The organism is Hahella sp. NS-SX17 (assembly GCF_057367735.1).
Genome location: NZ_CM170632.1, coordinates 2137297 through 2252639, shown reverse-complemented (window position 1 = coordinate 2252639; position 115343 = coordinate 2137297). Strand labels below are relative to the sequence as shown.

Sequence of the window (115343 nt, the reverse complement as noted above, 5' to 3'; positions counted from 1 at the left end):
GATGACAATGGTGGAGATGACGGCGGCGATAACGGAGATAACGGCGACGACACCACTGTATGCAGCAAACCAGAGTTGAACGACAACCTGGTGGAAGACGGCGACTTCAATGAGCTGTCCAGCTGGACCAGCTACAGCAACTCCGGCGATCTGGGACAGGTTTACATCAAGAAAGACTGCGGCCGTGACTACCTTCTGGAAATTTCCAACCGCTCAGCGTACTACTCGGGCGCTTACCAGAAGCTGACCGGTAAGTTGAAAGCCGGCGTAGAATACAAGCTAACCGCAAAACTTGGTCTGGGCGAAAACGGTAGCCGTGAAAATATGCGCGTCGTCTTCAAAGTTTCTGACGACAGCGGCACGCATTATCAGTATCTGTCTCGCGCATCTTTCACCAGCAGCGAAATGTCCAAGTATGAGCGCACCTTCACCCTGGACGCCAAAGGAACCATACGCGACGTAGGTATGCTGATTTACGGCGCCAGCGCCGGCGTAGATATGCTGGTTGATGAAGTAAAAATCGTTCCTCTCAACCGTGACGGTGACGATGGCGACGATAACGGCGGCGACACCAGCGAGCCAGGCGGCAAAGAAATCATCAATGAGGGCTTTGAGAATGGCGCTCGCGGTTGGAGCAGCTACTTCGGCGCCAGATTGTATCTGACCGATACAGCCGCTTCTGGTAAGTACAGCCTGCTCAGCAGCAGCCGCTACCGTTGGTACTCCGGCCCCGGATTCAACGCTCACGGCCTGTTGGAAGCCGGTAAGTCCTACCAGGTCAGCGCTGACGTCTACCTGACCAGCAACCGCCGCTCATCTGACAAAGCTGAGCTGTGGGTCTACTATGTAGACAACTCCGGCGGCCACTGGAAGAAACTGGGCGGCCAGGATATCGCCACTTCACAATGGCAGAACATCAGCGGCGAGATGAACCTGTCTCCGAATGGAACTATCTCCCAGCTGCGTTTACATGTGATTGGGGCTCAGCCTTCGACCAGCATGTACATCGACAACCTGAAAGTGATCAGCAAGTAAGGAACTCGACGCAACCTGAAAAAGCGCAGCGTTGGCTGCGCTTTTTTTATGCCCCTTGCTTACGGGGCCAAACGAGACTGAACTTGGCGCCGCCAAGATTCTCACTGCGGCCGACGAAGGCTTGGCCGCCATGCCAATATAGGATTCGCCGCACAATGGAGAGACCCAGCCCATAACCACCAGAGCTGCGAGTGCGGCTATCATCGAGTCTGGCGAATGCAGTGAACACACGCTCCCAATCCGACTCCGGGATGCCCGGACCATCGTCTTCAACATCAATCCGACAGGTTTCCTGGCCGAAATTACAGTGCACAACTACTTTGGATTTGGCATAGCGGGTCGCGTTACCCACCAGGTTCTGCACCGAGCGGTGGATGTAGCGAGGCTCCACCTCAGAAACTTTCCAACGGTCCGACCCACGCACAAAGTCAGCGCTGATCTCCAGGTTTGGCTTAACGGAGCTTTGCTCTCCCACCACCTGATTGACGATATCCTTAACATTCGCTTCCTGGAAATCCAGGATAGGCCCGCCCTGCTCCAAGCGAGCATAAGTCAGGATTTCGTCTATTAACTCATTTAGCTCCTGGATATCTGAGTCGATTCCCAACAACTGCTTATGTAGAAACTGGTCTTCCGTGCTGTCTTCAATCATTTGCACGCCAAAACGGATACGCGCGACAGGCGTACGCAATTCATGAGAAACCGCATGAATCATTTCTCGCTGCACCGCCACCAATCGCTGAATATGCTCAGCCATACGGTTGAAAACCGTTCCCAGGCGGCCAACAGCGTCAAACCGGTTGTCATCCACCCGCGCATCCAGCTCCCCCCGCGCAATTCGACTGGCGACGGTTTCCAGCTTGCGCAGACGACGCTCCAGTTTTTCAAGCAGCAGATAAAGCGTGGCGCCGATACACACCAGCCCGGCCACGATAAGTGTCGTCAACACTGGCCAGGCCCAGGGGTTGAAAGTCGGCACCGGATCAATTTGCAAGATGAACTGCTTATCAAAAGAAACCGCCAGCGCATCGCCTTTGCGCCCTTGCGACGGTAATGAGGTCCATCCTTCTTTCAGAAAGCGTCCCTGAATATTAGCGGGCCACTCCGCGATCACGCTAAGGGGAGCAAGGCTTGCTGACAGGTTAAAGGCCCTCCCCAACTCCAAAAGCGTGTCTTCGCGAGACTCCTTTGCTACAGCGCGAGTTTGCAACGAAATCAGTCGCGCCGCCCATAGGGCGCTTTCCAGTGGCAGGTCTGCGAAATAGGCGCCCAGCATTTTATCCGGCCCCGCCTGAGCGAAGGCGTGAATACCGGCATTATTGGAAAGCACCAGGGTTTGACCATAAGCCAGACGCTCACGCTCCAGCCGACTGAACTCAAACTCTTCTGGAGCAAGTATGTCGAATGTCAGGTCAGCGGTAGTAATGGACTTGAGGAATTCCAGCCGCTCTTCGGGCTGTTCAATAACCCAATTAAAAAGAGGCGCTACGCGTTGCTCACGGTATTGCAAATAGCGTACAGCGTTGATGGAGTGAAACAGGCCCAGTGCTATAACTGCATATACAAGCAACGATAACGCTACGCCGCTATATACGCGCAGAAAAACGTTATTCACAGTGAGCCCTGTTCCCGGTTAGGCTTCTTTAACGAAGAGGTATCCTTTGCTGCGCACCGTCTTGATTCGTCTGGGATGTACCGGATCGTCGCCGATCTTGGGTCGGATGCGGGAAACTCTGACGTCTATGGAGCGATCCTGCCCATCATATTCAATACCGCGCAGTGCGGTGAAAATCTCTTCCCTGCTGAGCACTCTGCCGGCGCTGCTGGCCAGCAACCACAATAAATCGAATTCCGCGCTGGTCAGATCAATGCTTTGGTCTTCCAACCAGGCTTCCCGCATAGAGCGGTCTATCACCAGGTTGTTGAACACCAGACGCACCGGGCCATCTCCAGACTGCTCTGCGACCGGCGACTCGGCGGCGGCTTCGCCCTGCTCCTTCACCCTGCGCAGCAACGCGCGAATTCTCGCCAGTAATACCCGCGGGCGCACTGGCTTGCACATATAATCATCCGCGCCCATCTCCAGGCCCAACACCTGGTCCAGGTCGTCCGTGCGCGCTGTCAGCATCAGAATGGGGCCGTTATAACTTGGTCTTACTTTGCGGCAAATGGAAAGGCCGTCTTCGCCAGGCAACATCAAGTCCAATACGACCAGATCGGGCTGCTCATTCTGAATGCGCTCAACAGCCTTACTGCCATTGGGCTCAACGGAAACCATCAAGCCATTCGATTCAAGATACTCTTTGGTAAGATCGGCCAAACGTTCATCATCTTCAACGATCAATATGCGCCAAGCTTCATTAGTATCCACGGTGTCCGTATCTCTCACATTATAGATTTTGAGTCCCGTCCCTGCCCCTGTCGCCATCCGTTCCTGAATGGCCCCCAATAAAATTTAGAATTATTCGTGACTTATAGAAAAAATAGCACTTTTATCCACATAAGTATAACCAGTCTTACAAAAATTACCCCTTTCTCAGTCAAGTGACTTGGCAAGTACACCAACGCTTACTTAAAAACAATTGTCATAAACCAGTAACTGCAACGTCACCCCCCTGTCACCTAATCGCCATAGTATCCGCCAAAACACTATAAAGAGAATTACTATGCACACATCAGGTCAGCGAGTCGTCTTAGCCAAGGCGGAATCAAAGAAAGCGGAGCTCTTCGTTCGCGTGGCGCAGCGTAGTGAAGAGGTGATCATGGCGCAGCAACTGCGCTACCGAATATTTACGGAAGAGTTCGGCGCCAATCTCCATAGCCCGGTCCCAGGGCTGGACTGCGATAGCTTCGATCCTTTTTGCGACCACCTGCTGGTGAAAGACAACATCAGCGGACAAGTCGTCGCCACCACACGCTTGCTTGCCGATGACAAAGCCAGACTGGCGGGCAGTTTCTACTCTGAAAGCGAGTTTGATCTCAGCGCTATTTGCCAGCTGCCGGGACGCAAACTGGAAATCGGTCGCACCTGCGTGCACCCGGCTTTCCGTAACGGCGCGACTCTGGCGTTGTTATGGTCCGGCATCGCCAAGTACGTCATTGACAATGAGTTCGACTATTTACTGGGATGCGGCTCCATCAGTGTGATCGAAGGCACAGCCGAAGCCTGGTCTATCACTCGCCAATTACAAGAGCGCTGCCTCACTGCGGAAAACGCCAGAGTCATTCCCAAGCGGACATTACCGCAACCCGCTGGACCCGTTCCGAATAAATCGGCAGTGCCCCCTTTGATCCGCGCCTACATGCGCCTGGGCGCCCAGATTGGCGGCGATCCATGCTGGGACCCTGACTTCCAGTGCGCGGATTTGTTTATCCTGCTGCACATTGACGCGCTGGCGGCGCGCTATGCGAAGCATTTCATGAAAGAACCACAAGCCTGATCACTGCGCCTGACGCCCGGAGGAAGGACGCCATGAATTCAGTTCGCCTGTTCCTGAGAGCCTCGATTCTGATCCCCTACCTCATGTGGGGCGCGGTGCTCGCCGCGATTGTGGCGGTTATAGACGCCATCAAGCCCGGCAGGCTGCAGCGCGCGCCAATCGCTCGCTTCTGGCTGGCGGGTTTATGTCGGGTGCTGAACCTGCGTATTCACGCTTCCGGTGAACTCCATGACGGGCCGGTGATGGTGATCAGTAACCATATTTCCTGGCTGGATATTCCGGTCCTCGGCGCTATCAAGCCATTACACTTTCTGTCTAAAGCGGAGGTCAGAAGCTGGCCTTTCATTGGCTGGCTGGCGGCGCAGGCTGGCACCCTATTCATTACCCGGGGCGGCGGCAAAGCGCGGCAAGTGATGACGGAGCTGGAGTCCAGCATGCGTGACGGAGCCACCACCCTGATTTTCCCAGAAGGCACGACGACAGATGGCCAGCGGGTTAAAAAATTCCATGGCCGTCTATTGAATGCCGCCATTCGGGCGCAAGTTCCGATACAGCCCATTACCCTGCATTACAGGCGGGACAATGTGCCGGATGCTTACGCGCCCTTTATAGGTGACGACGAATTTGTGTCGCATTTGGTAAGACTGATGAAAGCCACGCCGACAGATGTCTACGTGGCGATTCACCCAGTCATGGAAGTCGCGATGGATACGCCTGCGGAAAGCGTCGCCAGGACGGCTCAACAACAGGTGGAGAAATCGTTGCAGCAAATGTACTGGAGCAACGATCCCAAACCGGTCTGGGCGTTAGCCGACGGCATAGCCTGATTTAATTTCGTCATCGGTCGCTTCCCGCACCGATCTGACGTGAACTTCGAAGTATAGGGTTAACCCCGCCAGAGGATGGTTGGCGTCCACAAGCACTTTTTCTCCGTGGATGCTGACCACCTTGATTACTTTGCGCTCAGCTCCAGACTCAGTTTGAAACAGCATGCCCGGCTTTAACTCATCAACCCCTTCAAACTGGTTAGCCGGAACCATTTGCATCAGCTCCTCCTTCAAATGCCCATAGGCCAGTTCCGGAGGAATCGTCAGCGATACCTCATCACCAGCAACGTGCTCCGCCAGCCCCTGCTCAAAACCAGGAGTCACCTGTCCCGCCCCCTGCATGAACACAAGAGGCTCGCCGCCGAATGAGGTATCCACCACTTCTCCCTCAGCGTTTTTCAACTTGTAGTCCACGGTAAAAACTTTCGGTCGCATCATTCCGCTCCGCAAAAAGGCGGGATTCTATCACGAAGCGTCCCGCCAGTTTTACGTCAAAGGCTCTGTTCAGCCCCCCATTTCTGCAATCAGCAGCTTTTGCTCCATGCGTTCCCTCATTTCCTGGGGCTGATCCAGTTTCATACGCTGGAGAATCGGCGCCAGCTCCAAGGGAATCTCCCTTACATGCAGTGCGCGCCAGAGCGCCTGCGCCAAGCCCAACTTTGTTGAGGTTTTCGCCTTCAGGGCTTTCAACGCCTTTCCTATCTTCAACTCTTCCTCGGTAAACTCACACCCAAACGGGAAAGCGGGAAACAAGCCCTTGGCGCTGTACTTTTGATGTAATGCGCGGAGTTTTTCCGGCGTATTGCTGCGATAGGCCTCCGGCAGAATGTAGTCCGCCGGCACTTTACCCGCACGCTTCGCCTGCTGTAGCAACTCGTCCTGAAAGCGTGAATCCGCAACTTTGATCAGCTCGATATACACGTCTTTATCCGGCTTGCCGCGCACGTCGGCGATGCCATATTCGGTTACGAAGATATCCCGTAAATGGCGGGGAATCGTGATATGTCCGTAATTGAAAATAATATTGGAGAGGCTGCGGCCTCCTGAATTGCGAGTGGACTTAAGCTTGATAATGGACCGCGCCTGAGGAATTTCATGGGCCATTGCGACAAAATTGTACTGCCCCCCTACACCACTGACCACCTTGCCATTACAGAGCCCGTCCGAGATCACGGCGCCGTTCAAAGTCACCATCATAGCGGAGTTGATGAACCGGGACTCAGCGCGCTGCGCTACTTTCAATGCCTGGACGCCGAACTTGTGGTCGTACAAGTGATTGATGAAGTTGACGCTGGTCATACAAAACTTTTGATGCTCGTCGTCACTAAGCCCATGCAGCATGTCGTAGAATCGCTGCGGCCCAAGGAAAAAGCCGCCATGCATCACAACGCCGCCTTTCAGTCTGCCCCCAAGACAGGCCGCCGCGATTTTATTGCGTGAATCCTGAGAGTTTAAATCCGGTTCTATTGGCCCACCCTCACACACCAGGGCGCCGCCTTTGAACTCCATCTGGGGTTTAAAAATACCGTATTTAATCAAGTACTGAACATCTCGGGCTCGCAGTTTAGCGTGAATGACATCCGCCTCGATTAATGCATCCAGTATTCGCAGATCCACCTTGGTGGATATGGCTCCTTTGTTGAGTAACTTTTGCAGAATCAGATCATCAAAGACCTCACGGGTGAGAATGCCGGCCTTATAGAGGTACATGAAACCGTCCACCATCATCTCGCTGCAACCATAGAGACCATCGAATAGGGGGTCATCGCCGCCAATGGCGTCTACAACGGGGAACTTGTCGCGCAAGTCCAGGTCCCGCATCAGATCCCGATATACCTGATTCTGCTCTCGACGCAGAATAGTGCTGTAGACCAGCGCGCTCCCCAAAGAGCCAATACCCACTTGTAATGTGCCGCCATCACGAACCAGCGTACTGGCGTGAAAACCAATAAAGTGATCGGCGGGAGAGATGGCCATGTTGGGCGTCGCGAACAGGGGGTGATCAAAGTCCCGACTGTCCACGACAAAGTCGATACGATCCGGTTCCACTATGGCGTGATTGTGCATAAATGGAAGGCGTCGATTGATCATGCCGACAATCGCGATTGGCGTCCCTTGCGCAGCAAGCTCATGCAACATGGGCTCCAGATCGATAGAAAGATCAGGGTTGCAGCTGAAGCTATAGCAGGGTTTGCCATCGATTTCGCGATAGGCCAACATTTGCAACACTACGTTAACGCCGTTAGCGATCAGGTCTCTGGCGGCGTGGGTGTAATTGCTGCTCATGTAGTTCTGCTGCTGCCGGGCGTTGTTCAGATAGCTGCCGGCTTTGAAAAAAAACTCCGCCACTTCCACATTAGGGGGCAAGCTGTTGTTACGCAGGTCGAGTACGTAGTCCAGGTCAGGTACACCAGCGAACTGTCGCTCGACGAAAGGCTCCAGAAAGTTGCTCTCCAGCTTACTGCGGCCAACCGGCTTTTCTAAAGACAAAGCAGTGACGATCTTTAAACTGAGGTTTGCGTCGTCCTTGGCTCTTTGATATATCGCATTCACCAGAGGAACCGGCTTGCCCAGTCCAAGGGGCAGGCCGAGTACGATTTTATTCCCCACTCTTTCTATAATAGCGTCGACGCAATCGGACAACTTCCTAAAGGCCCGTGGACGGTCTTGACTCATAATCTCTGGTTCCTTTTGTTATTTTTCGCCAACCACAGTTGAAGGCATGCGCCCCGACCAAATCTGCGGTCAGCCGTCTTAGACTTGACGTTGAAGACTGTTGCACTGGAACCGCTACATGACGTCAGGAATCGCCGCCGTGACTTGCGCGCCCAGTATGTGAATGAACACTAGAAAATGACTTGACTGCCGTCAATAGAGAATCAAACCGACCATAGGATAAATCTTAGCGCACAAAAAAAGCGGCGCCCTTGCGCCGCTTAGCGTAGCGATATCGCATCCTTGCGCGGTTATGAACGTTAAATCTTGAATTGTCGCACCAGATCACGCAGACGTTTAGCATCCGCAGAGGATTTCTGGTTCGCTTCCACTGTTTCGCCCGCCCGGTTGACGGAGTCCTCCGCCACTCTGGCGATGTTGACCACATTCTCATTAATTTCCGAGACCACCAGGCTTTGCTCGTGGGCGGCCTCTGCTATAAAGGTGCTCATCTCGGTGATCTTATCGACAGCTCCCGCGATGATTTCAATTGATTTACCCGCCTCCTGAACCTGGGTTACGCCATGTTGCGCCTGGTCTTTCACCAGTCCCATACCGGCTTTGACCTCCTCTGTGGAGTGTTGCAGTCGCGCAATGATCTGCTGAATCTCATCGGTGGACTCATGCGTCCGCTGCGCGAGAGTTCGCACTTCATCCGCCACAACAGCAAAACCGCGCCCCTGTTCACCGGCGCGAGCGGCTTCTATGGCGGCGTTCAACGCCAGCAAATTAGTTTGTTCAGATACGCTTTTAATAACGTCCAAGACCGTGCCGATATTCTGGCCTTCCACCGCCAGCTTCTCCGTCACATCTGTCGCGTGATCAACTTCTTTAGCCAGACTTTGAATCACAGTAATGGCCTGTTGCACGACTTTTTCACCCTGTTGCGCTGTTTCATCAGCTTTCTGAGTGGCTTCAGAGGCCTGCGCCGCACTCTTTGCAACGCCATCGATAGCGGATGACATTTCCGTGCTTGCGGTAGCCACCATATCTATTTGCTGTTGCTGGTTACTCATTTCCCTGGAAATTTCCTCTACCTTGTCGCTCGACTCGGTAAAGCTGTGCAACAGTTGGTCCGAGGTCTCCACCACCTGCCCGATAATGCCCTGTAACTTTTCTATAAATATGTTGAACTGCTCACCCAGGGCGGCGAACTCATCTTTACGTTTGAATTTCAAACGCTGCGTCAAATCTCCGTCGCCCTGCGCGATATCACTGATGGCGTGGGTGACGTTGCTCAAAGGCGTCAGCACCGTGGTTTTCAGCAACAGAATCATGACCGCCGCCAAAATCGCGTCGAGCACGATTATCTGCACCACCGTTTTCATAAAGACCCGGTCCAAAGCGACTTTAACCGGCGTCTGGTCGATATAAAGTTCCACCCTGCCGACTTTGTTCTCTGCGCCGCTTTCCACGTAAATCAGGTCACGGGTCAGCACCATATCCTGACTCAAGTCAGGCAGGTCCGCCCCCTCTTCAACTTTCTGGATTTCTCCTTCGCCACTTTCCTTATATTGGGCGGCTAACCTGTTTTCTTCGTTACTGACGACGATGCCGGCAACAATAGCATCCTGCATTTCCGATTCGATATTACGGTTCAGGAACTCCGTTTCGTAGTTCCATATCGGCGCAGGCAGACTCAGCGACAAACGTCCCAAGATGTTATTTGCGCTTCTCTCCAGCCGCGCCTGCACTTCGCTTTTCGTCGTCGAGTAATCGAAGTATCCGAAACCGATCAACATAAGCGTCGCTAGACTTAGAAACAGCAACGGCAAACGGACACTGATACTTGATAAATTCATCACACAGCCTCAAACCGGATCACATGACAGAAATTTGGGCGTGCGGGAACATTTTCGGTGTTATTCCAGGCAATCATGGGTAACGACCTGATATATGTTGGGAAAGTTTTCCGCACGTACTTAATGATTAAGTCTATACCATGCTGTGTAATTCGCCATTTTAGGCAGGACAATCAGTACGCTGGCGAAGGAAAAAATTGTAAAACGTTAAGAGACGGGCACTGGCGGTGGAAGTATGTGCTTGGAGACTTGTAGAGAAACGGCTTAACGAAAGAGTTTAGCGCCGTAACCGCGCCCTGACAAAGTCAGGCGCAGCGCTAAATCAGAAACTCCAGGAAACAGAAACGCTGACGCCTTCTTCGATTGCGTCAAAGTTGTATTGAGGCTGAGACAGCACCTGACCGAACGTCTGAGGGCGATGGCCCTGAGGATCAACGTCTACTGCGCCTTTTAAAAACTGGTTCGCCACCATCACCAGCGCCCGACGAATGCAGTCTCCCGCTCCGCCCTGGCTTACACCGGTCTGAGTGGTGTAGTTTTGGTCAGCGGGCCAAGCCGCATGCGCTGGCTCGGCAGCATCGACCTTGGAGACCTGTCCGGCAACGTTCAAAACGAGGAGGAGGGCGAATAGTCTTAACATCATAATAGCGCTGGTCTCCAAAAACTTCTTACAACTTACTGGCTCATTTCTATGGCTCTAATACTACTGTATAAATTTTACTCGCGGCGTGACTAAGTTATCAAAAGCCATACTTTCGTCTTATTTTAGCCATAATTATGACAAAAAGTAGTCTTTGTCACGTTTTTTACGCCTATGACGCTTTTTCGCCGGATCTTTGCGCCAGCCAGTCGGCGCTGATCTCCCATACATTTTGCGGGGCCTTAGCCCCGGCGAATACGCCCGCATGGCCGCCGGGCGCCACACAAAACTCCTTGTCTTCCGTAGAAACGATATCTAACACTTTGTGAGCAGCTTTGATACTGACCAATTTATCCGAGTCGCCGGCGAAAGCCAGAATCGAACACTTGATGGCGGAAAACTCTGCGGAAGTCGCTCCCATTTTCATCCGCCCTCTCGCCATCTGATTCTGCAGCCCCATCGTCACCAGCATCTCTTTGATGGTTTGCCCTGGATAATCCACCATATCGTTGAACCATTGGCTCATGGTCGTGTGATTTTTGACGAATTCACGATCCCATAGGTTCACCAGCAACTCCAGCGAACTGATCAGACTGCCCATCGGGTTAGTGAGTTTAAACGCCAGGGAGTTCACCCATCCTGGGATATGTAGAAACCGCGCAGGCAAATCCATTAGAGAAAAATTTAATACCCGGGAAATAATATTGGCGGGCCGATAGACCAATGACAGCACCCTTCCCGCCATACCGCTCTGATGCATATCCACCGGGCTGGCCACTGTCACCAAATTGCGAATATTCGGGTCCTGACTCGCCGCTGCGTACATCAGGGTCAGCAGTCCGCCCATACAGTACGAAAAAAAGGAGACGTCTTCACGGCCGCTATGCAGACGAATTTGCCGCAACGCGTCGGGCATCCACTGCATCACATAGGTTTCCAAAGACAGGTGTGAATGATCTTCCGTCACTTCGCCCCAGTCGATTAAGTAGACATCAAAGCCTTTGGCGAGAAAGTAGCGGACGATGCTGCGCTGCGGCAGAATATCGAAAATCATAGACGTCGCCGCCAAAGGCGGGACCAGCACCAAGGGGGTGTGTTGTTTCACTCTTTCGACGGGGATGGTTTCATCGCCAACCTGGATTTCATCCTCTTCCAGCGGAAGGTAATGCCGCACAGACATAATGCCATCGCGGTAAATCTCCTCGTACGGGCTGAGGTTTGCGATGAAGAAGTTCTCGGAAAACAGATAGCGCTCAAGGGCATTGAGAGCGCCCCACATCAGTTTCTCCGACCAGGCTGGGGCTTCCGCTTTTACATCCGCGACCATATTTTAGTGCTCTGTGCTGTTGTTATTGTATTTTTTATCGACTCATTCAGGCCGTGAAGCCAACCTGAATGAGCGTGGCGTACCTGTTAAGGGCATGGGAAAGTATAGCGCTGATGCGCCTCTTCCAGATCCTGCAACACCTCATTACTGAGGGTCAGGTTAGCGCTGTCGATATTTGAACGTAGCTGGTCCATGCTGGTGGCGCCAATAATGTTGCTGGTGACAAAGGGGCGAGACGTCACGAACGCCAGGGCCATCTGCGCCGGGTCCAGCCCATGTTTTTCCGCCACCTCCACGTATGTTTGTGTCGCCAGCTCTGCTTGCGCTCCCAAGTAACGACTGAAGCGGCTGAATAGTGTAATGCGCGCATTGGCGGGACGCTGTCCGCCCAGATATTTACCACTGAGGATACCAAAGGCCAAAGGCGAGTAGGCCAGCAGTCCGATGCGTTCGCGATGCGCCACCTCCGCCAGTCCAACTTCAAAGGTGCGATTCAATAAATTGTATGGATTCTGGATACTCACTGCTCTGGGCAGGTCGCGCGATTCGGCATAGTTCAGATATTTCATAGCGCCCCAGGCCGTCTCGTTGGACAACCCGATATGCCGCACTTTTCCGCTTCTCACCAAGCCCGCCAGCGCTTCCAGCGTTTCGAGAATAGGCGTAGCGTCTTCATCCTCCTTGTGCTCATAACCGAGCTTGCCGAAAAAGTTTGTATTGCGATCCGGCCAGTGCACCTGATAAAGGTCCACATAATCGGTTTGCAAACGCTTGAGACTGGCGTCTATGGCTTCGTTGATATGTGCGGCTGTGAGGCGCGGGCCGCCTCGCAAATAACTGAATGAAGCCGCGGGACCAGTCACTTTGGTGGCGATAATCAACTTGTTGCGGTCACTGCGTTTCTTCAGCCAGGAGCCCAGGTAAGCTTCAGTACGCCCTTGCGTGTCAGCCTGCGGCGGCACCGGGTACATTTCCGCTGTATCAATGAAGTTAATTCCCTGGCTCACGGCGTAATCCAACTGCTCGTGCGCTTCCGCTTCCGTATTCTGTTGCCCCCAGGTCATTGTGCCCAGACATATAGCGCTGACGTTCAGCTCCGTTTTTCCCAACTGACGGTATTGCATGGCATCCCCTTCTGAATAATTACATTGGCGGCGAACAGGCCCGCAGCCTGCGAAATATGGCGGTTGACCGCAAACCATAACGGTCGACTGCAAAAATGGCAATCGTCACAATTCTGCAATCTCGGATTAGTTTTTCTGTAACTTTGCGGGAGGAAGGTAGTCCTAGCCAAGCCATATATTGTGAGATGCATGATTTTAAAGCACAGCTTGCAGGACATTCAGGGACGAGCCGCCGATGCGGAACGGGAGCGTCCGCGCCCCAAAATCGCCATCGTGACAGAAACCTTCTTTCCCGAAATCAATGGCGTCGCCAATACCCTTCGATACGTCAGCGAAGGGTTACTGCGCCAATACCGGGTCCAGGTGGTTCACCCCAAGCAGCCTCTCGGAGAATGGCAGGATCTCATTAACAGCATGGAACACGTGCTTGTGCGCGGACGTCCGATCCCCGGGTACGGCGAGCTGAAGTTCGGCCTGCCCTGTCGTCGTCGCTTATTAAAAGCCTGGCGTCAAGACACGCCAAGCGCCGTTTATGTCGCCACCCAAGGGCCTTTGGGCTGGAGCGCCGTCAGCGCCGCCACTGAACTGGGAGTGCCGGTGATCAGCGGATTTCACACTAACTTCCACAGCTACAGCGCTTTCTACGGCTTCGGTTGGTTGACTAAACTCATCACCCGCTACCTGACCTGGTTCCACCACCGCACCCTACTGACCCTGACGCCGACCCGCCAGACAGCCGAAGCGGTATCAGGAATGGGAGTACGCAACACCCGGGTCTGGAGCCGCGGGGTGGACTGCGGGCAGTTCAGCCCTTCGCTTCGCTGCCGGCAACTGCGCGAGGAGTGGGGAGTGCGCGAAGAAAGCCCCGTATTCATCTATGTGGGACGCCTCGCCAGCGAGAAAAATATTTATCTCGCGATCGCCGCTTTCCGACGCGCCCAGCAACAGGTCAGCAAAGCGCGCATGGTGATGGTAGGCGGCGGCCCTTTGCAAGAGCGCATCGCCGCCAAACACCCGGACATCATCCTGGCGGGCGTCAAACGCGGCGACGACCTGGCGCGCCACTACGCCAGCGCAGATATTTTCCTGTTTCCCAGCCTCACCGACACCTTTGGCAATGTCGTCCTGGAGGCGATGGCCAGCGGTCTGGGGATAGTCAGTTTCGATGACGCAGCCGCCAGGGAACACCTTGAGCATGATATCAGCGGCATGCTGGCGCCACGGCAGGATTGCGACGCGTTCTGCCGCCACGCTCTGACGCTGGCGCTGCGCCCAAGCCATCTCAAGCGTCTGCGCGCCGCCGCCCGCAGCCGCGCATTGCCATTGGACTGGAGTCAGATTGTCGACCGTTTCGCACACATTCTTTTATCTGGAGAAGCCAAAGGGGGGCGCCAACATGAATCAGCCAAGAGCCTCAGAGCTGTTTCGCCGAGCTGACGAGATTGAGCAAAGCATCTGCCGCACCGCCATCGCCTGGGCCAGACGCCGCCGGCTGGCGCCGTTCTTTCGCACGGTAAGTCGCCTTGGCGACGGGATATTCTGGTACGCCCTGATCGGCGTCGTCTGCATCATTGAAGGCTGGGAAACCGGGGGCTTCATGATTGTGACCGCCCTCGTCTGCACCGCAATCTATAAGCTACTCAAGCTCTGGCTGGTGCGTGAGCGCCCCTTCATCACCTATAACGACATTACTTGCGACGCCAAAGTGCTGGATAAGTACAGTTTCCCCAGCGGCCACACCCTGCACGCGGTATGCTTCACCCTGCTGACAGCGGAAATCAGCCCCGTTCTGGCGCTGTGCGTGTTGCCCTTTACGCTTTGTGTCGCATTATCGCGAGTAGTGCTGGGCCTGCATTACCCCAGCGATGTACTGGTCGGCGCCGCTATCGGCTTTTCCATTGGCGCGACGGCGTTATCTGTATAGGTCTATAGGGCTAGAGAACAGGCCGTGCAAAAACAAGCCTAGTGGGCATATGACAAATAATTAACCCTCCCCCCTGAGGGAACTCACCGGAATCGCCTCCTGCGCGCGTTTCTCCCATGGACCCTGAGCGAACGATTAAAGTACAATCCCGGCAACGACAAAAAACGATAGGGATTAACTTTTATTATGCCGCAGGCGACTGCCGACCTATTTTCGTCACCTTGCTTGCAGTTCAAGGGTAGCATGGTTCCCCTGACCACCCTGGAGCTGTTGTATTTCGAACCGGATAAATTTTCCGAAGAACTACAGGAAAAGGTGAAGCAAGCTCCCAACCTGTTTCATAACCTGCCTATCGTCGTTGGACTCGAAAAACTGGCTGAAGCCCACTCTCCTCTCGATTTCTCCTTGATTCAAACGCTTTGCGAACAAGAAGGCATTCGCCTGATCGGGGTGAGAACGGATGCGCCGGAACAGGCTTCCGCTGCGCAAGCCGCAGGTCTTGCCGTGTTTCAGCCGTCCAGAGGAACACGTAATGCGGAGACGGAAACGCCTGTACCGGAATCGCCAACACCCAGTGCAGCCGCTGAGGCTGAGCGGGATGAAGCGCCGCCCCAGCGCGTCGCCAATCGCATAATCACCACACCCGTCCGCTCAGGGCAACAGGTGTATGCGCCCGGCGGCGATCTGATCGTGTTGGCGCCAGTCAGCGCCGGCGCGGAAATTCTGGCCGACGGCAATATTCACGTCTACGCTCCTTTACGTGGACGCGCGTTGGCGGGAGTACAGGGAGACGCGAGCGCGCGCATATTCTGCCAGAGCCTGGAGGCTGAGCTTGTATCAGTAGCGGGGCAGTATAAAATCAGTGAAGACTTACAGGGCGAGCATTGGAAACAAGCCGCGCAAATTTGCCTGGATGGGGAAAAGCTGACAATAAAGGCCATGTAGCGGCTGCAAAACAGGATCGACGGGTTGCTTTGGGAAAGAGCTTTATAATTTTCAACTTACAGAGATTGAGTGGAAAGGGTTACCAAATTGAGCAAAATTATCGTAATTACCTCAGGTAAAGGCGGTGTAGGCAAAACAACCACCAGCGCGTCGATTGCATCAGGTTTGTCGAAGCTGGGCCATAAAACGGTAGTCATTGATTTTGATGTAGGCCTGCGCAACCTCGATCTGATTCTAAACTGTGAGCGCCGCGTTGTTTACGACTTCGTCAACGTGATCAACAATGAAGCCAGCCTTAATCAGGCGCTGATCAAAGATAAATACACCGAGAATATGAGCATTCTGCCTGCGTCGCAGACCCGCGACAAAGAAGCCCTGTCAAAGGAAGGGGTGGAGCGGGTGCTGAATGAGCTGTCCGAAACCTTTGAATACATTATCTGTGACTCTCCGGCGGGCATTGAGCACGGCGCCATGATGGCTCTGTATTATGCCGATGAAGCCGTTGTCGTCACCAACCCGGAAGTTTCCTCGGTGCGCGATTCCGACCGTATTCTGGGTATTCTGCACAGCAAATCCCGTCGCGCGGAAATGGGTCTTGATCCAGTGAAAGAGCACCTGCTGCTGACCCGCTACAATCCAGAACGCGTGCAAAACGGCGAAATGCTAAGCGTGCAGGACGTAGAGGAAATTCTGGCGGTGCCGTTGCTGGGCGTTATTCCTGAGTCCAAGTCCGTTCTGACCGCCTCCAACCAGGGCGTGCCAGTTATTCACGATCAGCAGAGCGACGCAGGCCAAGCCTATGCAGACGCTGTCGCCCGCTTGCTGGGCGAAGACCGTGAACACCGTTTCCTGGACGTACAGAAAAAAGGCTTCTTCCAGCGTGTGTTTGGAGGTAAAGCATGAGCTTCTGGGATTATTTCCGCAGCAACAAGCAGGCGACCGCTTCCGTCGCGAAGGAGCGCCTGCAGATTATCGTTGCCCACGAACGCTCCCAGCGCAATCAGCCGGACTATCTGCCGCAGTTGCAGCAGGAAATTCTGGAAGTGATCGGTAAGTACGTCAAAATCAACCGGGAAGACATCCAGGTGCAGATTGACCGCAACGACGATTGCGCCGTTCTGGAACTGAACATCACCCTTCCCGAATGACACTGCCTCCGCCTGCGAGCCGCATCGACCGGCCCGCAGGCTCATTCACGCCACCTTCCGCCCGGCTCTGACAGCCTTCCTTTCTCCAGCTCGTTTCCTCATTAATTGACCATCCATAAATGGGCGGTTTTTATCATTTTGCCCTCACCGCAAGTGCTACCATAATTTCCCCGTGGCGGATAAAACCGCCCAGTCCACAATGGAGAAACAACAATAACAATGCGGCGCTTATACCAGATTCTTGCCCTTCCCGGCCACGTAACAAAAGGACTCTTGCTTAGCTCAACTATCTTGAGCGCACCTCTCTGGGCTTCGACGGACATTCCATTAGACTCCGAAAAGTGGCGTCTGGAGTTTAATAAAGATGGGGTAAAAATATTCACCATGGCGTTTCCGGGCTCGGACTTCAAAGCTTTCAAAGCGGAAACCACGCTCAACACCTCATTGCACGCTATCCTGGCGGTCATGGCGGACCCAGCATCCTGTATGAAGTGGGTGCATGGCTGCGTGGCCTCAGAAGAAGTAGAGCGGGAAAGCTTCATCAAACGTTACGCTTACTCCGTCAACGACCTGCCATGGCCTGTACGGGATCGGGACTATGTGTTGGAAATCAATACCCAAAGGGACCCCGCCACGCAAGAAGTTACGATGGACATGTACGCAGTGGAAGGAAAAGTGCCAGAAAATAGTCAGTACGTTCGAGTAAGTCAGCAGGAAACGCATTATTATTTTCAACCGCTGGAGTCGTCACAAACACGCATGATCTGGCTGCAACACACAGAGCCTGCCGGAGCAATTCCCAGTTGGCTGGTGAACGCATTGATTGTCGACATTCCGTACAAATCCATGCGCGCCCTTGAGAGCCTGGCCAACACCGCGCCCTATCGTAACGCCCGTATCCGTTATGACGACGCGGGAGAAATTATTGCCGTGGATGCTCACTCAGAACAATAAGCGAACCCTCAAACGAGTCTGTCTTTCAGCACTTTCAGCATGTCGTACGTGGTGATAATTCCCACCACCTTTTTATCACGCATGACGAAAATGCGATGCAGATGCTCTTTCATCATCAGTTCCGCCACTTCCGACAAGGGCGTGCTTTCGGTGACGTACAGCAGAATGGGAGACATGATGTCGCCCACCTCTACCGGCACTTTCACCATTTCCTCGAAAATAAACTGGCGTAAACGGCGAGCTTCTTTCTGCTCTTCCGGAGTCATTTGCGCGTCGTAGTTGGTGTCGACGTGATTGAGATGAAAGTCCGCGATGTCGGACAAGGTAGCGATACCGACCACTTCATTACGGTCATTCACCACCGGGCTGCCGGAAATGCCATTCTGCGCCAGAAACGCGCCGAATTTTTGCATTGTCCAGCTGGCGGGTACGGATTTGATATGGGGCGTCATGATGTCGCTTGCGACCAGAGTCATCGTCCAAAATCCTCTTCAGGTCGGCGGAATTATTATCGTTGCGCGAAACATTCTACTCCTCCCCCATAGCCATGCCTAGTTCACAACACCCGGAGGGGGCTTAAATGCTAGAATAACGACGTCTATGGTTTAACGATGAAGTACTAAGCAGGTAAACGTCTCAGTGAAATGCCTACCCCGGCGCAGCCGCGCCATTGACGAACAGGAAAAGGCCGCGCGCCGACACAGCATTCTGGATGCCGCCCGTTCACTCTACTTACTGCAACCGGCTCAGCTGCCGTCAGTCATCAACATCGCCCATCAGGCTGGCCTCGCCAAAGGAACGGTATACCTCTATTTCAAAACCAAGGAAGAGATCTTTCTCGACCTGCTCGGCGGCTTGTATCAGCAGTTGCTGACCGAAATGGCGAATATCGCCGACGGCGCGGTGACGTCTAACGACGATCTGGTCGACAACCTTATTGATCAAACCATTCGTTTTGTACAAGAGCACCCTCACTTCATGCCCCTGGCTTCCATGACCAGCTCCGTTCTCGAACGCAATGTCGAAGCAGAGCGCGTGGCCGACTTCAAGGCGGAGCTGATGGGGCGCATTCAAATTCTGGCCGTCGGCTTGCGGCGTCATTTGCCACAACTGACTGAATCCCAATGTCTCAACTTACTGCTCCATACTAATGCGCTATTGCTGGGGCTATGGCAGATGCAAAGCGTCCCGGCGCAGGTGAAAGAGGTATTGATACAACGCAATCTCGACGCACTGGTTCTCGCTTTCGAACCCGCTTTGCGCGAATCCATGAGTCTGCTCTGGCGTGGAGCCCTGCAATCTATCTAATCTGTTTTTTCTTATTTCAGGTGCTTCCAAAATTACATGTGTAGGTTATTATGCAAGTGAGGGACGTTAAATGACCTTTCGGTTACCGCATAAAAACCGGCCCTTTAGCGTCGAACAATAACCAGACATCAATGGCAGGGAGTGGGTTGTTGATTCAATCCTACATATTCCTCACACATCCTCACATTCGACCATCAGGCGCAAGCAGCGCCAACCACTCCCAGACACGTTGCTGCTCATCAACCGGCAAAGGAAATAAAGCATGGCGCGATCCCGTTCGCAATTGAAGACCTATGTGCTTGACACCAACGTCCTTATTCACGATCCAAACGCCATTCTCAACTTCGAAGAACATCAAGTCGTCATTCCCATTACAGTGCTGGAGGAGTTAGACCGTCTGAAGACCGGCAAGTCATCCATTGCCGCCGATTGCCGTCAGGCGATTCGCCTGATCGATAAATTACTGGGAGACGCCACACCCAAAGAGATAGAAAAAGGCGTGCCTATAGTACGCGTGGCGAAAGGCGAGCCTCTGGGAACCATTTCCATACTCATGGACCTGGAAGGCCACCATCAGGTGCAACTACCAGAGACCCTCAACGACAACAAGATCATAAATGCCCTGGTGACGCTCCAGAGCAAACACAAATCCCGCCCCACCATCCTGGTCAGCAAAGACATCAACATGCGCCTGAAAGCCAGAGCCTGCGGCGTGGAAGCAGAGGATTATCATACAGACCAGCTGATCGACGACATTGATCTGCTGCCTAAAGGTTACCAGGAGTTCAACCACAGCTTCTGGGATAACATCAACAAAGTGGAGACACTGCAAAAAGACAGCCTCACCGAACACGTTATCCCTCGCCTGCCGGAGTTGAAGGACTTAAACCGCAATGACTTCATCATCGATGAACAGGGGTTCGTAGGGCGAGTTTCCGATTTTCGAGATGATCACATGGTGGTCCGCGACCTGTCTCGCGATAAGTTGCTGCAGCAGGAGGCCTGGGGCCTGACGCCCCGTGATATCTACCAGGCGGTAGCGCTCCAGCTGTTGCTGGACCCGGATATTCACTTGGTCAACCTCACCGGCGCCGCGGGTTCAGGCAAGACCATTCTGGCTCTGGCCGCGGCAATCGAAATGACGGTAGCAAGCAAGCGCTACAAACGTATTATCGTCACCCGCAGCACACAGGGACTTGATGAGGATATCGGCTTCCTGCCCGGCACCGAGGCGGAGAAGATGGAGCCCTGGCTGGGCGCCATCACCGATAATCTGGAGGCGCTGCATCATGATGATGAGAATATGTCCGCCAGCGTGGAGTACATCCTGCAAAAAGTGCCGATACAGTTCAAATCGCTTAACTACATCCGTGGACGCAGTTTTCAGCACAGCCTGATCGTTATCGACGAATGCCAGAACCTCACGCCACATCAGGTGAAAACCATCATCACCCGCGCTGGCAACGGCAGTAAGGTAGTCTGCCTCGGTAATCTGGCGCAGATCGACACGCCTTACCTGAACGCGCCCAGTTCAGGCCTGACCTATATGACCGAGCGCTTCCGCGGCTTCAAGCACGGCGCGCATGTTCATTTGCGCGGCGTGCCCAGATCCGCCCTGGCGGAGTTTGCGGAAGCCAACTTATGACTTCCTGATTTTCCCCATCAAATAGGAGGCGGCCGGATTCACCTGTATCCGGCCCGCCATAGCGGTGCGTCCCAGCAACATACGAAAGCGCATGCTGTCGCGATTGGTGAGCGTCATCTCCACCGGCCAAGCGTGCCCGCCAACCTGGAGTAAAGTGCTGATAACGTAGCGCATCTCCCGATGGCCGCCTGAATCCGACACCATACGCTGGTCAATTACCGCTGCATCACACTCAATGACTTTTTCACTATCGCCCTGAACCGGGTGAATCGCAAAGCGTACTCGCAGCCCCGTTGGCGACTCGTATGATTCCAATTCAAACGCGTGCAGCGCGGACGTTCTCGCTCCAGTATCCACCTTCGCCTTGATCCTGGGGATGCCCAATTCCGGCAACGACACCCACTCCCGCCAACCGACCACCACATGTTCTCTTCCGCTCTGAAGATCGCCTTTCGCCCTATCTTCCTGCTTGTTCAACACGCCCTCAGTCATTCTTAAATCCACTCAACATGCTTCACAGCCACTCCACAATTATTGCGCACCAAGAAGTTCTCTTCCGGGGCGTCCATTCATAAACTTTATGCGTAAATAACATAACCCGAGATACGTAAATCGCAAACAAATAATCCTAAAAGGAGTCCCTATGCCGCGAACCCTGCACTGGTTCCGTAATGACCTGCGCACCCGCGACAACCCGGCATTATACGCCGCAGCCCAGCGCGCCAGAGAACAGAATTCTGAGCTGATCGCCTGCTTCCTGATGAGCCCGGAGCAATGGCGCAACCATGACATGGCCGATATCAAGCTGGACTTCATGCTGCGTAATCTCAAAGCGCTGCGAACTGAGCTGTCCGACTTGAATATCCCTCTGTATATTCTAGACGCTCTCCGCTTTGACGAAGCCCCGGAGAAGCTTCTTTCGTTTATGCAACAGCATCAATGTGACGCATTAACCTTTAATGAAGAGTTTGGCGTTAACGAGAGACGCAGAGACAAAGCCGTCAATGAAGCATTGAACTCACAGGGCTTGCAAGCCCTCAAGTTCCGCGATCAAAGCATTCTTCCCGCCGGCTCAATCCGCACCGGGCAAGGCGCGCCTTATGCCGTTTTTACCCCCTATAAACGCGCCTGGTTTTTACAATGCCCAGAGCACATTGAACTTTGGCCTGCGCCAGAGAAACAGCCATCGCCAACGCACTCAGCCAAAGACGACATACCTGAATCCGTGTCAGGCTTTAACAAGGTCTCTTCGCAGGCTTACGCCGCCGGTGAGGACGCAGCCCTGCAGAAGCTGGACGAATTTCTGGAGCAGAAGGTTGACCGTTATCATGAGCGACGAGATTTTCCCGCCATTGACGGCGTCAGCCAACTGTCCCCTTACCTCGCCCTGGGTGTGCTCTCCGGTCGGCAATGCTTTCTCGCCGCACAACGGCATCGCCATACATCGCCAAATGCGGGCGAAGGCGTGGACACCTGGATAAGTGAATTGATCTGGCGGGATTTCTACATTCATATTCTGTATGACTTTCCCCGCATCAGCATGACGAAAGCGTTCAAAGAGGAAACGGAAAACCTGCAGTGGCGACATTCTGAAAAAGATTTTCAGGCATGGTGCGAAGGGAAAACAGGAATACCCATCGTTGACGCCGCCATGCGGCAGCTGAATCAAACGGGGTGGATGCACAATCGGCTACGGATGATCTGCGCCATGTTTCTAAGCAAAAATCTGTTGCTGGATTGGCGCCAAGGCGAGCGCTACTTTATGCGCAGATTGATAGACGGCCACCTCGCGGCCAATAACGGAGGCTGGCAATGGAGCGCTTCCACCGGCGTCGACGCCGCGCCTTATTTCCGCATGTTCAACCCGGTAGCGCAAAGTGAACGGTTCGATCCCAATGGGGACTTTATTCGTCACTATGTGCCCGAGCTGGCCGAGCTATCGACCAAACTCATCCATCACCCCCCGGCGGACGCCAGGAATCGGCTGGGTTATCCAGCTCCAATAGTGGATTTGAAAGCCAGCCGCGAGCGGGCGCTGCAGGCGTTTCGGGACCTTAAAGACACGACCTCACCCGCAAACAGCGCATGATGGGTCTTTGCGCACCTTGAATTCGCGCCACTGCATGGTTTTTCCATCGAGCAACAACAGCCTGCCGGCGCAGGTATCGCCAAATCCACTTAGGATTTTCACCGCTTCCAGCGCCTGCAGGCTGCCGATAACGCCAACCAGAGGCGCAATAACGCCCGCCTCGGAACAGGTCAGCTGCTGTTCGGACAACATTCCGTAAAGGCAGTGATAACAGGGGGTGTCGCCTCTGCGTGGATCAAATACCGCCAGTTGTCCTTCGGAACGAATCGCCGCTCCTGACACTAGAGGCTTGCCGTGGCGTACGCAAGCCTCGTTAACCGCTGACCGGGTAGCGAAGTTATCAGTACAATCCAGCACGACATCCACATCCGCAATCGCTGCGGACAATGACTCATCCTGCAGAGGCTGAGTAATGGTCTCTACTCTGACATCCGGATTGATATCAGCAATCGCGCGTCGCACGGACTCAGCCTTGTTGACGCCAACGTCCTGCTCTCTATGAGCGATCTGGCGCTGCAAGTTGGACAGATCCACCGCATCGAAATCCGCAAGCACCATACGTCCGCAACCGGCTGCGCCCAGATACATTGCGGCGGGACACCCAAGGCCGCCCAACCCGATAACCAGCGCGGAGCCGTTTCGCAACGCTTCCTGACCCGCGATATCGAAATCCGGCATCATGATCTGCCGGTTGTAGCGCATCAGCAGCGTATCGTTCATTTCATCCCGCATAGCATCCTCCATACCTTGGCGCGCCAGCGCTATACAGGCAAGCGCCCCAGGGTGATTCGATCATGTCCCGCCAAGTCTTGATGAGTCCGCACGCCAACGTAACCGGCATCGGAAAAAATTTCGCGCACCGCAGCGCCTTGATCGTAGCCATGCTCCACCGCCAGCAAACCACCCGCCAGCAAGTGTCGCTCGCCGCCAGCGGCGATCACGCGTATATCCGCCAATCCATGATCTGCAGCCACCAGCGCAGAGGCAGGTTCAAAGCGCACATCCCCTTGCTTCAGGTGGACATCCAGGACATCAATGTAGGGAGGGTTACTGACAATGGCATGGAACTGTTCATCCGCTATAGCCTCATACCAATTGGAACGCAGGCATTGTACGTTCGCCAGCCCAAGCGACTGAGCATTAGCCGTCGCTAATTCAACCGCTTCCTGACTCAAATCCACCGCGGTCAAGCGCCAGTCAGGATGCTCATGGGCCAGCGCGCAGGCAACTGCGCCGGTCCCTGTTCCCAAATCCAGCAGCTTGGCTCCGGCGGGCAAGGCTTCTTCGAGGACCAGCTCAACCAGCAGTTCGGTTTCTGGTCGTGGGATCAACGTGGCGGGACTGACTTGAAACTCCAACGACCAAAACTCCCGCTTGCCGATCAGGTGCGCCACTGGTCGGCCTGTTTCACGCTCGGCGACAAGCCGCTGATACGCCTGCAAGGCAGGCTCATCCAACAGGCTGTCGTTATGGCTGATCAGATAAGTCCGCCCTTTCCCCAATACATGAGCAAGCAGCACTTCAGCGTCTAGCTTGGGACTGTCTGTCTCAAGCCGGCTTTTCGCCCAGGCCAGGGCTTCGTCTATGCGCATAAGTCCGGTCCCGGTTTATCGCTTATTCGCTGATGCTGGCCAGCATCTCCGCCTGATACTCTTGCAGCAAAGGCTGGATTACCGGATCGAGATCGCCCTGCACCACTTCCTCCAGTTTGTACAAAGTCAGGTTGATGCGGTGATCTGTGATACGCCCTTGTGGATAATTGTAGGTGCGGATACGTTCGGAGCGGTCGCCGCTGCCCACCAGCGATTTACGCGTCTGAGCCTGTTCCTTTGCTTGTTTTTCCTGCGCGGAGGAAAGCAGCTTGGCTTTCAGCAGCGACATGGCTTTAGCGCGGTTTTTGTGCTGCGAACGCTCGTCCTGACATTCCACGACAATGCCTGACGGCAAGTGGGTGATGCGAATAGCGGAGTCGGTTTTGTTAACGTGCTGACCACCCGCCCCGGAAGCGCGGTAAGTATCTACACGCAAGTCTGCGGGATTAATGTCGACGTCGCCCACTTCTTCAACTTCAGGAAGAATCGCCACCGTGCAGGCCGAGGTGTGAATGCGGCCTTGCGATTCCGTCTCGGGCACCCGCTGCACGCGATGAGCGCCGGATTCGAATTTCAGCAAACTGAAGACATTATCGCCAGCAACGCGACTGATCACTTCTTTATAACCGCCATGTTCGCCAGGACTTTCGCTGACGATCTCCACTTTCCACTTCTTCAGTTCGGCGTAGCGGGAATACATGCGGAACAGGTCGCCAGCGAAAATAGCCGCCTCATCGCCGCCAGTGCCTGCACGAATTTCAAGGAACACGTTGGAGCCATCACGCGGGTCGCGGGGCAACAACAGTATCTGCAGATCTTTCTCTAACTGCTCGCTGGACTCTTCCGCCGCGGCCAGTTCTTCTTTCGCCATTTCCCGCATGTCCGCATCACTGTCGTTGAGCAACAGCTTGGACTCGTCAATGGCGTTTAACGCGTTCTGGTACTCCTGATAGCATTGCACCACCGGCTCCAGTTCCGCGTATTCTTTCGACAATTCTTTAAACTTTTCCTGAACGCTGATGATATCCGGGTCGGAGAGCAGCGCCCCTACTTCCTCATAACGATCTTTCAAAAGATCGAGCTTTAACTTAATCGATTCTTTCATAAACCAATAACCATAGTGAAATTACGCAGTCGACCGAAACGGGGATAGAGGTTGGCCGGATTCCGGCCTCAACGGACGCTAATCGTTCTTAACTTTTTCATCCGGAAGCTGAAACAGATCCCGCAACCAGCCAGTCACTTCCTGACGCCCTTCCGCAGAAGCGCGACGAACCTGAACGGTAGGATGGTGTATCAGCTTATTGGTGAGTCCATGAGCCAGCATGCGCAGGACGGATTCGGGGTCGTCCCCCCGGTTAAGCAGTCTGATGGCTTTCTGCAGCTCTGCGTCGCGGACGCCTTCCGCCTGATCGCGAAAGCGCCGCAAAACCGACACCGAATCAAGAGCGCGCAGATGATACATGAAATCCGCAGCGCCTGCCGCAATCAAACGCTCAGCTTCCTCAGCAGCGCCTTCCCGCGACTTCATGTTGTCTTCGATGACTTGACGCAGGTCGTCCACGGTATAGAGGTATACGTCTGCGAGTTCGCTGACTTCCTCTTCGATATCTCTGGGAACGGCAATATCCACCATAAACATGGGTTTATGCTTGCGTCGCTTAAGCGCCTTCTCCACCGCCCCCTTACCAAGGATAGGCAGCGGACTGGCGGTGGAAGCGATAACGATATCCGCGCGATGCAGATATTCGGGAATATCGGAAAGCCCGATCGCGCAGCCATGGAACTCCGCTGCAAGATCTCTGGCCCGGGAAAGCGTACGATTGGCGACGATCAACGAGCGCACGCCGGCGCGGTATAAATGACGCGCCACTAGCTCGATGGTCTCTCCCGCGCCAATCAACAAAGCGGTATTCTGCTCCATATCGGAGAAGATATGCGACGCCATGCTTACCGCTGCATAAGCCACGGAGACAGGGTTCTCCCCAATGGCGGTTTCTGTACGCACCCGCTTCGCGACAGCGAACGCGTGCTGGAACAGACGATCCAATGAGCCGCCCACTGAGCCAACAGCCCTGGCCGAGGCGTGCGCCTCTTTCATTTGCCCGAGAATCTGCGGTTCGCCCAGCACCATAGAGTCAATGCCGCTGGCGACACGCATCATGTGCTGCGCGGCGTCTTCATCATTATATATATTGCAACAGGCTTTCAGTTCGGTAAGGCTGACTTGATGATAATGCCCAAGCCACTCAATCAGGCCTGATTCGTCCGGCTCACCCGGGGAGGAACAATAGAGTTCCGTGCGATTGCACGTGGATAGAATAGTGACTTCATCGATGTCAGGGCGGCGACACAGGTGCGCCAGCGCATCCGCCACTTTCTCCGGGCCGAACGCCACCTTCTCCCGGATCGCAACCGGGGCGGTTTTATGATTAATACTTATAACAAAAAGCGCCATAACAACCAGGACATCTCCCAAGCCGGCGATCATTTTAACGCGCTGACCGCTGCGCACAATGATTTATCTTAAAAAATATACCGAAATCACTGCAGAGAACTTTTAATCTAAAACAAATTATAGGCGGACAGTCCTAAATTTTCCGCACCCAGCATCCGCCCCCACTCAGGTAAAACTCACACCAAAACAGGTCAAAGAGAGAAGGTTTTACGCCGCTCCAATTCAGGCTTTGAGCGGTTAACAAGCTTTAATGAATAGAGCTATGCTAAGTAGGAGGTATATGCTAGCTTGTCAGCAAACCTCTCGATTAAACGTCATAAGACCGGTAACTAAGATAGTATCAATGAAATATTTGCATCGAGCGCTGCTAAGCGCGGTGGTTTGTGTTGTTTTCCCCGGCTGCAGTCAGATGGCCGGCCTGCAAAAAACACAAGAAGTGACGGACCCCGTCACACAACGCCCCATCCCGGTGCTTCAAGCCTACGATGACGCCGAGCTTGCCCCCGCCCCGGAAGAACAGTCTCCTTACCCGCAACAATTCAGCCGCTCTACCTTGCTGGATTTGCTGACCGCCGAAATCGCCGGACAGCGTGGACAGGTGGAGATGTTGCTGCAGAATTATCTGAAAGTCGCTCGCGAAACCCGCGATATAGGCGTTATACGCCGAGCGCTAAACGCCGCACAATATATTAAAGACGACGCGGCCATGACGGAAATGACGCTGCTATGGACGGAGGTGGAGCCGGACAATGTAGACGCGCATCAGCTAGCCGCCTTTCAGCTCATCAAACAAAAGCAGTATCCAGATGCGCTGTCACATATGGAGCAAGTGCTAGAGCTTGAAGGCCCTACGACTTTCGATCGCCTTGCCGTCCACGCCAAGAATCTGACTGACGAAGAAAAGAGAGAGCTGCTTAATCTGTACAAGCAGATCCTGGCTCGCCACCCTGAAAACGGCGAACTCATGTACGGTTACGCGGTGCTGCAAGAAATAAATGGTATGGAGGAGGCTGCGCTCGCCAGCACCGATCCATTGTTAACAACTTCACCAAACAATCCTGCGGTGATCGCACTGCGCGCCCGCCTGCTGAAAAGCGTCAAGGGCGTCGACGTCTCTCTTGCTTACCTTAAAAAGCAATACGCAAAGCATCCTGACGAAGTACAGGTCGGCGCTCTGTACGCTCGCACACAGATTGAGGCTCACGATTTCGACGCCGCGCAATCCATATATAAGGAGCTAATGAACCGCTTCCCTAATACGCCTCACCTGAAGCTTTCCTATGCGCTGGTCTCTCTGGAGAACCAACATACACAGGTAGCCCGCAAGCATCTGGAAGAGCTGGTGAAGCAAGGCCAACACCTGAATGAAGCTCACTTTTATCTGGCCCGTATCGCCGACCAGGACGACCGAGTTGAAGACGCCATCCAGCATTATCAGAATGTGACCCGCGGCGGCCACTACTTCAACGCCTTGGCCCGCTCCGCCTATCTGCTGATTCGCTCTGGTCGCCAAAGCGAAGCGGAAGCCGCCTTCACTGAAGCCAGGGAAAGTTTACCTTCCCAGGCCAGTCAGCTGTGGGAGCTGCAAATCAACCTTATGCTGGAGCTGGACGACCTGGACGTCGCATTAAAGTTATCCGACCAAGCGGTAGAGGAATACCCCGAGGACCTGCAACTGCTGTACGCCCGGGCTATGCTGAAAGATCGCATGGGAATGCTGGAAGGCATGGAGGACGATCTGCGTCAGATTATTGCACTTGACCCGGATAACGCTGTCGCCCTGAACGCGCTGGGATACACGCTCGCAGACCGCACCGAGCGGACACAGGAGGCGTACAGCCTGATAAATAAAGCATTGGAGCTGGACCCTGGCAACCCCGCCATTCTCGATAGCATGGGCTGGGTATTATTCCGTCTGGGCAAACCCGACGAAGCGGTCGGTTTCCTGCAAGAAGCCTATTCAAAGTTCCCTGACCCGGAGGTCGCCTCACACCTGGGCGAAGTACTCTGGTCTCTCGGCAGGCAGGAGGACGCCAAAAGTATCTGGCGTGAAGCCTTGAACACAAAACCGGATCACCGGCTTCTAAATGAAACATTAAAGCGCCTGAACGTAGACCTTTAACCCCTCGTTACGCACTCCAGGGCGAGATGACGCTCCCGCCCCGGGTCACCGTCTAAAAATCATTCACGGAAACGGACGCGATAGATGCCTATAACACTTCCAGGCGGACGCCTCTTCGCCGCCTTACTAACCACTTTAATTGCTTTAAGCGGTTGCCAGCTGACGCCCCCCAGGGAAACAACCCTGAATGCGCCAAGTGACTGGTCCCAACGAAAAGCCAATCTGCAGGCATTTGATCATTGGCGACTACAGGGCAAACTGAGCGTACGCAGAGGCGACAGACTGGATAGCGCCATCATCAATGAGTGGAGCCAACAGGGAGACCGTTTCGCCATTCACGTCTCATCCTCTTTATTAGGCTTGGGCGCCACACAAATAGAAGGCTCCCCCCAGGGCATTCGTCTCTCGCAACCTGATAACGAACCTTTATTTTCCGACCGCCCCCAACAATTACTGGAACACGCACTAGGCTGGTCAATCCCCATTGAATCACTCCCCTACTGGGTGCGCGGCGCGCCTGATACAAAAGACTCCTACCAACTGACCTTTAGTGTTGACGGCGAACTGGCCACCATTGAGCAGAACGGATGGCTGGTGGAATATACCCGATTCACACAAATCGGCGACTTGTCGCTCCCAGAGAAAATCACGCTTACCAGTGAAGACGCCCGCGTCAAGCTCGCCATCACTGAGTGGCGCCCCTGAGCCCTCCCCAATAAACCGTGGCAATACCGGCTTTAGCAGATTCGACTCACTATGCGCACTGACACTCTGACATTAAGCTCTCCAGCGAAACTTAATCTCTTCTTGCACATCACTGGCAGGCGCCCAGATGGCTATCATGAGTTACAAACACTGTTTCAGTTACTGGATTACGGCGACAGTCTGAGCTTTACCCTCAGGAATGATCAACGTACAACGTTGAAGCCAAATCTCCCCGGCGTACCGGAAGCCGACAATCTCATCATAAAGGCAGCCCATTTATTAAAAGAGCATATGATGGCGACCACCCCAACCAAAGCCGAGAAAATCAGCGGAGTCTCCATCTATATAGATAAGAAACTGCCAATGGGCGGCGGCATCGGCGGCGGCAGTTCAAACGCAGCAACAACGTTGCTGGCATTAAACCAACTGTGGAATGCAGATCTCGATATTGAGACATTATCAACGTTGGGACTAAAACTTGGCGCGGACGTACCTGTATTCGTACGCGGCGCGACGGCTTTCGCTGAAGGCGTGGGAGACCTTCTCCATCCCGTCGACACTCAGGAAAAATGGTATCTCGTCGTCCACCCAAATCTTCACATATCCACCGCGAAAATTTTTTCAGATAAGTGGTTGACAAGAGACACCCCAAAAAGCACAATAGCGCCCGCTCTTGAGGGAGATCTCGAAAACCTCCGAAACGACTGTGAAACAGTAGTTTGCAGGATGTACCCAGAGATTCGCGAGGCGATAAATTGGCTAGAACGATTTTCGCCAGCTAGATTAACCGGAACAGGGGCCTGCATCTTTGCAAGCTTCTCCGAAAAAAAGCGAGCGGAATATGTTCTCTCCCAAATGCCGACAAAATATCACGGCTTTGTCGCCAAGAGCATTAATGAATCGCCGGTTCTTAAAGAACTTAAAAGATGGCGAAATCATTAAAACTGACAGCAGAAATGCGACTCCACTGGGGTGTAGCCAAGCGGTAAGGCAGCGGGTTTTGATCCCGTCATGCGTAGGTTCGAATCCTACCACCCCAGCCAACTTCAAATTCCATTCCTTTAAAAATTCATTATTTGCCTAGACGCTATTATGAAGGTACGTCCCGTGTCCAAGTTAATGGTTTTTACCGGCCAAGCAAACCCCGAACTAGCCAAGAACGTCGTTGATACGCTCCATATCCCTATGGGCGCCGCCGCCGTCACCCGCTTCAGCGATGGTGAAGTATCGGTGGAAATCAACGAAAACGTGCGCGGTCGGGACGTTTTCATTATTCAGCCTACTTGTGCGCCCACCAATGACAATTTGATGGAACTGGTGGTTATGGCTGATGCACTGAGAAGAGCTTCGGCAGGAAGAATCACTGCAGTCATCCCCTATTACGGCTACGCCCGCCAGGATCGCAGACCACGCTCTTCCCGCGTCCCCATCAGCGCAAAAGTAGTCGCAGATATCCTTACTGGCGTCGGCATTAATCGCGTCCTCACCGTCGACCTGCACGCCGACCAGATCCAAGGCTTCTTCCACATTCCCGTGGATAATGCATACGCCACCCCGGTCATGCTTGACGATATAGAACGCCGCAATTTTGAAAACTTCGTTGTCGTCTCTCCAGATGTCGGCGGCGTCGTACGCGCTCGCGCATTCGCGAAACGCCTGGATGACGCAGATCTGGCCATCATCGACAAGCGTCGCCCACGAGCCAATGAAGCCCAGGTTATGCACATTATTGGCGAGGTTCAGGACAAAGTCTGCATCCTGGTCGACGATATCGTGGATACAGCCGGAACCCTTTGTAAAGCCGCCAACGCATTAAAAGAGCATGGCGCAAGCAAAGTTATTGCTTACATCACTCACCCCGTACTGTCCGGCCCGGCTATCGAAAACATCGAGAATTCCGTACTGGATGAGCTTGTTGTCACAGATACAATCCCATTGAGTGACAAAGCCCAGAAATGTGATAAAATCCGCCAGCTTTCTTTGGCGGGCCTATTGGCCGAGTCGATTCGCCGCGTTTGCAACGAAGAATCGATCAGCGCCATGTTCGGATAATTATCCTGTTTTATAACAGGATAAAATGACAAAGCTTCCTTCAAGGAAGCTTTGTTTGTTTAAGACACCGGCGATTTTCGACCGGTCATTACAATCCCCTTCAAATCTGGTCGCGGATCTGCAGGGTTAAAAAACCGAGGAAATACACATGAGTAATGAATTTAGCTTAAACGCTGAAAAGCGTGACGTTCAGGGGAAAGGTGCGAGCCGCCGCCTACGTCGCATCGACGGCAAAGTTCCTGGCATCATCTACGGCGGCGAAGCAGCGCCCGTAGCAGTTTCCCTCAGCCACAACGAGCTGAGCCACGCCCTGCAGAATGAAGCGTTCTACTCTCACATTCTGACTCTGGACGTTGAAGGAACCAGCGAGTCCGTTATCCTGAAAGACCTGCAACGCCACCCTTACAAGCCGATCATCATGCACGCAGACTTTCTGCGCGTACAAAAAGATCAGAAATTGCACGTAAATGTTCCTCTGCACTTCATTAACGAAGACAAGTGCGAAGGCGTACGTCAAGGTGGCGGCAACATTTCTCACCAGCAAACAGAAGTCGAAGTAGTGTGCTTGCCAGCCAACCTGCCAGAGTTTATCGAAGTCGACATGACTTCCGTACAGGTTGAGCAAATCCTGCATCTTTCCGACCTGAAGCTGCCTGCAAACGTTGAACTGGCTGAACTGTTGAAAGGCGCAGACCACGACCTGCCTGTTGTTGCAGTACACAAGCCGAAAGGCGCCAAGGCCGATGAGGCTGACGAAGCCGAAGGCGAGGCCGAATAAGGCTCCATGGCGAGACCCATTCGCGCCATTGTCGGGCTGGGAAACCCCGGCCCCGACTATGCTCAGACCCGGCATAACGCCGGGGCTCTCTGGTTAGAGCATCTGACCAGAAAGAAAGGGCTGCTCTTAAGACCAGACAAAAAGCTTCACGGCGACTATTGCAAGATATCCATCGCTGGCGAAGACATCCACCTGCTATTTCCCACCACCTTTATGAACCGCAGCGGCCAGTCCGTTCTGAGCCTCAGCCAGTTCTACAAGATTGAGTTGGAGAATATACTGGTGGCGCACGATGAACTGGATATTGACGCTGGAACGCTCCGCCTCAAGTTCGGCGGCGGCCATGGTGGACATAACGGCCTACGCGACATCATTCGCTGCTTCGGCGGCAATAAAGACTTTCCTCGCATGCGACTGGGCATTGGCCATCCCGGAGATAAAAGCAAAGTGACAGGCCACGTCCTTGGCAGAATCAACAAAGAGGACACAGATAAGCTGGAATCAGTATTTTGCCAGATGGACACCCACTTGGAGGCAATCATTTCCGGTCAGTGGGATACCGCCATGAACCGTCTGCACAGCTTTCGCGCCTGACGTAATTCCTCCCCTGCTAGCTGGCCCACACCTCTTCGAATGCGTATAATTTGCGCCCACTAACGCGCCTAAAGCGCACCGGTTTCAAGATTACGACCCGCAGCCCTCAAAGTTTGAGCCTGCGGCTTGGTTTTACGCCTTCCACAACAGACGACGTCAAGTTATGCACTGTCTGCGCAGGATTGGCCTCCGAAACTTTATAGAGACCTAAATACTTAAATTTCCGAGCTTTGAGGACATATCATGGGATTTAATTGCGGCATAGTCGGACTCCCTAACGTAGGCAAATCAACCCTGTTTAACGCACTCACTCAAGCGGGCATCGACGCCGAAAACTTCCCTTTTTGCACCATAGAACCCAACTCCGGCATCGTCGCCATGCCCGACCCACGCCTGCAAAAACTGGCGGAAATCGTCAAGCCTCAAAAAGTCATCCCAACCACAATGGAGTTCGTCGATATTGCAGGCCTGGTAGCCGGAGCCTCAAAAGGGGAAGGCCTGGGAAACCAGTTTCTGGCGAACATCAGGCAAACCGACGCAATCGCCCATGTAGTGCGTTGCTTTGCAGACGAGAACGTAGTTCACGTAGCCAATAAGGTTGACCCAGCCGCAGATATTGACGTCATCAATACAGAGCTGGCGCTTGCCGATCTGGATACCGTCGAAAAAGGCATCAAGCGCATCTCCCGCATTGCAAAAGGCGGTGACAAATTCGCCAAACAACAAATCGACGTACTGGAAAAACTACTGCCTCACCTGAACGAAGCCCAACCCGTTCGCGCCCTGAATCTGAGCCCGGAAGAGTTGGCTGCGATCAGAGAACTGTGCCTACTTACTATTAAACCAACCATGTACATCGCCAATGTCGCCGAGGACGGCTTCGAAAACAACCCCCACCTTGACGTAGTAAAGGCTATCGCCGAGAAAGAAGGCGCCGTTGTCGTGCCCATCTGCAATAAGCTGGAGTCTGAAATCGCCGAACTGGAAGACGAAGAAAAAGCAGATTTCCTGGCCGACCTGGGTATGGAAGAGCCCGGACTTGATCGCGTCATTAGAGCGGGCTACAAACTGCTTGGATTGCAGACCTACTTTACTGCGGGCGTGAAAGAAGTCCGCGCATGGACAGTCAAAATTGGCGCAACAGCCCCACAAGCCGCCGGCGTCATTCACTCCGACTTCGAGCGCGGATTTATTCGAGCAGAAGTAGTCAGCTATGACGATTTCACTTCGTTCAACGGAGAGCAAGGAGCCAAAGAAGCTGGAAAATGGCGCTTGGAAGGCAAGGATTACATCGTTCAAGACGGTGACGTTATCCATTTCAGATTTAACGTATAAGCTGATGATTTTTTAGGGTTGACAAGCCCTACAAAAAACACCAGAATACGCGCCTCAAATGAGACGGCAAGGTAGCTCAGTTGGTTAGAGCACAGCACTCATAATGCTGGGGTCGGCGGTTCAAATCCGCCCCTTGCTACCAGATTTGAAGGCCCGCTTTATAAGCGGGCCTTTTTCGTTCTTCCCCCATTTCCCAGCATCAAATACATATATCAGCCTCCAAAAATTGCCCTAGCACTACACCCCATCAAAAATGTGAACTTTTGTTAATAAAATCAACAAAATAACAAAAAAAAATCGCGGCATACCGTGGATTTTTCGGATAGACGGACTATCCTTATTGGAGTAGCTACATTCGAGGTTAAGACATGTATTATTTTCGCTCCCTTCTTTTGGCGTTATGCGCCACTCTCTGCTTATCAGCAAATGCGGAAGAGACAACGTTCAACCTGGTTACTGAAAACTTTCCACCCTACAACATGAGCGTTAATGATGCTGAGTACGAACACAGGCCAGAGGATATTACTGGCCTGATTACAGATGTTGTTAAACAGATTTTTACCAACGCGAAAATCGGTTACACCATGAAACTGCGTAATTGGAGCTACGCATACAACTACGCTCAGCGCAAAGAGTTTCGAGGCGTTTTCGGAACCACACTTACCGATGCTCGCAAACCTTTATTTAAATGGGTGGGACCTATTGCTTCAGATGGCTGGGTTCTTTACGCCAAATCCGGCTCAACTATCAAGATCAATTCGATTGAAGACGCCAAGAAGTACAAGATTGGCGCTTACAAGGGCGACGTGAGAGAGCAATGGCTGCTTTCCAATGGGTTTGAAACCTCAAGCCTAGATGATGACGCCCTAAACCCTAAAAGACTACAAAACGGCCAGATTGATCTTTGGATATCAGGCCCCGTTTCAGGCCCCTATTATGCGGCCAAAAACGGCGTTACCAACATCCAACCTGTATTCACCGTTAGAGAGACTCAGCTTTACCTGGCTGTAAATAAAGAAACGCCAGATGAATACGTCAACAAGCTTAATGAAGCCCTGGAAAAAATGCGCGCCAGCGGAGAACTGGACAAAATTACCGCCAGATACAGATAAACAACGAAGCCTTACAAACCCCGTAAAGCCCCATTTCATGGGCTTTACAGGGCCTTATCCCTCCCCCTTCACCCTCGCATCCGGAAAACTACTTATTCGGAAGACACCTATGCAGGCTGTTTAATAAGCAGCCAGACTAATCGTTAGTCAGAAAACAATTCCGCCCAGCCGTTTGAGGTGATTTAATGATCGCTAAGAAGCTATTGTTGGTTTCTGTTCTCTTTCTGTCCGCCATTGCTCGTGGCGAAACCTTTAACCTGGTCACGGAAAATTTCCCGCCCTTCAACATGGGTGAGGAAGACCACAAATACGAACACAAAGCTGAAGCCATCAGCGGCATCAATGTAGATATCGTCAAAGAGCTATTTAAACGCTCAGGTTACGACTATCGCATGAAGCTAAGAAACTGGAATTACGCCTACAACTTTGCACAACGCAAAGAGTTCCGCGGCGTATTCGGCACCACCCTGACTGATGCGCGCAAACCACTATTCAAATGGGTCGGGCCGCTCGCCAAGAACGACTGGGTGTTTTTTGCCCGCAACGACACCACCATAAAGATTAATTCCGTAGAAGACGCTAAGCCTTATCTTATCGGCTGCTATAAAGATGACTCCAGAGCGCAGTTTTTGAAGAACAATGGCTTCAATGCGTCAGAGCTTGAAGATGACAGCCTCAACCCCAAGAGACTGCAGCAAAGACAGGTGGACCTCTGGATATCCAGCACCGCATCAGGCTATTACTACGCCAAACTTGCCGGGGTTTCAGACATCAAGCCTATATTTACTATACGCGACACCAGCCTGTATCTGGCGATGAACAAGGATACCCCGGATGAAAATATCGAACACCTTAATAAAGTACTCGATAAAATGCGCACTGAAGGCTATTTGGACAAAGTGTACTCAAACTACAAATAGAGAGTATTACGCTTGGCTTAAGGCGGCTGAATTCCGCCTTATCCAGTCTTCCATTTCTTTGTGGACATCATCAGTAGCCCGGCCATTGGTTTCAATCGGCTTCCCAACTCTGACCTTAATCAAACCGGGACGTTTGCTGACGCTGCCAGCAGGCCAGCAATCGCCGGCATTGTGCGCGATAGGCAACAATGGAACGCCAGCACTAACCGCCAGTAGCGCGCCGCCTTTGTTATACTTGCCGATCTGCCCTGGCCGGACACGCGTTCCTTCAGGATAAATCACGACCCAGTACCCTGACGTCAACCGCTCTTTACCCTGCTTCAGCAACTGTTTAAGCGCAGCTGACGGCTTACTTCGATCAATGGCGATGGGCTTTAATCTCTTCAACGCCCACCCAAAAAACGGAATCTTCATCAGTTCCTGCTTCAGGACCGTGCATTGAGGGCGAAATATGACACCGAGAAGATATGTCTCCCAAGCGCTCTGATGATTACTGACAACCACACAGCTTGTTTTCGGGATATTTTCCAGCCCTTCAATCTCATAACGAATGCCACAGACAACTCGCGCCCACCAGAGTGCGAACACATTAAACCGGGAAACGATGTAATAGCGCTTTTCAAAATTGACGTAAGGTCCAATCAACATGCCAATTACAGAGGTGATAATGACACCCCACGCATAACCAATGTAAAAAATGAAAGACCGAAATAGCTGAAATGCCTGCACTTTTGCCCGCCTTTTTCCAATGCCCGCAAAGGATATCAACTCCCAACCCAAAGCTGCAATGAATGTTAGCCCGCAACGCCTCATAACCCCATTGTTTTAAGGCTTTTGCGACTAAAGTTCACCTCCCTCGCGCACCACGCGCTCACCCCTTGACCAATATCAATACACCCTGCCGGCAGGTGGATAGACTGAGCATGGAGAGAGGGGGGATCGATCCACTTGCCAACAAGTGTGACAACAGGCGCGCGCGCTCATTCGTTGACAATATCAGTCAAACGCGCGCAGGTGTTTTCTTACCTGGTTGGAGACCCAATATGCCAGTCGGAAAGGTCATCGAACAAGCAAAACAAAATGGGGGCAATGATAGCTGGGTTTACTTGCTCAACTCTCCTCCCAAAGAGTTTTCCAACGAAAACTGGAGCGCCTTGAACGAAGGAGCTTACACCGCAGACTATCGCAACAGCTCCCTGTCTCGCTCCTACGAGGGTGGATTCGCCCTGAGCGTTCAGGCGCCTTGTTTTAATGCACTCGTCAGCGCGGAGAACTACACTCGCCAACTTCCTTCCATGAACGCGAGTCTGCAAAAATACATCAACTACGTTGTGAAAGAAGTAAAACTTCTCAAGCAATCACTTCCTGAGGGCAGTCAGGTCAAATATTTGCACTGGTTTGGCGACTTAGTGCGCCAGCTGACGCCAGCAGCGCAAACTCAAGTGATGTACTACTTAGGCAGGGAATTTAAGCTGAACTTTGGCGCTGACGCTCGGCACGTCATTGAGCTGGACGCGCGCCCTGACTCCGAGGAAGCGCTCGCCCTAATTAAGGGACTGGGCTTTAATATCATTTGTATCAATGATCCGGGCGAGCATGCGCAATCATTCCCCATTAAAGACCTAAAGAGCTGGCTGCAAACCATTCGGGCATTTGATTTCAAAGCTGTCTATCTGCGTCTTAAGGTGTCCCCCGCCACTCAAGCTGCGCTATCACAGCACCTCGAAGAGGTGCTCACCGAAAGACCACAAGGCGTTTTGCTTTCCTGCCACAAGCCAGAAACCAGCAGTTCCCTTGGGCTGGAGGCCACACTCAAGGACTTCAAACGACGCATCAAATCCGCATCTTTCATTCCGATAACCCAGGACTTTTTCGCCCTCCCCTGGACTGGACTGATAAGTCAAGGCGTTAACTGCTTGCACGGCGTCGGGCTGGGCGCATTTTCATACACCCCCCATTACCAGTTGCGCAACGCCACACAGCTGGATGATTACTACAAAACTCTCGATAACAGCGAACTTCCAGCGCGGGCGATCCGATACACTCAGGCGCTGCTGTAACAAAAGGTAAAAGCAATGTAAAAACAAAGGCGAGCGCAGGTTTTCCCCTTATTTTTCCTGCTGTGGGGATTTGCTTTTAAATAGCTATTGGCTATCCTAGAAGCCTCTTTAAGCAGTTTCACTCATTCAGCCACGAGGCGACCGATGGAAAGCAAGCATATAGCAACCTCCTCTCCTTTTAGCTTACACAGAGGCTGCCATGAATGTAATTTGAGCAAGCTTTGCATTCCTATCGCAGTCGGGGCTGAAGACATTGATCGCCTGGAAGAAATTATTCGCCAGGGGAAAATGCTAAATCGCGGCGAGTATATTTTTGAGCAGCACACGCCGTTTCGCTCATGCTTCGCGGTGCGCAGCGGCGCAATTAAAACATTCACCGTGTCCGAGGAAGGCGAAGAGCAGGTAACGGGTTTCTACCTGCCCGGAGAAATTATCGGCCTGGACAGCGTTAGCATGGAAAAATACTCCTGCTCCGCCGTCTCACTTGAGCGCACCAGCGTATGCGAAATTCCTCTGGAAAAATTTGAAGACCTCGCCTCAGATATTCCCAGCCTGCAACACCACTTTTTCTCATTGATGAGCAAAGAGATTCAGGAAAGCAGGCAACTCACCATGTTACTGAGCAAAAACTCCGCTGAGGAGCGCATAGCATCGCTTTTACTATCCCTGTCGACCCGCTTCAGTCGTCGTCGCCTGTCCGGCACAAATTTCAGGTTACCCATGCCGCGTAGCGATATAGGCAACTATTTAGGCTTGGCGGTCGAAACCGTCAGCCGAGTCATCACTCGCTTCCAGAACAACGGCATTATCAAAGTGCAAGGAAGAGAAGTCCAAATATTGCAATTAGACGAACTGCAGAAGATCCTTCGCCATGACACCAAGTGCCTGGAGCACCACAAGGAGTCAGCACTCAACGCCCGCTAGCGGGTCTCTTCCAAACAGTTTTCAGTTGATTTCACAGCGCCACGCTGCTGGCATTGCTCAATCAGCGCAGGCAGATAACGACGCCAGGGAAGCTGTTTAACGCCAAAGGTGTTTCGCAATTTGATGCACCCCAACGCCCCATTCGCAGGCAGGGCCACCCCAGGCAACACATCAGCGCCTTTCTTCTCTATCAGAGCCTGCAACATTTCCTCTTGACCGAATGCCTGCAATACAATCGCCTTCAGCAGCTCAAAGTGCGTCACTGTTTCAGCGCCAGCATAATGATAGACGCCCCACACAGAAATATTACAACTTAACTGCTTAATAATAGCGTCCACCACTCTCGCCACATCATCCACCGCAACAGGCGTCAACTGCATATCCGTACTGGCGTTAAGTCTCTTGCCTGAAGACAAAGCCGTCAGCATCGTCTGCAGCCATCCTTGAGCGCCAGCTTCCAGCAACCACCCCATCCTCAAAATCAGATGCTTGCTATAGTTTTCCTGAAACCACTGCTCACTCTGCAACTTAGTCCGACCATATACAGAAAGCGGACGACCTTTGTTTGCCGAAATATAGGGGTTCTTTTTGACGCCATCAAAGACAAGATGACTCGATAAATGAATAATCGGCGCTTTCCATAAGGCTGCGACCTCCGCAACCGCCACACAAGCAGACACGTTAACTTGATACGCCAAGTCCGGATGTTGCTCCGACTTGAACAGATCCCCCATTTCCGCTGCGTGAACAACAAAATCCGCAACGGGCATCGCCTTCATTCCACGCACGATAGCATCATTAGTCATCAGGAACTGTTCGTAGGGTACGCCCTCCACTGCTATACCGCTCTGCTGCAGGCGCTGAGCTATAGCCTTACCTATAGGCGAATCTATTCCCGTCACACAAACAATCACTCATGCCCCCTTAAATGCTTCTTATGGCCTTTGACGCCCCGCAGAAGGCGGATCGCCTGAAGAATATATATGCTAACAATATTGGCTGCCCGGCAGAATTTTAGCAAACCCAGCGCTTCGGGCGTCACCCAGAAGCCTTATCTAAGCGCTTATCGCGTAAGCGCCGTCTTAGCCCGCAGTGGAGCCGCCAAGGTAGACTCTGGGCACTCTCGAGGTCATACCAGTAAATAAAGTATAGGAGATTGTTGAGGCGTATCCTGCAACTTCATCAGCAGAAATAATCCCCCCCCACAACTCCACTTCCGACCCAATACGCGCCTCCGGAATATGGGTAATATCCACTGTCAGCATATCCATAGATACACGACCGATAATTTTCGTCCGCTTGCCACACACCGCAACAGGCGCCCCGCTTTGCATCTGCCTCGGGTAGCCATCGCCGTAGCCGACCGCAACGACCCCCATTCTCGTTGGACCATCCGCAGTCCATGTAGCGCCATATCCAACAGAATCACCCACCTCCAGCTCTCGGGTAGCGATCAAGCGCGACTCAAAAGTCATAACTGGCTTCAGCCCAAAATTCGCCCCCGTCTTATCCGCCATCGGAGACGCGCCATACATGGCTATTCCTGGGCGCACCCAGTCTAAATGAGTTTCAGGGTACTGTAGCAAAGCTGCAGAATTGGCGGCGGAATAACGCCAACTTTCCGACCCCGAAGACCTCATACCAGCCTGAAACGCCCGCCACTGCTTCTGCTGCAGCCAACTATCCATCTCATCAGCACAGGCGAAATGCGTCATTATTCCGATAACTGAAAGCCCGGGTAGCCGCTGCAACCTCTCAGCAACATCGGTCAGCCTATTTAACGGCAGACCCAACCGGTTCATCCCCGTATTCAGCTTGATCCAGGTTTGCATCTGGACGGAAGTAGGCCCTGTTTTGCACAAAGGAGCCACGTCGGCCAGCATATCCAGCTGCTCCATATCGTGCACAACCCACTCAATATCTCGCCAACGGGTAGAGTCCGCCAATTCCTCAGGATTATAAAACCCTTCCAGCACCAGCAACGGCGTCGTCACCCCCGCCTCTCTCAAGCTGACCGCCTCATCGTAGCAAGCTACCGCCAGTTTAGGCGCCTCGCCTTCTAAAGCGCGGGCCACTTCCACAGCGCCATGCCCATACGCATCAGCTTTAATAACCGCTGCACAACGCGCGCTGCTCGCAAGAGAGTTCAGCAAGCGAATATTGTGACGCAAAGCATCCAGGTCGATAAGAGCACGAGAAGGACGCATTATTCGTAATCTCCGCCGCCGTAATCATGAGCCAGATCTTCAAACCGAGTGAATTTGCCCATAAACGCCAGTCGCACTGTGCCAATCGGGCCATTTCGCTGTTTACCAATGATGATTTCCGCGATGCCTTTGTCTGGACTATCCTCGTGATAGACCTCATCCCGATAGATAAACATAATCAAGTCAGCGTCCTGCTCAATCGCCCCAGATTCCCGCAGGTCAGAGTTAACAGGGCGTTTATTAGGTCGCTGCTCCAAGCTTCGGTTAAGCTGAGACAACGCAACAACAGGGCAGTTCAACTCTTTGGCCAGGGCTTTCAGGCCTCGTGAGATCTCAGATATTTCAGCCGTACGGCCCTCCGTCATTCCCGGCACCCTCATAAGCTGAAGGTAGTCCACCATTATCAAGCCAATCTCGCCATTGTGGTCCCGGGCCACTCTTCTCGCCCTGGAACGCATTTCAGTCGGACTCAAGGCGGCTGTGTCATCAATATACAAAGGCTTATCTTTAAGCATATTGACGGCGGAAGTGAGACGAGGCCAATCATCCTCATCCAACTTACCACTTCGAACCTTAGTTTGATCGATACGGCCAAGTGAAGACAGCATACGCATAACAATGGAATCTGAGGGCATCTCCATACTGAACACCAATACGGGCTTACCGCTAAGTATCAGCGCATTCTCCACCAAGTTCATTGCAAACGTGGTCTTACCCATGGAAGGACGACCGGCAACGATAATCAAATCTGAAGCCTGCATCCCTGAAGTACGGTCGTCCAAATCACGAAACCCGGTTGTCACCCCCGTGATAGCGCCATCAGAATGAAACAGCTCATCGATCTTCTTCAGCGTTTTAGTCAGGATCGGGTTGACCGACTCCGGCCCCCCCTGATTAGGGCGCGACTCTGCTATCTGAAAGACTCGCCGCTCTGCGTCATCCAGTACCTCTGTACTGGTGCGCCCTTCCGTCTGATAAGCTTCATCGGCGATTTCATTGGCGACGGTGATCAACTGACGCAATACAGAGCGTTCGCGAATGATTTCCGCATAAGCGCGAATATTCGCAGCGCTGGGCGTGTTCTTGGCCAACTCACTTAAGTAGGCCAAACCACCTGCAGAGTTCAGCTCACTACGATTATCCAGCTCCTCCGAAACGGTAATAGCGTCCAAAGGACTACCCAAATTCGCCAGCCGCGAAATCGAACCAAATATCAGGCGGTGATCCAGGCGGTAAAAGTCTTTAGCGGTAATGATGTCGGAAATCTTATCCCAGCTTGCGTTATCCAGCATCAGGCCACCCAAGACGGACTGCTCCGCCTCGATGGAATGAGGCGGCGCTTTCACCGCAGATGAGCTACTTGACAGCGCAATGCCGCTTTGGCCCTGCCCTTCCGAAGATTTAGCCGTGTCTTTACGTATTACTGACTCATTCATAGTGACTTGCAGAGCTTTAAAGGATAGCGCTTATTATCGCTAATTTGCGGATATCGACAACACAACAAATGTGTGGACTTAAGAGCATAAAAAAAGGCAGTGCGCCTATAGCGGACTGCCTTTTCCTGTATGGACGGAGATTACTCGCCGACTACAATTACCTTAACGGTAGCAGTAACGTCGGTGTGCATCTGAACGTCTACTTCAAACTCACCGGTGTTGCGTAGAGCGCCTTCAGGCAAGCGAACTTCGCTTTTCTCAACTTCAACACCCAGTGCAGACACTGCATCAGCAATATCTTTAGTGCCAACAGAACCGAACAACTTGCCTTCATCACCAGCTTTAGCAACGATTGTCACTTCTTTACCGTTGATGGACTCTGCACGAGCCTGAGCTTCAGACAGCTTCTCAGCAGCCGCTTTTTCAAGCTCTGCGCGACGAGCTTCGAACTGCTCTACATTTGCTTTAGTTGCAGGAACAGCTTTGCCGTAAGGCACCAGAAAGTTACGGCCATAACCAGCGCGAACCTTAACTTTATCGCCAAGGTTTCCGAGGTTGGCTACTTTTTCGAGAAGAATAACTTCCATCTTGTTTACCTCAAATCTTGTAACAACCGAAAGCTTCAGAGCTTCCGGTTGGCAAACCTTTAAGAACCTGATTTCTATGCCACCTCACCATTCATGACGTGGCGGGAGACTCTCAGGCGCTTAGTCGTCGTGGCGATCAGTGTAAGGCAGCAGAGCCAGATAACGCGCACGCTTGATGGCAGTGGCGAGCTGACGCTGGTAACGCGCCTTAGTGCCGGTGATGCGGCTTGGCACGATTTTGCCAGTTTCAGTGATGTAGCCTTTCAATACTTCTACATCTTTGTAATCGATCTCTTTTACGCCTTCAGCAGTAAAACGGCAGAACTTTCTTCTGCGAAAGAAACGAGCCATGATTAGCCTCCTATACCTTATTCTTCGTTGCTGTCTTCGTCGTCAGTATCGTCGTCAGAGTCGTCGACGTCGTCAGCAACGACGCGGGCGGGACGATCTTCGCCACGAGGAGCGCGCTGTTCGCGGGACTCAGCTGCTTTGATGGGCGACACTTCGGTCACAGCATCCTTACGACGAATAACCAGGTCACGGAGGATGGCGTCGTTAAAACGGAAGTTGTGCATCAGTTCGTCGATGACTTCTTGAGAACACTCAATATTCATCAACACATAGTGCGCTTTGTGAATTTTGTTGATGGGATAAGCCATGTGACGGCGGCCCCAGTCTTCCAGACGATGAACTTTACCGCCGCCAGCGTTTACGCTGGAGGTGTAACGCTCAACCATTGCAGGCACCTGCTCGCTTTGATCAGGATGAACCATGATCACGATTTCGTAGTGACGCATTGTAGCTCCCTTCGGTTTAACAGCCTTACGTTGCGTTTTCGTAAAGCAAGGAGTTGATGGTGGTTTTAAGAGGGCAGCATTCTATGCCTGTTCAGCAAGACTTGCAAGCCCGCGCACGAACAAAAACTAACCAGCCTGACGCTGTCGCACCGCCTCGAAAAGACATACGCCAGTTGCGACAGACACATTCAGACTGCTGACTTCACCCAGCATGGGAATATTGACAAGACTGTCGCAGTTTTCGCGGGTAAGGCGGCGCATCCCTTTATCCTCCGCCCCCATAACAATGGCCACGGAGCCCTTAAGATTCGCCTGATACAAACTTTGCTCCGCTTCTCCCGCCGCACCGACCAGCCAAACGCCATAGGTTTGAATATGCTTCAATGTACGCGCCAGATTCGTGACACGAATCAGCGGCGTCACTTCTGCTGCGCCACAGGCCACTTTTCTGGCGGCCGCATTCAACGGAGCGGACTTATCTTTGGGCACAATAACGGCGTGCACGCCCGCCGCATTGGCTGAGCGCAAACAGGCTCCGAGGTTATGAGGATCAGTGACGCCATCCAGGACAAGCAGCAACGCGGGCTCTTCCAGTTTTTCAAGCAACTCTTCCAAATCGGTCTCATTGCTCATTCGATCCGCTTTCAGGTAAGCCACAACCCCCTGATGTGCGCCATCGGCCGCCTTATCCAACGCCGACTTACCCACCTGAGAAAAGGGCACCCGGCGCTCTTGAGCCAGCTGCGCTATCTCCTGCAGGCGGTGATCATGGCGCTGCTCCGACAGCAGTAAACGGTCAATTTTACCCGGATGCTTCTGCAGCAATGCTCTTACCGCATGCATCCCAAACACAATGTTTGATTCAGACACAGTTAAACTCGTTCCGTACGTTAAAAAACCGGCATTCTACCGGTTTAATGTTTGCTTTACGCCAGCTTTTTCATACTGCTAGGAGCGTTTGCGGCGTCCTTTTTTTTGCGGCTTACGCAAAGGACCACTCGCCTCCGAACGCTTACCTCCCTTGGCGCCTTTTGCAGGCTGTCCGCCACCTGCTTTCTTTTCCTTTTTCCACTCTTCATTCCATTGCGCCAGAATTTCCTTGCGCTTGTTCTTTTTACCTGGGGCCGATCGCTTGGGCTCGCCAATCATTTCCAAGTCGATCTTACGATCTTCTAGCCCAACTCGAACCACTTGCACCCTCACCTCATCGCCCAGGCGATGCGTAACGCCCGTGCGCTCGCCGACGAGACGATGCTTCACCGCGTCGAACTGATAATAATCACTCTTCAGCGAGGACACATGGACAAGCCCTTCGACATACAGATCTTTAAGCTCGACAAAGAGCCCGAATGCAGTGACGGCGGCGACAATGCCGTCAAATTTCTCGCCAACGTGTTGAGTCAGGTACTCGCATTTGAGCCAACTCATAACATCGCGGGTGGCCTCATCCGCGCGGCGCTCGGTCATTGAGCACTGCTCCCCAAGAACCAGCAGCGCCTGCATGTCGTAGTTATAACGCGCGTTTTTAGGTAAAGCTGGCGCGCCCTCCACCCTTTGCACATTCTTGCAGGGCCGTTCACTTCGTATCAGATCTCTGATCGCTCTGTGCACCAACAGGTCCGGATAGCGGCGAATCGGCGAGGTAAAATGTGTATACGCTTCATACCCCAGTCCAAAGTGCCCCTTGTTCTCAGGCTGATATACCGCCTGGCTCAACGAACGCAACATCACAGTCTGCAACGTAGCGCTATCTGGGCGCCCCCGGATAGTCTCCGTCAGCGCCTGATAATCAGAGGGCTTCGGATTGGAGCCGCCCCCCAGACTTAAACTTAACTCGCCAAGAAACGCGCGCAGATTTTCCAACCGCTCCATCGTAGGCCCTTCATGCACACGAAACAGCGAGGGTATTTCATACTTATCCAGCAGCTTCGCCGTCGCGACATTAGCGCACAGCATGCACTCTTCAATTAGCTTGTGGGCGTCATTGCGCACTACCGGTACAATTTTGTCGATCTTGCGGTCCGAATCGAAAAGAATACGGGTTTCAACAGTTTCGAAGTCTATAGCGCCACGCTCTTCCCGAGCCTGCCTCAAAGCCAAATACAAATTATGCAGCTCTCGAATATGCGGAGCCAAGTCCGCATATCTTTCTGCAAAGGCTCTTCCTTCTGCGGAATCCGGGTCATCAATATACGCGCCCACCTTGGTATAGGTCAGTCGCGCCTTGGAAAGCATCAGTCCTTCATAAAACTTATAGCCGCTCAGCTTGCCCTTCTGACTAATGGTCATTTCACAGACCATACACAGGCGTTCTACATCAGGATTGAGCGAGCACAGTCCATTGGAGAGCACCTCGGGCAGCATGGGAACCACCCGATTAGGGAAGTAAACTGAGTTCCCGCGCTGAAAGGCCTCTTTGTCCAGCGCCGTCTGCGGCTTCACATAATGAGAAACATCGGCAATCGCCACATACAAACGCCAACCGCCCGACTTCTTCGCTTCACAATAGACCGCGTCATCAAAATCCCGTGCGTCCTCGCCATCGATTGTCACCAACGGCAGATGTCGAATATCGACTCGGTGCGCTTTGTCTCGAACACTCAACTTAGACTTGAACTTGGCGGCCTCCGCATCAACCTCTTCAGGCCACCGGAATGGAATCGAATAGGTGCGCAGAGCGACATCGATTTCCATACCCGGCGCCATGTGTTCACCCAGCACTTCTTTAACATGGCCCATCGGGTTAACGCGCACATCGGGCTGACGTACAATCTCCAATGTCACATATTGCCCATGTTTGGCTCCATTGAGAGCATGCTCCGGCACCAGGATATCCTGGGTAATGCGAGGATTGTCTGGAACAACGAAGGCAACTCCACTTTCCATATATATACGCCCAACGGCTTCGAAAGTGCGGCGCTCGACGACTTCAACAATGACGCCTTCACGCTTGCCTTTAAATTCGCGTCCCTCCTCGCGCACCAACACAATATCGCCATCAAAGACCCGCTTCATCTGACGTGACGACAGGTACAGGTCCGAGCCACCCTCTTCGGGAATAACAAAGCCGTAGCCATCTTTATGTCCCTGCACACGACCGCGAATCAGGTTCATCTTCTTCGGCAAACCATAGGCGCCTCTGCGGTTGCACACCAACTGCCCATCCCGACACATGGCGATCAATCGACGGCGCAAACCTTCATAGGGCTCAGGCTGCACAACATTAAAAGAGGAAGCTATTTCTTCGATGGTCGCAGGAGCTCCGCGCTCCTCAAGAAAGGCAAGAATAAATTCGCGACTTGCAGTGGGGTGTTCATAACGGGCGGCTTCGCGCTCCGCAAAAGGATCCAAACTACTCTTTTTCTTTTTTCCCATTAAAAGGACCTTAAATCTACAAAATTCATCAACATAGCGGGACCTGCGACCGATATGGTTGGTTTTCCATCACATTAACATAATTCCCGCATTTAAAAACCACTCCGAATCGCGCTCACCACATGTACAAATTTAGAACAAATTGGGCGTGCACAACTGCTTAACGCCCGTTTTTTATTCAATTTTTTTAATTTAAGCGCTGTTTTCAAAAAACTTAAAACCAACCCCAAAAAAGCGTTGACAAAGATCCAGGTGACGCGTAAAGTTCGCGCCATCCTGAAGTGCCGAGGTGGTGAAATTGGTAGACACGCTAGCTTCAGGTGCTAGTGGGGGCAACCCCGTGGAGGTTCAAGTCCTCTCCTCGGCACCATTTAATTTAAGGATAAAGACATCAAAGTGTTATTCGAACCATAAGATTGCACTATGTGCAGTTTTATTTTGCAGAATTACAACACGCCTAATTAGAAACACAAAACTGCTTCATCCCATATTTCAAAAAATTCCATCCATATCAGTTAGATACCAATTCCGTATAAAACGTCAGCACAACCATTTCCCTCAGAAAGGCACTGAAATTTCCGCCAATTAGTGCAGCTTTATGGTTCGGAACTACAGCTTGCCCCCTCACGCTTAGCTATTGCCTCACAAGCCAGTTTCTGCGGATGAGCACTAATCGCCCTAGCACGCGAATCACTGAGCTCCGCAAAGGAAAAGCGCTTAATAGCTTTGGCTGGCATGATTTCTACAACAGCCCTCCAGGAAGGCGCCCTACCCGCACGAATACAATCATCCACAGCATCACGCATAAGCCCATCCAACACCGAACGCCGCCCCATTTCGCATTGCTTGTTGTGGATACGATATAGCCGAGTGATTTCTCTAACCGTTTTACCGAAACTAAACTCAAGAAATCCAGCCGACACCCCCAACTCTATAGCTATTGCCTTGCGCGACTGAGGAGGCCTGGTTCCTTGTAGAATTTCATTCAAATAGACTTTCACCTTTCTCATGATTTTTGCCGAGTCTAGAGCCTGTGGCTTTGGGCTGGCCAGTGCAACCAAGCGCCCATCTGATATCTTGGCAGGCTCATAAGGACCAATAACGAAACGCTTCCTGTGTTGGGTACGCTTCAAATTCGGCAACCGCCCCTTAATGCACAGGCCATAGATGCTCTCTTGCCCCGAAAGCACTTCTGACAATGGAATATCGTACATCTCGAAAAGTTGAATCAAGCTACGAGCAGTGGGTCTCGCCTCTCCCTTTATCCACTTTTCAATCACGCGCCGATCAAATCCGACCTCCTTTGCAAACGCCACCAAAGAACCGTCAGCTCTCACGCCTATCAGATACTTTAATTCCTCAATGAGCCGCCGGTGGGAGTACATCAGCCCGTCAACCGACCCTTGCTGAAACACCAAATCTGAAAACCCTTTATCTGACTCCAACCAGCTCGGTGTCACTTTATCGACCAAGCGATCACCTAACGGTTCACGACAATGGTGACAGTAGCCAAGAGAGACATTCGATGACACATAAGGCTGCTCCATCAAGCAATGAAGGCAGACCTTCCTGAGCTTGCAATCATGGATAGAACACGCATCAACACCCTCAAGCGACCAAGCTAAGCGCTCATAAAAGAGGCCACTCTTTCTGTCATCAAGAAAGCAAAGGGGACACCAATGCTTGGTTTTCCGTATCAGCCCGTGCGCAGAAGGGTCTAGAGCGTCGCTCCAATGCAGCAAAGTCATCGGCATAACGGCCGCCATCGAAAGCCCTACAAGCTGAGACACCCTCTCAGCCAAGTGAGCTGTCTTTCTTGTCATTGAATTAAAGCACGTAGCCACTTCGCGCACGAGAAAGCCGGAAGACTTCCCTGGATCAATGATAGAACCGAATAAAACCGCAGGCTTCAATGAGTGATGCCAAGCAAGCCTCCAACAATAGGAAGTCAAAGACTCTTTCTGAAGCTCCTTCCCCAAGGGCTTCAAGGAACGCAATAACGTTCTTGGGCATTTAGCCAAATACGCTTCATGATACATAGGCAGGATCTCTAACAGGGTTCCTATAGCCCGGCTTGCCGCCCTTTTTCTTCACTTTAGCGTTCGGCTGCGGAACTGAGCCCGCCTTCATTTTCCCTGATGCATGCCCAAGAGCCTCTTGCTTGATTTCTTCATAATCAGGTTGCCTAAAGGACTCTTCCCCTTCGCGTATCTCCTCAAGAATGCGCTTCAAGGCCTTGGGGGACAGCATCGTAATCTCAAAATGCTCCAAGGTCATCACAGGAGAGGCCATTGCAAGAGCTCGAGACAGTGCTCGATATACCCAGTCCTTTAGAATTCCCACACACCCACAACTCCCAACATAGAAAAAAGTGAGGTCAGGCTGCATAAGACTTGCGTCTAAATCAATTGGCGTATGCGCAAGCAAGCCATTGTAAGCGTTAAAAAATGTTTGTTGATCTTCTTGTGTGGCGAATTTGTATTGAGGAAACTGCACATAACTCGCAATCCGGTTAATCTGGCCAGACCAATCAATCATTCCGGAAAGTTCATAGGTTCCTAGCCCTATGATGGTACAACCAGTTTTTGAAGACAGAGATTTAAGCACTTCGTAGTGCTGCTCGGACCTCCCACCGTGCTTAAAGAGGTGTTGAAGCTCATCAATCACTATCACTTGAGTTTCACGGTCTTTTAGGGCCCTCTTCATCTGATTTCGTAACGCTGCCGCTCCTGCAGACTTCCCCGTCAATACCCTTCCACCACGTTCATTAGAGATTTTCTCAACATGGCATTTCCGATCAATCAAAGGCTCTTCTAACTCCTCCAATACTTGCCGATACAGCTCCTTCCAATCAAAGACAATCCCTGCCTCCATATTAAGCTCCACACAAATAGCAGGAATACAGTGGGGGGTAGCAGCCCAGTCTGGGACTATATCTTGGTAGACATGATCGACAAGCCGGCTCGCCAAAGTCGTCTTTCCCACGCCAGTAGGCCCTGCAACAACAATAATATGCTTACCTGTATGCTCCTGAAGAGATAACTTTACCTCCTCAAATACCCGGGCGAGACTACTGTGCTTAAGAACAAATCCACGGTGAAAATAGCTCTTTTTCGCCGCAGCTGTGGCGACAAATAGCTCCTCAGAAACACGGGTCTGGGGATGTATCATCAAAAATCCTCCGGGATAAGCGCCGAGTAATCGACTTTGATTTCATTCCTTGAATTAGACTCAACAGCTGTCTCGCTGGAGGATGTATTGAAAGCATTTTCCTCCTCTAAGGGGGCTTCGACGGTTATGAGTAGCCGCTCACTGTCCTTGGCTTGTTGACGCTGAGAAAGTGTTGCTTCCCGTTCCTCAAATAGGTCAAACAATCGGGCAAGCTCCCGCATAGTCAACGTTCTTTGCTTTCTTGCAAGCCCTTTTCTCTGGCGATGCTCACTAAGCAGAACATTTAGCTCGCGCTCAGACCGTCCACGAAACACATCGTAATAACTGCCAGCTTGGCATTTCTGCCAGCCCCCTCTTATGTATGCATACACAAACCCAATATCGTATGGATCATAGCGAACTTGAACACACTTATTCCGCACATCACTGGCACGAAATGAACTATGCCAATAATCAATATGATTGACTCGGACGCCTGTTCTAGAGTTGACCTTGGCAGTGCCTTTACGGGTCGTGGGAAGCGTGGAAATAATAAACTTTTGATCATACAGAACCTGGCGATTGCGCCTTACCCCCAGTGTTCGCTCACTTCTGGCGTACTTCTCTAACGGCGACTCCAGTTCGCTGCTTTGAGCATGCGCGCGCAAGTGCTCCAACAAATCGCTTAATGCCTTATCGAACTCATGGAGGGTCCATATCGCATTGAGTCGCGGGTTGACCTTCCTAGTCAACTCCCTAACATTGCCGCTGGTTGCCTGAGTATTTCCTTTTAGGCGGTGAATTAGCTGCGTCTGCACAGAACCAAAAAATCGTTCGATAATAGCCCCGTGCCGAGGCTTCCCATCTCGTCTCAGAATAGATCCGCCATACTTTGCCACCAAGGACTCAAAGTAAACACTACGAAACTCCGCCCCACCATCGGCCCAAATATTACTCGGCATGTACCCAAAACGCTGCACCATGCTTCTGATTGCGATCATGACGCTTCGATAACTGGGCGGATCATAAAGTACGGCATACCCGAGCGGCATACCGCTGAAGCAATCGATCAACAGTGTCAGCCATGGCCTTCCCAAATTGGCCCCAGAGCGACTGCAAACCAACTCCAGTTCCAGCTCGGTATGATCTGTATGAATCACATCCATTGCATACTGCCCAGAAAAGTCTACCGGCATTGACTGCCCCTGGTTCATACCACTTTCTAGTTGGTAAGCTGCTTTATCCCCCTGACGAGCTCGGGTAGTCTCGACATGATCACGATTGTTCGCACGCAGATAGAATGTTCGCTCGGAGGGCGGCACTAACTTTCTTTCATCGCATAACGACAACAACTGGCCATATGCATGCGTTACGGGTGGCCTTTCTTTGACAGCAAAATGTGTTTCAAGTACGTCTTGAACAAGTTTTTCTAGCTCACCAGGTAAGCGGCCCCCCCGATTTCCTCGCCCCCGGGTATTAGGAAGCAAGCCTACGTACCCATCACCCAACTCATGTAGAGCTGCTAGATATCGTTTTTTCCAGACCAGAAGCGTTCGTCGAGAAACCTTCAGTTCCTTAGCAACCTCACTCACCGCCTCTCCAGCATTGAGCCGTGTTACTGCCTTTATACGCCGGTTCGCCTCCTCAAGCTCATCTCGGCCCGCTCGGTTGAGTTGATCTAGAACGGGATCTGCATCCTTACCCTGCAAGGTAATTAGACCTCGATTAATTTGCTCATCTAACACAAAACGCGGGACAACTTCCTTTACCCCAGCTACTCCAATCAATGAGACAGAATCAACAGAAACTTCTTCAACATGTAGCTCCTTTCCATTTCTTGTTAGCTTCACGCCAACCTGAAGATCCCCGCTTACCGGGTAAACTGAAAGCCTCTTGGCGATCATCATGTCTTCTTCAGAACGAAAAACTCTGCAAAATTCTGGAAAGCTCAGTCGGTCTGACTCCAGATCCACACAAAGCCCGTTTGACAATACAAGATTATAAACTCGGTCAGCTGGCAGCAGCTCTTGGTCTATCAAATCTTTCAACAGACACCATCGCTGCCCTCCATAACGCGCATCCAGATAGGCCATTTCAGCAGAAGTGAGCTCATCCGCAACACCTTGGGACAAAAAATCTAGCAAAAAGCGAAAGTTTTCAACCAACCGGTAAGAGAGGTCTAACTCAGACCTAATTCGAAACCCAAGCCCCATGTCAGCCGCATACCGCTCTGCCGGCGGTGACCGGAATACTTTGCCTTGAGTGTCACAGAGAAAACGCCCTGGCTTTTCTGCACTCAACTTAAGCAGATCAGGGGAGTTCTTCCATTCTTCCCAGCCAATAAAGTCGTCACTTATAACAAACAAGTCTGCTGTGCTATTAGCCCACGTTCGACGCCCCGACTTATTACGATAAGGAAAGCGAAGCTTGGCGCTAGGCTGGTCATAAAACTCATGAATACTTGGCGAAAACTCGCACAAGTATAGGGCTGCAGCCTCAATGGATAAGCTCTCTGCCTGTATTGTCAGCCCCATCTTTCGGCTTGCAAACCTAAAGCATATCGACAGATTCTTACCGGGACCGCCAACTCTACGAGCTGGCGGAGAGCTTCTGATAGCTAAAACTGTTTCAATTCCCTCGTCAGTCACACCCTTAGCGCGACACCTATCGACCACATCTCCCTCTGTGAGCATTGACCGCCCTCCAATTAGCGTCGAAAATGTAACTTATAAGTTACATTACGTAAGATGCTGCGCAGGTGATCGAATGTCAACCAATACAGAAAAATTTCTGGTCGAGTTTGGTCAGAAAATGAGAGACCTAAGAAAACAGAAAGGCTTAACCCAAGAAGAAGTTGCCAAAGCCTGCGGATTCAAACGCCCTTATCTAAGCGATATAGAAAGAGGAAAACGGAACATTTCCGCTCGAAGCTTAGTTATGCTTGCGAGCTTTTTGGGGGCAAAGCTGCATTTCTCATTGGAACTCGACAGACCTAAAAAAGCGAGCCGGCAGACCTAAACAACGTTATCATGTAATGACGTTAAGCCAATGCCAGAGCCTCCATATTGCAACGACCTATAAAGCGCTGATTCTACTAAGGGGGGGGGCAATGCCTTATTCCCGTCGAAAGGGGCATGGCGCTTTGGCGGAAAAGCGACCCAGAAAAAGAAGGGAGTAATCATTGAACAGACCAGCGCCGCACACAACCAACCAGCCCTGAAATGCAGTACTTAGATTTCCATTCTACCTAGTATGTTAGTACGTGCAGAATACTTTCTAAAGGCGCACCTCAAACATAAGCAGATCAAAAAACCTCAATCGCATTTACTATCAAACTTTAAGAATCACCACTACCGGTTACATATCAAGTTAGCATCAAGTATAACTGCATATATCATATATCCGAACACTTCACATGCAGGGATGTTAGAAAAAATTCTTAGCACACTTGACTACGCACAAAAAAAACAGTTGAATTAGGCAGCCATTCAATTAGGCCAACCTAAAGGATTTTACGATTTACGATCAAAGGACGAGATTATATGACGGACAACGGATATTCCTACGAATCCTTTATCTTCTATCTAAACTACGCGACTTCAAATGGATTAATAAGCCATTACACCGCTAAAGGTCAGCGATATGCCGTCAAAAGAGTCCTAAGCACTTATTCTCCTGAAGCCTTACAAGACCTAAGAAAACTGAACGTTAAGGATGCCTGTGAGAAGTTTGCAAACGAACAATGCGACAATGTAAACACTAAGGCCAAGCAGGTATATTTAAGCAGATTCAGAAGCTCTATGAGAAGCTTCTTCGCCTACAAAAAAAACAACTCCACCCCATCTTCGTTGATAGAGAAAGATAATGAGTCCACCCCGCCAAATAAAGAGTTGGAGAAAAAAGTGGCAACTAAAGCCCCCCCTTCAGAGAAAGCCGACATGCACGTTGAAGATACAATAAGTCTAAACTTTCCACTAGGGAACAACCAGTTTATTCAAATTCTCGGAATACCCCTAACGCTAACGAAAAAGAAGGCAGATAAGTTATGCGACTTAATTCAAACAATACCAGAAAAAGAATGAAGAAAGAGGACTGGAGACCAGCCCTCTAAGCAGTAGAGAAATGGACTCCCACTCTCATTTTAGAGGAATGGGAAGCGCACTCCTATACAGCACGCAACTATATAGTAGTGGATTCTGATTTCAAGTTCAATCACTGGAGTGAGCTTCCCACTCCAGCCTAGGAATCTTCTATGAAAAATAGAATATATTTTTATCTGAGCAGAGCAACAGAGCCCCCCCGTAAATATAAAAATATTCAACAGATAAAAGGGGGGCAAAAACCATGAAAATAGCAAGTATCTTCCCTCTTTCAATTGTAGTATTGCTAATGATATTAGCATTACTAGTTTTTGCATCGATATTGTATTGGCTTTCGGACGATATGAGGGTTGTTTTCCTAGGTTTAACGCCCGCATCACTCCTTACATTATCGTTTGCTCGTCTTGTGAAGAAAGTCAGGGTGTAAAGCCGTCCTTCGGGTGCTTGATGTGTAGCACCCCCCGACCCTACCCAACAATAATAGACGCCCCGTTAAGCGAGCAAATTACGTTAGCGCAGGAAAACACCCGTCTGTAGCACAAGTTGACTGACAGGTGGAAGAGCTTCCATTGTTACTGCCCCGACCCAGCAACGCCCTTCGGTCGCTACAGCATTTCAGGCGGTATTTGAGACTTTGCCGCCTTTCATTGGGGAGGGGACAACATCATCGGTCTCAACCTAGACCTCCCTCCCCCTTGCTAACGTTAGACTTAGAAGCTAAAGAGATGGTTTAAAAATAGGGCTGTAAAAAACCTTGTTCCCATCCAGATCCAAAGTCTTAAAACGGACTCTATAGTTCGCCTGTGGATTCCAACTCCAATTGGCCATGACTAAAATGGAGTTAGCCCCGCTCTCTTGGGCAAGTCCCGAATGCAGGTTAGAGATGAGAGTATCGCCAACATACAGGTCCAAACTGACACGACTGTCTATCCCGCGCCAAAACCAAATAATACTTAGTCTTTCGCCGCCACTGGAAACCGGGGGCGCTATAACCATCTCCGGCTGTTTAAATGCGAACGGCTCGCTTAGACTCATTATATTCGGGTTCTGGTTATCGCGGACACCGACTTTGAATAGCCCAGGCTGATTATAAGTGACATTCCAATTCAAACGATTGAGGCCATCGTTCAAACCGCCATCGCGAGATATAGTGGCCACCTGCATTTCATCATCGGCCCTGACCAATGCGACCGTCGCACGACGACCAGGCTCAAAGCATTCAGCGTTCCAGGAAATCGGCAAATTCTGCCCGGGCACAACGGGTCCCACGAAACTAACATTACCAATACCACTGTCACACGTCTCTTCAACGCCCCAGGTGGCAGTAAGGTCATAGGCAACCCCGTTCAATACCCCTAATTCGCCAGAGTACTCTGTGTTATTCGCGCCACTGGTATCGACAGTAGTCGCATTCTCAACGCTTAAATACCATTCGCCTTCACTCAAATTATCGAAAGCCAAGTCTTCGAGACCGACATCAATAAAGCTCTTGTCTGCGTTACTGGCAAAGGCTGGCTTATCTTTCTTCAAGTATAGATTAAAGCGATAGCCTTGCTCACGGTTTAATTCGATACTCAGGTACTTTTTACGATCGTCATCCACTCTGAACTTGAAGTGATGGTACTGTTTATCGCCGATTTTTATGTAACTGGGATCATGATAGCCCGTCTCTTCATGCATATAACGGATTTGACCATTTTCCAATTCACCTTTGATACGGACTTTGGGCTCATAATTCTCATCCAAGCTTTTCCGGATCGCGAGTGTATACATCGCTTCTGTTAATGCTATAGCTCTTGGATCGTGACTGAGCTCAGGGTGTCTTCCACTGAGAACCAACGTTCCTCCATGGGGATTATCCGGATCTTTCCAGGACCAAATCGCTGGATGACCAGCTGCATTTCCCTGAATCTCTACCCCCTCAGGGTATTGATAGTTATATGGGTAGCGACTTGAAGGTGACTGCATGATGTAGCCACCTCCTTTGCTCCAAACATTCGGGACTTCACCAAAGCCAAGATAATCCGTAAATAGGTCTTTTAGGTTTACAGTAGCGCTAGTGTCTGGCAACTTGTATGTTTGCCCCGGATACAAGCTCAAGTGCCCAGGGATGCTTCCCGCAATAATGGCGCCGGCGCAAACCCCAACATATCCTCCCCCATTTTTTACGAAGTCCTGGATATGCTGCGCGCCTGAGCGGCGAAGTGGGCTGAAATTAGTATGTAGAACTTGTGAATGATATCCACCGCCTCCATTACCTGAATTGCCAGCCAAAAAAGAAGCCATCCCAATACTCAGCATTCGATATCGAGGAGCCCCATCTGGGTACAATAAACGGCCATTAAGATCAATATTTGATCCGATAAACTTTTGTTTAAACTCTTCCTTATCCTCTTCATGGTAGGCTTTATAGCTCAATTGCTCATAGGATAAGCCCAGAGAATCAAAGTGCCGGACTGGAGGCGCACTTACACCAGGGCCAGCATTTATCAGAACATCTTTATAAAACCCTTCTCCTGGTGGGATGGGTTCATTAGTGAGTTTATCCGCTGCGGAATGACCTGCGAATAGCAAGGAGGAAAGAAACAGCTGCAGGGGTAGTCCAGCCTGGGTTTTATAAGAGCGTACTTTCATAGTTATTCCCTTCATGAGTAAAGCCATAGAGACGAGAGCCGGCGGTTTTTATAAACACTTACGAAAAGCCTGCTCCAACAGAGTTCTTCTGCGCAGTTTCAGGAACACCACAAATCACTTCTAGTCGTCACGTTCTCCGCCACACACCAATGTGGAACAACCAACAAACCAAGGGTGACTCATTACCTGATACCTCATACTCTATGACTTAGGACTTCGCGTAGCTTGTATAAAGCCTGCATAGCCTGTCCAAAATCGTTTGCCGTACAACAGTCCAAGATAATTGTCGCCGAACATCTATCTAAATCATTCAGTTCAAATAGTTTTGTAGAAGGCTTATAACCTCACTTCGATACCGCCCATACACCCCCAGACTCTGGTGGTAGCCGCTCTGGAGACTCGGTTCACTAGCAGAAGTCAGACTACCCGCCATCAGCTCCCCTAGGGCTGTTGGGGCAGGATTATTACCAACAACTGGCTCTCCCAACTCCTGCCCTTGTGGGCTTTCATCCAAAAAAACTGGTTCTACTATTTGCTTTCGTTTGTGAACCACTGTTACTTCAGGCAGGTCCTCAGCTATTCGTTTTGCATAGCTAACTAAAGTTGGCTCAGCAAGCATGAATAGATAACCTTTTAAGTCCCGCGAATTTTCCCTACGTAAGACTCGCCCTAAAATTTGTCGATAATGCAGCTCCGTTTTTATGCGAGTTAAGTGACAACATACCTGTAACCGTGGAATATTCGTTCCCTCACTGATCATTCCAACGGACACAATCCAGGGTATATCTCCGTTCTTATACTGGGTAATAAGTGAAGCGGACTCGGATTCCTGATAAGTTACCAGAACCACTGGCTGCCCTGTTTTCAACTGAAGATAATCCCTGACACATTCAGCATGGGATACCGAAGAAGCGACAACGAGCCCTCCAGCACGGGGGTTAACTTTACGGAGCTGCAACAGCTTCTCTTGGGCAAGCCCTAGTAAACCTTCCAAAACGGAAGGATGTTCAATCAGCTGATGGTATGAATAGCTGGAGTGGGCAAGAAGCTCCTCTATGTTAGTAAAAACTTTAGAAGGCCCTTTTTCAGGCATCCACTTAATGCAGTCGTTATCTACCACAATAATTTGAGGCAAACGACAAACCCCATCATCAACTGCAGATAGCATTCCGTAGGTGTAGTCGCACCGAATTTGAAAGCTTTCATCTGAGTACCGCGACAAAACAATTGGGAGCTGATCAGAGCGCCAAGGAGTTCCTGTTAATGATAACGTATAAGAAGCCCGGCCCCTGATACGCTGTAATATGGTCGCTCCCCAAGCATTGGCATTATTCATTTCACTTCCGGCGCAGTGATGAATTTCGTCGAAGATCACGAGTACACGGTAGTCCTCAATGATCTTCCATAGTTGAGGGCTTATAGTTAGCATGGCTTGATAAGTCATTGACCAACCCCGAGACCCTATTTGGCCATCAAATCTGGCGCTCAAACGGTTTTCCAAAGCCTCTCGGAAATCAAGCGCAACCACAACAGACGGAGAGAAGCAAAGAACATAGTCAACCATACCTGCCATAACCATATGGTTTGCGACTTCAGTTGCTAGTACGGTTTTACCCGCCCCAGGTGTAGCGAGACACAGATAATGCCGGTGAGATCGATAGTGCTCAATCGCATGCTCGAGACAGTCACGCTGCCAATGACGTAAATTCATGGATGGTAATGACTTATCAGGAAACGGCTAAAAGCGCCTCAAGCGCTTTTACCTTTCCTAAAATCCTTGAACTCTGATCACGTACGCTATCGTACCGGCTTTGTAACTCGGACTTTAACTCTGGAAAAGCCTCATAAAGGGCTTCATATTCTTCCGACTCCCCAAGACTTGTTAATAAGTCCACGCGGTAGCCTTGTAACCTGTCGAGTAGCTGTTGCTTCAAACTATCATTAGCAGAAGAGGAAGTTGATTCTGCATAGTCCTGACTATCAGTAATGTTGACAGAAAGCGGAACTTTTTTCTCAATTGCGAGTTCACGAAAATGCTCCGTTTTCTGATAACGATGCTCACGACAGTTTTCAGAAGAAGAAATCTTTTCTAACAGGCCATGCTTCAAAAGACGCAGTATCTGACGATACACAGTACGACGGGCTTCTATTTTTGATAAATTCAATACGCTCGATTTTTCCCAATAAGCGTTACGCAACTCCGTGACTGTAAACCGATCAAAACCAGGGTCACACAAGACATCAGCGATATCGACGTCGATCTTTATTTGGGACTGATTCATAACTACCTTAGATAAGCTTTCTCATGACGCTTAATACAAGCACTTCTTCAATGTCTCGAATTTCGAGACAGTCTACTATGTCTCTAATAATGAGACAATGCGCCAATCTAGAAACTCAATTGCCTATGAGACTTTGCGAAACTGGTTAAAAAACAGACGCAAGAACTCTGGAATGAACATTCGTACACTAGCTGAAAAGCTTGGGGTGTCGCATAGCATTTTGGGAAAAATCGAAGATGGCAGCCGCAAACTAGACATCTTTGAGTTTGTTGAAATCTGCCAAGCCTTAGGCTTAGATCCCCAGCAAGAGATGGGTGTAATAATTAGCGCTTTAAAAGCATCCTCTCAAAGATTGGGTTCACGGCCCAACGCCTTTTGATGCTTCACAATGATTTTAGAATAGCGCACTCAATAGTTGTTAGAGCCGCCTTTGATAAAGCCAAAAAGCGTAATGGGGCGCCCCGGCTGACCAAAGACCTGGCGCAACAGGGAGTTCAGGCTAACCGTAAAACGGTGGCCAGGAGCATGCAACGCTTGGGCTTGAGAGCGAAGGCGGCCAGAAAGTTTAAGGCCACCACTCACTCTAGGCATAGCCTGCCTGTAGCGGAAAAACTTCTTCAGCAGGACTTTAATGCAACGGAGATAAATCAAAAATGGGCGGGTGACATCACCTATTTGTGGACGGAAGAAGGTTGGCTGTATCTAGCCGTCGTGCTGGACCTGTTCAGCCGTAAAGTCATAGGTTGGGCGATGAGTACGCAAATGAAATCGGAGCTGGTCTGCGACGCCTTGCGGATGGCGTTGTGGCGCCGGCGTCAGCCCAAAGGGGTGATCGTCCATTCAGATCGAGGTTCCCAATATTGCTCAGAAGCCTATCAGACGCTGATTCAGGCGCACGGGCTTCGTTGCAGCATGAGCGGTAAAGGCAATTGCTATGACAATGCCTGTGTGGAAAGCTTCTTTCACTCCCTGAAAGTAGAAGCGATTCACGGAGAGCGGTACGCAACCCGACAAGAAATGCGTGAAGCCGTGTTTGAGTATATCGAAGTGGATTACAATCGAACCCGCCTTCACAGCGCAAATGGGTATCTCAGCCCAGAGAGTTATGAAGCATCGAAAGTCGCTTAATGGCGTGTCTAATCTTTGTGGGCAGGATCATGAAGGTGTATAGATAGGTTTTCTTGCTCGAAGGAATGCACATGTCCGGCCGATTGAATATATCAATGACTCTTGCATATCTCACCCCAAGTGAAAGACGCTTGTGCAAGCCGTTAATAGTTTCCGCAAGAGCGTTGTCGTAGCAGTCTCCTGTGCAGCCAACCGAGCCCCTCAGCCAACAGCTCAGCGCACTTGACCGACAGGTGCTAGCTCTTCGATCACCATGAAAAGACCATCCTTTGGCTTTACTCTTGGCCACAACGCCAGCCCCATGATATCAAGCACAATATTCGCCTGTGGTCTAATGGCCACATTACCCTCTAAAAAGCTGCAGCCTTGGATTCAAACCAAAGGTACAACCGATTTGAAACAAGTTTATAGACAGTAGCGATAACAACGGCTCTGGCAAAGCGAAACACGAATGGAACGAGTCGGTCTGCTTATTGACTGTCATGCCAGCACAGATCGCAATAACAAGTTCAAAATTAGCAGCTACCTGATTACTGCTCACTGGATCTGCATTGTGATTGGAACATGCATCCGCCTTTATAAAAGGCCCGTTTGTAAGCATTAGACATAGACACCTGCCGATACCAAATCGCACCGCATTTGCCTTGGCAGTGTGGACAAGATCTTGTCATGGCAAACCCACCACACTCGACGCAGTCTAGCGTAAAATATCCCCGATCCCAATGTGACTGGCATGATGTGCATCTGTCCAATACTAATAGGCCTCTAGCGAACCAACGACTATCTCCATTCTGACATGACTAGTTTGACGTTAAAAGATTACTATCGCACGAAGGAACAGATATAGGTAACTCCCTTTTACGAACCTGACCAACTCTGGCCTGCCGGATTCACTGCCCCCCTCAGAAAAAGCATCGTGCCTTCCCTACCAAAGCTATCACAAGATCATTCCCATTACCTGACTAATAAAGCTCGTCCACAGTGTGCCAACAAAATTGGAGAGAAAGCTTGAAAGCAACATCAAGATGTGGATATGACCAATACTAGGCACATGTTCGTACGTGGCCAGAAACTGCTCCTATATATAAAATCGATTATTGTCCGTCAGCAATACAATCGCCAAACCCGACTGTGGAGTTTCATGGTACGTGGCAAAGCTTTGTTAACGAGAAGTGGCGCTGGAATAGATTATTTATCGAGACTACGCTGACAAAATAACTTCGATAATGTTAAGAGATCGACCGCAACAATCGACGATTGTTGCGGACGCTAGGAGATGCACCTCCGGTCGAATACGAAAACTGCATCACCCAATACCGGAGCGATTCAAGGCCATATCACCAACTACGGTTGAGCTGGTTTATAAAGTACGGAGTGCTACAGGAGGTCCGCCCTCACTATCCAAGCATCTCGAATCAGGTTTTACCTATTAACTCTCTTGCCTCATCCTTATAAATAGACGTCACTTTAGATATAAAGGTATTCGTCATCGACGGTTTTAGCTGAGATAAATAATACATCAAATTCGAGCTTGCAAAATACCGGCCAGGCTCTTCTTTTAGACGGAATAAATCAGGTGCAGCTACCGCCTTCCGCGCATCAAAAATCAATCGATCAATTGCCAAAACTTCGTCATTGTAATAGCGAACCTCGGAAGATTCGTAGTCAAGCACATCCCAACTTCCAAGCGGATTAACCAGGTAGTAGTCTTTACTTACCAAACGCCTTTTGTGGTTGTGAATCCACACCTGCAGATATTCAATTTCCCCCATTTTGAGCCCCGCCATCACCTCTTGATAACGCTTACTCACCATCAATACAGAGTGAGTATTGCCAACTACATCAGCCAAAACCTTACCAGGCTCTCCATGCTCCATGTAGACATTAGGCTCTTTGGTTAGATGCTCACTAATTCGCCCCCTCCCAAATACCAGCTTATACCGCCAAGGCTTCACTTCTTCAGGAAAAGGCTTACGAAAAAACGCCAAGTCAGGATCTGAGCGAGTCGAAATTTTTAATTCATACCAATCCATAATTACCTCATTGCGATATCACCAAATTAACTAGCATCAGAAGATAAATAAGACTATGAATCAACTTCTCTTAAAGGCCACTAAAACACCCTTTATGACTGGAGACCAAGACCAATTCGCCTTCAGCTAATATCCTCATGTATCTCTATTTTCTCCACCACCAGATTCACGGGGGCAGGATTCATGGCCTGTAGCGCCTCTAGCATTCTCTGGCTGATGACGTAGGCTTGGGCCATTCCTTATCTGGAAGGACCCGCCAGCCACGACGTTGCCGTTCCCCAAGCCATAGAGCGCGAGTTTTCCCCGTTAACGTCGATAACGACATCGCCATGGAAAGACGAGACGCCAGCGTTGGTCATACGCCAAGCGTTAGGCGTCGCCTCTTCTTCTGATTTGTTCGCTTGTTCGCTTGTTCGCTTGTTCGCTTGTTCGCTTGTTCGCTTGTTCGCTTGTTCGCTTTCAGGCTGAAGCTTATTCGGGAACGGTTTAAACGACGCACCAATGATTTTTGATTCAGGCGAACTTGCGCGCGCTTGAACGCTTCGATTGGTTTCAACCAACACGCAGGCAGCCGCTTCCCCAGGGATCATGCCGGCCGCATTTTCCGCCGTCAACAGACGCGCCTCTTCATCCAGCTGCGACACGCACAGATACTCCAGGAAGAGTCAACGCCCAACAGAATGGCGCGTTCATAAGGGCTGGCTTCCAGGGAACGCTGAATAATCCTCATTGCATGCGCCGCCCCTGTATGGCCAATTCGAACAAACCCTTGCGAAGGCGTAGACAGAGGTAGATCCAGGCTTTCACTCAGCGGCTTCAGGCAGTATTCCCGCAAGAGGGCGTCTACCAGATCCGCTGGCCAATGAAATCGCTCATAAGTCATTTCGGGAAGAATCCAAATAAGCGCCGTTTGCCGCCAAAATGCGTGATCCCTGGTTGGCAGCTTTGCATAGGCGATCAGGTCTTTCATCGCGATACGCGCCAATCTCAACCATGCCGCATTTTGGACATACCCCTGCGTTAGGGTATGCGCCGGCGTTCCCGGAATAGGCGCACTCATCTCATCTGGGTCATAGGTGGTAATACCTGACACGGAACCAAACCTGGAAATTCCGCAGCGCACCGAGGCGCAACTGTTCTTTACGCCATAACCCACACTGGACATCATTCCCAGGCCAGTGATCCAGAGTGGAGTATGCTGACCGTGATTCTGAATCATTAAAACCTTCTCTGTGCTGTGCTGCGCTATCAGGTCAGCGACCGGTAACTGGGGACGACTTTCCATTCATCTTTCTGAGGCAGTTCCGCCATGCGAAGAAGTCTGGCGGTAGACGGAGCCAGACTGACTTCTTCCGAAGTCGCCAGCCCCTGCCGCTCAGCCAGGATGAGCCACGCTAGAACTTCAGTGGAGACATGAGCTGTTGTTGCAGCTTTAGCAGCCACATGGTAATCCATGCTGTCGGCGTCAATCCTCTCTATATCGTCCAGCCGCTTTTGAATACACTCCTTCAATGCCTCATCGAAAGCGTCCTGATCTTTATCCAACAGCGCCTGACAGAGTGTATAATGGGGGTCGTAGTTATCATCGCTATATCCAGAAAACTCCTCCAGCCTTTCCTCAATCCGTTTCGGGTCAGTCTGCAGGTAGAAGTGCTCCATCAATATGCGAGTGTAGAGAAACTCTTCCTCATACTCTTTCTTCGGATTGAACTTATTCGTACTCAATTCCGCAATCCTTCGGGCGCCCTCTTCATAACCACAGGCGATCGCATCGAAAAAGGGCAAGGCTAAAGAGACGGCTTGCTCCTCTTCTGGAGCCCTCTCAAGGAAGTAGATAAAGGCGTTTGCACTATGGCAGAGTTGCTTGTAGAAAGGCTTGGGGCTATCGGTAATCAGTAGTTCTCCCGCCGCCAAGCGACGAAATAGCGTACACGTGTATGTATAGTTCCGTAGCTTGGGCTCTTCCTTGAGGAGCTTCGGAACGAAATCCTCCAGCGACATCCCGGTATTTTTGATCGCGATGGGAAGGTAATAAGAAGGCATTGCAGGTTTCCTGTTGGTTATATATTCACGCCCATGTGGGGGCGACTGATTGCTCACTCACCCGGATAGATCGCGTAGCTGTTTCGATTGCCGTAACACGGGGTCATTGATATTGAGCTTATGACGCAATGCCAAGTTCATCCATCAACCACTGTCGCACCTGAGGGGGCGTTCGACGATGGCAGAGCCCGCTCCAAACGGCTTGCGCACTATATGATTGTCCCCCTCGATATCGCAAAGACGGATCAAACCGACTTTCATTTTGCACCAGCCATTCTCGCCACTGGGCCGGATCCTGACAAAGCTGATCGACCGTAACGCCGAACTCCGTCCCTCTGGGTGTTTGTCAGAGAGTAATAAAGTTGTTAACTAGCTATTAGACTCTGAAGATGTCCTCCCACCAATATCTTGATCCTACCCACAATTTTAGGGCGATTCAGTCTGCTTTCCGCTTTGAGCGCAGACGCGCCGCCACATTATCTAAAGGCTTGACCCGTCCAGCTTCCACATCAAAATTCCCAAGCGCCAGTGACTCCTGAGTTTCTTCGAAAGACGCGATATCTTGTAGAACGGCTTTGGCTTAACCGTTCTGAGTAATAACCAAGGGTTCGCGTTGCTCGGCCAGGTTTCTCAACACTTCGGCGGCGTTGGCCTTCAGATAGCTGATGGGTTTGACCTGAGATGAGTAGCGCATGGCTTGATCCTCGGACTTATAAAGGACTAAAAAATAGCCCTTATTCAGTCTCCACACAAAAATGTGGTCGATACATTGTCACGCCGGTTTAATTGCTGTTGAGCCTCGCTTGGACTTTAATTATGGCAAATTCATCATAATTAAAGTCTGGGTTGTGGACACTCTCCCACAGCAACACTAGTTCTAGTAAAAAGGGGCCAGTACGTATACTCAAAATCACTCGCCTTTACATTGAGAAGCACGTAAACCCATGGCAAATGCTCCGCCATTCCATGCTCCCGAAGCTATTGGACAATATCGCCGAATTGGCATCGGGCCGGTTTACAAAGTGTTGAGGGCCATACGACCGCTTGAAGATGGGGATTGATTGATGATGATTGAGATAGTTGAAACAAGTGAAATTGTCGAATACCGATACTCACGCCTCATCCTTGATCCGCTTGGGAACTAGTGCTGAACTGGGATAGCCCCAAATAAGCAGAAATTTACACTATCTGCAGCGATACTGAACATGTTTGTATCGTCGAAATTACTAAACGTATAACCACAAGTGACGACCATCAGGCTACTATCATTCGATACTGTCACGAGATCAAGGGGATACACGATCACATAGTCCTCTCCCTTCATAGAAAAGTCACTGGCGGAGAGGGGAATGTCGTAATCTTCCTGCAACGCTCGACGCAACTCGTCATGCTTCTTCCTCTCTGTTTCCTTGTAGGGTGCGAATAGGTCATCAGCGCAAGCCCCCTGAAACAGGCCTTCGCTTTGGGCTTGCAATATCAACTCCCGCGCTTCTGCACTCTTTAGTGACCGCCGTGAGAAGGCTCCTTCAGGGAAATTGTCCAGCTGAACATGCCAAAAAGATAAAAATAACTTTGTCATGGTTTTAGTCTGAGTAGCGCTTTATTACCTGATCTTCGTGAATGACAGAGAGGCCTTTACTTTATTCTAGCGCCAATTGTTGGTGTTTTCCCACAAATCAGGCCTCATCTACTGGGCAAGGCGTGATGGCAAAACCTTCTATGCGTTTGCTGATCCAGCAGCCCGCCCGGCGACATCCCTAAGAGAAGTCTTAACTGCTTCTCAGAAAGCTCTTCAAGCTGTTGCCTGTCTGCCAAGTGATGTCTCTCGTAGATCTGCGGCTCAATTTGATGAACCAGCACGTTGTGTAGTGGTCTAATTATCTCAGACACCGAGTCAGGTGGTACGATCGCCACCATATAGAGAGGTGTTCAATGACCAGCAACCAACGTTCCTTTTCACCAGAGTTCAAACTAGAAGCCGCCGATCTGTTGCTTGATCAAGGGTATACCTTTTCCCAAGCCAGCACCTCACTCGATGTGGGAGAGAACGCCCTTCCACCCCAGGTTTCATTTTGACTTTTGGCGTTAATCCACCCCAAGCGCCTTGAACACAGCATCCACTGGATCGGCATAGAAGCTGGTTTGGAATTTGGTGAACAGCTCAGCCGGTATCGTCGGAATGTCTACTGCACTACTCATTGGCAAAGCAACCTTCTTGGCGCCAGCGTCAAAAGCGACTTGCAAGCACTCAGCAAGGCTCTCCACCGGAGTAACGGAGCCGCCCAGACTCATATCCCCCAACACCACCATCTGGTTCTGGGAAGGCTTACCAAGGAGGCCTGACGCAAAGGCAACGAGACTGGAGAGCGCCAAGTGGCTAAATGGCCCAGTGTTCTGAAGTTCGACGGCATGCAAATGGAAATCATGTTCACCTACTTTGCTACCACCGCTGATTCTGGATGCGTTCGCCTTGAAGTAATCGAAGGCAATCTTCACCTGCTCTTTGGCTGCACTGGAGTTCCATAGACCAGATGTGGCCAGCTTGCCGGAACCTTTCGTAACCTGAAGCTCCAGTCTATATAACCCAGGCATCCCTTTATTGCTGAGACCAATCGTATGAAGAACTCCAGGCTTACCAGGGCCTTCCGGGATCAGGCCTCCCCCACCCTGCTCTTTGACTGAGACAAAGTGTTCTTCCAGCGACTCATTGTCGATGTAGCTGAAATGAACATCGTAGAACTCCATGCCACCAATCTTCTTGAGCTGCTCCTTAACCCGGCGTCGTACCTGAAGGGCGTACTCCAGGCACTGACGGACATCCTCTTTCTCAAACTGTCCATGCGGGAATAGCAGTTTAAGTAGCCCGGAAACAGTCTTGCGTACCGCGATCACGTCACGCTGATTCAGATTGTTCCCGAGCTTGAAATATTTCTCGATGGCATCAGCGAAGCTGCGCTTACGCATTTCCCGATAGAACTCGGCCAAGTAGTCGACAATCAAACCGTAGCGATTGGTGAAATACTCTGGACGCATCTTTGGGATCTCCCAACCTGGAATATAGGCATGGAAGCGGTCAAAGAATGCAGAGTCGATCATAGCTTCTGGAAATGGCGCCAGTAGATGACTAGTTTTCACCAAGGACTCAACGCTCTGGTTGATGTTGCCCACAAACACCATAGAGGCAGAGGCCTCCATCTGTTCACGACCACGGGCAAAGGAGCCAGAAGCCATATAGTCTTTCATGATCTGGACACCATCTTTGTCCTTGAAGGAGATACCCGCTACCTCATCGAAGGCAACCAGGTCCCAAAGCCCGACCAAACCAATCCGACGTGAACTCATGTTGTAAAAAAGGTTGGCCACGGTAGTCTGACCACCGGAAACAAGGATGCTGTTTGGGGAGCATTCTTTGTAAATATGGCTTTTACCTGTCCCACGTGGACCCAACTCACAGACGTTGTAGTTGTTTTCAACGAAAGGAATCATCCGGGCCAGAATGTGCCTCTGCACATCGATATTCAATGACGCAGGCTCCATGCCGACCGACCGAATCAAACACTCGCGCCACTGGTCCGTTGTTAAAGCCGCTCGCCCCTGGAAGAGTTCGTCCATATTCATGTTCGGCATCTGGATTGGCTTGAGCAGCGTTACCCCGAACGGAGAACCGGTCTGCCCCTCTTCGTGGTAATAGCTCAAAGTGGCAATGACCCAAATCCCCCCCACCAGTAGCTTTTCATACTCCCTGACGATACCAGAGGATATTTCAGCATCTTTAATTCCCAAGTTGCTGAAGGAGGCTTCATACTTATCCCTACGCTCATTCAACCTCACTGTTACCCGGTCGATAACCTTATACGTACCGCGCTCCTTCACCAGCGACTTAACCTTTTCGGCTTCATCCGGTCGGACGTAATTCTCAGCCAATACTGTTTTGACGTTTTTCAGCCCCTGCTCGATGATCTCTGGATCATCAGAGGCGCAGTACATGCCAAGCAGGTACTCGAGCACATAGACCGGGACATTGGCCCCCTCTTTAATGACCTTCGTGAGATCCTTGCGAACAACACGACCCGCAAAGTGCTCATTCAGCAATTGATCTAGTTCTTTATCGTTTACGGATACCATACTCGACACACTCTATCGTCAAATCGCGGTTAAAAGAAGTCATCGGTAAACGCCAGGTCGATGGTGACCTTGTAGCGCTCCATCTCGGTATTCAGATCCTTATCCTTGAGCACCAAGAAGTAATCCTTCTTCCGATCGAAGTCCGTCCCAGACAGGGAGAGTCGCACCGGTTTAACTCTCTCTGTCACCGAATCGGTTGCAGAGTCAAATGTAATTGTTTCCTCACTGGACACTTTTCTATCGCCATCAAAAATAGCCACCGATACCGTTATTGGCGTAACCAGATCACTAACCACCTCAGTCTGCATCAGGTCAAACTTCTGGATGTTATTCACCATCTTCAGGGTGGATTTGGTAGAAATGACACCCACTTTGCGCTTAGTGCGCCTCTCAGCTTTCTCACCACGAAGCTGTTTGACAGTCAGCACCGGAACAACGATCTCTTGAGGCATGATCCCTCCATGGACAAAGCGCGAACCACCCACAAAGTGAAATCGGTTGGCGCCCTTCGGCACCCAGAAATCAGTATCTGAGATAGTCCCGGCTGTTGCCTTGGTAGAGCCCTTCCAAGCTTCTTTTGTGCTTGGCAGACCAAAGCCCACCACATAGCGCTTTTTGTTCTTCAGGGCATTGGTTGGCTTTTCAGCCAGAGACGAGCGATCGGCAGCCTCCAGCTTGCTTTGCTGGAACAAGAACCCATGATCTGCCGTTATGAGCACCGTCGATGTGTTGAAGTGCATCAGGATCTTGCGGCTCAACTCGGTCAACTCCTCGATGGCGTGTTCAACGGCCATGAAAGTTTCAGATTCGGTGGATGAGGTATCTCCGCGGGCATCTATAACATTGTGGTAGACATATACCAGTTCCTGATCTTTGAGAACCTCCCGGCCTTCATCCCTAGACCAAGCCTTAACTGTTTCCGCTGTCACGGCCAGCCCCCCATGCGCTGCGAGAATCTTGGTTCTTGCTGCTGTGCCCTTACTGGACTGGCCATCCACAAACACGTCTTCTGACGCTGCTTCACGGTACTCCAGTGTTTTATGCGGTAAGAGGGAGGCCATCCCCAATGTCGTATAACTTGGGACTACGCCAAGTTGGGAAGATAGGGTAGCTTCAGAGTAGCGCTTGTCATTGATACGATCGCGAAGCTCAACTGCCGCCTCATAGCGGAAGGCATCACTGATAATGACCACCACCCGGCGTTTAGTTGCTTTGGAAAATAGCGGTTTCACAAGACCCTGAAAGAAATCCTGCTGATTGGGTATTCCAGGGAAGCGCCACTGAGAAAGACGTTGCTCAGCCTCGATTCGGTCACCCCAGTTCTTGGCCAGGTTGTCGATGTACCAATAGGTGTAACAGTTTTCCACTTCGTCATCGAGCTTCTTCAGGATCTCAACATGCGCACGCTGGGACGCTTCACAATAATGACGGTAGGCCATGTCAAAGCGGTATAGGTCTCGCTCGTAGGCCTTGTATAGAAACTCACTCGACTCGAAATGGAACCCGCTGTCATGCTGAATACGAAGGCTGAACAGGTCGATAGCAGCCTGCAACGCAGTGTAAACAGTGCGATACTTCCGGCGTGTCGTGTCATCTTTATGCTTGGAAGCCCAGTAACCATCCAAGCGGGACGCTATCATTGCGCGGAAGCGCGCCAGCTCTCCCCTGGGAGCATGAGGAATAGCCATTGCCAGATCGACGATGATCTTCTGCTCCACGGCTTCAAAGGTGATAACATCGCTGAGCTGCTCTGTATCGAAAGTGCCCACCTTTTCTTTGATACGCAGCGCGATCGCCACCCATCCGGACACGGCGTCGAATGCCTTGTAATACCGTGAGCTATCTCGCCAGCGTGAGAGTAGTGCTCTGGCTGTTGCTCGGGAGCTGACCGAAGACATCACCAGTTCTTGCGCCCAGCTTGGTACACCTCCGACGCTCTCGCAGAAACCTGTTACCAGCAGCCGAATAAAGAAATGTCCCAGCTTGAATGGAACTTCGCCCTTCAACTCTTCGACCGTAGCCGGATAGCCAATTTCAGACTTAAGTACGGCTACCAGTGCCGGTACAAGATCGTACTTTTCAAGTTCATTGAGTGAAACCGGATTGGACTCCAGGCCAAGGTCATCCCCTACCGCCTCTTCCGCCAGCGCCAGGATCACATGAGGAAAGTCACAGCTTTCCGCTTTAACCACGGAAGCAATCATGGCCATGTCCAAGTCAAACTCATCAAAGTCAGGTTGAACATAGCGTTGCAGTGCCATCAGTCTTGCTTTGCTGGCAAGGAATTTGTCTCGTTTGGCCAGGTGTTCTCTCAGGCTTTGTTGGTGCAGCCCAAGCTCATTGAAGATGATTGAGAAGCGATCAGCGTAGAAGCATCTGGAGTACAACTTGACGTCGAGCAACCAGTCTTTTTCTACATCAGGTTCCGCAAAAGGGAAGTACAGGAGATATTTACCAGCCTTATCTTCCAGCTCCAGTTTGAGTTTAGTGCCCAATGCTGATTCATTCGCCATGTTGAGGATCTGTACGTCCTCGAGAGACAGAGATACCAACTCATCCATGAATGACTGCTCTGGGTCATACCAGAACACTAGGCGATGATTCTCTTTGTAGAAGGCCTGCTCAAGGCCTCCTCGAAGCTGGCTCAGATTCATGACTGATCCCCTGAAGCAGAAACGTCGATGTCTGCAAGGTGGAGTAACTGCCCCTTAAACTCACTATCCCCTAATACGATATCCCAACGTTGCTCCATAAAACTCAATAAATCCAATCCACGCTTGAGGATTTGGGTTGGGGTCCACTCCGGGCACTGGGCTACTTCGTTTTCTGATACTGAACCGTTGTAATAACCAACGCCATCTCCGTTGTTAACTTTTTTGGGGAAACTATCATTTTGCAGGGCTGAGTTCTTTGAACGTGATAGTGGAAGCAAATTTCCTAATGAATGCGTCAAGTAATACTGTGTCCATTCATCAAAGTGACCAAACCGTTCTTTCCAATAGGGATCATCTGGAGCCTGTGGGAAAACATGCTCGAGAGTAACGTGATCTTTCTGGTTAGACCTTAAAACTTCCCATGAAAGTTTATTAGTGGCTTGTTTACCTTTTCCTTTAAGCCATTGCTCATGTTCAAATAGGAAATACCTGACACCATCCCAGCTATAAAAGCCATTTCTTTCTAGCTCGTATTTTTCTTCAATGTGCGCCAAAAATTTTACTGGATCATAGTACTTAACAATCCATCGATTGATAGTAGCTATGACTTCATCAATGAATCGTTCGCCTGTCAATAGATCCCGAGACATACTGAAGAACTCAGTATCTCCTGTGTTCGCTCTTCTCTGACTTAGATTGAATAAGGTAAAGTTGTACCTTTCAGCAGATTTTAACAACTCTGTTATCTGCGTAGGATCTTGCTTAGAGACAAAAGCCGAAAGGATTAATGGTTTGAACGATCTAAAACTGAGACGATCCAACCTATCAAGCCACACCTTTTGAGAATCGGTCAAGTTATTAGACTGGACATAATATGGATTATGCATGTAGAACCAGTAAATGATCGATTGCTGTAGGCTTCGCACATAATCAGATATTTCTTCAATTCTAAGTGCATCTTCAGGTGACTTTGGATGTGTTACATTTCTTGCACTGAATTTATCATCAAGCAAGAATTTTATGTAATCATCTCCTTTTTTCCGTGAGTACTTAAAGTACATGGTCCAATGACTGCGAAGGAAAATATTATCGCTTAATGGAGCATCTGGGTTTTTCCCCAAATACTCATATATGGCCATCCATGCATCATTAATGTTTATTCTAAGTTGTTCTCGTCCATCGTTGTTCTTGAATAGCGTTGAAAGATAGATCAGCCTGTTTTTCAGAAGCTCCAAACTGGTTAGTGGCTTCCCACGATTATTCATCGTTTCAAAGGTAACAAAGACATCAACTTCTTCGTCAATTTCATACAAATTAAATTTAAGCTTCTGCGTAAGCTTTTTATATATCAGCGCTATTTCATCAACTGACATATCCTTCAGGCGATTTTTAAAGAAACTCTTTGCAAGGCTTAGGTTTCTCGTATAGAGAGTCTCCACAAACTGATTTGAGCCAGAGTGCTCACCAAATATCTTGGTCTTCATATACTCATCACTTGGGTCATCTTTTTCGTACCCAAATATGAAGCTCTGCTGGAGCTTATTGTCAGCCTTAAAGAATATAAACTGCTTTCGGATAGAGCTAATCGACTGATAGTTCAGCTCGGCATCTTTTGGGACAGATTCCAAGATGGCTTGCAGAAGAATCATCGAAGTAGTAAGTCGCTGCTGGCCGTCGACCACATAAAACGGCCTAAATCCAACGCCTTCTATTAACCAAAGATCCTTCTCCCATTTCTGATATAGCTTTGCTTTAACAGGCTCAAGAGTGATAACTCCTGTGTAATGAATTCGATCATTTTCAAGCTGAAGAATGTCTTCCCAGAAATCTTCGACCTGGTGTTCCTTCCAAGCATAACCTCTCTGATAGTCGGGGATGCGTAGTAGACGGCGCTCAAAAATATCGCTCAGGCTATTCAACTTCATGATAAAACCTCCGGCGCCTCACCGGTAATGGCTTTCACTTCTGCAAGCAAATCACCAAACTTGCCGTAGTTGACCTTTACGCCATCACCCAGATCCAGGCTTATTCTCTGGTCAGCATAGTGGCGTAACTTCTCGTCGAATTCGCTCAGCTCAGCCTGTTGCTTGTGCAGTTGGGCAATTTCCTTTTCAAGCCGCTTCACCTCCGCTGCCGAGCCGCTGGCTTCTTTATCGTTCTCCAGCTTTTGAGCATAGGCCGCCATCTTCGCTGTCAAGGGAATGACGTACTCAGTACGCATACGCGCCAGCGTACCTTCGTTATACCGGTGCAGATAAACCAGGCACTCGAAAGCCTTTTGCTTACCAGAGCTGAATAACCAGTAGATAGGACGTTTTTTGTAAGTCTTCAGATGATCTTTATAGAACAGGGTAGAAAGGTACCGACGAATCGTGTCCACCGACGATTCAGATTTCTTCGGTTTGATAGCGTGCAGGCAGAGGGACTCTGCTACAAAGTCGAGGTTTTCATTAAAGTGCTCCTCTCCCCAAACGACTTTGACAAACTCACGGAAGCGATTGGTTGCATCATCCGGGAACCATTCTTGATTAGTTAATGGAACAATCCCGTCGTCGTCTGGCAGGAAGGTGCTGAAGGCGGCTTCTGCAACCAAACCAGAAAAACCTTCGTTGCCTGAATGTGCGTAGACAATGCCTTCACGATCAAGAGAATAACGGCCAAAAATACAGCCTAGCGAATATGACAACAGTTCAACTATTGTGCTTGATTGATATTTAGCTTCAATGTCAACTTGTATCCCAAAACGATAAAATGGATTAGCATAAAGTGATATAGCCTCCTTTTTTACGTCCTCTTTTCCAGTAATTATTTGGTATGTTTTTGAGTAGTTGTAATTGTTTTCGGTTTCAAGTTTAGCTGCTTCATCAACCAATCGATCAGATGCACTCTTAAATAACTGGTATGCCACCGACAGTTTTTTATTCTCTTGAGAGACGGACAATAATTTATCCTTACGAAAGTCCCATGCGACCTCTAAACTATTCCAATCATCCATGAATATTTGCACAAGACGCTTTATGGCGGAAATATTCCCCCCCTGCTTTATTGGAAGCTTTTTTACTTCACCAACACCGTAGTGCAAAGTCGGAGCTATTAAATCTAGAATCGCCTGTGCAACTGTTGAGTTGAAAAGCCCAAGCACCTCATGCAGGTCTACTTTCTTTGGAAACGCACACATTCCGACGCTAGAGAAAAGAAAGCCTTCTCCAAAGTATCTTGCACCAAAGTCGTTACTTGAGATGTCCGACCAAGTAATACCTGGAATGAAAAAGTAATCCAAGCTAACCAAATAACGGGACCAGTGACCGCCATTATTTTTTTCTGTGGCTACCTTCTTTACTTCAACACCGTCATCATACCAATTAACAACATCCTCACAGTTCCCGAACCAGCGCCTAAATCCTCCACCATTATTGTAAGGGAACCACTTCTTCCCGGATTTTTTGGCCTCTTCTCTGGATGTAGATGTTAGACAAAGATTATTCAAAGATACTTCGTGCCAACAACGAACGAACTTCGCGTTATCTCCAGTGCCCATACCCTTTCTGGCGTCACATAAATCGTTTACCACGGGTGTATTTATAAAAGCTTTTCCAATACTTTCCGGGGCCCAGTATGCAAGAGGACTACCAGGTATTTTTTCGAAGTCTTTCTGCTTTAAAGATGAAAACGATTTTTCTCTATTAAAGAGTGCATCTCTTTTATCGAGTTCTGAACCTTCTGTTAGCCTAAAAAATGTAGGTTGATAGCTAGGTATGTATTCGTTACTGAAAACCCACGCTACAGTTTGAACAACCTCTCCTGAGATTTGTCCAAATGCACGCGGGCCAAAATGCGCCATCGTTACTAATGTTTTCGAGTGTAATACGTATTCTCGCAAGTCCTCGAAGCTAGACAAAAACATCCATGACTGCATGTTAACTTGTGCGTTAAATCCGCCTTTGCTTAAAAAGTGAAAAGAACGCTCCATAAATACCCCAAACAGGTCTCGCTTACTGTTAGGGTACGAGGTTTTAGAGAATTCTTTTAAGTCACCATTCATCCCTTTATCGCTCATATATGGTGGATTAGCCACCACAGCGTCATACCTCTGAGCCAACAATACCGCCTGATGGATAAAAGGTAGTAATTGGGTTGCTGCATATTTCTGCATCGAATCGCCAGTTTCTTCCAGCTCCGCGAGGGTAATGAACAGCTCCTTCAGTCCTTCAAGCTCATCATGAGGAATATCAATCAAAGAGCCGAATGTCTTAGCTTGCCTAAATCTTTCTAACGTCCTTTGAAGTAACTGGTATCGATTGTCTGCTGCAAAAGCACTCAGGTCCTGCTGCTCTGCTTCAAACAGTCCTTGCGATGTTCCACTCTGCCATTCTCCGGACAAGTTCAATGACCTCCATTGAGAAGGCAGATCTACATTGGAGCTTTCCTGTAATGACAAAACATTGAGTCTTATATTGCGACTAAAGATTCGTCTATCGTCCTCTCTCGCCAGCATCATCAACGCAAACCCTGCCAATTGTCCGGCACGATCATCTATATCTAAACCGAATAGATTGTTTTCGAGAATTAGTTGCGGAATATCGCGAGTTCGGTAACCGCGCTCTTCGTAGATGGCTTTTAATACTTTATAGGCTTCTACGAGTATGTGACCCGAACCCGCCGCCGGGTCCAGCACTTTTATAGATTCTGGCGCAATTTCTGAAGGCGTAATTGCCGCAAGCTGCGCCTGTACTTCAGACGTCTGCTCAGCAGGTTCAATGTAGTACGGCATTTTCTCTTTGAGCGGAGAATCGGGATACGTCTGAAGCCACTGGCGACCAACTGAGTTCTGAACTAGGTACTGAACAATCCAATTGGGCGTAAAAAGTTGTGTCGCGGCTGGAATATCCTCGCTCTTCACGACCTTGCCAATGACCTGATCTTTCTTCTCGGAAATATAGAACTGGTAAAGCCAGCCAATAATCTCGATATGATCCCAGTCTTCATCGGGAACACTGGCAACAAGATCACGAATCAGTGAATCGGTCTTGGTGAGATTTTCTGGCAACAGCAGCTCGGACTCATCTGCGACTGCCTCAAACAGAAATGGCATTGCTTGGTGCAAGGCATGGCACTGGGCCAGTAACAGCTCACGGTAAAGCTCTTCGTCTTTGGTACCATCAAGCTTCAGTTCTCTAACCTTGGCCTGGTCCAGTCCGGTCAACTCGACATCCAGACACTCTTCCAGTATTTGGGGCACACCGGCACTACCGTCAGCCGCGCTCAGTACCCGACGTCCGTGGTCAAGAAACCCTTTTCGTTCCATGTAACGAATTGCGCATAGACGGTTAAACCAGCTATAGGCCACATGCTCCATTACCTGGTCGAAACCTTGCTGCTCGATGCGCTTTACTAAGCGTTCACGAGGTTTGATAACCGAAGCCGGAAACGGTCTGTCACCAATCAGAACCAAGTCGCCCTTCTGCTCCGCAGGCTCAATTTTCTTTTTAGTGATCCCATATTTCGCAGCCTGTTTACTCATGGCCTCAATGAAGGCTTTCCGAGCTTTGGGTGCGTATTTTTTTACGTTGTTGGTGTTCATGTGATTACTTCCTTAGCGAATACGCACGCGCTTTTCATTGCGAACAATGCTCTTCAACTCAACCTTGAGTGCTTCCACAAACTGATCAATTGATTCTTCTGTTTCCAGGTACACGCCTTCACAGGTCTTGTTGTAGACGCTGGACACATTAACCTCGACAACTGGTTTTGGGGTAGAGAGCGGCTTAGCAACGGGCGACTCTGGCTTTGTCTCAGAGATCCGTGTAGACGTGTCTGCGCCAGTTGGATCAGCTTGCTTAGCTTTCGCTGCCTGTTCTGCCTTTGCGCGACGCTCAATCTCTGCCTGAACAGCTCGCTCAAGCTCATACAGGCCATCATCAAAGCGTTCGGTAGCTGTTTCAGTTTGCAGCATGTAGATACCGGCAATACTAGTATCCGTCTCCAAATCTGCTATCACCAGTTGCAGAGGACGAAGCAGCCGGTTGCTCAGCTCAGGTGACCCAATACCGCTTTTGGCGATCTCACCCTCAAGCTGTTTGATCTTGTCGTCTACCCGTTCAATGGCATAGGTTCGTTTTTCAGTTAGCAGGCGTTCGTTGACGGCTTCTACGGCGCTTACCAGAGAAGTAACCTTGTGGAGCATCCCGTATGGCGCGTCCGCTGATTCAATAGATTGCAGTTCAGACAGGGCCTTGCTGGCTCCAGAGTCCTTTTCCAAAGCCTGACGGTTCTTTTCAAAGTGACGAAGAACCTGCTGGAGCTGTTGCCAAGCGTGAATCTGTTTGCTGAAGAACTCGTGGATGTCCCGGTAGTCTTCCTCCAGATCGCGGTAATCGTCCTTCTTATCCACGACCTGCTTGAAGAAGTCGAAGCTATCGTCGTTGCTAAACAAGCGTTCCAAGGTCAGGATCGACTGCTCAATCACAGCCTTTCCTGGAAAACGCCCCACATCGGTTTTGCTCTTGTAGGATTTGAGGTTGGCTAGCCACTTGCTGAAGTGCTGGGTATAGAACTCGAACAGCTCCTTCTCAGTGGCAGGCCCCATTGAAGAGAATAGGTCTTGAGTCAGGTTACGCGCCTGTTTCAGCACGGCTTCATCGGTTTGGCGTTTCTTGATAATTGAGACTTCGCGACGACGGCGTGTATTCTGGAGAGGCTCCAACGCTTCCCTGACAGGCAGCGTTCCCCCCCCGAGCTGGAACGAGATCCGTCCAGCCGCAGCCAACCGGCCAACAATCAACAAAATCTCAGCATCTGGCCAGCCATACGGCCGCTTCGCGAAACGCTCAACAATGTCTGAAAGCAGGATACGCTCGGTCCCGGTCGCCCTAAGCCCGATGTATTGTTCAAGATCGCGGGTTGCCTTTGGATTCCCCTCTTCACCTTCCAATGACAGGCCCATTTGTCCAATATCATCTATAGTCAATACAGCGCTGAGTTCGCGCCATGGATCTGGTTGGTACACCTTGATGTAGGCTAGCTTGGTATAGGTGTTCTCAAGCAAATAACGACAGGCATCGTAAAGCCGGGTTTCGAGATTAGAAGTTGACACTGAAAGATGCTGACCGAGAGCGTAGACGTCAGCTTTTAGCAACATATCTTCCATACGGGCTCGCAAACGCTTCTTACGCTCCTGGTTCTCCCGACCACGATCGGCCAGAATACGAGTGATGTCTGCCTGGGCGCCATCGTCATTCAGACGAATAAACTTGTTGGTCTTCAGCCAAGTGCGGAGTTCACTGAAGAACTGATTATCGTCGCCCAGCTTGATGAGGATCTGACCTTCGCCCTCGGCGCTCTTGTTGATGCAGCCAGCCTCAGAGTATTGGCTGTAATCCGTGTCCAGCGGGGATAGCACTTCCACTTTCAGGTCAGCTTCATACTTACCGTCCAGGGTATGCCCATCCAAGTATCGGCCAATACTGTAGTCCATCTTGTTGGGCTGATGGCGGTATTTATTGGTATCCCGAAGCAGATCCTTAAAAATCAGGCTACTCAGCTCTTTGTTCTCTTCCGAGTTGGCAACATCAGTAGCCTTAATCTTCTGGGTGATGTCGCGCTCTTCATTGGTCAGGAATAGGAATTCATCGCCATTGCGGGTAATCAGGCTTTCCTTTTCCAGACGCTGAAGGCTTTCATCAATGCGTTTACGCAGCGCCAGCTTATCATCATCAATTTTATCAATAGACAGGGTAGCCAGATTGTCGAGGGTTCCTTTGATCAAGTCCACATAGCGAATCATGAACAGGGTGCGGAGCATCTGAACATCAAAACTGTCCAGTGTGGCGTTCTCACCAGCCTGATCGATGGTACGTTTGACGGTTGTATCTAGAAATCCTTCAACTGCCCGATAGAAGCAGTGCATTGGCACTAGGGCGCCAACCTCTTCCTTGTCGATCGAGCTGGCGGCCATTTGAAAAGCGTCCAGCATGGACCGTTCACCAAATGCCAAGTGCGCACCGGTGGCGCCCACTTTACGGATCTCCTCAAAGACCTTCTGTACCAACTGGAAGTGATATGGCGCAAAGGGATAGTTATTGACGAAGCTATCTGGACCATCAAAGTTCTTGAGCGTTGGCCCGGAGCGATCGAATGTAATTTGGTTCTTCAGTATATCGCCTTTCTGGTCGAAGACGGACTTGAGCATGTTCTCCGCTTCCGGAGTTTTGCGAAGCAGACGTTTCTGGATGACCTCATCGGTATTCGAGCTGGACAGCGACAACCGGGTCTTGAAGCGACCGGCAATTTTGGAGAAATCGTTGGCTTTGGAAGACGACAATTCTCCCAGAACCGCATCCATATCGGCCTGAGAAGTTACTATGATCCAGGCTCTGCCCTTACAGATGGTGCCCAGGTTTTCCGTGATCGTTTGCAAGGTCAGCATCAGGCGGGTATTACTGCCAATGAACTGACCTACTTCATCCACTAGGAACAGTATCCGATGTTTCGGATTTATACTGTCCAGGTATTCTTTGACCCAATGACAGAAGCTCTCGACGGAAACACTGAAAGTCTCTTCGGACTCTTCAAACCATTTATGGGCAGCATCCGGAGACAAGTTCAACGCCTTTGAAATGGCCTTTTCTACGCTATCCTGATAGAACTGGTAGCCATCACGTTCCTCAATCCATGACAGACCACTGGATTCTTCAAAAGCGGACTTGAAGGCCTCATAGGCGTCTCTCTGAGCCAAATGGCGCTCCATGTGAGCAATATGAGGGTGATCACCGCTAAAGCCCTGATGCTCATTGAAAACGCGCAAGAAGACGTTGAGGATAGGATTACCGTCATCGTTTGAACTCGCCTTACTATCAATATTGAACAGAATGACATCGGCATGACCGCTTACTGCCTTATCAATATCCGCCCGGATAAAGGCATCGCGGACCTTGTGTTCATCAAAAAACTCAACGGCTCTGCGCTCATTACCTTCTGCATCCCGCGCAACCTTGTTAGCCAGGATGTAGGATAAGGTCTTCAGGAAGTGCGATTTACCAGAGCCGAAAAAGCCAGAGATCCACACCCCCACCCGGTTAGCAATGGACGGGTCGTTTAGATCCGAGCCATAGGACTGGAAGAAATCTCGGAAATGCTTCTCCAACTCGTTGGTCACCACATACTCATCCAGTTCCTGGTAGACAGTTGCATCATCATCCTGGTCAGCCTTAACCACACCATTAATTGAGCGGTCCAATGGCTTAAAAAACAGTTCTTTGATGTTCATAGTGTGTTGATTCCCCGGAATTCTTATTAATTGGCCACCATTGCTTACGGAACCAACCTGAAGGCTCTGTAGTAATTGTTGCTGGGTATTCTCCCGAACAGGCTCATTGCCTGACCGCTGTATTGGCCTGGATAAAATAGGACGACAGGCTTATGTCCTAACCGTGAATGAAGGCTATTTAGCAGGTTGTGTGCTCGCAATAACGGCCAAACAGAACCCACTCCAGTAATGAAGATGATATCCTGCTCGGTAGCGGAATGCTTTTTCGTCAGGTAAGGCGCGAATTTGTCCATGTGCAGCGGCCCTTTCAAGGCTTTTATCAATTCCTCATCGCCCTTGGCCTTCTGCAATTGGATGGCTTTATCAATCAAGTTGCGATCGGCAAGATAGCTCACCAGACACTTGAGCAGATTGATATTGACCACTTTCAAATGGCCGTGCTTCTTAGTCAACATGAGTTCAAGGAAATCAATATATTCTCGAACCTTAAGCTCATACTCAGGCTCGTAATCAAATATCCAGAAGCCAAGTTCATTACCCAACCCCTGCCCACTCAAAAACTCGGGGGATAGAATCTTGTCTGGTATCTGATTCAACCGGTCATGTAGTCGTTGGTCCATAATTCTTATCCAATAAAAGCTGCAGCCAATGCACTTATCGCGTCCATGCCGACACTTCCAAGCATTTCTTAATCCTCTGTTTGTAATGTTCTTCGAGCATGGTTTTAACTTCTGGTCTTACCACAACATGCTGTAGCTCAAGCTTGCGTGTACTTTTCAGGTACCCGACCTCTGCGAGCATACGGAAAACCACCTGCCCCATTTTCTTTCTGGTGGATTCTTTCCAGTCACAAATGCTTGGATCTCGATGGGAGCGGTCTTCGATAAAATCTGTCCATACAAACGTATCAAGCTTTTCCGCTCTTGATATGTAGGCATCTCGAAGCACCGTCTCCATAAACTCCACCAGCAAGAGATTTCGATCCAAGGCGCCACATAAGGCAACCTGTGTGGCAAGCTCGTCATCACCGTCTCTCAACGCTTGCCAAAACTCAGGCTCCAGGCGTTCAAGTCGTTTGCGAATCGCCGTGGCATTTCGCTTTGCTGAAGCTGGCGTGCGCTTTTGCAACATGTTCTCTATGCAGATTGCTTCATTCCACTGTTCAGGTGTTATACCGTCCATTAGCAAACCAGCAACAATACGGCTCTCTCTCACCATGAGAGAGCCTCCAGCCATGTCGCAGCCATAATGGAACCGCTTTATCAAACTCAACCTCTTCTAAATCTATAAACCAAACAAAAAAGGACCCAGCTTCTTTCGATCTGAATCCAGTAACATGATAGGGAACATAAGCACATTAGCTGTTTCGTCAACGGTGATCGCGGCCCGATAACGCTGCAAGGTGTACTGAGCAAGTGCTTTTCTAACCGAAATCTGAAGCCTTCCATCTGGCATACCAAAATCCTTCTCTACCAGTGCCTTCTGCCCATCGCTCAATTTCGGATTCGGCACAAGAGTCAAAAGGATCAGCTCATTCCACAACGAGTCCTGCACCGGATCGGGAGAAAGCTCTGTAGCAGGCTTTGGTGTCCGCTCAATCCTGGACAGGATAAAGTCACGGAAGTCGCCACGCTTATGGCAGTAAGCCCGAACATGCCAACGAAACCCCGTATAAACAAGTGTATGAGGAGAAATAACCCGTTCGCTCCATACAGGATTTGTCATAGAGGCATAGATGATTTTTACGCTGGTTTGAGCCCGACATGCTCGCAATATTTCCCGAACTACCTCTGGCCGAACCGTGCGATCAGGTAATTGAATAGCTGTAAAATGGTCTTCGGATTCAAAAGTCACCGCGACGGCTTCGCTAACCATACCGGAGATCATATCCAGGTATTCGTTTATGTGCCCCTTGGTTAAGACGGGTTGGAAGTCCCCTCTGGGTACATATCCTTTCACCCCCGGATCGTGATAAAGGGAGTCTGGGTTGTGGACACTTAAATAACGCTTAATATCAGATGAAGCCTGCTGTCGGCTGATTCCAAACCAAGACATGAGCCGGTTGGTAACCAATCGCCCTTCCCAGTACGCCAGCAATTCAATTGCTCTTAGCCTCAGTACAACTTCATGCTTTTCATCAGCCATGAGCAGTCTCATTAAACCATTACTAAATCAGTGCTACCCTACAAAAATTTTACTGTAAAGTATTTATACAGTAAATCAACCGTGGGATTTATGCGAGTAGTAACACTGAAAGCCTTGCTCTGGCTGATACTTGGGCTGTGATATATTCCCTACAACACAACCAGCGGCTGTCCGACCTACCCTTGGCTAGAATTAGAGATTTTCAACCCTGCCATGTTGAGCTTGATATCCCCTCAAAGCACCCACTCTAGTCCTCCCCCAGTAAGTTTTTCCAGGGGTCAGCAGACAGGTCATCTCCATCACTATCATCCATAGGGCTTCGCGGCCTTGAAGGCTCGCCATTAATAACCGATGGATCTCTCTCAAGCACAGCCAAAACAGCTTGGAGCTTTTCTTGAGGGATTAGCATAAGTTCGCCATTAGCCCTTTCGCAATGAGTTCCAGGGTATCCAGCCTGGGGTTTCCTCTGGACTCCAAGCGCTGATACTGCTGACGGGAAACGCCTACTCGGAACATATCGCTCTGCTTTAGACCGAGCGTCAGTCGCCGCTTTTTTAGCTGTTTGAGTAGTGAGTTCATCTTTGTAAGCTTATATGTTTCTTTTTAGGTAATAGGAAACATATTAAGTATCTAAATAAAATTAATCTTATACTCCTGTCCAAATTTTGACAGGACATCGGTGACCGACTCCTTCAGTCTCTCGAACGTCTCATGCGAACCTAGCGGCAGCCAGTTGTACTTCACCTTTCGCCACAAGATCTCTATCAGGTTTAGCTCCGGTGAATATTTCGGCAAATAGATTGGCCATATGCCTTTGTCCATCCAGTCCCACCTGTGCCGACGAAACTCTGCAGATCGGTGCACGGAGGCGTTGTCCAGTACGTAATGAGATCAATACCGAACTGTGGGCCATTAACGATAAATCGGATCGGATTTGTAGCAAGACAAAGTCTCTATAAAATTGAGCAACCATCCCTTGCTGAGCGCCTATAATTAAGGATACGGGAGTTTTTGAAGGGTAGGTTTACCCTGCACACTGGAGGATTCCCCCCAATAAATCCCAGTATTAAACAACTTATGATTGACGAAGCAAAGTTAATTGAGGATTTTCAGAGGTGCGAGCAGCAAGAACTGAAGAAAGAGAAAACCATTCTCATAGGCAGGTTGCCAGTCCTGGTGGAGGAGTAAGCTACTCGCAAAGAGAAGTATGGCCGATCTAAAGAGTACACTCACCGTATAGAAAGTACTGAGAATCAGCTGTGCCTCAACTCCTGGATGAATAACGGATTTTGAGGAAGCTGGCGGCGACAGGTAGGGAATTTTCAGGCAATCTGTAATGTTTGTCATCGCTTCAAAACGAGAAAAAGAGTCTAAGCTAGTATTCATTAGTGAAAAGTCTATAAGCAACCAAATACCAAGGAGATTATAGTGACTCAATGGGATGTATGGATGGTTGCGTTCGCTGGCGGACTATTCGCTTTATTGCTATGGGTTCTGAGTTGGACGCAAGCGCATTACACAGCGGCCAGACCCCGCTTTATCCTGTTGGATCAATGCCCTTCCTGCTCTGGCGGTCGGCAATGTGAAGTTCGTTTGCTGACGACGTATCAAAGTAAAACAAAGAGGAGTGTGAGGGTCCGTGGTCAGGTGGTATGGCTAATCAATGGCGAACGAATTACAGAGTTTCCCCAGTGGTTCTACTTAAACAGCAATGCGGGAAGAGTAAGTGATGAATTGGTCGTGCCTAGAGAAGGCGTAACAATCGAACAGCATTTCTTGTCGTCAGACTCGACGGACTTTAGCTTTGAAGCTGGCGCATACGAACTAGTGTTATTTGATACCACGTCAGGCGGCTCACAAGGCTGTGTTTTGGGTCGTCAATCGTTCTTAATAAATCAACGCCAGGCTAATGAACTTAATGCAGCTCCTGTAGGTTTATGTTTGCGTTGGGATGACAAACAGCATTGTTACCACTCCTGTTTAATTTCCATCCAAATCGCGGCCAACGATACGGGATTTAGATGGTATGAAAGAGGCTTTTATTGACTCTGAATGAAGGACTCCTACCGATGAACAAGCCAGTAAAGAAGAAGATCTTTCTGCAATCAGTGTCATATCTAGGTTGATGAATAAATCGCTGGATAAGCAGCGGTGCAAGGAAGGGAACTTGCCAGGCAAATCGCACTATGTGATTACAAAGTAGCCAGACCCGATAGCACTTTTTTTAAGTAACCATGGTCCCAGCCCGCTCGTAGCCTCTTAGTTTTTATACCTCCTTTGTCCGTCTTCTCATTCTTCAATAAATTCAACGCTATATGTCTCAACACCGTTAGATTCTCCGCGCTGTGTCCCATGCGATGCCGTGAGTCATCCTCTTTAAACGCTACATCCAGCACCCAATGCAGTTTGTTCTCTATGTGCCAGTGCTTTCGCGTCGCATCCAGGAAGTATCTCGCATCCCCCTCTCGACTCGAAATATACAAGCGGCGCTCCAGCGTTCTTTGCCCTGACTCCATTCGCTCTGTTTCTACGACGATGAAACTCTTCAGGTCTTGCCAGCGACTTTGTTGCTTTTCCAGACCCTCCAGACTCGTTGAAACGCGGCAGCACCGCTTCTCCTCCTCAGCGCGCCCTGGTTCGCATACAAAGTCGACAAAATCCTCGCCGAAGCCTTTAGCCTCAGCCTCCACGTACCGGTCGTGAATCGCATCGTGTAATGAGGCCTGATTTTCTTTCACGCCTACCAAATAATCTGCTTCCGCGTGACGGATATGCTTCACGATCTCCCGCTGGCATCCCATCGCGTCCAAGGTGACGAGACTTCCTTTTAATGACAATGCCTTCAACAGTTTAGGAATAGCAGTGATCTCATTGGATTTTTCCTGAGTTTTCACCTGTCCCAACACCAGTTCGTTCGCTGTCGACCAGGCGCTAACCATATGAATGGCGGGTTTGGAAGAGGATCGGTCGTATGAGCGCCGTAGCGTTTTGCCGTCTATTGCGATCTGATCATCTGGAATCTGCTCCGCCAGCGTCGAAGCCCAGGATAGAAAGCTTGTCTCTAGCGCCTCGGGATCTAACTTCGCAAAGATGTTGTTGAAGGTGTCGTGGGAGGGAATGCCGTTGGGCAGCTCCAGAAAAGACTCAAACCACTCTTTTTTAGCGTCGCCAAACCGAGTGATGGTAACCCAATCGTCAGCCCCACAGATGATCCCGCAGAGCGCGATGGTGAGAACATCATAGAAATTATGCCGCATATTGAGCGTCTCTCGACGAGGATCAGAAAGGCTGGAGAAATGGTGTTTAACGCCGTCAATTAAAGAAGAGCCCATAACAGTCCTTATTAGGGGAGAAAAAGGGGCGTACTCTATGAATTTACTGTCTAGTATTCAACCATATAGTGCGATTTGCCTGGGAACTTGCGCCATAGACACTGTCGGGCTGTTTTTTACAATTCAGATTCTTATTAATCATATCAGCGTGCGCATGTTGAGCGTCCGAAACTGATCGGGAGCTGTCAGCTGATTGATGCGCTCCCAATGAAGTATAGGATGGAATCCTGGCTTAGGAACGATGAGTGGCTGCGGCTTATTCGAATTTCAAGGGTAGATCATGATCCGTAGTCTGAAGGTTACCCCGACAGACCTCACTGATGTGGGAGTTGATATCCAAAAGAATGGTCGGAGTTACTTCGTACCGTTACCAGGGAATATATTCTGGACAAGCCAGTTGTAGTTACTCGAAGACTAATTGTTGGCGTCGTATAAATGGACTACGAGGAGCAACACACCTTGGCTAAAAAAAATGAAACCTTATGTGTAGAAGTTCAGATCTGATCTGACAGTGACACACGTTTTCGACCTTCACTTTCAGTCGTACAGTCCTGATTTTAGTCTCTCACCCAGATTCACTGCCGAGGCTCACGCTGCATCCATTGTGCCGAATGATACAGTTCTCGCTGCAGCATCATTTACACCGCCACCTTGAGCCAGCGCTGTCGTTTCTTCAGGAAATAGGGTTCGAGGTGAAGCAGAACGACCACCATTGGAATGCAAGTAGGGATGATGGAACAATCACGGTCACTTTGGATGAGCAAGGCTACGTCTCACAAATCACTCCACTGACCTACGACTCAACGAATAAGCTGCAGTGAAAAAACAGCCAATGTGACCTGATATTGTCGTTTCAAACTTTACTTTACCGCCTTTCAGACTAAAGCAAAAATATAGTCTCAAACAGTCATTCTTGAATATCCAGAGAGGGCCGGAAAAAGGACTCCCCGGCCATCTCTTAAGTGAGCATCCGCCGAATCACACCTTTGATTTTGCCTGAGAGTAACAAGTAAAAGCTTCAATTGATCATCCAGTATCAAGCATTTCAATGGCGCAAGGGAGTTTCGACAAGACTACTCTCCACTGCTGTAAAAAACTCCAAATGCTAATTCTTTCTCAACATGTTCTGTCCAGCCTACATTTTCAATAAATATATGTGGAATAGAATTAAACGTCTGTATTTTCTTTTCATTCATCATGTCCGAGTGCCAATTCCCATATATAAGCAACCCTTCAATAGCATAGATCACATCTCGTTTCGCTTTCCCTTGTGAGAAAAAAGGCGTTCCTAATGTCACCATAAAGTTAAGTTGAGGATAAATTGATTTCAACCGCTCCATCCTTTCAATATGATCCAATGCCTGATTGCGAGCAGAAACAGTTTGGTCCATTGTCATACCTATATAATAGGACCACCAGGCTCTTTTACTTTGCGCAACGATCGAATAAAAATATGCTGAAACATTTTCCTTTGCCTTGCCAGAGAATAGTTCATCGTGAGAATATGGTTTCGACCATTCTAACTGAGCAATCACGTCAAAATATTTCGGCCAAGCTGGTTTAAAAATACTATTTATCATTGGACTTCAATCACCTAAAGCTGGAAACTCTCTCTAAGCTAAGAGACCCTCTGAATAACCCATGGTTATCCCAATATCCATCAACATTGTACGTTTGACCCAACTATAGATGGCTTTTCCAACATCTTTCGCCCCTCACAGGGCGGAAGTGGGCCTATCGCCCTATATCCGCAGCTCTTTCCACACCATAAGATGATTGCTGAAGGTCGCCAGTAGATATAATCGATTCCTATTCTTCGCCAGGCCTCGATAGCGGACTTTGTCATAATCAAACACTTGCTTGATGTAGCGGAATGGATGCACCACTTTGGCTTGAATGCTCGCTTTAAGCATCTCCATTCTCTGATGGTCTTTGCTCAATGTGCGGCGCACGCCTGGACGTCTCGCGATAAGCCAGAAGACACCCGTCCACTTCTGGTGTTCCTCCCGTTTATAAACACCTTGGTAACCGGCATCGCCAAACACGACGTTTTCTTCTCCATGCAGCAATTTGCCCGCAACTGTGATGTCATGGACATTCGCTCCCGTCGCCTCAAGGCTGTGAATCAGTCCTCTGGCACTGTCTACGCCGATGTGCATTTTCATACCAAAGCGCCACTCATCCCCCTTTTTGGTCAGGCGCATCTCCGGGTCGCGTTGGCCGCTCTGGTTTTTAGTGGAGCTCGGGGCGGAAATAATCGTCGCGTCCACAATGCTGCCTTCCCGCATCATCAGCCCTTGCTTCTGTAGTTGTTTGTTCACTTCCTTGAAAAGCGTCTTGCCTAAACCGTGACGTTCCAGCAGGTGACGAAAATGGAGGATCGTGCTTTCATCCGGCAATCGGTCTGACAGGCGCAGACCAGCAAAGCGACGCATGGACTCAATCTCATACAGCGCATCTTCCATCGCGGGATCGCTGAGGTTATAGAACAGTTGCATGCAGTGAACGCGAAGCATGACGGATAACGGATACGGCGGCCGGCCATTCTCGCCCTTGGGATAACAACGGGCGACCTTCTTCTCCAACCGTTCCCAGGGAATCAGCTTATCCATCCGCTCCAGAAAGATTTCCCGGCGGGTCTTACGCTTTTTAATCTGGTATTCGGCTTCGGAGAAAGCCATCTGATCCATGAAAAGTGCTCCTGCTGAGTTGGGCTGCCGTATTATGACTGATTTCGGAAGTTATTCAGAGATTCCCTAGATCAGTATTTTTTATATGATTCCATCTATATGTACATGGGTGCTTGTGCTGTCATCTAGCGGCCATTCTATTACTTGACCGACAGATAACCCTATCAATGCACTACCGACTGGTGTGAGGATAGACAATGAGCCACTATCATTAGCTTCATGTGGATACACAAGCTTATATGTAAACTTTCTATTAGTTAGAAGTAGTGTAAAGGTAACGGTGGAGTGCATCGCTACAACATTAGCGGGCATACTTTTAAGTTCTAATACATCTGCCCTCTCCAATTCGTCAAATAGTCTTTCAACTATAGGCGCCATTGGCACTTTTTCAAGCAGATCATGAAGGCGATTGTAATCGATTACCGATAGGACAATGTTAGGTTTTTGCAACATAATTCATCCTTTATAATAAAGTGTCAATATTGCTTTTAAAAAGCATAATATATTGAATGACTCAGAATATTAAGTGTGAAATTAATTATGGAAATTTCTATATTTTATAAAATAACAATCCATATTATTCATATAATAATAGGTATCCCGCTCTACTTCAACGTCCAAAATAACGAGCAATAGATCGAGCTGTTGCTTGCAATGTACTGTCAAAGGGTTGTATTTTTACAATTAATCCTGCATTAGAGCAGGCAGCATGTGTGACAGGGCCAATTGCCGCAATAATTGTATCCTTCAGTAAGTTTTCGAATGCGCCAGCGCCTAATATTGATTGAAGGCCCACAACTGAAGACGGCGATGTAAATGCCATGCAGTCTACGCTTTTTGACAACAGCAGCCCTTCAGCTTGACGGTCAAGAAAATAGCCTGGATCGCTTATATATATATATGGTGACACCACCTCATAACCTTTTTTTATCAGCTCATTTTCGAGATAAGATGGGAACTTGCTTCCTTTGGGGATAAGTACTCTTTTTTTAAATAGACATTTGGGAAATAGCTCAGATAACGCCAGCGTTGTGTATTGCCTTGGCATACAATTAACTGTTAGCCCCAAATTGTTCAGCTTATGCGAGGTAGCAGGACCAATGGCACATATTTTTACTCCATCAAGTTGCTTCTTATTCACTCCTAATTTGACAAGATAGTTGATTGTTTCAGTTGCTGCTGCTTGAGATGTGAAGACAATGTAGTCAAAATCCGAAACACAAGAGAATAGCTGATTTAACTGCGCGCTTTCTTGCACCGGCATAGTTGTAATTATTGGGCATGGGTGAATAGAAAAATATTTTTTTGACAGTACAGGTGTTACGCTACCAAGGCCAGAATGTGCTCGTGTAAATAATACATTCACAAGTTTTGAGTTCATCGCTATCTCATTAGTTCAACATTTAAATAGCACAAAAAAACAACCACACCAGACGATATAGCTTTATATGTCTGACTAGAGCGAAGTTGGTTGTATCAGCAAAGACTATCAGGGCGGTTAAAGCAGGATCCTTAACCGCCTTAGATGGGTAAGACGTAGATAGTAAATATCCACTGCGAAGGAGTATGAAATATTAAGCTGTTCGGCATACGATTATTCATTTTGCTCTTATACTACAAAGTGGCAATTTGATCAAGGCACCTTTTTCAGAGGAATGTGTGGCTCGAGAGATTACCGCCAGCTCTGGTTAAAGGAATGTTCGCTTTCTGATCATTGCGCGCCTCTGTATATGGAAGAGGCCACGTCATATGACGAGGGAGATTTTTTTGGTCTAATTATTTCAGGTGATTAACTCGCATTTCGACTCATAATTTGTTGAGATTGAGTAGTCGCAAGCAACCTATGCTAAGGAACCTCTGAAAAACTATCTGCGGCCGCCATTGCGGCGTCAAAAGTCAGCTCAAAATACTCATTTATTCACGATAAACTGCGCTTTTTCACCGGTTTTTTCCTTTCACTGGCAGTCTCTCCAACGTTTTTCAGAGGCTCCCTAGGACGTGTTGACGTTTCGTTATAGGTGATAGATAGGTGCAAACTCGTCATATTGCGGTTCCCACACCAACAACAAGACGAGTTTGCGATGCCCCGATTGATGCTCAGTGACGAGCTTTGGCCGAAGCTGAAAGAGATCATGCTGCAATAGCGAATCTATAACAAGCCCACACTACGAATGATGGTGGAAGGCATGTTGTACCGAATGCGGACGGGGTGTCCCTGGCGAGACTTGCCAGGGCAGTTTGGCGACTGGAATTCGGTGTTCAAAAAATTCAATTCCTGGTCTGCCCAAGGCAAGTGGTTGAGGATCTTCCGGAGCTTGATCCGCGAGCCGGATTTGGAGTAGGAGTTCATTGATGGCAGCTATGTGAAGGCCCATCAGCACAGCGCAGGAGCTTGTACGGAAGAGCCTCAGGCGATTGGTAAGGTCAGGCGGGAATACGACGAGAGTGCATCTGGCCGTGGATGCCTATGGTCTTCCAGTGGAATTTGAGATCACAGGAGACGAAGTCAATGACTGTACGGCAGCGGCAGAGTTGATGGAAAAGCTTCCCTTGCCAGAAGCGGTTGTCGGAGACAAAGGCTACGACACGGGAACAGATCGAAAGGAAGGGGGCCAGGGCCGTGATACCGAGAAAACGAAACTCTATCAAAGGTAATGACAATATGGATTGGGGTTTATACAAGTATCGCCATTGGGTGGAGAACGCCTTCGCCCGACTCAAGTAGTACCGGGCCATCGTGACGAGGTATGACAGGTTGAAGAGGAACTATGAAAGTATGGTCGCCATGGCTTGTGGGTATTTATGGCTGCCGATGTGAAACGTCAACACACCCTAGGAGAGCTTTCCGCCTACAATCTGCAAACGCTATAATTAACCAACTATTATCTAAAACTATCAGCAACTTACCAACCCGGGAATTTCCTAATGAACCAGAACAGTTTGTGTATTTGAGTTCGGCGGGTATTTTGCTCATGGGTGAGACCTCGCAATAATCGTGATTTCCCGATTCGGCTCATTGGACGAAGCGTCCTGGAAACCGTGGAACCACTGCGACGCTCGATCTGTAGACAAACGAAGCTGGGGATTGCCGCATGATCGCCAGCTATTCAGAATAGCATTAAAATGAGGTGGGGGACGTGAACTATTCAAGGGTATTTATCGTGAGACCAGCGGAATAGCTCCTGAGGCTGTGCTTTAACCCTCGTTATCTCGGCAGGTTAGGGTGACGCCCAACGCTTCCGCCATGACGGATCGTTATTTCGCGACTATGCTGAATGAAAGCCTTGAGCGCCAGGAAAGAGCTTTTCCCGGACATGAAAAAGAAAGCTGATCAAAATCAGGTTTATACTCTGTGGGTAATGCGGTCGCATACACTGCCTCTTGTCATTGCGCTTTTCTGTTTTTCCCATGTTGCGTCCGCAGGTGAAAAAATCGTGCTGGCGTCCTCCCCCAGGGTTCAAGCCACACCCCGCTGGGACGTTTATTCGCACTTTTACTCCGAGGCGTTCAGGCGCCTGGGATTGGAGTTCGAATTGCGGAGCTTTCCCTCGAAAAGATGCGGAGTGCTGGCGAACTCCGGCTTCGTGGACGGCGTGCCGGATCGCGCGGCCAATTATGGAAACGCCCACCCCAACCTTATCCGGGTGGACATTCCCTTGTGGCCGCAGAGATTCCTGGCCTATACCACCGACTCTATGATTGGCGTGAATGGATGGCTGAGCCTGAAAAAATTCCCCTATCGGGTGGATTGCCGCATTGGCGTTCAACGATGCGAGACCATGCTGCCTCAGGTGTCGCTCCCTCAAAAGATAGAATATGTGGTCGACACTCATCTGGGACTCCGACGCCTGTTGGCGGACAGGTCGGACCTGTACGTGGACCTGGAGTTCATTGTCGATCCCTTGCTGGGTGGGAACGAGTTTGTGGCGGCGCCCATCCGTAAGGCAGGCATATTGGAGAGTTTCTCCGGTTATCTATATCTCCACAAGAGGCACAAAGCGCTGATTCCGAAGCTGGAGGCCGTCTTAAAGAAAATGGGGGCGGAAGGTTGGCTTGACGCCCCTTCTCCACAAAGACGGTAAAAAAACGCGCACCTTTGTCGCTTTCCCCATTTTCGACTATCGTCAGGTACTGCTCAGCCGTCAGTAGCTCCTCCAACTCGGACGCGTCCGCGATTTGGATCTTAAACATCCGTCTGCCTATAACTCCCTTGGCTTAAAATGCAGGACTAAGGCGAGCCAAGTCTAATAAGAGCCTCATACCAGCCATAGGAACTTGACCCTACTATATGGTTTTATTCGATAACTTTCGTCGAGAGCTTTAATTACAGCAGTGTTCGAGGTTTATTCAGACTCTCCCTAGATTCATCATTTAGTTTATTTGAGTACAAATATTACGTGATAAAGATTCATACCAAATTGCTAAAGTAAAATTTTACTCACATGATGCCTGTCTTCTGGGTGTATATACCCAAAAGATAGACTGATTGTAGGAGGTTTGCTGTAAAGGAATCCGACGTCGAGTGAAATAACTTTTTAATCAAACGTTTACATAACAAAATAGTTTTCTTAGTATGCTTTAAAAGAATCAGAATTACGCACAATCATTATGAGATGGACGCTCGAAGAAGATAGTAAACTCCTGACTCTGATACGCCTGTACTTTCCAGTGCTGGTCAAACTCAGTTGGCTAGATGCTGGCATGACCTTTAGTAAGCAACTACACGCCGACTTCAATTCGCCACATCGCAATGTTGCGGCGCTGCTTTTTCGCCTAAAGGAAGCCAAGATATTGAAGTTGGCTAGTCGTCCAATGGGAGATCCCAATCAGCAACGTTTTAGCTGCCTGCTTGCTGACGACCTAGCGTTGTATGACTACAGCGTCACACTGCCCACGCTCAAGCGAGCGCTGAACCCAGAAACAACGCTCTCGGTATTGCATCACTTTTCCATGAGCGATCCGCATCAGCCACTGTCTGATTCCATCAATGAGATTTCTGCAACTTTGTTTTTGGAGCCAATGCAAGTGGAAAAGGTACTCATTGAGCGCAACCTGTTGGTTATCAACCGATGCCGGCAGTATGAGCGAGCCAAAGCTGCACCTGCCAACGACGGTCTAAGCGACCTAATCACAAAGCAGACTCCAGCCGCCAAGCTCGTTGAGGACATTAACACCTGTCGCGCCCGAGCCTCACAGCTGTACCACGTGCATGAGCGCGACGGCGCAGAGGTGATCTTCAGCTCCGATGGCACCGGATTCGGCAAAAGCTACGGCGTGATCCAGGGATACGTTGAGTACATACAACGTTTTGCTGAAACCCAAGCGCCAGACTACCTGTTCCCGGAGGACGGCTTCACCAACCTGCTGTTCATGTCACCACAGAAGTCACAAATCGACCTCGAACGCAAACAAAAAGACAAGATCCTGGCCGCCGGCGGTGAGTTCATCTGTGTCCTGGCACGCAAGGATATCGCAGATCTCGACTTCGTGGACTGGGCGTCTGGACAGAAGAACCGTGAGCGCTATAACCTGTGGTGTGAGGGTGGTAAAACAAGCACTTACATCAAATCCGCGATGCGCTCCCTCAACTACTTGATGAACCAAATCGACCGTTGTGAAGAGCAGATAGAGCGCCTTTCAGCCTTAAACACATTGGACGCAATCCACGATAAGGAGGTGGCGGAAGAGCAGCTCAAAAACTGCCGCAACAATCTTCGTTCCACTATCGAGTCCGCCTGTAAGGCGCTGTTCGAAGTCAATAGTTCTGAAAACCCGATCCGCCACTACGTTGAGCGAGGGATTCAGGCACGCCGCGATCGCTTGCGCAAAACCGCACTGGCTCAGGCAGAGGGCAAGAAGGTACCGAAAATGAGCACACACGAGGTCTACTTCGAGCTGATCAAACAGGTACTTCCGTTCGAGGTATGTCAGCTCCGCCCTTCGGTATTACTGATGACTACCAACAAATTCGACACCTCGACCTATCGTTTGACAGCACGCAAACGGGATGAAGGAATGCTCTTTGAGTCAGTGGGCTTCGACCTGCTGATTGGTGGCAAGATGAAGCCAGAAGAGCCACAGATCAGCACCGTGGCAGCTAAAAGCCATGCAGCGCAGGTAGACTACCTTCGCGACGAACACTTCAGGCAAAATCCGGACTGCCCTTTCCGCCACAACAACATCCGTTTCAGCGTGGTGGTTGACGAACTGCACGAAGCCTATACCCGCCTAGAAGAAAGCTGTCATGTCCCACTGGTAAAGCAGGAAAACAACTTGGCACATGTGTTATCAGTCACCGGGCGCATTTACAACGCGGTTCTCAGCTTGGAGCGCCGAGGGAAACCTCACGAAGAGCAAACTACGTTCGAGCAGGAGAAGGTCAAGTTCATTGCCACCCTGCGTATGCTGCTAGCCGATAAGTGCGAGCTGTCATTTGGTACGACCCTGGGTTCGATTCTGGAAATGTTTCGTGACCAATTGGGAGCGTTTGAGGTCAACGGTGATGCCGCGGAGCGCATCATTTCAATCACCCGTAACGTGTTCAGCTTCAACGCCAAGATGTACGTCAACGAAGAAGGGCTCAAGCGCATCCGCATGCGTAACAGAGAAGGCGACGTCACCCGCACTGAGTTATATTACGAGGTCGAGGGAGACACCTGCGACACTAGTCCCACTTTGCACGATCTGTTCCAACTGGTCTCAGCTATCCTGGCTGCCTGCGCTCAGATCACCAACCGCCACTTCAAGCGCTGGGTGAAAAACGGCGGCCAAGATAACGCAAGTAGCCAGAACACTCCACTAGGACTGTTTGTCGACGCAGCCAACAACGTCGCTGGTGAAGTACGACACATCTTTGACCGAACAACCGATGAAAATTTGCTGATTGACCATTTCTATACCTACTTACAGCCGAAAACCGTGTTCACCATGACCCCGGTGGCCGAGTTGAATTACGTCAACAAAGGTGCAGAGCGCACCGTGATCCTAGCATTCGAGATGGATTTGGTGAAAGAGCTACCTGAAGCTATGCTACTGCGCATACTGACAGGCACTGAAAATAAGATAATCGGTCTAAGTGCTACCAGTGGCTTCAGCCACACCAAAAACGGCAACTTCAGCCGTCATTTTCTACAGCGTTACGCCCTCGATCTGGGCTACCGCTTGGTCGAACGCCAGCCATCGGACATCAGCATGCTCAAGGGGCTTCGTGAATTACGCGCCCGCATCCGTAACGCTCACTTCAAGGTCTTTGATGCTGAGCTGCCGGCACTAACCGATACTTATAAGCTCTGTAAGACCTTCAGGACGGTATACGCCGACTTCTTCAACGCGCTACGTGAGCCACTGGAATACGCTCTAAGCAACCCTTACAAAAAGCGCCAGCACTGCCGAGAGCTGGAGGCATTGCTACTCGCTGCTTACGAAGGCAAAAACAGCCTGATCCTGTCGCTCTCCGGCGGCTTCAAAAACGCATTTATCCGCGCCTACCGCCAGCATCAGACCACTTGGCGTAAGCAGTATGGCATGAGCTCCAAGTGCGACAGTAAGTATGAGAAACAGCATCACCAGCTCTTAACCTTTACTCCTTTTCAGGGGCGACACACCATCCGTCTGGTCTTCTTTGATTCGTCACTGGCCAATGTCGAGGACATCAAACAGGAAACTTATATCCAAAACGACAGCAGCGTGCTGGTGTTCATGAGCACCTACAACAGCGCAGGTACTGGACTCAACTATTTCGTCAAATACCACAATGGCGACATCAATGATGTAAACGCGCCACGCCTAGACGCTGATTTCCAGCGCTTGGTGCTGATCAACTCGTCGTTCTACAGTGAAGTAATGGGCAACGGCGCCAATCTCAACACACTGCCCAACTATGTCAGCGTGCTAAAACATCTAGCCGATGACATCGCCAATCACAGGATGGCCGACTTCAGTGTCAACTTTGCGCAAGGAGACAACTATCGCTTACTGATGGCAGAGCATGGAATGAGTTTGTTCAAGGTAATTGTCCAGGCAGTGGGGCGGGTCGAGCGCCGTGACACCCTGCTAAACACCGAGATATTCCTGCCCAGCGATGTGATGCACAACGTGGCGTTCCAGTTTGCTGGATTGAACGAGGATGCTGGTAACAAGGTTGTGTTGGAAAGCATGTCCCTGCTCAACTACCGTCTCAAGGAGTTCTGTGAAGATCTTAGCCAGAACCACTCTTTCGACAGTTCAGAAATGCGCCGTACTTTTGAACAGTCAGTATTGGACAACGGTCGTCGCATAGACAATGTCCACAAACGTGTATTGAAGGCTGGCTGGATCAGACGTGTGCGCGAAGGCAGCTTTGAATACCTGGATCTGTGCAACCTGTTCCGTGATCGTGATTCTTTCGCCAACCCAGAGCGTTGGCTTGAGAAGTTGCAGGCGCATCCCCTATATGCCGCCGACCGTCAGATGCAGGCCATCCATAACAATCTATTCATCTCACGTCACCAGGGCAACCAGCCTATCCTGCTGTGTCATAAGCGCGGCCCAGATGGGCTGGCTCACTCAGATTACTCAGCCTTGTCCGACTTCGCTGGCGGGGCTCGTGAATACCGCCCTGAACTGACTATATTTCCACAGTACAGCAAAGACGTCGACTTCACACCTGGAAACCTAGTGGGCGATTTGATGCGAGAATGTGCCGATATCCAGAAAACGGCGTTTGCCCAGTTGGTACCACACCCTAAGCTAGTACCGCTACTCAAAGGCAACGTTGGTGAATATCTGTTTGACAGGGTGCTGGCTCATTACGGAGTGAACCCCCTCAATGACACGCAAGTCTTTGAACATCTGGAACCGCTGGTGTACGAGTTCTTTGACCGCTTCATCGAAGTGGGTGATGATCTGGTCTGTGTTGACGTCAAGCGCTGGGCAACTAAGCTGGACGACTTGACGCGAGCAGAAAATACCCTAGAGAAGAGCTATAACAAGATCCGCCAGATCCGTGATATCGCCAGCCAAGTTGCAGATCAGAATGGGCAAAAACAGGTGCATGTGGCGTTGGCCAGTCGCTACCAGCACATTAAGTTCGTCTACCTCAACGCAGCCTATAGCCAGAACCCCAACAACCTGATGTGGCAAGAGAATGTGGATCACACTATCCACTACCTCAATTTGCTTCAGGCCGACCACCAGTATTATCAGCCGCTGGATCGCGAGCGTCGTCGACGTCAGGATAAGTCTAGACTGGACATGACCCTGCACATCAACCCGATGCTAGGCACCTTGCTCGGACTGTAACCTACGAATAACCGTTGGCCTGCGGGCCGCTCTGAGGACAATGATGTTCCCCAATCTTAAAACACTGACGGATACCCCAGTTGCTCGCACTAACTTGATCCAGCTCGAAGAGGCGCCACTGGAGACCATCCGCCGCTTGCTGACGCCTATCTCCAATCTGTATGTGATTGACTTTGGGGTGCAGCGTTTCAACAAGGAGCGCAAAGAGATGCACCGAGACTTTCACACACGCGTTCATCGCGAGGTCAAAGCGCATCTGCGTCAGACGCTGGAGTTAGATGTCAAAGACGATGTGAAGTACGAACTACACCGCCTGCCCAGCGGCCAGCACGTCTACTTTTACCTAGCGCCGGCAGCTGCACGACACACTTCTGCCCACCTGTCGCTATCGACTCGCATTGAGCAGTTATGCCAACAGCTGACTGCCAACGAGCAGAGCCTGACCCGTCTGCTCCAGGGATTGTTCAGTCTGCACCTGAAAATGATGCTTCTGGAGCAAGCCGTTAACCGCTTTCATGTGTCACCAGTGTACTTCAATGCGGAGATGTATCTTAACGCCCGTTTGAGCCAACCCGTCAACCAAAAAAACGGCACTGGGGTGATGGAAGCCTTCGAACTCGACGTATTCGCCTCAGAGGAGCGTGAGCTTGCGTTCACCTTGCACAAACGTAAGTTCCTAGTCGAGCCGGCCGAAGAGCTTTATCTGGCGCTGGATGATGAAAAGGTGTGGTTCAACACTGATAGTGGTCGGGTAAAAGCCCGACGCAAGCTTGATGCCCGTGACAGTAAGTTGGAATTCTTCAGTGAGCGCAGCAACTATGGCGAGTGTCAAGCCTACACCTACAACGTGGTGATGAATGCCGTTGTTGAACGCCTCACCGAACTAGAGATTCCATACAAGCCGATCCCTTTTCAGGCGACCCACGAGGTCAATCAGTTTATCACCGACCTAGACCAGCAACTGGCCAATAATCTATGGGTGGTGAATAATGGCATAGATTTCAGCGCCACGCAGGAGGCTTATTTCTTCGACGCTCTGGCCGCACAGCTTCCTGGTTACAAGTTATGGCCCATTGCCTCGCTTAAGCAAGCACAGAAAACCCGGCTCTCCGATCTGCCTGCGAACACATCAATACTGGTTCTCAATCCGGTAGAGGACGCTGCTAACACCAGCATTCGCCAACTCTGTGATGACACTACCGAATATAGCAACTTCTTTGCTGCATATGACGCAAGTCAGAAACAATCAGGTTTACGTTGGGATACATACACTCAGCTTAAACTGGATCGCCTGTATGGTTGGCTGCAACAAGAGCCGCTGCCTGTGGTTCTGCAAGGCTTGAACATCGACAGTAAATTTCTGGATGCAATCAACTATACCGTTGAGCTATCCAAAGCCAACCCGCAACAATACACTACGGATCAGGCAAAACCACGAAGCAAACTGAAGTCAGCACTCAACTTGGTAAATAGCAAGATCCGTCGTACCAAAACCGAATTGTGGTTCAAAGAGAGTCTGCTCACACAGCGCCATATCCCGCTGCCGAATCTACCAAATGGACACTATACAGCGTTTGCAGTGCGCTCTACGGTCAAAGGCACCATGTTGCTTGGTCATGTCGAACTAAAGTCAGACAGTCATAAATTGAGCGTGGTCAATGCAGGTGTTACCGAGGGCGACTTGGACTGGCTGGCGGTCGAACACCCACCGCTGAAAAGGCTAGATAAGCTATTCAACAACAGTTTCTACCTTTATGACCATACTGCGGATGTACTGCTCACCACTTACAACAGTGTGCGCGTGCCACGCCTTATTGGGCCAAGCCATCTGGATGTGGTGGACTTATACTCTTATCAGGAGCAGGAAAAAGCACTAGCCGAACGTGATGGGGTTAAGTTCAACGGATACACCATCACACGCTCGGCTAAGCCAGATCAAAACGTCCTGCCTTATCTGATATCACCCGGTCGTTCAATTCACGATCCTCTGACCAAGTCACAAAAGATGAAACATCACCATGCTTACCTGCAGCCGCACAATCACGGGCTTTACGTACTGGTTAGCAACTCTCAGCCAGCAAACCCATCCATGGCGCGCACCAACTTAGTGGAAAACCTGCTGCTCTGGAATGCTCAAGGCGAGTCATTGGAAGTGTTGGGTCACCCTTTGACAGGAGTCTATCTCAACAGCTTCACCCTTGACATATTGAAGAGTGGTGACAGCAGCAAGAGCTCTATTTTTGCCAAGTTGGCGCGCTTAATCGTGGAAAACTAACGAGCCTTTTTGTCCCTTTTAGTAATGAAAGGCTGTTTTTATGCAAACTTATTTGCTCTGGTCTTCAGCAGTCTCCTGATGGCAAGCAAAGAGCTGCTGATATTGGGCAGTAAGTTCTGCTTCCGACCTGTGAGGTGGGATAACGCCTAAAAAACCCCAGTTAGTGGATCAAACTCACAACGGAGAGGGACCCAACGATAACTAAGGGTTATTCAGAGGTTCCCTTGTTCTAGTAAAAAAGAGTTGCCAGCACGTATACTCAAAATCACTCGCATCTAAACTGAGATGCACACAAACCTATGGCAAATGCTCCGCCGTTCCCTGCCCCTGAAGTTCTTGGACAATATCGCCGATTCGGCATCGGGCCGGTTTATAAGGTGTTGAGGGCCATACGACCGCTTGAAGATGAAGATTGGTTGATGATGATTGAACTAGTTGAAACAAGTGAAATTATCGAATACCGATACTCACGCCTCATCCGTGATCCGCTTGCGAACTAGTGCTGAACTGAGATAGCCTCAAATAAGCAGAAATTTACACTATCTGCAGCGATACTGAACATGTTGGTATCGTCTAACGTTTCGATTTCGTCGAAATCACTAAACGTATAACCACAAGTGACGACCATCAGGCTACTACCATTCGATACTGTGACGAAATCAAGGGGATACACGGTCACATAGTCCTCTCCCTTCGTAGAAAAGTCACTGGCGGAGAGGGGAATGTCGTAATGTTCCTGCAACGCTCGACACAACTCGTCATGCTTCTTCCTCTCTGTTTCCTTGTAGGGTGCGAATAGGTCATCAGCGCAAGCCCCCTGAAACAGGCCTTCGCTTTGGGCTTGCAATATCAACTCCCGCGCTTCTGCACTCTTTAGTGACCGCCGAGAGAAGGCACCTTCAGGGAAGTTGTCCAGCTGAACATGCCAAAAAGATAAAAATAACTTTGTCATGGTTATAGCCTGAGTAGCGCTTTATTGCCTGATCTTCGAGAATGGCAGAGAGGTCTTCATAGTATTCTAGCGTCAATTACAGGAGTTTTCCCATAAACCAGACCAAATCTGCTGGACAAGGCGTGATGGCAAAATAGCTTTTAGCCGCATACGAAACTTTCTATGCGCTTCCTTCCGTTCCCTCCCCATTCTCGCTTTCAGGCTCAAATTTATTCGGGAACGGTTTAAATGACGCGCCCATGATTTTTAATTCAGGCGAACTTCCGCGCGTTTGAACGCTTCGACTGGTTTCGACCAACACACAGGCTGCCGCTTCTCCTGGGATCATGCCGGCCGCATTTTCCGCCGTCAGCAAACGCGCCTCCTCATCCAGCTGCGTCACACACAGATAGTCCAGGTAAGAGTCAACGCCCAACAGAATGGCGCGTTCATAAGGGCTGGCTTCCAGGGAACGCTGGATAATCCTCATTGCATGCGCCGCCCCCGCATGGCCAATTCGAACAAACCCTTGCGAAGGCGTAGACAGAGGTAGATCCAGGCTTTCACTCAGCGGCTTCAGGCAGTATTCCCGCAAGAGGGCGTCTACCTGATCCGCCGGCCAATGAAATCGCTCATAAGTCATTTCGGGAAGAATCCAAATAAGCGCCGTTTGCCGCCAAAATGCATGGTCCCTGGTTGGCAGCTTTGCATAGGCGATCAGGTCTTTCATCGCGATGCGCGCCAACCTCAACCATGCCGCGTTTTGGACATATCCCTGCGTTAGGGTATGCGCCGGCGCTCCGGGAACAGGCGCGCTCATCTCATCTGGATCATAGGTGGTAATACCCGGCACGGAACCAAACCTGGAAATTCCGCAGCGCACGGAGGCGCAACTGTTCTTTACGCCGCACCCCACGCAGGACATCATCCCCAGGCCAGTGACCCAGAGTGTAGCAAGCTGATCGTGATTCTGACTCATTGACACCTTCTCAGTACCGCTTTATCAGGTCAGCGACCGGTAACGGGCGACCACTTTCCACTCCTCTTTTTGAGGCAACTCCGCCAAGCGAAGGAGTCTGGCGGTGGACGGAGCCAAGCTCACTTCTTCCGAAGTCGTCAGTCCCTGCCGCTCAGCCAGGATGAGCCACGCCAGCACTTCGGTGGAGACATGAGCTGTTGTTGCAGCTTTAGCAGCCACATGGGGGTCCATGCTATCGGCGTCAATCTTCTCTATATCGTCCAGCCGCTTTTGAATGCACTCCTTCAATGCCTCGTCGAAAGCGTCCTGATCTTTATCCAGCAACGCCTGGCATAATGCATAATGCATAATGCGGGTCGTAATTATCGTCGCTATAACCAGAAAACTCCTCCAGCCTTTCCTCAATCTTTATTGGATCAGTCTGCAGGTAGAAGTGCTCCATCAAAATGCGAGTGTAGAGAAACTCTTCCTCGTACTCCTTCCGTGAATTGAGCTTGTTTGTACTCAATTCCGCAATCCGCCGGGCGCCTTCTTCTTATCCACAAGCGATCGCATCGAAAAAGGGCAAGGCTAAGGAAACCGCTTGCTCCTCTTCAGGAGCCCTCTCCAGGAAGTAGATAAAGGCGTTTGCGCTATGGCAGAGTTGCTTGTAGAAGGGCTTGGGGTTATCGGTAATCAACAACTCTCCCGCCGCCAGACGACGAAATAGCGTACACGTGTATGTGTAGTACTGCAGCTTGGGCTCTTCCTTGGGGAGATGCGGAACGATATCTTCCAGCGACATCCCCGTATTTTTTATCGCGATGGGAAGGTAGTTTGCTGACATTGCAGGCTTCCTGTTCGTTAAATATTCACGCCCAAGTGGCGGCGACTAATTGCTCTCTCACCCACCCGGATAGATCGCGTAGCTGTTTCGATTGCCGTAACACGGGGTCATTGATATTGAGCTTATGACGCAAACCAAACTGAATGCCAAGCTCATCCATCAACCACTGTCGCACCTGAGGGGGCGTTCGGCGATGGCAGAGTCCGCTCCAAACGGCTTGCGCACTATATGGTTGTCCCCCTCGGTATCGCAAAGACGGATCAAACCGGCTTTCATTCTGTACCAGCCATTCGCGCCACTGGGCCGGATCCTGACATAGCTGATCGACCGTGACGCCGAACTCCCGTCCCTCTGGGTGTTGTGGCGACTTACCTTCTCGAAAAGCCTCAAGCTCGTGTTCAAATAAGTCTTCTTTCGCGAACTGTTCAGGGATAAACGTTTCCTGATAAAGGGCCGCCCCCAGCATCAACTCCAATGCCAGCGCCGCATCCGACGCAAAGGGTTTATCGCCCAGCTCACGTAACAAGAGGTTTACGGAGGTTAAATCACCCGCCAGTCCCAATGCGATCAAGATAGTGGATGAGACCTGGCCGTCACGAACGAGTTGCTGTAACTGGGCAGCCTGTTTCCTCACTCCCGCCAGGGCAATAGGAATAGCTAACGCAGCAGTTTTGCCGTTAACGGAAGTCACTACCTGCCGCTGCCCTAATCGCAGTAACGCAATTCCCGCCGCCTCTGCAACCTCGTCGTTCTCGTGCTGCAGATAGGGTTGTAAAAGCGCTGCATGTCCCGCATCGCCGTTATCGGCGACAATTCGGATTGCGCGAGGCAATAGCTCCGGACCGGACGTCGACAGCAAGTTCTCCGCTCCCTGACGCGAGATGCCTCCCGCTTGTGCGATCGCGGGCGCCACGATGGGGAATAACTTTTGGTGCTCAGACTCCAGCAAGGCGGCGGCGCGTTGACGCCATGCCAACGGGTAATAAACTCTCAGCGCTTCCGAAACGGATACAATCTTGTCGATAGCATCCTGGTCCGCTTCGTCTTCCTCCTCTTCCGGAGGATAATCCAGGATATCGATCAACGTGCGCCATAATCCCGTCAATGCCGCTCCATCCTGGAGTTTGCATAGGTAGCTGGTTAACGCATATAGCTCGCCTACATCGGCTTCTTTTATGCGACTCAGACAGAGCGTCTTCGCTTCCTCTTCGCCATCGATTAGCGCTTCTATATGCGCATCCAGCCGGCTTTCCAGATCAAGAGTATCCACCCAGGACAACTCCCGGTCGTCTCGCCACGCCAAACGAGACGAGTACAGAAAGGACGCCTCTTCCATAGGAATAGGAGTGAAAAGGGTTTGGACATGTCAGCCTCCTCTTAGTAAAACCAAGGCGCAACGAGAGGAAATATGAATGCTATGAACGTCAGCCCCGCCACGGCGAAAAACAGCGCCTTGTAGGCCCGCCTGACGCGAGGCGTGGCGCACGCCTGATCGGGAGCACATTGTGACCGCGGTCGCCAGATGCGCCGCCACGCGAGGAACAACGACACGCTGGGCATGCCGATAAAAATGGGGCTGTACGACTCCAGTGCCGTCACCGCCCCGCTGAATAAGGTGCCTCGCGCACTGTTGGTTTCAATCGGAATTGGCGTTTCTGGCTTCATCCGTTAAGCTTACAGCCGTACCTAAGTACGGACTCAAGCGCTATGATAAACAACTCTCCATTTTCCATCGGCACCCTCGCTGAACAAGCTGGCGTCAATCCAGAAACCATCCGCTTTTATCAACGCAAGGGATTGATGCCTATCCCGGTAAAGCCACCGGGCGGCATTCGTCGCTACAGAGAATGTGACTTGGAGCGACTACGCTTCATTAAGTCGGCGCAGCAATTAGGGTTCAGCCTGAAAGAAGTAGGAGAGCTACTCAATTTCGAGGATGGCGCCCACTGCGCAGAAACCCGAGAGTTGGCAGAGGCTAAGCTCGAGTATGTGAGAGAAAAGATTACGGGGTTAAGACGTATTGAGTCCACACTCATTGCGTTAATTAATCAATGCAACTTACACGAGAAATCTGACCATTGCCCACTAATGACCGCTTTACAGGAATAAGCAAATGGAGTTACTCAAGATAACCCTCCTGTTCGCCATCACGGCGATTGCGGAAATTGTCGGTTGCTATCTACCATGGCTGGTAATCAAACAGGGCAGGTCGTTATGGCTGCTTGTCCCCGCCGCCCTGTCGCTGGCGTTATTCGCTTGGTTACTGACTCTACACCCTGCCGCTGCTGGCCGTACATACGCCGCCTACGGTGGAATGTATATCGTTGTCGCACTGCTATGGCTCCATTTTATTGAAGGGGTGGGGTTAACCCGTTTTGACCTTCTTGGCGCAACCATGGCTCTGGTGGGTATGGCCATTATCGCATTGCAGCCAACCCCCAATTCTTGACTGCCACATTAATACGAGAACACAAAGCGCTTTACGCATGTCGTAGGCGGACTTTGGTTGCAGCATGAATTGTTTAGGTGCTCTTTGGCATAAACATCCATTATTCATAATGGTTGGAGAGGCCTAATGTAAGATGCGGGAGCGGGTATTAGATAGATCTAAATGAATTTTTCTTTTTATACAGCACCATCAAGGTAAGAAAACTAAATACGGCTCCCGCATAAAAAGTGTAGAAAGAACCAAGCAGCTCCCACAACAAGCCCGCCACAACGCTGGCGATCTGCATCGCCACGCCACTAATGAGGTTGAATACTCCAAAGGCGGTGCCTCGCGAACGCCTTTCCCTATTCGATCCAGAAAACGACCAGCGAACACGAAACCAAGAGTCGTGGCGATCGCGAACAAGGGCTTGGACAGGGCCCCCAAGCCATAGCCCAAAATTGCCAACCCTTTACGTTTGCCCAGATAATCGCTAAGCGCGCAGGAGAAGTCAGGGCTGTTGACTCCGCGACGCCTTCAATGACTCCAACCGTCAATGCGCTCACCATGAACAACCGCAATAGGCTGTGAATCATCTCCGAGGAAATATCCATCAGCATGCTGACAAAGCCCAGCGTCCAGACACCCACTGGTATCCGTTGTATAGATTCTTTGTCCTGCGTCGTCATCGATTGGTACTTCCAGGTTGAGTGAGGCGAGTGTAATTACTGCGACCAATCCCTTTACCAATCTCATCAAAAAGCCGGGATGGCTTACAATAACGCCCATTACTTTTTTATTGAGGAATATATAATGTATACCGTGACGGCGTAGTCGCCATTGAGAATTGGGCTCGCCTGTTGAACCAAATCCAAGAGGTTCCCGTCATGTCCCGCCTGAATGTTCCCGTCCTTTCACTTATACTCCTTATTTTCTTTCTCTTGTCTGCGGCGCTAGGTTATGCCGCCGCCTTCAAGACCCTCACCGTAAGCCAAGGCGGTATTTGATTGCGAGGTTTGTCTCTCTCAAAATCTTAATGGATCGCACGCATGGTGCAGCGAGAGTAACCTATGTAGGCGCGCCCAGCGGCCTGGGAACTTGGAAATATCGGAAACGGGCCATTTTTGTGGAGGGACGTAACTGGATGAAACGTCACGACTTAGCGGAAGTGTAATATCATGATCTCGAAACGCTCCCCCTATACCCATCTCTATAAATGGATTCGGTTTCTCAAGGACGAAGGATGCGAGCGCTCGGATATTCTCAAGGCGCTGGAGACCTGCGACGCGGTGAAATTGGACTCCGGCAATCCCCGGCAAGTGGAGCTCGCCAAGGCGATCATCCGCCATGCCCTGGGCGAAGTTCCAGATTCAGAGATTGAGAAATTCTGCCCGCCGACGCAAGTGATTGGCGTCGAGGCTCATGGCGAGTGTCCGGAAGGCTATGTCTTTAAAGCCCTCACACCCGGGGATGAGGAGGACTTTTATTTCCTGATTGAGCGTTCGGCGATTCAAGGGAGTCCTGGCATTGACGACGTGAAGACCCTTTTGGTGAAGCATAACTGTGAAATACGCGAACTGATTCTATTCAGGGCGCAGACCCGGCACTATTACTGCGTGGAGGGCATGCCTTTCGTCTCCGTGGCGGTCAAGTTGATGTGGCAAGACGTTTGTCCGTCTTATCTGCGACTTTAGATAGAAGATGCCCCTACTACCCAAAAATACGGAAAGTCATCCGATAGGGCCAGACCACAGTGTGTCGATACTCCTTGATTCCCAACATGACTAGCTCCATTGTAGATGAGCATGATATGCAAGACAAAATGCCACTAGAAGCAAGCATTATCAGCGACATACACTTTCCTAAACTCTAACCCCAGTATTAATGGTCAGATAATCATCTATCGATGACTATTAGCCCCATGACGCTCGTGAATATTCCATTGGTGAGCGACTTCGTGATGTACGGGAATCATATGGTGAGCATGGCGGCGCAGGGCGTCCTTGGCAAAAGGCCACGAGAACTGTCTCAGCCGGTGCGGGTCAGATGGATGATTCGCCCTATCTCCATGGCTCTGGACCGTTTCTAAGAGGGTCTTAGTATCCGCACACACGTTGGTTCGGTGAATATCAATCAGATCACTAATATCGCGATTATTAAGTCGATCCACTAAGTCGACAACCCCTCTATATAGCTTGAAGTACATTTCCTCTTTGTAAATCGGAACCACTGAAAGAAAATCGATGACCTTGTCGTCATTGATCTTCAACCGGCAAAACGCACTCGCGACGGTCAATGGAGGAAGTAGTAAAGCACAACAGAACCCTGCACTTTCTGAATAGGGGGCCGGAGGATTACCATGAGCAACGGTATGGCCTATTCCCAACCAAGAGCCCATCTTATGGGGAAACCTAGCGAGAAAGCTAATCAAATGTAAGGGCCAGATCCATCGCTCATTGTTGCTAACTTCACTGTCCATACGCCAGTTTTGAGGTAAAGTTATCATTAGTTCGACAAAATGAGGTGCAGCAAGCTCCTCTGGTACAGCCAACGGCAGTTGACTCATGCCTGAGGTTACTAGGCGAACGAAGGGATACTCTTCATTTGGTTGGACGATGTAAGTAATGATATTCGCAAAACGAGGGATGAGACCATCAATCTCCACATCTATAGGCCCCAGATGTTTCTCGATATGGCTGGATATGCTTTCCCGACACGCCTCAACCCACGTCAGCTCTCTGTTGACAAATTGAGTATGGTGATAGATGGGAGCTCCGCTGAGTGAAACGACTTTAGATTTCTTGTTCTTAGTCATGAGGTTCCTTCATTCCTTGCTATGCGTAATATTAATTGAAGCCTCTCTTTACTCAATAGAATTTACGCTTACCAATAGAAAAATAACAACCACCATAATCCAACGGCCCAGGCGACCGACGCTGTGTAGGCCGCCATGGCTGCGCTTCGGGCCCATCCTTTGCGGTAGAGACTCAACACCCGCCAGCCCAGTCGCAAGCTCCAAAGTCCTGCGCCCGTCAGCAACAGAGCGCGCGCGTCCTGCGCCCAGTGAACAGGCCATTGCTCGGCGCGCAACAGGCTCACGGTGAGGGCGGATAGCCCGAGAAATACCCCGCAGCCGGCTATGGGAATCAGTCCGTGGCTTAAATGATAGAAACGGCGGGCGGACCAACCGCCCAGACTAGCGTTGGCAACGGCAAGACAAAGACTCAGCAGAGCTCCCGACGCCAGTGTGGTCAAGGTGATGTAGAGAAGCAAGGCGGCGCCGTCCAGCAGGCTGAAAACGTCGTTTTGTGCGGGATAGTAGGTCAGCGCCCACCAGGGCGCATAGGTTTCCAGCGGCCAAAGCCAGTCATGATTCACCAAAGCGACGGCCAGAGATTGCTTCAATTCCACAAACCAGGGGCTGGCGCTCCAATGAAAAGCGCCAGCCGCCACTCCCAGCAGACCAAATGTGATCAACAAATAGTCCCAGCGGCCGTCCGAGGCCGGCGAGAGTGTGGCGATCTCCGCCCCCGGAGCGCGCCCCTTCAGGGTGATAGCATCGCGGTAGCCGGCGCAGCGACCGCACATGTGGCAGGGACTGGCGCTGTCCAATTCCCGCAGAGGCAGGAATGTCGGACAATGGGCCTTGGGAAGGCTTTGATGGGCTTGTCGGTACTGGCTCCATTGCGCACGGTCGGCGGCGAAATGCACCGGAGCCAGTTTGGCCAGGAGGGAGAATACTCCGCTCACCGGGCACAGATAGCGGCACCAGACACGCTGATTGCGCCCGAACAGGTAGCCAACCAGCATCGCGGCCAGTGTTGAGCCGCCCAGGATCAGCAATGCTGCTTTCGGATATTGATATACGCTGATCATCTGGCCGTAGACCGTGGTGATGATAAACGCCAGCAACGGCCAGCCAGGCCAGCGCAACCAACGCGGGATGCCTCCGCCGCGACCGTGGCGGCTGGCCCATTCACTGAGCGCTCCTTCCGGGCAGAACACTCCGCACCAAAGGCGTCCGAACAACACCATGCTGACCAACACAAAAGGCCACCAGATTCCCCAGAAAAGAAACTGGGCGAACAACGTCAGGTTACTCCAGAGATGGGCGCGATGATCAGGCAGGGGAGCGAACGCCGGGATGATCACCAGAAACGCATAGAGCAGCACTACCGCCCACTGTATTCCCTGGATCAGCCGACGATGATCGCGAAGCCACACACCCGCCCGCATTAGCCTTTCCTGGGCGCCGCAACGGGAAAGCAACTGGACGCTCATGACTCCGCCCGCCGCAGCGGGGGATTACGGCGCAATAACAGGATGACCAGCAGCCAGAACGCAGCAAAGGCGATAACTGTTGTCAACGCCGGATAAGCGCGGTAACCGGTCAGGGTCGCCAACAACGCGCCCACACGGCTGCCGTCGTCAAGCAGCGCGGATGAGTCCCATAAGGGGTCGATGCCGGCGGGCGCCAATCCGAGTCCGATCAAGCGGTCAATGCCGCTGACCACCAGTGCTCCGGCCAGCATTAACAGCATGGCTTCGCTGATACGAAAAAAACGCCGCCAGGATAACCAGTGGCGGCTTTGCTGCAAGAGCAACCAAGTGGCGACCGCCAGCCCGATGCCGATGAGGATGGCGGCGAGGAACTGCAGCCAGTCGCTCAGACTGTCCTGCATATGGCTCATGCCATAAAGGAAAATCACTGTTTCCGCACCTTCGCGGGCAACCGCCAAGCAGGCCAGTAGTCCCAGCGCCCAGGCGTCGCCCCGCGCCAGAGCCTGTTGCGAGGAAGTTTGCAGGTCGCGGACGAGATCGCCGCCTCGGCGGCGCATCCACAATACCATATGCACAATCAGCGCGGCGGCGGTAAACACCATGAATACGCCGAACAGTTCCCGCCACAGGCCGTCCAGCACCTGTTGCAGCCCCAACAGCGAGGCGCCCAGGGCCGCCGCCAGCAGAACTCCAGCGGCGGAACCGCCATAGAGATACGTCAGGACGGCGCGATTGTTCCGGCTCAGCCAGGCGTAGAGGATGCCGATGACCAACAGGGCCTCGACGCTTTCCCGCCAGATGATGAAAATGGCTTGCTCCATTCCCGTCTCCTACTTAACCACGAGAACGCCCTTGGCGTCGGGCAGGTGGAACTCATCGAAGAATTCGTATTCGCCCGGCTTAAGCGGGTTGATCACGACAAACGAGGTCACTCCCGGCCCCAACACCTTCTCCTGACGCAACCGTAAGCTTTCAAATTCGACCGGAGATTCACCGGTGTTGCGCAGCTTGATCTTGACCCGCGTATGCGCCGGGATTTCCAGCCGAATGGGAATCAATCGGCCGTCTCGCAACTCCAGTTCGAATTCGGGAAGAGCCGCTTGTGCGGGCAGGGTCACTGCGCACAACAAGCCTATCAAAGGGAATAGCCTTAGTTTCATGGATGTCATTCTCGGGAATACTTTTCTATTCGGAGCGTTTCCGTGAGCGCTTCTGGATACGTCTTAAGCAAGGCGGTTCCGATCAGTAACCGCCTTTTTTGCCCACGCCAGCGTAAATAAAGTCGTATTCCACACTGAAAGGCTTAAACCATTCCGCCACTCCGGTTTCCCGGTCGATATGCCGCATAAACGGCTGGCCATGGCTGACCGGTGGTTTGACCCGGTATGTCAGATGGTATTTACCCGTGCCGCGCAGCTTGACGTTGGCGCCGTAATGAAAGCCATCGCTGGCGATCATAGGATGAAACATTCCCTTGATGGGAGAAGAGTCGCCCTGTTTGGTCAACTCAAACTCGATTTCCAAATAAGGAACCCACCCCCCGGCGGTTAGCCCGTTAGGGTTGTCTTCCAGCGCCTGAATGTCGGCTTCCAGATGCACGTCCGCCTCCTCCGCAGATAACCCCATGGCCGGCTCCATCACCACGGGCTGCAGATAGACTGCGGCGATTTCCAGTCCGCTCTGCTGTTGCGGTTCGCCAATGGGATACTCCAACGCCAGAGCGGCGCCGCAGGCTATGGTTAACGTAGCGCCACACAGAAAACGATAAGGGACGGAAAGACAATTCATGGAAAACGCCTCATGCTCGAATAAATGGTAATGGGAATTATTATCAAGCAAATAACTAACTGACTTGATCTCAATCAAGTCCTGCTTATTTGTGATGAGATTAATTTGGGCGTTATTTTTTGAAATCGCTAATACATGGCAGTTGAACTTATGGCGGCACTGCCCGGCAGAGACGAGAGTTGAGGCAACACGCGTAAGAACGTCAAAGTCTGCTGCTTCGCAGCATATATTACTGGCTAGAATTTAGAAAACTCGCCTAGTTACCAGCAACCAGAGGAGTCAGGAAATCTTGCGCCGATCTCAGTGACAAGCTTTGGTGGATCGCGCTGCAAGAGCGAATTTTAATAAGCCCTCATCTACCGTCCACTGAAAGGATGCTCCTAGTTCTATTCTATATTCTAGATTGCGCTTCAGGTTTGATCGCCCCCATTAGTGATTCGTAGAATTCAGTAGCGGAGGCTTCTCGCACACGTTTATTCTATCCACTCAGCCTTTTTTGCCATATCCGGGGGCAAAGTTAATTTCCATCTTGCCAATTCAGACTTGCTAAACAAGTAACGCCCCTTTTCCCCGATTACTGGCACTATTCTATGTGGGGGCGTACCATTAAGTATGGTGGAAATAAGCTTTGCAGCATCTTCACCCTGTGTGCGGCCAAACAGCACCAGTCCACCAATTGCCTTATTTTTTCCTACAGAAAAATCCCAAAAGGCAAAAGAGGGCGTTGGTGAGTTTAATGAAGTCCAGTTAAGAATGCTCGCTGCATCAACATTGTTTCCATCGGCATCAACCAATGTCTGATACAACCCCACAATAATTGCATCATAGCCCACATCGTTCGACTCGCTGATGGCCATCTTCCATTCGGCCTCTGTATCAACCTGTAAAATGTCAACGCCAATCCCCTCGATTGAGGCGTTCATTTTTCCACCAAATGCTTCTTTTACCGCAGTTGAAGAAGTATTCCCAGAGTCAAACAATATCAGTATTTTGGACAATTTCTCCCGCATTATACGTCGCAGCTCACTAATTGAACGATGGAATAAAGGCCTCTCCAAGACACCCGTGGCGTTACGTAATTTGTCTATACCAATGTCCCTCGGATGACTATTGATGCCAAGAAATACGATGGGCGTGCCCGTTTTGTCGATCTTTGCGCCTAAATAACTTAAGGCGTTATCGTCGCCCAATACGACCAGATCAGGTTTGATGGCCATCAATGCCTCCATGGCTTGGTCGGCCTTCTCCTGATATCGGTTTTTGGGGAGGCGCTTGGTGTCCATTTCAAATTGTTTTATAGCGTGAGTTTCCCCTAAGGTCGCTTGAAGCCCTTCCATGTAACTCATATCCCATGGGTATTCTTTGTGGTAACTTTCAATGACAAGGATCGTAGCGGCGGAAGCGCCAACGCAATGGAAAATGATCATCAAGACGAGACTTGCGACAATATTGGGTTTCATAAAAAGCCCTCTCCACAATTTACAACTAAATTCCTTACAAAAATCCATTTCCCTTTCTCTGGGGCTGAATAGGAGCTATTTCCGCATCTTTCAGACTCAGGATGAAAATGCTTGCGACAATCCATCGGAAAGCAACGATATCCTCCCTGCCCTAATACCTCCCATTGACCATGTCGTCCATATAGGCGCTTAGGAGCCCCTCCTTTTCCATCTCCGCCAAGCTTTTCCGCAACAGCGCCGACAGGCGTTCGCTGTCGGGATGGGAACGAGGGAACAAGATAAAGCTTTGGGTGGTTGTAAGCGGTTTTTCAAGAGTGATGAAAAGGTCCGCCACTCCCAAACCAAATTGTTCCCGCAAAATGCGCCAGCCTGTCATTTCGTCAATGGGAAACAAATCGATACGCTTGCGTAACAGTTTACGGAAATTAATATCGTCATGCGTTGTTTCCTCAATGCTGAAAACGCCGTTCCGGGCGGCCACCCAGAATGCTCCAGAATAGGTGTAGCCAATGGTGGCCCCGATTCTGAATGGCTTCAAGTCGGCGAATGAGCTCCAGTTTGGGACGGGATTGGATTTGAGGCGAAAGAACACCTCATGGTGCTCGGAAACAGGGCCCACCTGATGAAATTCCTCTATTCTCTTTTCGTTATAAAACCAAAAGGAACTGGCGTTAAAACGCAGGGCTCGCATCTCTTCGTAGGCCCGTTTCCAGGGCATATAAACGAAATGGACGTTTATTCCATTGCGTTCGAATGCTTGTCGCACCACACGATTGACGTATCCGCCAGTGGTGGAATTTTCGATGGTCCAAGGGGGATAATCGCCAGTGCTGATGTTGATTGTCTCAGCCTCGGCGAAAGCCGCGACGAACATGAGGAAGAAGCTCGCTACGAAGTCACGAATACATTTACTCACGACACTCAATCCCCAAGATAGAAGGAGCCGCCTGTAGATACGTCTCGTCGTCATTAAAAGCCGACTATCCGCTAACAATGAGTATAGACAATTGCTCGAGAACCTACAGAAAGCATAATGGGCCCGAGTATTGAAGCACGCCCACTCACCAATGCAACAAACTCTTTTTTTGCGCCATAAAGTCAATTAGTCTGGAGGGCGCCAAACGCTAGAAATGGAAGCAGTGTAGCTGACAAGCGTGATAATGTTGGGAAAAGGAGAAGCCCAACGGAGGGATGGCGTGAGCTGGAAAACACACCTCGAATTCAGGATCTAAACTAGAAATTCGTACAATCCACTATTTTTTGACGACGTTCATCCTGGGCTGACTTGGAGGCGGGATAAGCGGCAAAGTGAGTAGTGTGTGACTATTTCAGAAGCAGATAACCCACTGTCTGTTACTCAACTCGTCTTCCAGTTCATACCCAAGCCCCAGCATATGTCTCTGCCTGCCACTCGTCAGTACCCCCAGCCGAATGAATCCCAGTATCGCCCAACTGTCCAGCCACGAATTCAGAATCACGAAACATCTCAAACAATTCTATCAAAATGGCAATGGCGTAACGGGAATTTTATAGCTCAG

At 50.4% G+C, this 115343-nt stretch carries 100 protein-coding genes, 3 tRNA genes and 3 pseudogenes (2 of these 106 only partly in view); 41 read left to right on the top strand and 65 right to left on the bottom strand.

Annotated features, from left to right (window positions below):
* On the top strand, positions 1-1035 hold the 3' portion of the coding sequence (mep72, locus tag AC2IBB_RS10235) for a biofilm-associated metzincin protease Mep72 (protein WP_486332763.1). Its footprint begins 810 nt before the window's first position; the window shows 1035 of its 1845 coding nt (coding positions 811-1845); its start codon lies off the left edge, out of view; its stop codon occupies positions 1033-1035.
* A gap of 46 nt (positions 1036-1081) precedes the next feature.
* Here the strand turns inward: mep72 and AC2IBB_RS10230 are convergent, their stop codons facing one another.
* Complete coding sequence (locus tag AC2IBB_RS10230) at positions 1082-2650, bottom strand: ATP-binding protein (RefSeq protein WP_486332762.1); 1569 nt, start codon at positions 2648-2650, stop codon at positions 1082-1084.
* Positions 2651-2668: 18 nt separating this feature from the next.
* Positions 2669-3406, bottom strand: coding sequence for a response regulator (locus AC2IBB_RS10225; protein WP_127972786.1), 738 nt, complete (start codon positions 3404-3406; stop codon positions 2669-2671).
* Between the two features lie 295 nt (positions 3407-3701).
* Here AC2IBB_RS10225 and AC2IBB_RS10220 point away from each other — a divergent pair, with 295 nt between their 5' ends.
* Together AC2IBB_RS10220 and AC2IBB_RS10215 are read left to right on the top strand one after the other, a co-directional pair.
* A complete protein-coding gene (locus AC2IBB_RS10220; RefSeq protein ID WP_486332761.1) occupies positions 3702-4475 on the top strand; it encodes a GNAT family N-acetyltransferase in 774 nt (257 codons plus the stop codon).
* 32 nt (positions 4476-4507) lie between these two features.
* On the top strand, positions 4508-5302 hold the full coding sequence (locus AC2IBB_RS10215) for a lysophospholipid acyltransferase family protein (RefSeq protein ID WP_486332760.1): 795 nt from the start codon (positions 4508-4510) through the stop codon (positions 5300-5302).
* On the opposite strand, the gene AC2IBB_RS10210 is transcribed toward AC2IBB_RS10215, so the two are convergent.
* The 6 genes from AC2IBB_RS10210 to AC2IBB_RS10185 form a co-directional block, all read right to left on the bottom strand.
* Positions 5282-5740: an FKBP-type peptidyl-prolyl cis-trans isomerase gene (locus AC2IBB_RS10210; RefSeq protein ID WP_486332759.1), complete on the bottom strand. Its 459-nt coding sequence runs from the start codon at positions 5738-5740 to the stop codon at positions 5282-5284. The genes AC2IBB_RS10215 and AC2IBB_RS10210 overlap by 21 nt on opposite strands.
* A 66-nt stretch (positions 5741-5806) precedes the next feature.
* Positions 5807-7978 carry an acetyl-CoA hydrolase/transferase C-terminal domain-containing protein gene (locus tag AC2IBB_RS10205; protein ID WP_486332758.1) on the bottom strand — a complete coding sequence of 724 codons (2172 nt, stop codon included), beginning with the start codon at positions 7976-7978 and terminating at the stop codon, positions 5807-5809.
* A gap of 299 nt (positions 7979-8277) precedes the next feature.
* Complete coding sequence (locus AC2IBB_RS10200; protein WP_486332757.1) at positions 8278-9819, bottom strand: methyl-accepting chemotaxis protein; 1542 nt, start codon at positions 9817-9819, stop codon at positions 8278-8280.
* A 322-nt stretch (positions 9820-10141) separates the two neighbouring features.
* Positions 10142-10462, bottom strand: a complete 321-nt coding sequence (locus tag AC2IBB_RS10195; RefSeq protein WP_486332756.1) for a hypothetical protein — start codon at positions 10460-10462, stop codon at positions 10142-10144.
* Between the two features lie 169 nt (positions 10463-10631).
* Complete coding sequence (locus AC2IBB_RS10190; protein ID WP_486332755.1) at positions 10632-11786, bottom strand: alpha/beta fold hydrolase; 1155 nt, start codon at positions 11784-11786, stop codon at positions 10632-10634.
* A gap of 86 nt (positions 11787-11872) precedes the next feature.
* Positions 11873-12910 (bottom strand): NADP(H)-dependent aldo-keto reductase, encoded by a 1038-nt coding sequence (locus AC2IBB_RS10185; RefSeq protein ID WP_486332754.1) that lies wholly within the window; start codon positions 12908-12910, stop codon positions 11873-11875.
* 189 nt (positions 12911-13099) lie between these two features.
* Here AC2IBB_RS10185 and AC2IBB_RS10180 point away from each other — a divergent pair, with 189 nt between their 5' ends.
* From AC2IBB_RS10180 to AC2IBB_RS10155, 6 genes are all read left to right on the top strand, one after another.
* Entirely contained in the window at positions 13100-14347 is a 1248-nt protein-coding gene (locus tag AC2IBB_RS10180) for a glycosyltransferase family 4 protein (protein WP_486332753.1), read from the top strand.
* Positions 14307-14834: a phosphatase PAP2 family protein gene (locus tag AC2IBB_RS10175; RefSeq protein ID WP_486332752.1), complete on the top strand. Its 528-nt coding sequence runs from the start codon at positions 14307-14309 to the stop codon at positions 14832-14834. The genes AC2IBB_RS10180 and AC2IBB_RS10175 overlap by 41 nt, the downstream gene beginning before the upstream one ends.
* 243 nt (positions 14835-15077) lie before the next feature.
* Positions 15078-15779, top strand: a complete 702-nt coding sequence (minC, locus tag AC2IBB_RS10170; protein ID WP_486332751.1) for a septum site-determining protein MinC — start codon at positions 15078-15080, stop codon at positions 15777-15779.
* Positions 15780-15866: 87 nt separating this feature from the next.
* Positions 15867-16682: a septum site-determining protein MinD gene (gene minD, locus AC2IBB_RS10165; protein ID WP_127972798.1), complete on the top strand. Its 816-nt coding sequence runs from the start codon at positions 15867-15869 to the stop codon at positions 16680-16682.
* Positions 16679-16927, top strand: coding sequence for a cell division topological specificity factor MinE (minE, locus tag AC2IBB_RS10160; RefSeq protein WP_011395660.1), 249 nt, complete (start codon positions 16679-16681; stop codon positions 16925-16927). The genes minD and minE overlap by 4 nt, the downstream gene beginning before the upstream one ends.
* Positions 16928-17218: 291 nt before the next feature.
* Complete coding sequence (locus AC2IBB_RS10155) at positions 17219-17881, top strand: START domain-containing protein (protein ID WP_486332750.1); 663 nt, start codon at positions 17219-17221, stop codon at positions 17879-17881.
* A gap of 8 nt (positions 17882-17889) precedes the next feature.
* Here the strand turns inward: AC2IBB_RS10155 and AC2IBB_RS10150 are convergent, their stop codons facing one another.
* On the bottom strand, positions 17890-18357 hold the full coding sequence (locus AC2IBB_RS10150; RefSeq protein WP_486332749.1) for a CBS domain-containing protein: 468 nt from the start codon (positions 18355-18357) through the stop codon (positions 17890-17892).
* Between the two features lie 163 nt (positions 18358-18520).
* Between AC2IBB_RS10150 and AC2IBB_RS10145 the strand changes: the two genes are divergently transcribed.
* Both AC2IBB_RS10145 and AC2IBB_RS10140 read left to right on the top strand, forming a co-directional pair.
* Positions 18521-19189 (top strand): TetR/AcrR family transcriptional regulator, encoded by a 669-nt coding sequence (locus AC2IBB_RS10145; RefSeq protein ID WP_486332748.1) that lies wholly within the window; start codon positions 18521-18523, stop codon positions 19187-19189.
* Between the two features lie 262 nt (positions 19190-19451).
* The gene (locus AC2IBB_RS10140) at positions 19452-20834 is read left to right on the top strand and encodes a PhoH family protein (RefSeq protein WP_486332747.1); all 1383 of its coding nucleotides are present in this window, start codon (positions 19452-19454) and stop codon (positions 20832-20834) included.
* Here AC2IBB_RS10140 and AC2IBB_RS10135 read toward each other — a convergent pair.
* The gene (locus AC2IBB_RS10135) at positions 20829-21326 is read right to left on the bottom strand and encodes an ATP-dependent zinc protease family protein (RefSeq protein WP_486332746.1); all 498 of its coding nucleotides are present in this window, start codon (positions 21324-21326) and stop codon (positions 20829-20831) included. The two genes, AC2IBB_RS10140 and AC2IBB_RS10135, sit on opposite strands and share 6 nt — an antisense overlap.
* A gap of 151 nt (positions 21327-21477) precedes the next feature.
* On the opposite strand from AC2IBB_RS10135, the gene phrB reads away from it, so the two are divergent.
* Positions 21478-22923 (top strand): deoxyribodipyrimidine photo-lyase, encoded by a 1446-nt coding sequence (gene phrB / locus AC2IBB_RS10130; protein ID WP_486332745.1) that lies wholly within the window; start codon positions 21478-21480, stop codon positions 22921-22923.
* On the opposite strand, the gene AC2IBB_RS10125 is transcribed toward phrB, so the two are convergent.
* The 4 genes from AC2IBB_RS10125 to hemA all read right to left on the bottom strand — a co-directional run bounded on the left by AC2IBB_RS10125 (position 22903) and on the right by hemA (position 26973).
* Positions 22903-23655, bottom strand: a complete 753-nt coding sequence (locus tag AC2IBB_RS10125; protein WP_486332744.1) for a molybdopterin-synthase adenylyltransferase MoeB — start codon at positions 23653-23655, stop codon at positions 22903-22905. The two genes, phrB and AC2IBB_RS10125, sit on opposite strands and share 21 nt — an antisense overlap.
* 29 nt (positions 23656-23684) lie before the next feature.
* The gene (gene prmC, locus AC2IBB_RS10120; RefSeq protein ID WP_486332743.1) at positions 23685-24515 is read right to left on the bottom strand and encodes a peptide chain release factor N(5)-glutamine methyltransferase; all 831 of its coding nucleotides are present in this window, start codon (positions 24513-24515) and stop codon (positions 23685-23687) included.
* A gap of 22 nt (positions 24516-24537) precedes the next feature.
* Positions 24538-25620: a peptide chain release factor 1 gene (gene prfA, locus AC2IBB_RS10115; protein WP_486332742.1), complete on the bottom strand. Its 1083-nt coding sequence runs from the start codon at positions 25618-25620 to the stop codon at positions 24538-24540.
* 78 nt (positions 25621-25698) lie between these two features.
* Positions 25699-26973 (bottom strand): glutamyl-tRNA reductase, encoded by a 1275-nt coding sequence (gene hemA / locus AC2IBB_RS10110; RefSeq protein WP_486333941.1) that lies wholly within the window; start codon positions 26971-26973, stop codon positions 25699-25701.
* 343 nt (positions 26974-27316) lie between these two features.
* On the opposite strand from hemA, the gene AC2IBB_RS10105 reads away from it, so the two are divergent.
* The 11 genes from AC2IBB_RS10105 to AC2IBB_RS10055 all read left to right on the top strand — a co-directional run bounded on the left by AC2IBB_RS10105 (position 27317) and on the right by AC2IBB_RS10055 (position 36591).
* Positions 27317-29095, top strand: a complete 1779-nt coding sequence (locus AC2IBB_RS10105; RefSeq protein WP_486332741.1) for a tetratricopeptide repeat protein — start codon at positions 27317-27319, stop codon at positions 29093-29095.
* 84 nt (positions 29096-29179) lie between these two features.
* Complete coding sequence (lolB, locus tag AC2IBB_RS10100; RefSeq protein WP_486332740.1) at positions 29180-29800, top strand: lipoprotein insertase outer membrane protein LolB; 621 nt, start codon at positions 29180-29182, stop codon at positions 29798-29800.
* A gap of 51 nt (positions 29801-29851) precedes the next feature.
* Complete coding sequence (ispE, locus tag AC2IBB_RS10095; protein WP_486332739.1) at positions 29852-30742, top strand: 4-(cytidine 5'-diphospho)-2-C-methyl-D-erythritol kinase; 891 nt, start codon at positions 29852-29854, stop codon at positions 30740-30742.
* A gap of 26 nt (positions 30743-30768) precedes the next feature.
* A tRNA-Gln gene (locus tag AC2IBB_RS10090) sits at positions 30769-30843 on the top strand.
* Between the two features lie 64 nt (positions 30844-30907).
* Positions 30908-31852: a ribose-phosphate diphosphokinase gene (locus AC2IBB_RS10085; protein WP_011395645.1), complete on the top strand. Its 945-nt coding sequence runs from the start codon at positions 30908-30910 to the stop codon at positions 31850-31852.
* 148 nt (positions 31853-32000) lie between these two features.
* Complete coding sequence (locus AC2IBB_RS10080; RefSeq protein WP_486332738.1) at positions 32001-32630, top strand: 50S ribosomal protein L25/general stress protein Ctc; 630 nt, start codon at positions 32001-32003, stop codon at positions 32628-32630.
* A gap of 6 nt (positions 32631-32636) precedes the next feature.
* Positions 32637-33224, top strand: a complete 588-nt coding sequence (pth, locus tag AC2IBB_RS10075) for an aminoacyl-tRNA hydrolase (protein WP_486332737.1) — start codon at positions 32637-32639, stop codon at positions 33222-33224.
* A gap of 243 nt (positions 33225-33467) precedes the next feature.
* Complete coding sequence (gene ychF / locus AC2IBB_RS10070) at positions 33468-34559, top strand: redox-regulated ATPase YchF (RefSeq protein ID WP_486332736.1); 1092 nt, start codon at positions 33468-33470, stop codon at positions 34557-34559.
* Positions 34560-34624: 65 nt separating this feature from the next.
* Positions 34625-34701 (top strand) — tRNA-Met (locus AC2IBB_RS10065).
* A gap of 226 nt (positions 34702-34927) precedes the next feature.
* Positions 34928-35671: a substrate-binding periplasmic protein gene (locus AC2IBB_RS10060; protein ID WP_486332735.1), complete on the top strand. Its 744-nt coding sequence runs from the start codon at positions 34928-34930 to the stop codon at positions 35669-35671.
* A gap of 185 nt (positions 35672-35856) precedes the next feature.
* Positions 35857-36591, top strand: coding sequence for a substrate-binding periplasmic protein (locus AC2IBB_RS10055; protein WP_486332734.1), 735 nt, complete (start codon positions 35857-35859; stop codon positions 36589-36591).
* Between the two features lie 6 nt (positions 36592-36597).
* Here the strand turns inward: AC2IBB_RS10055 and AC2IBB_RS10050 are convergent, their stop codons facing one another.
* Positions 36598-37320 (bottom strand): lysophospholipid acyltransferase family protein, encoded by a 723-nt coding sequence (locus AC2IBB_RS10050; RefSeq protein ID WP_486332733.1) that lies wholly within the window; start codon positions 37318-37320, stop codon positions 36598-36600.
* A gap of 314 nt (positions 37321-37634) precedes the next feature.
* Here AC2IBB_RS10050 and AC2IBB_RS10045 point away from each other — a divergent pair, with 314 nt between their 5' ends.
* Together AC2IBB_RS10045 and fnr are read left to right on the top strand one after the other, a co-directional pair.
* Positions 37635-38651, top strand: coding sequence for a hypothetical protein (locus AC2IBB_RS10045; protein WP_486332732.1), 1017 nt, complete (start codon positions 37635-37637; stop codon positions 38649-38651).
* Positions 38652-38795: 144 nt separating this feature from the next.
* Positions 38796-39575, top strand: a complete 780-nt coding sequence (gene fnr, locus AC2IBB_RS10040) for a fumarate/nitrate reduction transcriptional regulator Fnr (protein ID WP_486332731.1) — start codon at positions 38796-38798, stop codon at positions 39573-39575.
* On the opposite strand, the gene AC2IBB_RS10035 is transcribed toward fnr, so the two are convergent.
* From AC2IBB_RS10035 to rnr, 8 genes are all read right to left on the bottom strand, one after another.
* Positions 39572-40477 carry an SDR family oxidoreductase gene (locus tag AC2IBB_RS10035; RefSeq protein ID WP_486332730.1) on the bottom strand — a complete coding sequence of 302 codons (906 nt, stop codon included), beginning with the start codon at positions 40475-40477 and terminating at the stop codon, positions 39572-39574. The two genes, fnr and AC2IBB_RS10035, sit on opposite strands and share 4 nt — an antisense overlap.
* Positions 40478-40657: 180 nt before the next feature.
* Entirely contained in the window at positions 40658-41782 is a 1125-nt protein-coding gene (gene alr / locus AC2IBB_RS10030; protein WP_486332729.1) for an alanine racemase, read from the bottom strand.
* On the bottom strand, positions 41782-43218 hold the full coding sequence (gene dnaB, locus AC2IBB_RS10025) for a replicative DNA helicase (RefSeq protein ID WP_486332728.1): 1437 nt from the start codon (positions 43216-43218) through the stop codon (positions 41782-41784). Before dnaB ends, alr begins: the two co-directional genes overlap by 1 nt.
* 140 nt (positions 43219-43358) lie before the next feature.
* On the bottom strand, positions 43359-43805 hold the full coding sequence (gene rplI, locus AC2IBB_RS10020) for a 50S ribosomal protein L9 (protein WP_486332727.1): 447 nt from the start codon (positions 43803-43805) through the stop codon (positions 43359-43361).
* A gap of 120 nt (positions 43806-43925) precedes the next feature.
* Positions 43926-44156, bottom strand: a complete 231-nt coding sequence (gene rpsR / locus AC2IBB_RS10015) for a 30S ribosomal protein S18 (protein WP_011395632.1) — start codon at positions 44154-44156, stop codon at positions 43926-43928.
* Positions 44157-44173: 17 nt separating this feature from the next.
* The gene (gene rpsF / locus AC2IBB_RS10010; RefSeq protein WP_216739614.1) at positions 44174-44602 is read right to left on the bottom strand and encodes a 30S ribosomal protein S6; all 429 of its coding nucleotides are present in this window, start codon (positions 44600-44602) and stop codon (positions 44174-44176) included.
* A 126-nt stretch (positions 44603-44728) separates the two neighbouring features.
* Positions 44729-45445: a 23S rRNA (guanosine(2251)-2'-O)-methyltransferase RlmB gene (gene rlmB / locus AC2IBB_RS10005; protein WP_486333940.1), complete on the bottom strand. Its 717-nt coding sequence runs from the start codon at positions 45443-45445 to the stop codon at positions 44729-44731.
* Positions 45446-45550: 105 nt separating this feature from the next.
* Positions 45551-47977: a ribonuclease R gene (gene rnr / locus AC2IBB_RS10000; protein WP_486332726.1), complete on the bottom strand. Its 2427-nt coding sequence runs from the start codon at positions 47975-47977 to the stop codon at positions 45551-45553.
* 283 nt (positions 47978-48260) lie between these two features.
* On the opposite strand from rnr, the gene AC2IBB_RS09995 reads away from it, so the two are divergent.
* Positions 48261-48347, top strand: a tRNA-Leu gene (locus tag AC2IBB_RS09995).
* Between the two features lie 226 nt (positions 48348-48573).
* On the opposite strand, the gene AC2IBB_RS09990 is transcribed toward AC2IBB_RS09995, so the two are convergent.
* The 3 genes from AC2IBB_RS09990 to AC2IBB_RS09980 are packed head-to-tail and all read right to left on the bottom strand — an operon-like array spanning position 48574 to position 53820.
* Positions 48574-50016 (bottom strand): TniQ family protein, encoded by a 1443-nt coding sequence (locus AC2IBB_RS09990; RefSeq protein ID WP_486332725.1) that lies wholly within the window; start codon positions 50014-50016, stop codon positions 48574-48576.
* Positions 50006-51148: an ATP-binding protein gene (locus tag AC2IBB_RS09985; RefSeq protein WP_486333939.1), complete on the bottom strand. Its 1143-nt coding sequence runs from the start codon at positions 51146-51148 to the stop codon at positions 50006-50008. Before AC2IBB_RS09985 ends, AC2IBB_RS09990 begins: the two co-directional genes overlap by 11 nt.
* Positions 51148-53820: a Mu transposase C-terminal domain-containing protein gene (locus AC2IBB_RS09980; RefSeq protein WP_486332724.1), complete on the bottom strand. Its 2673-nt coding sequence runs from the start codon at positions 53818-53820 to the stop codon at positions 51148-51150. The genes AC2IBB_RS09985 and AC2IBB_RS09980 overlap by 1 nt, the downstream gene beginning before the upstream one ends.
* Before the next feature lie 73 nt (positions 53821-53893).
* Here AC2IBB_RS09980 and AC2IBB_RS09975 point away from each other — a divergent pair, with 73 nt between their 5' ends.
* Complete coding sequence (locus tag AC2IBB_RS09975; protein ID WP_486332723.1) at positions 53894-54145, top strand: helix-turn-helix domain-containing protein; 252 nt, start codon at positions 53894-53896, stop codon at positions 54143-54145.
* A gap of 524 nt (positions 54146-54669) precedes the next feature.
* Positions 54670-55209, top strand: coding sequence for a hypothetical protein (locus AC2IBB_RS09970; RefSeq protein WP_279505124.1), 540 nt, complete (start codon positions 54670-54672; stop codon positions 55207-55209).
* A gap of 735 nt (positions 55210-55944) precedes the next feature.
* Here AC2IBB_RS09970 and AC2IBB_RS09965 read toward each other — a convergent pair.
* The 3 genes from AC2IBB_RS09965 to AC2IBB_RS09955 all read right to left on the bottom strand — a co-directional run bounded on the left by AC2IBB_RS09965 (position 55945) and on the right by AC2IBB_RS09955 (position 60143).
* A complete protein-coding gene (locus AC2IBB_RS09965; protein ID WP_486332722.1) occupies positions 55945-57861 on the bottom strand; it encodes a hypothetical protein in 1917 nt (638 codons plus the stop codon).
* 310 nt (positions 57862-58171) lie between these two features.
* Complete coding sequence (locus tag AC2IBB_RS09960) at positions 58172-59572, bottom strand: DEAD/DEAH box helicase (protein WP_486332721.1); 1401 nt, start codon at positions 59570-59572, stop codon at positions 58172-58174.
* A gap of 16 nt (positions 59573-59588) precedes the next feature.
* Positions 59589-60143 carry a hypothetical protein gene (locus AC2IBB_RS09955; protein ID WP_486332720.1) on the bottom strand — a complete coding sequence of 185 codons (555 nt, stop codon included), beginning with the start codon at positions 60141-60143 and terminating at the stop codon, positions 59589-59591.
* Positions 60144-60315: 172 nt separating this feature from the next.
* On the opposite strand from AC2IBB_RS09955, the gene AC2IBB_RS09950 reads away from it, so the two are divergent.
* Positions 60316-60522 carry a helix-turn-helix domain-containing protein gene (locus AC2IBB_RS09950; RefSeq protein ID WP_486332719.1) on the top strand — a complete coding sequence of 69 codons (207 nt, stop codon included), beginning with the start codon at positions 60316-60318 and terminating at the stop codon, positions 60520-60522.
* Positions 60523-60554: 32 nt separating this feature from the next.
* A pseudogene (locus AC2IBB_RS09945) lies at positions 60555-61271 on the top strand (IS3 family transposase); the annotation flags it as partial.
* 1415 nt (positions 61272-62686) lie between these two features.
* Here the strand turns inward: AC2IBB_RS09945 and AC2IBB_RS09940 are convergent.
* The 5 genes from AC2IBB_RS09940 to AC2IBB_RS09920 form a co-directional block, all read right to left on the bottom strand.
* A complete protein-coding gene (locus AC2IBB_RS09940; RefSeq protein WP_486332718.1) occupies positions 62687-63304 on the bottom strand; it encodes an imm11 family protein in 618 nt (205 codons plus the stop codon).
* Positions 63305-63543: 239 nt separating this feature from the next.
* The gene (locus tag AC2IBB_RS09935) at positions 63544-63948 is read right to left on the bottom strand and encodes a hypothetical protein (protein WP_486332717.1); all 405 of its coding nucleotides are present in this window, start codon (positions 63946-63948) and stop codon (positions 63544-63546) included.
* Positions 63915-64523, bottom strand: a complete 609-nt coding sequence (locus tag AC2IBB_RS09930; protein ID WP_486332716.1) for a hypothetical protein — start codon at positions 64521-64523, stop codon at positions 63915-63917. Before AC2IBB_RS09930 ends, AC2IBB_RS09935 begins: the two co-directional genes overlap by 34 nt.
* Positions 64524-64552: 29 nt before the next feature.
* Positions 64553-65347 carry an immunity 49 family protein gene (locus AC2IBB_RS09925; RefSeq protein ID WP_486332715.1) on the bottom strand — a complete coding sequence of 265 codons (795 nt, stop codon included), beginning with the start codon at positions 65345-65347 and terminating at the stop codon, positions 64553-64555.
* Positions 65348-66488: 1141 nt separating this feature from the next.
* Positions 66489-66926, bottom strand: coding sequence for a hypothetical protein (locus AC2IBB_RS09920; protein WP_486332714.1), 438 nt, complete (start codon positions 66924-66926; stop codon positions 66489-66491).
* A gap of 353 nt (positions 66927-67279) precedes the next feature.
* Between AC2IBB_RS09920 and AC2IBB_RS09915 the strand changes: the two are divergent.
* Positions 67280-67402, top strand: a pseudogene (locus AC2IBB_RS09915) (transposase); the annotation flags it as partial.
* A gap of 30 nt (positions 67403-67432) precedes the next feature.
* On the opposite strand, the gene brxL reads toward AC2IBB_RS09915, so the two are convergent.
* From brxL to AC2IBB_RS09865, 10 genes are all read right to left on the bottom strand, one after another.
* A complete protein-coding gene (gene brxL, locus AC2IBB_RS09910) occupies positions 67433-69472 on the bottom strand; it encodes a protease Lon-related BREX system protein BrxL (protein ID WP_486332713.1) in 2040 nt (679 codons plus the stop codon).
* Between the two features lie 29 nt (positions 69473-69501).
* Positions 69502-72126, bottom strand: a complete 2625-nt coding sequence (pglZ, locus tag AC2IBB_RS09905) for a BREX-1 system phosphatase PglZ type A (protein ID WP_486332712.1) — start codon at positions 72124-72126, stop codon at positions 69502-69504.
* Positions 72123-74051 carry a DUF262 domain-containing protein gene (locus tag AC2IBB_RS09900; protein WP_486332711.1) on the bottom strand — a complete coding sequence of 643 codons (1929 nt, stop codon included), beginning with the start codon at positions 74049-74051 and terminating at the stop codon, positions 72123-72125. Before AC2IBB_RS09900 ends, pglZ begins: the two co-directional genes overlap by 4 nt.
* Positions 74048-77707 carry a BREX-1 system adenine-specific DNA-methyltransferase PglX gene (gene pglX / locus AC2IBB_RS09895; RefSeq protein WP_486332710.1) on the bottom strand — a complete coding sequence of 1220 codons (3660 nt, stop codon included), beginning with the start codon at positions 77705-77707 and terminating at the stop codon, positions 74048-74050. The genes AC2IBB_RS09900 and pglX overlap by 4 nt, the downstream gene beginning before the upstream one ends.
* A 12-nt stretch (positions 77708-77719) precedes the next feature.
* On the bottom strand, positions 77720-81391 hold the full coding sequence (brxC, locus tag AC2IBB_RS09890) for a BREX system P-loop protein BrxC (protein ID WP_486332709.1): 3672 nt from the start codon (positions 81389-81391) through the stop codon (positions 77720-77722).
* A gap of 44 nt (positions 81392-81435) precedes the next feature.
* Positions 81436-82011, bottom strand: a complete 576-nt coding sequence (locus tag AC2IBB_RS09885) for a DUF1788 domain-containing protein (RefSeq protein WP_486332708.1) — start codon at positions 82009-82011, stop codon at positions 81436-81438.
* Between the two features lie 34 nt (positions 82012-82045).
* Positions 82046-82609, bottom strand: a complete 564-nt coding sequence (locus AC2IBB_RS09880; RefSeq protein WP_486332707.1) for a DUF1819 family protein — start codon at positions 82607-82609, stop codon at positions 82046-82048.
* Positions 82610-82675: 66 nt separating this feature from the next.
* Complete coding sequence (locus AC2IBB_RS09875) at positions 82676-83536, bottom strand: helix-turn-helix transcriptional regulator (protein WP_486332706.1); 861 nt, start codon at positions 83534-83536, stop codon at positions 82676-82678.
* 402 nt (positions 83537-83938) lie between these two features.
* A complete protein-coding gene (locus AC2IBB_RS09870; protein WP_486333938.1) occupies positions 83939-84052 on the bottom strand; it encodes a helix-turn-helix domain-containing protein in 114 nt (37 codons plus the stop codon).
* A gap of 114 nt (positions 84053-84166) precedes the next feature.
* Positions 84167-84400, bottom strand: coding sequence for a transposase (locus tag AC2IBB_RS09865; protein ID WP_486332705.1), 234 nt, complete (start codon positions 84398-84400; stop codon positions 84167-84169).
* Positions 84401-84964: 564 nt separating this feature from the next.
* On the opposite strand from AC2IBB_RS09865, the gene AC2IBB_RS09860 reads away from it, so the two are divergent.
* Positions 84965-85582 carry a hypothetical protein gene (locus AC2IBB_RS09860; RefSeq protein WP_486332704.1) on the top strand — a complete coding sequence of 206 codons (618 nt, stop codon included), beginning with the start codon at positions 84965-84967 and terminating at the stop codon, positions 85580-85582.
* A gap of 146 nt (positions 85583-85728) precedes the next feature.
* Here the strand turns inward: AC2IBB_RS09860 and AC2IBB_RS09855 are convergent, their stop codons facing one another.
* Positions 85729-86868 (bottom strand): ISAs1 family transposase, encoded by a 1140-nt coding sequence (locus AC2IBB_RS09855; RefSeq protein ID WP_486332702.1) that lies wholly within the window; start codon positions 86866-86868, stop codon positions 85729-85731.
* A 611-nt stretch (positions 86869-87479) separates the two neighbouring features.
* On the opposite strand from AC2IBB_RS09855, the gene AC2IBB_RS09850 reads away from it, so the two are divergent.
* A complete protein-coding gene (locus tag AC2IBB_RS09850) occupies positions 87480-87689 on the top strand; it encodes a hypothetical protein (protein WP_486332701.1) in 210 nt (69 codons plus the stop codon).
* A gap of 252 nt (positions 87690-87941) precedes the next feature.
* Here AC2IBB_RS09850 and AC2IBB_RS09845 read toward each other — a convergent pair whose 3' ends face one another.
* The 4 genes from AC2IBB_RS09845 to AC2IBB_RS09830 form a co-directional block, all read right to left on the bottom strand.
* Positions 87942-88448 carry a hypothetical protein gene (locus AC2IBB_RS09845; protein WP_486332700.1) on the bottom strand — a complete coding sequence of 169 codons (507 nt, stop codon included), beginning with the start codon at positions 88446-88448 and terminating at the stop codon, positions 87942-87944.
* 162 nt (positions 88449-88610) lie between these two features.
* Positions 88611-89558 carry an IS5 family transposase gene (locus tag AC2IBB_RS09840; protein WP_486332699.1) on the bottom strand — a complete coding sequence of 316 codons (948 nt, stop codon included), beginning with the start codon at positions 89556-89558 and terminating at the stop codon, positions 88611-88613.
* Between the two features lie 81 nt (positions 89559-89639).
* Positions 89640-90011, bottom strand: a complete 372-nt coding sequence (gene rnk, locus AC2IBB_RS09835; protein ID WP_486332698.1) for a nucleoside diphosphate kinase regulator — start codon at positions 90009-90011, stop codon at positions 89640-89642.
* Between the two features lie 157 nt (positions 90012-90168).
* Positions 90169-90939 carry a uroporphyrinogen-III synthase gene (locus tag AC2IBB_RS09830; RefSeq protein ID WP_486332697.1) on the bottom strand — a complete coding sequence of 257 codons (771 nt, stop codon included), beginning with the start codon at positions 90937-90939 and terminating at the stop codon, positions 90169-90171.
* A 700-nt stretch (positions 90940-91639) separates the two neighbouring features.
* Here AC2IBB_RS09830 and AC2IBB_RS09825 point away from each other — a divergent pair.
* The 5 genes and pseudogenes from AC2IBB_RS09825 (at position 91640) to AC2IBB_RS09805 (ending at position 101612) form a co-directional block, all read left to right on the top strand.
* Positions 91640-92376: pseudogene (locus AC2IBB_RS09825) on the top strand (IS5 family transposase).
* Between the two features lie 496 nt (positions 92377-92872).
* Positions 92873-93640 carry a hypothetical protein gene (locus AC2IBB_RS09820; RefSeq protein WP_486332696.1) on the top strand — a complete coding sequence of 256 codons (768 nt, stop codon included), beginning with the start codon at positions 92873-92875 and terminating at the stop codon, positions 93638-93640.
* Positions 93641-94166: 526 nt separating this feature from the next.
* Positions 94167-98837 carry a hypothetical protein gene (locus tag AC2IBB_RS09815; protein ID WP_486332695.1) on the top strand — a complete coding sequence of 1557 codons (4671 nt, stop codon included), beginning with the start codon at positions 94167-94169 and terminating at the stop codon, positions 98835-98837.
* 40 nt (positions 98838-98877) lie between these two features.
* Positions 98878-101112 (top strand): hypothetical protein, encoded by a 2235-nt coding sequence (locus AC2IBB_RS09810; RefSeq protein ID WP_486332694.1) that lies wholly within the window; start codon positions 98878-98880, stop codon positions 101110-101112.
* Between the two features lie 299 nt (positions 101113-101411).
* Entirely contained in the window at positions 101412-101612 is a 201-nt protein-coding gene (locus AC2IBB_RS09805) for a DUF5397 family protein (RefSeq protein ID WP_486332693.1), read from the top strand.
* Here AC2IBB_RS09805 and AC2IBB_RS09800 read toward each other — a convergent pair.
* The 7 genes from AC2IBB_RS09800 to AC2IBB_RS09770 all read right to left on the bottom strand — a co-directional run bounded on the left by AC2IBB_RS09800 (position 101609) and on the right by AC2IBB_RS09770 (position 105513).
* On the bottom strand, positions 101609-102064 hold the full coding sequence (locus tag AC2IBB_RS09800; protein ID WP_486332692.1) for a hypothetical protein: 456 nt from the start codon (positions 102062-102064) through the stop codon (positions 101609-101611). The genes AC2IBB_RS09805 and AC2IBB_RS09800 overlap by 4 nt on opposite strands.
* Before the next feature lie 160 nt (positions 102065-102224).
* Positions 102225-103022, bottom strand: coding sequence for a hypothetical protein (locus AC2IBB_RS09795; RefSeq protein ID WP_486332691.1), 798 nt, complete (start codon positions 103020-103022; stop codon positions 102225-102227).
* A 24-nt stretch (positions 103023-103046) separates the two neighbouring features.
* Complete coding sequence (locus AC2IBB_RS09790) at positions 103047-103370, bottom strand: Imm49 family immunity protein (protein WP_486332690.1); 324 nt, start codon at positions 103368-103370, stop codon at positions 103047-103049.
* A complete protein-coding gene (locus AC2IBB_RS09785; protein ID WP_486332689.1) occupies positions 103336-103530 on the bottom strand; it encodes a hypothetical protein in 195 nt (64 codons plus the stop codon). The genes AC2IBB_RS09790 and AC2IBB_RS09785 overlap by 35 nt, the downstream gene beginning before the upstream one ends.
* Before the next feature lie 27 nt (positions 103531-103557).
* The gene (locus tag AC2IBB_RS09780; RefSeq protein ID WP_486332688.1) at positions 103558-103848 is read right to left on the bottom strand and encodes a hypothetical protein; all 291 of its coding nucleotides are present in this window, start codon (positions 103846-103848) and stop codon (positions 103558-103560) included.
* 25 nt (positions 103849-103873) lie between these two features.
* Positions 103874-105118 (bottom strand): hypothetical protein, encoded by a 1245-nt coding sequence (locus tag AC2IBB_RS09775; protein WP_486332687.1) that lies wholly within the window; start codon positions 105116-105118, stop codon positions 103874-103876.
* A gap of 107 nt (positions 105119-105225) precedes the next feature.
* Positions 105226-105513, bottom strand: coding sequence for a mercuric transporter MerT family protein (locus tag AC2IBB_RS09770; protein WP_486332686.1), 288 nt, complete (start codon positions 105511-105513; stop codon positions 105226-105228).
* 42 nt (positions 105514-105555) lie between these two features.
* On the opposite strand from AC2IBB_RS09770, the gene AC2IBB_RS09765 reads away from it, so the two are divergent.
* From AC2IBB_RS09765 to AC2IBB_RS09755, 3 genes are all read left to right on the top strand, one after another.
* The gene (locus AC2IBB_RS09765) at positions 105556-105957 is read left to right on the top strand and encodes a MerR family transcriptional regulator (protein ID WP_486332685.1); all 402 of its coding nucleotides are present in this window, start codon (positions 105556-105558) and stop codon (positions 105955-105957) included.
* 4 nt (positions 105958-105961) lie between these two features.
* Positions 105962-106297 (top strand): YnfA family protein, encoded by a 336-nt coding sequence (locus tag AC2IBB_RS09760; protein ID WP_486332684.1) that lies wholly within the window; start codon positions 105962-105964, stop codon positions 106295-106297.
* A gap of 1157 nt (positions 106298-107454) precedes the next feature.
* Positions 107455-107970 carry a hypothetical protein gene (locus AC2IBB_RS09755; RefSeq protein ID WP_486332683.1) on the top strand — a complete coding sequence of 172 codons (516 nt, stop codon included), beginning with the start codon at positions 107455-107457 and terminating at the stop codon, positions 107968-107970.
* Between the two features lie 206 nt (positions 107971-108176).
* Here AC2IBB_RS09755 and AC2IBB_RS09750 read toward each other — a convergent pair whose 3' ends face one another.
* The 9 genes from AC2IBB_RS09750 to ubiT all read right to left on the bottom strand — a co-directional run.
* Positions 108177-109091: a suppressor of fused domain protein gene (locus tag AC2IBB_RS09750; protein WP_486332682.1), complete on the bottom strand. Its 915-nt coding sequence runs from the start codon at positions 109089-109091 to the stop codon at positions 108177-108179.
* 68 nt (positions 109092-109159) lie between these two features.
* Positions 109160-110557: a 4Fe-4S binding protein gene (locus AC2IBB_RS09745; protein ID WP_486332681.1), complete on the bottom strand. Its 1398-nt coding sequence runs from the start codon at positions 110555-110557 to the stop codon at positions 109160-109162.
* Positions 110554-111378, bottom strand: coding sequence for an FTR1 family iron permease (locus AC2IBB_RS09740; RefSeq protein WP_486332680.1), 825 nt, complete (start codon positions 111376-111378; stop codon positions 110554-110556). The genes AC2IBB_RS09745 and AC2IBB_RS09740 overlap by 4 nt, the downstream gene beginning before the upstream one ends.
* A 9-nt stretch (positions 111379-111387) precedes the next feature.
* Positions 111388-111717 (bottom strand): cupredoxin domain-containing protein, encoded by a 330-nt coding sequence (locus AC2IBB_RS09735; RefSeq protein WP_486332679.1) that lies wholly within the window; start codon positions 111715-111717, stop codon positions 111388-111390.
* 82 nt (positions 111718-111799) lie between these two features.
* The gene (locus AC2IBB_RS09730) at positions 111800-112345 is read right to left on the bottom strand and encodes an iron transporter (protein ID WP_486332678.1); all 546 of its coding nucleotides are present in this window, start codon (positions 112343-112345) and stop codon (positions 111800-111802) included.
* A 473-nt stretch (positions 112346-112818) separates the two neighbouring features.
* Entirely contained in the window at positions 112819-113805 is a 987-nt protein-coding gene (locus AC2IBB_RS09725; protein WP_486332677.1) for an ABC transporter substrate-binding protein, read from the bottom strand.
* Positions 113806-113956: 151 nt separating this feature from the next.
* Positions 113957-114721 carry a substrate-binding periplasmic protein gene (locus AC2IBB_RS09720; RefSeq protein ID WP_486332676.1) on the bottom strand — a complete coding sequence of 255 codons (765 nt, stop codon included), beginning with the start codon at positions 114719-114721 and terminating at the stop codon, positions 113957-113959.
* 412 nt (positions 114722-115133) lie between these two features.
* Positions 115134-115283, bottom strand: coding sequence for a hypothetical protein (locus AC2IBB_RS09715; RefSeq protein WP_486332675.1), 150 nt, complete (start codon positions 115281-115283; stop codon positions 115134-115136).
* Positions 115284-115304: 21 nt separating this feature from the next.
* Positions 115305-115343, bottom strand: partial view of a ubiquinone anaerobic biosynthesis accessory factor UbiT gene (gene ubiT, locus AC2IBB_RS09710; RefSeq protein ID WP_486332674.1) — the final stretch only. It continues 546 nt past the right edge of the window; the window shows 39 of its 585 coding nt (coding positions 547-585); its start codon lies off the right edge, out of view; the stop codon is at positions 115305-115307.

What these genes read in the sequence shown, in the direction of transcription:
- ispE (WP_486332739.1), top strand. Translation starts at nt 29,852, where the DNA reads ATGCGCACTGACACTCTGACATTAAGCTCTCCAGCGAAACTTAATCTC.
- AC2IBB_RS09850 (WP_486332701.1), top strand. Translation starts at nt 87,480, where the DNA reads ATGATACAGTTCTCGCTGCAGCATCATTTACACCGCCACCTTGAGCCA.
- AC2IBB_RS09765 (WP_486332685.1), top strand. Translation starts at nt 105,556, where the DNA reads ATGATAAACAACTCTCCATTTTCCATCGGCACCCTCGCTGAACAAGCT.
- fnr (WP_486332731.1), top strand. Translation starts at nt 38,796, where the DNA reads ATGGAAAGCAAGCATATAGCAACCTCCTCTCCTTTTAGCTTACACAGA.
- AC2IBB_RS09750 (WP_486332682.1), bottom strand. Translation starts at nt 109,091, where the DNA reads ATGACTAAGAACAAGAAATCTAAAGTCGTTTCACTCAGCGGAGCTCCC.
- AC2IBB_RS09840 (WP_486332699.1), bottom strand. Translation starts at nt 89,558, where the DNA reads ATGGATCAGATGGCTTTCTCCGAAGCCGAATACCAGATTAAAAAGCGT.
- hemA (WP_486333941.1), bottom strand. Translation starts at nt 26,973, where the DNA reads ATGGCGCTTTTTGTTATAAGTATTAATCATAAAACCGCCCCGGTTGCG.
- AC2IBB_RS09930 (WP_486332716.1), bottom strand. Translation starts at nt 64,523, where the DNA reads ATGATTCAGAATCACGGTCAGCATACTCCACTCTGGATCACTGGCCTG.
- rnr (WP_486332726.1), bottom strand. Translation starts at nt 47,977, where the DNA reads ATGGGAAAAAAGAAAAAGAGTAGTTTGGATCCTTTTGCGGAGCGCGAA.
- AC2IBB_RS10185 (WP_486332754.1), bottom strand. Translation starts at nt 12,910, where the DNA reads ATGCAATACCGTCAGTTGGGAAAAACGGAGCTGAACGTCAGCGCTATA.
- AC2IBB_RS09845 (WP_486332700.1), bottom strand. Translation starts at nt 88,448, where the DNA reads ATGATAAATAGTATTTTTAAACCAGCTTGGCCGAAATATTTTGACGTG.
- AC2IBB_RS09980 (WP_486332724.1), bottom strand. Translation starts at nt 53,820, where the DNA reads ATGCTCACAGAGGGAGATGTGGTCGATAGGTGTCGCGCTAAGGGTGTG.
- AC2IBB_RS09990 (WP_486332725.1), bottom strand. Translation starts at nt 50,016, where the DNA reads ATGTATCATGAAGCGTATTTGGCTAAATGCCCAAGAACGTTATTGCGT.
- AC2IBB_RS09780 (WP_486332688.1), bottom strand. Translation starts at nt 103,848, where the DNA reads ATGTCAGCAAACTACCTTCCCATCGCGATAAAAAATACGGGGATGTCG.
- AC2IBB_RS10125 (WP_486332744.1), bottom strand. Translation starts at nt 23,655, where the DNA reads ATGCGGGATGAAATGAACGATACGCTGCTGATGCGCTACAACCGGCAG.
- AC2IBB_RS10215 (WP_486332760.1), top strand. Translation starts at nt 4,508, where the DNA reads ATGAATTCAGTTCGCCTGTTCCTGAGAGCCTCGATTCTGATCCCCTAC.
- minE (WP_011395660.1), top strand. Translation starts at nt 16,679, where the DNA reads ATGAGCTTCTGGGATTATTTCCGCAGCAACAAGCAGGCGACCGCTTCC.
- pglX (WP_486332710.1), bottom strand. Translation starts at nt 77,707, where the DNA reads ATGAACACCAACAACGTAAAAAAATACGCACCCAAAGCTCGGAAAGCC.
- AC2IBB_RS10105 (WP_486332741.1), top strand. Translation starts at nt 27,317, where the DNA reads ATGAAATATTTGCATCGAGCGCTGCTAAGCGCGGTGGTTTGTGTTGTT.
- AC2IBB_RS09970 (WP_279505124.1), top strand. Translation starts at nt 54,670, where the DNA reads ATGACGGACAACGGATATTCCTACGAATCCTTTATCTTCTATCTAAAC.
- AC2IBB_RS09805 (WP_486332693.1), top strand. Translation starts at nt 101,412, where the DNA reads ATGGCAAATGCTCCGCCGTTCCCTGCCCCTGAAGTTCTTGGACAATAT.
- AC2IBB_RS10135 (WP_486332746.1), bottom strand. Translation starts at nt 21,326, where the DNA reads ATGACTGAGGGCGTGTTGAACAAGCAGGAAGATAGGGCGAAAGGCGAT.
- AC2IBB_RS10175 (WP_486332752.1), top strand. Translation starts at nt 14,307, where the DNA reads ATGAATCAGCCAAGAGCCTCAGAGCTGTTTCGCCGAGCTGACGAGATT.
- AC2IBB_RS09985 (WP_486333939.1), bottom strand. Translation starts at nt 51,148, where the DNA reads ATGATACATCCCCAGACCCGTGTTTCTGAGGAGCTATTTGTCGCCACA.
- AC2IBB_RS09745 (WP_486332681.1), bottom strand. Translation starts at nt 110,557, where the DNA reads ATGAGCGTCCAGTTGCTTTCCCGTTGCGGCGCCCAGGAAAGGCTAATG.
- AC2IBB_RS09880 (WP_486332707.1), bottom strand. Translation starts at nt 82,609, where the DNA reads ATGGTGAGAGAGAGCCGTATTGTTGCTGGTTTGCTAATGGACGGTATA.
- lolB (WP_486332740.1), top strand. Translation starts at nt 29,180, where the DNA reads ATGCCTATAACACTTCCAGGCGGACGCCTCTTCGCCGCCTTACTAACC.
- AC2IBB_RS09955 (WP_486332720.1), bottom strand. Translation starts at nt 60,143, where the DNA reads ATGAATCAGTCCCAAATAAAGATCGACGTCGATATCGCTGATGTCTTG.
- AC2IBB_RS09760 (WP_486332684.1), top strand. Translation starts at nt 105,962, where the DNA reads ATGGAGTTACTCAAGATAACCCTCCTGTTCGCCATCACGGCGATTGCG.
- AC2IBB_RS09960 (WP_486332721.1), bottom strand. Translation starts at nt 59,572, where the DNA reads ATGAATTTACGTCATTGGCAGCGTGACTGTCTCGAGCATGCGATTGAG.
- AC2IBB_RS09940 (WP_486332718.1), bottom strand. Translation starts at nt 63,304, where the DNA reads ATGGATTGGTATGAATTAAAAATTTCGACTCGCTCAGATCCTGACTTG.
- AC2IBB_RS09900 (WP_486332711.1), bottom strand. Translation starts at nt 74,051, where the DNA reads ATGAAGTTGAATAGCCTGAGCGATATTTTTGAGCGCCGTCTACTACGC.
- dnaB (WP_486332728.1), bottom strand. Translation starts at nt 43,218, where the DNA reads ATGAATGAGTCAGTAATACGTAAAGACACGGCTAAATCTTCGGAAGGG.
- pglZ (WP_486332712.1), bottom strand. Translation starts at nt 72,126, where the DNA reads ATGAATCTGAGCCAGCTTCGAGGAGGCCTTGAGCAGGCCTTCTACAAA.
- AC2IBB_RS10200 (WP_486332757.1), bottom strand. Translation starts at nt 9,819, where the DNA reads ATGAATTTATCAAGTATCAGTGTCCGTTTGCCGTTGCTGTTTCTAAGT.
- AC2IBB_RS09770 (WP_486332686.1), bottom strand. Translation starts at nt 105,513, where the DNA reads ATGAAGCCAGAAACGCCAATTCCGATTGAAACCAACAGTGCGCGAGGC.
- AC2IBB_RS09975 (WP_486332723.1), top strand. Translation starts at nt 53,894, where the DNA reads ATGTCAACCAATACAGAAAAATTTCTGGTCGAGTTTGGTCAGAAAATG.
- AC2IBB_RS09885 (WP_486332708.1), bottom strand. Translation starts at nt 82,011, where the DNA reads ATGGACCAACGACTACATGACCGGTTGAATCAGATACCAGACAAGATT.
- AC2IBB_RS10140 (WP_486332747.1), top strand. Translation starts at nt 19,452, where the DNA reads ATGGCGCGATCCCGTTCGCAATTGAAGACCTATGTGCTTGACACCAAC.
- rplI (WP_486332727.1), bottom strand. Translation starts at nt 43,805, where the DNA reads ATGGAAGTTATTCTTCTCGAAAAAGTAGCCAACCTCGGAAACCTTGGC.
- phrB (WP_486332745.1), top strand. Translation starts at nt 21,478, where the DNA reads ATGCCGCGAACCCTGCACTGGTTCCGTAATGACCTGCGCACCCGCGAC.
- rlmB (WP_486333940.1), bottom strand. Translation starts at nt 45,445, where the DNA reads ATGCATGCGGTAAGAGCATTGCTGCAGAAGCATCCGGGTAAAATTGAC.
- AC2IBB_RS09950 (WP_486332719.1), top strand. Translation starts at nt 60,316, where the DNA reads ATGAACATTCGTACACTAGCTGAAAAGCTTGGGGTGTCGCATAGCATT.
- AC2IBB_RS10205 (WP_486332758.1), bottom strand. Translation starts at nt 7,978, where the DNA reads ATGAGTCAAGACCGTCCACGGGCCTTTAGGAAGTTGTCCGATTGCGTC.
- AC2IBB_RS09735 (WP_486332679.1), bottom strand. Translation starts at nt 111,717, where the DNA reads ATGAAACTAAGGCTATTCCCTTTGATAGGCTTGTTGTGCGCAGTGACC.
- minC (WP_486332751.1), top strand. Translation starts at nt 15,078, where the DNA reads ATGGTTCCCCTGACCACCCTGGAGCTGTTGTATTTCGAACCGGATAAA.
- rnk (WP_486332698.1), bottom strand. Translation starts at nt 90,011, where the DNA reads ATGTTGCAAAAACCTAACATTGTCCTATCGGTAATCGATTACAATCGC.
- AC2IBB_RS10190 (WP_486332755.1), bottom strand. Translation starts at nt 11,786, where the DNA reads ATGGTCGCGGATGTAAAAGCGGAAGCCCCAGCCTGGTCGGAGAAACTG.
- AC2IBB_RS09730 (WP_486332678.1), bottom strand. Translation starts at nt 112,345, where the DNA reads ATGAATTGTCTTTCCGTCCCTTATCGTTTTCTGTGTGGCGCTACGTTA.
- AC2IBB_RS09965 (WP_486332722.1), bottom strand. Translation starts at nt 57,861, where the DNA reads ATGAAAGTACGCTCTTATAAAACCCAGGCTGGACTACCCCTGCAGCTG.
- ychF (WP_486332736.1), top strand. Translation starts at nt 33,468, where the DNA reads ATGGGATTTAATTGCGGCATAGTCGGACTCCCTAACGTAGGCAAATCA.
- brxC (WP_486332709.1), bottom strand. Translation starts at nt 81,391, where the DNA reads ATGAACATCAAAGAACTGTTTTTTAAGCCATTGGACCGCTCAATTAAT.
- AC2IBB_RS09790 (WP_486332690.1), bottom strand. Translation starts at nt 103,370, where the DNA reads ATGCATTATGCATTATGCCAGGCGTTGCTGGATAAAGATCAGGACGCT.
- alr (WP_486332729.1), bottom strand. Translation starts at nt 41,782, where the DNA reads ATGCGTCCTTCTCGTGCTCTTATCGACCTGGATGCTTTGCGTCACAAT.
- AC2IBB_RS09855 (WP_486332702.1), bottom strand. Translation starts at nt 86,868, where the DNA reads ATGGGCTCTTCTTTAATTGACGGCGTTAAACACCATTTCTCCAGCCTT.
- AC2IBB_RS09920 (WP_486332714.1), bottom strand. Translation starts at nt 66,926, where the DNA reads ATGACAAAGTTATTTTTATCTTTTTGGCATGTTCAGCTGGACAATTTC.
- prmC (WP_486332743.1), bottom strand. Translation starts at nt 24,515, where the DNA reads ATGCGCATAGACGAAGCCCTGGCCTGGGCGAAAAGCCGGCTTGAGACA.
- AC2IBB_RS09795 (WP_486332691.1), bottom strand. Translation starts at nt 103,022, where the DNA reads ATGAGTCAGAATCACGATCAGCTTGCTACACTCTGGGTCACTGGCCTG.
- AC2IBB_RS09870 (WP_486333938.1), bottom strand. Translation starts at nt 84,052, where the DNA reads ATGTTCCGAGTAGGCGTTTCCCGTCAGCAGTATCAGCGCTTGGAGTCC.
- rpsF (WP_216739614.1), bottom strand. Translation starts at nt 44,602, where the DNA reads ATGCGTCACTACGAAATCGTGATCATGGTTCATCCTGATCAAAGCGAG.
- AC2IBB_RS10195 (WP_486332756.1), bottom strand. Translation starts at nt 10,462, where the DNA reads ATGATGTTAAGACTATTCGCCCTCCTCCTCGTTTTGAACGTTGCCGGA.
- AC2IBB_RS09810 (WP_486332694.1), top strand. Translation starts at nt 98,878, where the DNA reads ATGATGTTCCCCAATCTTAAAACACTGACGGATACCCCAGTTGCTCGC.
- AC2IBB_RS09725 (WP_486332677.1), bottom strand. Translation starts at nt 113,805, where the DNA reads ATGAAACCCAATATTGTCGCAAGTCTCGTCTTGATGATCATTTTCCAT.
- AC2IBB_RS09755 (WP_486332683.1), top strand. Translation starts at nt 107,455, where the DNA reads ATGATCTCGAAACGCTCCCCCTATACCCATCTCTATAAATGGATTCGG.
- AC2IBB_RS09925 (WP_486332715.1), bottom strand. Translation starts at nt 65,347, where the DNA reads ATGCCTTCTTATTACCTTCCCATCGCGATCAAAAATACCGGGATGTCG.
- AC2IBB_RS09800 (WP_486332692.1), bottom strand. Translation starts at nt 102,064, where the DNA reads ATGACAAAGTTATTTTTATCTTTTTGGCATGTTCAGCTGGACAACTTC.
- AC2IBB_RS09740 (WP_486332680.1), bottom strand. Translation starts at nt 111,378, where the DNA reads ATGGAGCAAGCCATTTTCATCATCTGGCGGGAAAGCGTCGAGGCCCTG.
- AC2IBB_RS09815 (WP_486332695.1), top strand. Translation starts at nt 94,167, where the DNA reads ATGAGATGGACGCTCGAAGAAGATAGTAAACTCCTGACTCTGATACGC.
- AC2IBB_RS09820 (WP_486332696.1), top strand. Translation starts at nt 92,873, where the DNA reads ATGAAAAAGAAAGCTGATCAAAATCAGGTTTATACTCTGTGGGTAATG.
- AC2IBB_RS10210 (WP_486332759.1), bottom strand. Translation starts at nt 5,740, where the DNA reads ATGATGCGACCGAAAGTTTTTACCGTGGACTACAAGTTGAAAAACGCT.
- AC2IBB_RS10045 (WP_486332732.1), top strand. Translation starts at nt 37,635, where the DNA reads ATGCCAGTCGGAAAGGTCATCGAACAAGCAAAACAAAATGGGGGCAAT.
- rpsR (WP_011395632.1), bottom strand. Translation starts at nt 44,156, where the DNA reads ATGGCTCGTTTCTTTCGCAGAAGAAAGTTCTGCCGTTTTACTGCTGAA.
- AC2IBB_RS10055 (WP_486332734.1), top strand. Translation starts at nt 35,857, where the DNA reads ATGATCGCTAAGAAGCTATTGTTGGTTTCTGTTCTCTTTCTGTCCGCC.
- AC2IBB_RS10180 (WP_486332753.1), top strand. Translation starts at nt 13,100, where the DNA reads ATGATTTTAAAGCACAGCTTGCAGGACATTCAGGGACGAGCCGCCGAT.
- brxL (WP_486332713.1), bottom strand. Translation starts at nt 69,472, where the DNA reads ATGGTATCCGTAAACGATAAAGAACTAGATCAATTGCTGAATGAGCAC.
- prfA (WP_486332742.1), bottom strand. Translation starts at nt 25,620, where the DNA reads ATGAAAGAATCGATTAAGTTAAAGCTCGATCTTTTGAAAGATCGTTAT.
- AC2IBB_RS10080 (WP_486332738.1), top strand. Translation starts at nt 32,001, where the DNA reads ATGAGTAATGAATTTAGCTTAAACGCTGAAAAGCGTGACGTTCAGGGG.
- AC2IBB_RS10060 (WP_486332735.1), top strand. Translation starts at nt 34,928, where the DNA reads ATGTATTATTTTCGCTCCCTTCTTTTGGCGTTATGCGCCACTCTCTGC.
- AC2IBB_RS10150 (WP_486332749.1), bottom strand. Translation starts at nt 18,357, where the DNA reads ATGACTCTGGTCGCAAGCGACATCATGACGCCCCATATCAAATCCGTA.
- AC2IBB_RS10220 (WP_486332761.1), top strand. Translation starts at nt 3,702, where the DNA reads ATGCACACATCAGGTCAGCGAGTCGTCTTAGCCAAGGCGGAATCAAAG.
- AC2IBB_RS09875 (WP_486332706.1), bottom strand. Translation starts at nt 83,536, where the DNA reads ATGGCTGATGAAAAGCATGAAGTTGTACTGAGGCTAAGAGCAATTGAA.
- AC2IBB_RS09830 (WP_486332697.1), bottom strand. Translation starts at nt 90,939, where the DNA reads ATGAACTCAAAACTTGTGAATGTATTATTTACACGAGCACATTCTGGC.
- pth (WP_486332737.1), top strand. Translation starts at nt 32,637, where the DNA reads ATGGCGAGACCCATTCGCGCCATTGTCGGGCTGGGAAACCCCGGCCCC.